Source organism: Leucobacter chromiireducens subsp. chromiireducens (genome assembly GCF_016758255.1).
Lineage (GTDB): Bacteria > Actinomycetota > Actinomycetes > Actinomycetales > Microbacteriaceae > Leucobacter > Leucobacter chromiireducens.
The window spans coordinates 344,879-460,221 of record NZ_QYAD01000003.1; the positions used below are offsets into that span (position 1 = coordinate 344,879).

Below are 115,343 nucleotides of genomic sequence, written 5' to 3' on the forward strand. Positions count from 1 at the left end.
CGTGTAAGTGATGGGGCCCGTCGTCGCGGGGAACGCCGTGGCGTTCTTGCCCACACTGATGCCGCTCTCCGGATCCTGGTACGCCTCCGCGAACGCGGTCCAGTCGCGACGGTCGGGGAACGTGGTGAGACGCACGTTGCCCGGCTCGGAGCGCACGGGCTCCTGGCTGAAGATGTCCTTGCCCGTGAGCTCGAGGCCCGAGGTGCGCTGGAACGAGTACGTCCACCAGGCGCCGTAATCGACCGCGTTCGACATCGCCTTGCCAAACTCGCCGTCGCCCGGCTGCGTGATGCCCGCGGCACGCTGGCGCTCCACCACGTCACGCGTCGCCTCAGCGACAAGCGCATCGAACTCGGGCGTCGACTGCAGCGTGAAGCCGTCCTCTGCGAAGGTTCGGGCGGCGTTCGCCGCGATCAGGGCTTCCGTGCGGGGAAGACTGCCGGCGGTGGTCGTCTCAATGCGGGTCATGCCTTGACCGTAGTGAGCGCGATGCCGCGGCTCCCAGTCGAGTGACGTTCGATGACGACATGTGACGCCGCGTGACAGCCGGGGTCGCGCGGGCGCCTCATCCCCACCGGAAAACTACCCCTTCAGGCCGGGGAAATCCTCTTCGCGCCACTCACCCGCCGGGCGCTCGCCAGCGGCGTACGCGGCTTCCTCCCGCTCGCGCAGCTCGACCCGTCGGATCTTCCCGGAGGTCGTCTTCGGAAGTTCGAAGAACTCCACGCGCCGCACGCGCATGTACGGGGGCAGCGCCACGCGGGCGTGTGCGAGGATCTCCCGTGCCGTCTCCTCCGACTCGGCGACGCCCGCGGCGAGCGCAACGTACGCCTTCGTGACGTTCAGCTTCGTCTCGTCGGGCGCACCAACGACCGCCGCCTCGGCAACATGCGCGTGCTCGAGCAGCGCGCTCTCCACTTCGAACGGCGACACCTTGAAGTCGCTCGATTTGAACACGTCGTCCGTGCGCCCCACGAAGGTGAGCACGCCGTCCTCGCCGCGCTGCGCGACGTCGCCCGTGTGGAACAGCCCGTTCGCGGTGGCACGCGCGGTTGCCGCGTCGTTGCCGAGGTACTCCGTCATGAGGTTGAGCGGCGCACGGCGTGGGGCGGCCCCGTCGCGATCCGGATCTGCCGCCTCAATGCGCAAGCAGATCTCGCCCTCCGTCGCCTCCTCACCTGTCACCGGGTCGATGAGCACGGCGTCGACACCCGGCAGCGGCAGCCCCATCGCGCCCGGCACGATCGGATCGCCCGGCATGTTTGCGATGAGTGCGGTGGTTTCCGTCTGGCCGTAGCCGTCGCGGATTTCAAGCCCCCACCACTCCTTGATGCGGGCGATCACCTCAGGGTTCAGCGGTTCGCCCGCAGAGACGACCTCGCGCAGCGCGTGCGGCTTGCGCTCCAGCTTGTGCTGAATGAGCATGCGCCACACAGTGGGCGGCGCGCAGAACGTGTTCACGCCGACGCGATCCAGCTCTGAGACCAAGAACTCTGCGTCGAAACGCGCGTAGTTCGCAACAAAGATGGTGGCGCCCACGTGCCAGGGGCCAAAGAAGCTCGACCAGGCGTGCTTGCCCCAGCCAGGCGCGCTAATGACGAGGTGGGTGTCGCCCGGGCGCACCCCCAGCCACGACATCGTGGTGAGGTGCCCGAGCGGGTAGCTCGTGTGCGAGTGCACCACGATCTTCGGCAGGCTCGTCGTGCCCGAGGTGAAGTAGATAAGCGCGGGATCGGTGCTGCGCGTCGTCTTCGCGATCGCGCCGGCGCCCGCAGCGCGAGACTCCTCGTAGTGCAGCCACTCCCAGAGCCCGGCGCGCTGCTCCTTGGTGCCGTGTGCCAGACCAACCCCAACGCCACGGTAGGCGCCAGGCACCTCCGCGAACTTCACCGCGTCCTCTGGCGCAGCGAAGACCCAGCGCACACGCGCGCGCTCGACGCGGTCGACGAGCTCGTGCGAGCCGAGCACCACCGAAGTCGGCAGGATCACCACGCCGATCTTCATCGCGGCAAGCATGATCTCCCACAGCTCAACCCGGTTGCCGAGCATGAGCATCGCCACATCGCCCGTGCGCGCGCCGATCGAGCGGAGCCAGCCCGCAACCTGGTCTGAGCGCCGCTTCAACTCCGCGAAGGTGAGCTTCTGCTCGCTGCCGTCCTCTTCCGAAATCCACAGCGCGGTCGTGTCGTTGCCCTCGGCAATCACGTCGAACACGTCGTGCGCCCAGTTGAAGGCGTCTCCCACGTCAGGCCAGCTGAACTCAGCGCGTGCGCGAGCGGGGTCGCCCGCGCAGGCGAGCAGCTGGTCGCGTGCGGCGAAGAATGCGGCGGTGGCGTCGGTCTCGGTCATGGTGTCTATTCTCCACCCGCAGCGCCGAGTCGCCGTGCCAGCACGACACATTGGGCCACGACGGCGGCCCAGGTCACCCCCGCGAGCACAAACGCCCCGGTTCCCCGAGTATCGCTGCCCGCCATCGGCCCGATGACCCACCAGAACAGTACGCATTGCGCAACGAGCAGCACGGGGACGCCGATGAAACCCACCAGCTTCAAGCCCAGGCTGGGTGCTCGGCGGCGAAGTGCCGCTGCGGCAGTGATCCCGATCGCGACTCCGAGGACAACGCCAGTCAGCCACATCAGTCCAACGTACGGGCGCTCATACGCCGCGAGAGCCCGCTCCGCGGCTCCCTCTTCCACTCCGGGGAAGGTGCCGGCGGGAAAGTCGATGCGTGCCCCCAATTCAGTGAAGGCGCCCACCTCGAGCTCGTATTTCCCCAACTGTGCGTTCACATCAGCTTCGATCTCGAACGAGCCGCCCTCGCCCAGTACATCAACTGCGCGCGACTCCACCGCGTCCGCATCGAAGGTCACTACCAAAGCGCCGTCGCTGCGAGTGCGCTCCGTGCCGATCCGAAGCTCCCTCCGTTGCCCCGTGTCGTCGTACCAGGAAGACTCGCTCTGCCAGGGGAGCACGGAGTTGCCTACTGCCCCCGGAACTCGCGGGCGGTCAAGATCCAAATCGATCCAACCGCCCCCACGGAGCTCTGCAGCGAGGTCCGCAGCCACCGTGAGCTCGAGGCGGAGGGGACGCACGGGCGCAGAGCCGTCATACGGGCTACTCGGATTCGTGTAGTACTCGTCATCCCAGGTTTCGAGCCATGCAATCCATGGCACCTGCTGCAGATTCCCCGCACTGTGAGGGGCTGCAACCGCCGCACTCCGCAGCGTGTAGCGCAGCTCAATCTCATGCCTGCCGGAGAGCGCCTGCGAGAACTGAGTCACCATGACGCGGCTCCGAGGCTGCTCAATCTCGCGCACCGTCATGGGGGTACCGTCGATCGTCACTGGGCCGAGGTCGAAGCCGAGATCCTGGCCGAGATACTGCGTCGGCCATTCCCGGGCGTACTGTGGCACGCGCGCGGAGTCTTCGGCAAATACGGCCGTGAGCCGCTCGGTGACTTCGAGTCGGGCTGTTCCGTCGACGCCTCGCGCGAGCTCAGCTCGCACGTCGAAGCCGGCAGTTTCCGTGTACAACGTGCCCGGAAGGTTACTGGCCTCTTCACTGTAGTGATCCGTCTTCTCGTAGGGCGGCGCCTGCGTCGCGACAACAACAATGGTGCCAGCGAGCACAGCAACCGCTGCAGCGAGCGCGAGTAGTGCGGAGAGTGAGACGAAGCGAGTGCCACGCCACCCGCTCGCGATCGATCGGTCTCGAGCCTCGTCGACGGCAAGCCTCTCCACGTGCTTTCCCGCGCGCCGGGAAGAGACGAAGAGGAGCGCGTACGGCAGCACCGGCTCAGAGAGCGGGCCGCGCTCCAGGAGCCGCGTCGCGCGCGCGAAAACGTGCACGCCCTTCAACTGTTGCACTGAGAGAGCGCCCATACGGGTGAGCGGTCGCGGACGATGCACCAGCGCAAGGGTCGTCACCGCGAGCACTGTCGAGACCAGCACGAATGCGGCCGGCCACCACACCACAGAAAGAATGACCTGTTGCGAAAGCTGCCGAAGCAGACCCCATTGCAAGAGCGTGATCGCCACGGGGGCGAACACAAAGAAGTCACGCACGTAGCTGTCGGGCACCCACCGGAGCCCGCGCTCAACTACTTCATCGGTGCGGCGCCAGCGCAACGCTGCTGCCCAAGCCGCGGGAAAGTTCCCCCATCGGCCGGCCCGTCGGCCAGCGCGCGCAAGCCGTGCGAACTGACGCTCGTCACTCCTGGCGGGGCCAGGGTTGGCAGCAAGCTCAGACAGCAGCTCCGCATGCCCAGATTTTCCGAGCAGCGCAGTGGCCAGATCCGGGGTGAGCCCCTGCGGCGGTTCGCTCCGAGCCAGATACCAAGGCTCTCCGGCGCTATCTGCCCAGACCACCCGCCTGGCGGCGCTCGCGAAAAGCGCGAGGAGCGCGAGGGCGCCGAGTGGCAGCACAGGCCCGTAGCTCTGCCACCAGAACAACGTGGTCGTCTCCGGCTGGGCGAATGTCCCCGGTTCGAAGCTGGTGCGGATCAGAATGTCCGGGAACGGCGGCAGCCCCTGATCATTGCTGAAGTGATAGCGCACTGTGTCGCCCGACTCTGGCTCGGTTCCCGCCGCGTCGACCGCTGGCTCTTCCGGGGTCAGCCACTGCGTGGCACTCGCGAGCAGCCAGCCGACGTGCGCCTGGGGCGGCCGAATCAACGCAGCATCGAGCTCGACGGGGAGTGTGAGCTCAACGTCGATCCCCTTCGTCGCTTGCGGCCAGAGCTCGCCGAAGACGGGCCAATTCCAGCTGTCCACGGGAGCGCCGGTGGCATCATCGATCGCGGAGGTCACCAGGTTGTGGAGTCGATAGGAAACGACGATCTCGTGCTCGCCCGAGAAATCTGACTGATCTGGTCGCGTGATCTGCACCGTCGTGGTGGTGGATCGGCGAGCAATCTGCGCCGCCACCTGAACCCCGTCGACCGTCACTTCATCAAGCTCGAACTCAGCGTCGTGTCCAGCGAACTCGGTCACAAGGACCCGGTCCACGCTGTGCTCCGGACCGTTTCGGAAATCCGCGGTGTAGCGTTCCGAAACGGCAGCGCTGAAGCGCCCTGTGGCGTCGCGGGAAACGTCGTACTCGACAATCACGTCGCGCGCGACCCAGTCGACCTGATCGACTTTCGCTGCTGCGATCACGTCGTCAAACTCAAGGGGTTTGTTGATGATCGGGCCGAGCAGCAGGAGGACTCCGACCCCCGCGATCAACGCCCAGAAGACCCGAAAGATGTTGCGCCAGGCCGCATTGCCACGCGCACGGAGCCGCGCCTCAACGGCGGTGAGTACAGCGGCGAGCCAGCGAAAGAGCGGCGTGTGCTCTGGAGCAGGATCGGGGATCCGGCCCGAGTTCAGGAGTTCCGGGTCACTGCCGGCGACATCGAAGAAATCAGCGCCGGGCAAGCCGCGTCGTGCCGCCCTCGCGTCTTTGCTCATCGCTATTCCCCTCCGTCGGTTCCTGCGCGGGGAGCCGAGCCCAGCAGCCTAGCTGTGGAAGACCGTGTGCAGCTTCGGGTCGTTCAGCGCGTCTCGTCCGCCCAGATCATCGATCTCGAACAGCACCGAGGTGCCGGCAACCTCGTACCCGAGCTCGCGCATCAGCGAGTGGGCCGCCACCAGCGTTCCACCGGTCGCGAGCACATCGTCAATGAGCAGCACGCGAGAGCCGCGCGGGAAGTCGGCGTGGGCCTCAACTACCGCGACGCCATATTCAAGCGAGTAGTCGACCTTTGCGGCCGGGCGTGGCAGCTTTCCCGCTTTGCGGATCGGCATCAGGCCGGCCCCACTGGCGTAGGCAGCGGCGCTTGCGAACAGGAAGCCACGGGCCTCAAGCCCAGCCACCACATCGAAGGTTCCCGCGAACGGAGCGATGAGCGCGTCAACGGTCGCACGGAAGGCGGGGCCGTCTGCCAGAAGCGGAGTGATGTCGCGGAACACGATCCCGGCAGCCGGGTGGTCCGGCACTTCGAGGATCAGGGACTCGGCGCGGGCGAGCTGCGCGGCGCCGTCGTTCATCGACGGGGTGGCAGCGGGCATTGTGGTGTTCTCAGGCACACAGACCAGGGTACCGTGCCGGGTCGCGTTCCTCCGCCGCAGGACTAGACACTCTCCGGCGCCTAGATCGGCGGAATCACGCGGCACACGCCCGGGATGCACGCCCGAGTTTTCATATCTTGAAAGCCTCGTGTAATGTTTTACGAGTTGGGTCACCAACGTGCGCCCCTAGCTCAGCTGGATAGAGCATCTGACTACGGATCAGAAGGTCGGGGGTTCGAATCCCTCGGGGCGCGCAAGTCTGAAACCCCCGTCGCGAGAGCGGCGGGGGTTTTCTCGTTCCTAGGAGCCGCCGACTCGATCGGGCGTCGTCCAACCATGTAGTTGAGATCGACCTGGAAAAAGTCTGCAAGCGCCAGCAGGTCATCCACCGACCATCGGCTCACCCCATTCATCTTCTTACTGAACTGCACTGGGCTCATCCCCACCCCAAGCGCAAGCTCCTTCTGCGTCATGCGGTTCAGAAACAGCAAGAAATTCATTCGCTGCGCAGCAACCTCATGAGGCGTGTATTCGTGATTAAGTTCACCCATACGAGCAGGGTACAACCGAAATGGCTGAGACGAGAACTGGATCTATTGATTCAGGCAGATTTAGTAGGAGAATACTATTTCAGTAATTCCCGTGCTATGTTTCAGGCATGCCTCTTTCAAATCTTGAAGTACGGGAAGAGCTCCTACGCCTAGTTCAGGAGTCAGGGCTCACTGCCCCGAAGGCTGCCGACAAGTGCGGGAAGTCATACCTATGGCTCTGGCGCCGGCTAACCGGGAAGACATCGATCAAGGTCGAGGACTACAACCTCATCCGGACAGCACTTTCGTAAGCCAAAAACAACGAACCCCCAGAGCGGCAACTCCAGGGGTTCGGCGACATCCCAGAAAGGAATATCTGTCGTGTCCCATTACTATGACACGGACTCGCGCGCAGTAGTAACACCATCAAGCATTCTCACAGCACGCGAGACCCCCATTCTCTCATCCTGCAATGCAATCCGCATTGGAGGGGTGGGCGATGAGTGAAGCCCTGATCGTCCGCCTGCGACTCGCATTTGAGAACGAATTTGGGCAACACCGCGATTGGTGGGTGAGGGACTCCCGGATTGCCGGAAACCCGATCTCGGTTCTTCTGTACCTCCTCTCGCACGATCCGAAGCGGATGCCCACACAAACTGATGCCCGGAGGGATCTCGCGCTCGGCAAGGATGCTTGGGTCTCAGCAAAGAGACGGCTCCTGGAAACAGGGTTCATCCTCGAGGTTCGCGGTCGCTATCCGGCCGGTTTCAAGGACTCTGTAGGTCGCCCCAAAGGGGGCCAAAAAAGGTTCCGCCTCTTCTTGCAAGATCCGCCGGAAGGGCATCATGTGGCCGAAAGCACGGCGATCATTGAACTTGATGAGCCGTACGAGGAGTTCCTCGAAGCGAACGGTGAAAGCCACTGCGGGTTTTCCGCACTGGCTGGAAAAACCCCAGATCAAGACCAGTGCGGATTTTCCGCAGTCGGCGGTTCACCCACTGCGGAAAATCCGCAGTCGGCGGAAAATCCGCAGTCCTTTAAGGAAGAGAAAACTAGGTTTGGTTTGGTTGGTTCTTTAGAGAATTCAGATCAACCAACCAACCAGACCACGCGCGAACGTGAAGTCGACCTCGGATTGGCCGCCCTCCACCCGGCGTTGAAACTTACCTACGCCCAGCTGGCACGAGAAGTTAACGGCCGTGTCGACCTCACCAAGGTTGACCTTGTACGCGCGGTAAGCGAAACGGTGGTTCGAGCAGCTACTCGCGGGGAGCGAGTTTCCAACCCGGCGGCATACGCCGCAGCAGTCATCGTTCGAAGCCCGGAGCAGTGGCCTATCGCCGCCGAAGCACCTATCGCATTCGAGATCGCATCGAGCCACCACCAACAGCCCGAGTGGACCCCCACGAACTCCTGTGCCCTGGATCAGCACTGGTGGGGCTCTGAACGTCTGCCTGAGACCGAGCGGGGGCACTGCGAAGAATGTGGCGTTGCCCGCCGCACCGTAGACCCGGCATACGCTGCGCTCGAGGCTGAGCTTCTCGCAGTAGGGGGCGATCGGTGATGGGCCGCGTGGTTCGACGCGAGGTGGTGGCGTTCCGATGCGAGCTGCGGTCGTGCAGCGCTACAGACCCACTCGTCTACGCGATTCATTTCGACACTTCATGGCACGACCACGTGACGCAGCTCGCGTCAATGGTCGACCGAGGCTGGTCGGCAGTGCTCACGCACATGCTCCGGACGTACTGCCCTGCTCATGCGGAACGGGCGCGGGCCTGCACTTGCCGCACCCACCCGTCTCGCCGGCATCTTTGCGTCGTCCATTCTGAGGACGCTGCTGCTTTGGTCTGGGACGCCGCTCAAACCCCCGATGAAGTTTCCGAAGTCCTGAAGGTTGCATCATGAAAAGCGCTATTCTCCCCGACAACGTCACCATCCGCCCTGCTGAGCTCGACGTACACACGATCATCGTGCGAGAGCGTCAGCGCGAGGTCTCCGACGAACACGTTGAACTGCTGCAGGCGTCGATCGCTCAGACCGGCAAGCAAATCGTCCCTATCGCGGTGTCTGAGCGCCCCGGTGGAGCACTCGTCCTGATCGATGGAGCGCACCGTCTTGAAGCGGCAAAGCGCGATGACCGGTCGATGATTCGTGCCGAGATCTACTCCGGCCTCGAAGAAGACCATGAGAACGTACTTGAGTTCGTCACAAACCGTGCGCGGCGAGATCTTTCGCCTGCGGAGATCCTCACAGCTTGGGAGACCTTCGACCTTCCGCTCTATGAGCTGCGAGCTCGAGAAAAGCAAGCGAGCGCAGGCCTTGAGACTCTGGCAGTTCGCGGCCAGATCGCCCATTCCCCGCTTACTCCTGACAGGAGTAAGCGGGGAACAGAGTCGGCTGTCTCGATCCGAGCGGCTGCCGTGGAGAAAACCGGTCACAAGCCCGAGTGGTTGGACAAGGTTCGGACGATCAGGGATCTCGCGTCCAGCGAAGCCGCACCCGCGCAGGTGCGAGAGGCTGCGCAGCGCGGGTTCGAGAAGCTCCAGAGTTCCACGGCGAAAGTCGAACCGGTGTACAAGCAGGTGCAGAAGATCCACGAGGCGGTTCTGCAGGAGCAGGAGGATCCCGAGGAGCGGAAACTGCGGGCAGCGGAGAGGCGTTTGGATGAGGTCGTGCGAGACACCACGCTGTTCAAGGACCGCATGGAGGGCGATATCCGGGAGGTGCTGCAGCTTGCTGCGGGTCAGAGCCCTATGAGCCGTGAGATGCTCCGGTCGGCCCGCGTGGCTTTGGTCCATGCTTTGGCGGCGTTGGTTGTTGTCGAGTGCGAGGTCGACGGCTCTCGTGGTGAGGCATTGAAGCGAGTCGGGAGTGAGGTGACTTCGCTGCTCCACGCGCAGGCTGTGCGGCAGTTGGGTTTGGGGGTGCGTGATGACTGAGCTTGAGCGCTTTGATACTTGGCGGCAGCGCATGATTCTCACTGAGGTCGCCGACAACGGCGGCAACGTGCTCTCCACCGCGGAGGGCCTCGCGTTCATCGAGCAGCTGCACCAGTTTTTCGCCCCGCCGATGTTGGGCATCGCGCGCAGCTGGGGGTACGACGTTGAGCGCGACGAGGTCGTGAACATGATCCTGGAACGGCTCCTCACCACGCGCGGCGATTCGGAGCGGTGCCCTGCCCGTTATGCGGCGGCCGCTGAGTACCCGTGGGGGTACTTGTGGACGTGCACGCTGCGGTGGGGGCAGGAGATGTGGGGCACTCGTGGTGTTCCGCTCGAACATGCTGAGTTCATGCCAGCGCCGAGCAGCATGGATGAAGCGCCCCACACGTCGCTGGATGAAGTGGTGGAGCTCACCTTTTCGGTGGTGTCTCAGGTGATTGATTCGGAGTATCACCATCCGGTGCTCGAGCTCTTGGGCTGGCTTGCCGCGAACCCGCCGCAGCGGCTCTCCTACGACCGTGATGATCGGGTTGCAGCTCACCGGTTCTGCCCGTCGCTGACGAATGGTCAGGTGACTTCCGTTTTCAAGATTGCCCGTGGATCTCGTCCGAACACAGCGGAAACAAGCCTGATGGGTCAGTTCCTGCTTGACCCTGATTTCCGGGTCTCGGAGTCGGGATCTCACGCCCGCGCGCTCACGCACTTCAAGAACGAGTTCCGTGCGGCAAGTTCCGGTCATACAAGCCTCGAAGATTGGATCGTATGATGGCGAAGAAGCCTCCGCGCACTTGGACGCTCGTGGCGTCTCTCGGGGTCCCGCTCGCGATCGTCGGCATTTCGGCAATGGCAATCTCCTATGCCACGCTCATTGACGTCGCACGCGTGAACGGGCTGCCTCTCCCTGAACTGTTCCCGGTCCTGGTGGATGTGGGTACTGTGGCGACGATGATTGCTGCGGCTCAGTTTCGGATGCGTGGTGTTCCCGGTCGTTGGCTCGCCTATTCCACGTTTGTGTTGCTCTCTGGCGTTTCGATCGTGGCAAACGCCACGCATGCGTGGCGTGCGGCAGACCTGACTCTCACGAGCCCGTGGGCGGCCGCGGTGCTCGCGTCGACGCCACCGGCAGCGCTCCTTGCGATCACGCACCTCGTGATGATGCTAGTTCCCGATGAGCGGGAGCGCACCAAGCTCCAGGCGCAGCGAGAACGCTCAGGGCTCAAAACTCATCGTGCAGACTCGTCACGAGGTTTCGCTTCACCACTCCACGCAGAGGTTTTGACGCAAGGCCAAAGCGAGCAATCCCCAATGACAACAGCTTCAGAAAGTCCTGACTGGCACAAAATGAGTCACACCAAGCCGACGACGAACGTGTCTGCGGAAAAGTTCGAACATATCCGGGACGAAACTCGCCAACGAGTGCTTCGCTATTTGGCTGAATACGGACAACGCCCAACCGGGAAAGACGTTGGCGAGTGGCTGGGAGGGAAATCCCCAAAGACTGGGCAACGGTTCCTGAAACAAATGGAACAAACGGGCGATCTCGATGGTGAAGACTCGAGGCCCCTCAAGGCCGCCTGAGTTTCTGGTTCCGAATCCGCGCAGGTCTCAAGCACGGCCTTGTTGAACGCGCACATGAGCGGTGGGCCGATTTGGCGTTACAAAGGGCTCACCGCACGGCACCCATAGGGGGAAGCAAAGGCACCCATGACAACCGGGACGGAGGTACCACCAAGAAGCGCGACCACGGGTCTATCCATTCCGATTCCCCTTCCGCAAAATTGACCGCTAGGTTTGGGTCCACTGGGGATTGTGACCTCCATATGAACAAGGACTAAGAAAGATATGAGGGAGCCGGATTGCCGATTGACGATTTCGAAGAGCGATTTCGACTGGACGACAAGCTACGCGGCGGTTCAGCCGCAGACTTCTCAATTCGAGTGAGAAGTGTCACAATTCAATCAGGAGATCCGATCAATTTTGCAGCAAATGGCGTCACGCTTGTTGTCGGCGGCAATAATTCTGGCAAATCAACGCTGCTGCGCCAGATGCACGAATCGATCACTGCATACTCACCTCCGGTCAATACCACTCCTGACCTGTTGACCAGGCAAGATATCCACTTCGGTGGCACTGAGGCAGACGCGCACGCCTGGCTGGCTCAGGGCAGTCATGTTGGAAGGCATGGATATCTGGTCCGGGGCAACGAGGTCAATCCGGGCATTGTCTCGCTTGTTATCAGCCAAGGAGATGGGCACCTACGGGAGTTGGGATTGGCATCCACTCTTGCTCCCAACGCACGCTCACGTTTCGAATCTGTAGCACCAGCGCCCCGGAGGGCTGATTTCACAGATCCCCCCACGCATGATCTTCACTACTTTGAGGACGATTCGAATTTGCGGGAAGAGCTCAGCGAGCATTGCAAGGCCATCTTCGGCTCAGGCTTGACGCTTGACCCCTTGAGCGGCTCCCTGCTGTTCCGCTATGGCCAGACCAGCGTAGAAGCGCCACTGATTTCCGACATCAGTGATGAGTATCGTCAGGACCTCGCCAAGCTCAGCCCGCTAGATTCCCAGGGGGATGGGGTGGCAGCCACTCTGGGCTTACTAATTCCCTTGCTGGCAGGTCGGACACAAATCGCGTTTGTCGATGAGCCTGAGGCATACTTACACCCACCGCAGGCTTTCAAGCTCGGGCGGATTCTTGCCTCCATTGCCGAGAAGCACAGCATTCAGTTGGTTGTGGCAACACATGACAAAAACTTTGTGGCCGGGGTTCTATCTGCTGAGGTTCTCGAAAAGACAGTCGTTCGGCTGGAGCGAAGTGGCACGGAGACGACAGGGTACAAGGTGGACCCGGAGCAGCTAGAAGAGGTTTGGACTAGTCCGCTTCTTCGCCACAGCAATATACTAGATGGCCTTTTCCACAGAGCAGTAGTCGTTGCGGAAGACGCCCGTGATTGCCTGTTCTATTCCGCCGCGCTCGAGGCGGCCGCACCGCTTGAAAATGATTTGCTGCCCAGTGACGTCCTGTTCGCTTCGGCGAATGGGAAAGGAGGCATAGCTGAGATTGCAAGAATTCTCCAAGCCGCCCACGTACCTGTTGTTGCGGTCATGGACATGGATGCAGTTAACGACAAGGCATTCTTGAAACGAATTGTTGAATCGGTGGGCGGTAGTTGGACGGGGTCACTCGAACAGAACTACCAGAAAGCGACCGCCGAGTTTCGTCAGCCCAGAAAGCCGCAAACCAACAGAACCGTTAACGCACTGATCTCCGGAGTACTCGAGGTAGCACCCGACAAGATCTTCACCGGAGAAACTAGAGACGCAGTAAAGGGAGTGCTGGCGTCAGAGAATCCTTGGGACGCCATAAAAAAATTCGGTCTACAGGGATTCAAAGCAGATCGGGGTGCCGCCAATGAGCTGCGTCAAGAACTCGCTGGGTCCGGTGTTCTACTTGTCCCGGTCGGTGAACTGGAACAGCTTGCGCCCGAAGTAACCGTCAAGAAGGGTCCCGGATGGGTGCTCGCGGCTCTCAAGCAGGGCGCACACTCAACGCCCTCTGTTGTCTCATTTGCCACAGAGATTTCTGACGCTGTTTCAAGAAGGGAAGCTGCTTTGGCGGGCTGACTCGAATCAGAAATTGGCTGTCCGGATCCCCGGCAGGAAGAGGGGCGCAAACGACGCAACAACAGCGTATTGGGCAAGCTGTTTTTGACCAAACACCTGTTGCTTTTCAGGGCCTCCCAATAGTGCTTTCGCGTCCATCAAGCGTGGCCTTTGGGCCGCTGACAAGATCTGGCTCTCAAGTTCCCGGTCGAGGCAACAAAGCAATACCGTCTGGCCGAAGATGAGGCCTTTGAAGTGGCATTTTCTCCGACACTGCGCGCATACGCGCTTCTTGATGGTGTGGGCCCCGGTAGATCGCCGGATTTGGCCCCAGCAATGTCAAGAAGGGCCTTTCATGACTCAGAACAAGATCAACGGCGTGCCTTCGAAGCGCGCGGCGGTATCGAAACCAGCAACAAAGGTCGGGGCGATTGCCCTGACCGTGCTGGTGCTCGGTGGCGGGTTGAACGCGCAGGCCGCGTTCGCCACAGGTGGCGGTGGCGGTGGTGTCCCGGGCAGCGGTCACGGTAACTCCGGCGCCTGGGATCTCTACAACATGCAGTACGACTACCTGGACAACGGCCAACCTTCACAGGGGACGATGCAGAATTCCACCGAGTGGTTCATCGCGAACTACGGTGGACCCGGTGGGCAGGAAGACCCTGCAGAAGGCATGGGTGCCAAGATGCAGATCCGTGCAGCCTGCCAAATCGCCCTCGACCGCGCTGAAGCCCGCGGCGGCAATCAAGGCAAGTCACGCGTTGTGGGCATCATGTGGGCTGGTTCCTCGACAAACGCGTGGGCGTCGTTCAGTTCTGCGGACAAGTCGTTCTTCCAGGAGCGCTGGGACCAGGCCGTCGTCGGTGCAGGGTTCCCCGGTGTCTACACCCAGGCGGCACCCTTCATGCAGAAATACTGGCCCGAAGCGCTCGCAGGTGGCGGGGCGAGCCCGTCCGCAGTGTGCATCGCGCTGAACCAGGACGAGCCGCCGCAGTCCTACAACCTCAGCGTCACCACGGACAAGAACGCCGACTTCACGATGTCCGGCGGCACGCAGGCCGTCGCTGACACCATCCACGCATCCAACGGCGGTTCCTCCATCAAGGAGAACATCGAAGCGCAGGTGATCCTCCACTGGGACGGTGTGGAAGGCAACGCGCGCACGGTCGCGAAGACCACGCAGATCTCGAACCAGGGAGATACGAAGTCGCCGAGCTTCACCCCGGCTGATTTCGGGTGGTCGAGCTGGCCGCAGGGCACGTTCTGGTTCGACGTGATCGTGAACAAGCAGGGCATGATGGCGGGCGCCGTCAACACCCCTGATCGTGATCCGCGCGAGACGTGGAAGCTGAACCCGGTGAAGCCTGGCAAGGATCTCTGGGCAGCGGACATGAGCCGCAATCTCACCGACCAGGACGTTCTGGCGTCCGGCATGATGCACAACGCCGTCATCACCGCGCAGCCCAACGGGTACGCGTCCGCGATGACGATCACCGATGAGGTGCAGACCGACAAGGTCTGGATCGGGGCGAAAGGCAAGGACGTGGCCACCGCCGCGTACCTCCTCGACCCGGAGGGGAAGAAGGTCACCGGGGCAAAGATTCAGATCGGCCGCACAGGCGGCAAGGTCACCATTTCCGGGACCGTGACGGGGATCCCCGATAAGTTCCAGAACCGCGACTACAAGCTCGTTGTTCCCACCTACGTGCAGCCCACGAAGGCGGACTACACGATTCAGGACAAGTCGCACGTTTGCTACACCACCACCGGCAAGGACTGCATCGACGGCCCGACCGAGAAGACCCGCAAGGTCACACCCACGCCCGACAAGGTGTGGGTGCTCGATGAGAATGGTGCGCTGACCGCCCGCGACCCTGACTGGACGAACCAGGCTGGCGCAGACGAGAAGGTGTTCCTCCAGGGCGACGCGGTCTCGGCGGTAGTGAACGGCAAGGTCAAGGGCAAGATGCCCTCGAACCTCGACAACTACCAGATCATCGATGATTGGACAAAGGCGGCGAAGTACGTCGATTTCTCCGACTCGAAGAAGGTGAACGTCTTCTACGAGACCGCTCCCGGTTCGGCGAAGTTCGACAAGGTCACCGACCAGTTCGATATCAAGGTGGCGGGCACCAAGACCACGGCGACGGCCAAGACTGCGTTCTTGTCCAAGACGAAGAACCTATCCGGCGACCGGGCGGTCAAACTCGTCATTAGTGGCGAGTTCAGCACGGACTACGACACCCAGGGCGAGACCGTGGTGCTCCACAACAACGGTTCCGAGATTTGGAACAACGAGGAAGTGCCCACGAACGAGCCGCCGGTGTACACCTGGACGCCCGACCCGAACAAGCAGGTACTCGGCTCCGCGGAAGAGAACGGCGACCACGCCCACGATGACATCAACGGCATGAACGTGTGGCCCGGGCAGAAGCTCGAGTACTCCCTCGGTATCGACCTGCGCATCCCTTCGAACACCGCCCGTGGCGTGAAGTCGCTCGCGGTGATGGACGTGTTCGATGCGAAGTTCACGCCCGACAAGGGTTCGGTGGAGTTCTGGGATTCCCGCGATCCGAAGAACCCGAAGCCGCTGCCGCGCTCCGCGTACAAGCTCACTTGGGACGATGCGGGACATTCTTGGACAGCAACGTTCACCGACAAGTGGCTCGCTGACAACCTGGGCCCGAACTCTGAGTGGCTGAAAAAGGGGTGGCTGACCGCCCGCTTCACCGGCACGGTGAAGAAGGACGCAGCGCCCGGTTCGACGGTGAAGAACCAGGGCTTCGAGATCCTCAACGGCGTCAAGACCGCGACCGAGATCCCCGAGGTCAACATTCCGAACCCGAAGCCTGACAAGGAAGACCTCAACACCGACCTGGTCGATATCGACAAGAAGGTCGTGGTGAAGGGTGACACCATCCTCTACCGACTGACGCTCGATGCGATGCCGTCAACGGACAAGCTCGCGTACAAGGTCCACAAGCTCGGCATGACCGATGACTTCGACGAGGAGTTCTTGTCGCTGAACGCGGAAGACATCCGGGTCACGAACAAGGCCACCGGTGAGGACGTGACGGCGAAGTTCAACATTCAGGTCAAGGACGGCGTCGCGTACGTGTTCGCGAAGCAGGTCGACTCGGAGAACCCGAACGGGGATCTCATCAAGGGCGACCCGCAGCCGGCAGACCTCGGCAAGTAGGCCAAGGCTGATGTCGACCCGATGCTCACCCCGATCATTGATCAGAAGCTGATGGGTCACCAGTACTTCATCACCCCTCCCACGAAGGTGATCAAGGACCAGGACGGCTACGTCATCAAGAACCAGGCCGTGCAGAACATCGAGAACTCGAACCAGCAGACCAAGATCGTTTCGAACCCGCTGAAGCAGATCAACCCGGACAAGGACGTGGTCGCGAAGGCCGGCGGGAAGGACTCGATCGACGGCACCGAGATCAAGCTGAACTCGGAGTTCAACTACCTCCTGAACTCGTCCACGATCCCCGCTGATCGCGCGTACAAGGCGTCGCAGTGGTCGATCATCGACAAGTTCGACCGCGTGCACGATCAGTACACCGGCATCTGGGCGGTGTACGCGAGCACCGACGTCTACGACGGTGAAGAGCTCGTGTTCAAGAAGGGTGATCTGATTCAGTCTTCCGAGACTATTCAGGCGGTTCCCGCTGACGGTGCAGAGACCGAGGCAGAGGCTCCGGTCGAGTACTTCAAGGCCGTGTTCGATGAGGAGAAGTACACCTTCAGCATCGAGGCGCTGCCCGCGTACCTCGATCTGGTGAACAGCCGCGGCGACCTCGAGCAGCAGTTCTCCGTCTACACGAAGATGATCCGTATCGCCCCTGCCGAGGAGGTCGTGAACGTCTTCGACGAGAGCTACAACGGGGTCATCCGCAAGTCCGACAAGGTCGTGACGCGGACGCCGGAGAACCCAGCGATCGATATCGAGAAGTACACGCTCGACGAGGGATTGAAGAAGGGCGACCGCGACACGCTCGAGGAAGCCTACGGGCTGACGGTGACCGAGCTGAAGGAAGGCGTGAAGGTTGGGTTCCGCATCACCAACACCGGTGATGTTCCCCTCCAGAACGTGAAGTTCGGTGACGTCACGATCAATGGCACCAAGGGTGAAGTGGAAGACATCACCTGCGATCTGCCGGAGCTTGGGACGGTGAAGCCCACGGACCTGACCACGCTCGCGGTTGGTGAGTCGATCGACTGCACGGGCATCCTCCAGGGGATGCAGAAGGGCGATATCCACACGGATAACGCCACGGTGACCGCGGAGTCGGTGTACACGAAGAAGAAGGTCAGCGACGAGGATCCCTGGAACGCGAAGGCCCCCGAGAAGGATCCCGCACCGCTGGCAAAGACCGGCGGCGCAGGGCTTGCAGGCCTCGCTGGAGCTGCGATCGCGCTCCTGGGTGGCGGTGCAGGGCTCGCGTTCTACGCAGACCGTCGCGGCCGTGCCCGCAATCTCCAGGACGCGGAGAACGGAGGTGCGACTGAATAGTACTTTCCCCTGATTCTCTTCCCCTAAGAGACAGTGATGCCCCCGGACTAGATCAGTCCGGGGGCATCACTGTTTGAGGCGACTACACGTTGCAGTTCATTCCTGCAGGGCAACCGCCACCGCCGGGGGGCGGGGGCGGAGGCGTCCAGCTTCCCCCTCCGCCACCGCCGCCGCTCGGGGGTGCGACAGGCGCAGGTGTCGGGTCGGGGGCAGGAGCGTTCCAGCCACCACCACCGCCTCCGCCGCCCCAGTCCTGGGCGACTTCACCACCGGTGTACGGTGCCGGGGCCCATTCCTCAACCGGCGCAGGTGCTGGCGGCGCAGCAGCTTCCGCTGCTGCGGCGGCCGCCGCCGCAGCTGCTTCAGCCTTGGCGACCTCAGCCTTATGCGAGGCAGCGAGCTTGGCTTGCGCGTCGACGAGCGCCGCGGTCGCGGCACCGAGCTCGAGCGTGGCCTTCGCCTCAGCCACTGGCTCCTTCGCGGCCCCCAGTTCCTTGCTCGCGCGCTCCACGCGCTCCACCGCCTTGGCGGTGGTCTCCTTCGCGTCCTTGGCGGCCTTGTCGCTGGACTTCTGCACCGCAGCGGTGTTCTTCACCGCGTTCTTCGCTGCGTCGCCGAGCGCGCCCGCGGTGCCGACGATCTGCTCGGCCGAGAGGTCGACAAGCTTGGCTTGTGCGTCCCGCCCAGATTCGGCGGTGGCACGCATCTGGTTCGCAGCGTCGAGAGCGCCCGCTGCTTCCGAGTACCGTCCCGGGGTCACCCACTCGAAGTCGGTGCTGACGGGCTTGAAACCGGTCGCTATCTCGATCCCAGATCCGACCTCGATCTTCCCAAGGGTTTCCCGGGCGTCCGTGACTGCTTTTGCTTCCGTCTTCCCCACGAGTGCGGGAGCGCCGGCGATCACCTCCAGGTTCTTCTCGTAGGTGGTCAGGGTCTTGCCGCTGAGTTCTTCGGCGGTGCCCGCCAGCTCGACTGCTTCGGCCTGTGCGAACTCGAGGGCGGTAATCGCGTAGTTCTGGTTCTGCTTCAGGCTGCCGTACGCGGCCTGGAACCCTATCAGTGCACCGCCGGCGGCGAATACCAGAGCAGTGCCGGCGGCGACGGGAATGACTATCTGCTTCCGGCGATACCAGGGCTGCTTTGTGGGCGCCTCGGTGGGCTGGGACATTGAATCTCCTTCGTGGGTGGATGATCCCCCTATTGGGATACTACGAGCTGCCTGAGACGTGCTCGGTTTGAAGCGGGGATCTTCGGTAGGTGTGGGGCTGGGTTCCGTGGTGTTCATCGGGGTCTCCATTCGTGATGGTGTTGCTACTAGAAGCGGTGTGGTGCGCGGCCCGGGCCTAGTGGGCGGCACGGGTGTGCCGCCCACAAAGTCAGTTGGAGGACTGTGGCGAGTTCTTCGCCGATCCATTGGGCGACGTTCACTGGGACGGCGTTGCCTGCACCTGTGGTGGTCTCTGATTTGTTCGCGGCAGAGGTGTCGTAGTGGTCGGGGAGTCCGTGATCGTGCCAGGCTTCGACGGCGTCGCCCTCGTTATCGCTGATGTGGCGCCAGTTGCAGATGTCGCAGATGACCTTTGCGCCCGTTCCCGGGGAGTTCCCCGGCCTCGTGGGTGTGCCTGGAGTCGGGGCTGCATTGCGTGGATGCGTGGTAGACGTGCAGGGTGTGTCTGTTGAGGACGAGCCCTTGCTTGTTGTACCGGTCTGCGTGCCACATGTGGCTGTCCGGGATGCACCCGTAGTTGCCGTTGTGGAGGATCCACCTCTCCCACGCGGCGTCAAGCTCTGCGGGTGTGCGTGGTTCCTCGTGGTAGCCGAGGGGCGCACCGTCCCAGGCAAGCTGGGTGGCCACTGCTATGCCCCCTTCTTCAGTGCCGGGAGAATCCAGCAGCGGTACGTCACGGCCGCCCACAGGGTCGGGATCGTGATTGCTGCCACGATGGGACCGATTTCTTCGAGCATGGTGCGCCTCCTGCGTGCTTGGTCTTGGGTCTTGGGTCTTCAACCCCCTCACGTTTTCTTGCCGTGAAGGCACGAATGTGCCTGCGGAGACGTGGAGTGCGGAGCATGACCGTAGCGGTGGGCCAGCGTGGCGCAGACATGCGAGCACGCTGCGTGAAGCCGGGGCGCGAAGCGGTTCGGCGTGCGGCCAGGTGGAGCACGGAACGTTCGTATGCTGCCGAAGGCTTCACGGCAAGAAAACTGGGCGAAGCCCAGCAAGAGAAAGGGCCGGCCTCTGTGACGGCTCGTCCCGGCGCCACATGTGCGCTCTCCGAGGGGCGCGGCTAGATGTCGAAACCGTGGGTCGTTGTCGAACACCAGGTTAGATAGGGCTATCGCGAGCTAATTCAGGGACTTCATTGCAACTGCGCTTTCAGACGAATCGTGCATATATCGGTGACGTGTCCGCAAACGAATGGCCACATTTGCCCCGAGAACGAATACACCGAGAATCGTGGAAGAATAGGCGAGATGTGGGAGCCGGATTGTGGTTGCTAGTCAGCTAGCGAAAGTGTTGCAGCGTTCTAAGGGACGTCATGCCGGTTGTTAATGCTGCTGCGCTTTCCAAGATGTTCTCGAGAACCGTGATTCGAGAACTCACTGCGAATGGCGAATCAACGGCGTTAGCGCGCCGCATGTCACAGTCCGGGGTTTTCTCTGCGTCCCACCAAGATTGCACGCTCAGTCAAGCGTTTGATCAGGCTTACCAGATTCTCGAAAAACGCGGACTAAGAGACGACTACGTCTACCGCAATGCGGTTGTCCGCAAGAAGCTCCTCGGACACCACACCCTAAACACAGCTTCCATGCTCTCTGAGTTCTCTATCGGCATGTCGAGGGCGGATCTTGTTCTTCTAAATGGCACCGCGATGGTCTACGAGCTCAAGTCAGAGCGTGACTCCCTCACACGCCTTCAAGGACAGATGGACGACTACCGTCGCGTCTTTGCTGCAGCGACAGTTCTCACAGATCAGAAGCACCTGCTCAAGGTTGAGAAACTGGTCGATGCGTCTGTGGGACTTGCAGTGCTCACTGCACGTGGGCGGATCTCGGAGATCCGACCGGCAGCTCCAACGCCCGAACGCATTGACCCCTCCGCCGTTCTCGACGCTCTTCGTCTCCAAGAAGCACTCGATGTGTTGCGGCGTATGGAAATCGAGGCCCCAGACACTACAAATACTAAGATTCGTGGCTGCATTCGTTCACTGTTCAAGGGCATAGACCCAGTGGAACTTCACTCTGCCCTGGTTGAGGTGCTGAAGTCGAGTCGGAGCCTCTCTCCGCTAAAACAACTCATCCCATCTTTGCCAGATTCACTGATTGCAGCAGTTCTTCCATTAGGATTCAAAAAGGAATCCCAATGGGAAAAGTTGCTCGGTTCGATGGAAACCCCACTGGCCGAGGTGATGAAGTGGAAGTGATGAGTCTTGTACTACCCGGTTCTGCGCGGAAAGAGATTTGAGCTACTAGCTGTTCGCGACAGCGCCGCTGTGATGGCGGCATCAGGTTTCGTGCCAATCGTTGAGCCCGTCACTGCAAAACTCGACGACCTGAAAAGAGCACTCGACGCACTCACGGAGAACGGCTGCAGCTCTTTTGTGATCGTTAACTCCCGCCACGGGAAAAATCGCCCCACGACACCAGCCGTCGAGTCACTACTCCAGCAGTACCCGAATGCTTCCACCGGCAGCCCGGCCATGGCGCTCACCGCGAGCACCTCGCTCGCGGATGTTCTCGCGTTCCTAACGCGCCACCAGGGGCGAAGAGTCGCCCTTATCCACGCAGGGTTCACGAATGGGCCCGCTTTGGCCCAACAAGTCACCAATTTCCAAGGAGACCTAACGCACGTCTTCGAAGACAAGAAGACAGACTCCCTGTATCGGCAGTCCTTCCTGTCTGGAACGCGTGTCATCGTGGCTGATGGATTCACTAGAACGAACAATCGAGACTACCCGGATGTCGAACAGTTCTCGTCGCTGCATCTCACGTATCAAAATGATGGATTTGATGGTTTCGGCGACTACCTGATCCAGGGCGACTACTTTCAAGACGGCGGTGGTGGAGCCTACGCTGTCGCGATTCACCTCACCTGCATTGACCCCAACGACCAAGACCGAATGCACATCCGTCACTTCGTCTCCGACGACAACGAGACCAGAGCAGACCCTGGGGCGAAGTTTGACCAAGCGGTTGCCAAACTGGTCGCGCACGTGAATTCACCAGCTTCCTACGTTCTTTCCACAGCGGGGCTGGATAGCTTTCTGCGATGCGCAGCGGGCCCGCACTACCCGGGTCTCGGATCGCTCAAGCGCTACTCAATGAATCACCACATCGAGACTCTGGCGAACTACCCTTAGAGTCACTACTGCCGCGTTCACGGGTCTGATGGTTGTACTCACTTCCATCAGCTCGTTGAACAGAAAGTCCCTCTCTCTGACTGGGTTTGTCGTTACTGCCAATTAGCTTGGCAAAGTACACAAGATTGACTTGGCGCTAGACCTGCGCAGCACCAGGTCTCGTGTGGCATGAACAAGTACGCACTCTCACACCGCCGAGTAGTCCGCGCACAGGAGCGACGGGTCGCAAGCGATCAGCGCGCCGAAGACGTGGTCCGGAAGATCTTGGAGCATGCGCAGCAACATCGCGACCTCGAAACCCTCCGTGAGCGGTGCCGCCGTGCTGGCGTTCGCGCAAAGTTTGTCTACCGAGACGGGCTGCATCTTGCGGAGTCGACTGTCAGAAGAGCGTTTCCTTCTCTTGTGGCCGCCTTGATTGCGTTCATCGCGGCGTACAACGCAATACCCATGGGGAAGATTGCCAGTGTGCTCGGCTGGCTAGCGGTTGCGGTTGGGATTGGAAGCATCATCCAGTGGATGACTGCCCGAGAGCCCCGGCTCGAGGTCACTCTGTCGCCCGGGGACCCTGCGGTGGAAGAGATGATGTTCTGGCGGGAGTCGGGGCTGACCCGAGACCAGCGACAGCACGCAATCTTGCGCGTGATGCGCGCCCACCCAGACGCGCAGCGAGTTGTGCAGCCGTCGGTGTGGGATCGGATGGTGCGTCGTGGTGCGTGAGCGCGGTATCCGCCCCGAGGATCTTGCACCTCCTGCCCCGCTGCCCGCGCCGTCGGTTGCGGAGCTTCCGATTGATTGGATGAAGCTCGACGACGCGGAGCGTTCCGAGATCCTGCTGTCAAAGCTCATCCCGTGGGTGCCGGAGCTGGTGCGCAGTTACATGCTGAAGCCGCAGATCGTCGTTCCGTGCTGGTATCTGCACGAAGAGATGATCCATGAGGTTCTCGCGCTGTACCAGTACCGCGAACAGCAGCAGTTCAATCTGGAGCTTGGGCCACCGGCAAGCGCACCGATTGATTTCCAGTATCAGCTCGGGCTTTGGAAGCACCGGATGACGGAGCTCACTGCCAACGCGGGTTGCACGCAGGCTGATCACCATCGGCCGACAGTGCAGGCATGGGCAGACGTGGAACGGCCGGAGTCGGCAACGTGGTCGGTTACCGCTGAAGAGTTCGCAATGGAGCTCGCAGCTGACTTCGCGATGTCTGAGGCAGCAGATAGCTCTTCAAGTGAACCCCCCACCGTACGAAATGGAGCAGAACAGTGACAGTTTCACCGTCCGAGAAGCCGAAGAACTGGCGAAAGATGCTCGTCATCGCCGGCGCCGCAGCGTTCGCGATCGCGGCAATCGCAGTGATCGTCGGAGTGATCATTGGGCCCGGCGAGAAGTCCCCACAAGCTCAGAAGCCGGCCCCGCAGGAGAACACTTCGCAGGAAGAGGAAGCTGAACCCGAGAAACAGGAAGGGCTGAAGAAGGGGGACGTGAAGGCTCCCGAACTGCGTTTGGGCGCTGATGGTCTTGCGGAGATGGAGATCACGACAGATCCGCGAGTGGCCGCTGCCGCGGCCGCGCAGGTGCTGATGTCGGTCGACACCACGAAAGCGGGGACGGTTGAAGAGTTCCGAGAGGAAGCGCTGAGTCGCGTCACCCGCCCATCGGAGAACTACGTCGGCGCAGGTGACGGGCTCATCTCGCAAGACTTCACGGGGAAGGCCCAGAATATCGACGAGCTGATCGCCGCGTACCCACAAATCACGGCAGAAATGAACTACTCGCCAACGGGATGGTGGTGGTTGCCCGGGGATTCTGCGTCGTTTGCCGGGTTCGCGTCTTATGGGGCGAAGCTCGAATCGCGCGCGCTCGAGGTGTACAACCAGGCTGAAATGGTGAAGTACACCGAGGGTGCCTCGTGGACGGAGCCGGCGAGCACACTGCAGGTGAATATCGACCCGGAAGCCTCGTTCGAGCTGTGCTGGGTGCGCGTGGAAACCACTACCACGACCGCAGACAGTACGACGTCGAAGCGGTACCCAGTCGCGCTCGGGATCTACTGCGACCCCCCCCCCAGCCGTTGGGGGCGAGTGCGCGGTGGCAACGCTGATGACGAAGTACCCGGTCGGCTGGCGGACGAACTACTAGCTCATGGCTGCACCTGTCGCGGCGAAAGTCGCTATCCAAGTAGCTCAGTCAAAGACTGGGCGCCGCATCATCGGCGGAGTGCTCGCCCTGGTGCTTGCGATCGCCATGCTTCCGGTGTTCATCATCGGGAGCATGGCCTTTGCCCTTGCCGGAAACAATGCTGAGGAGTGCCCGGTCCCTGGGGACGCCGGCGGCTTCACCAGCGAGCTGCTGGGCAACGCGCAAACGATTCGGTCTGTGGCAGGTGAACTCGGAATCAGTCATGACGGTGTCAAGATCGCGATCATGGTCGGGCTTGTAGAGTCAGGCCTCCTGAACCTCGCGAACTCGACTGTCCCGGAGTCTCTCGGGCTCCCCCAGCAGGGCACACCGGGTTCTGACCACGACTCTGTGGGAGTGTTCCAGCAGCGCCCCTCGGCAGGCTGGGGCACCGTGTCAGAGCTCATGACGCCGGCCTACGCCGCAAAGGCGTTCTTTGGTGGCCCGTCAGGGCCAAATGGTGGGAGCCCGCGCGGTCTCCTTGATGTTCCCGGGTGGGAGGATCTTCCCCTGGGTGTGGCCGCGCAGCGCGTTCAGGTGAGTGCGTTCCCTGACGCGTACGAGAAGCGCGCGCAGGACGCTGATGCGGTCCTCGGAGCAATCGGTGGAGCTGGTTCAACTTGTGGCGGTGGGGGCGACGGAGGCACGCCGCCGAAGGTGGTGGGCGGCTGGGCGAACCCTATCGGGATGCAGACCTGGGCGACTTACCCGAACCATTCCGGTGGCGCTATGGATGTCCACGTCGGTGTGGGGACGCCGGTGTATGCGCCTGCTGCGGGCAAGACGTGGGATCTGTCGGAAGTGTGCGGTGGGAAGGTGCTCGGCGTGCAGCACGATACTCAGTACACAACGGTTTTCGCGCACCTTTCCAGCTTCGCGGTGCAGCCAGGAGCGAGTGTGAAAGCTGGCCAGTTGATCGGGTACTCGGGGGCCTCGGGCAGCTGCGTCGAGGGCGCTCATCTCCACTTTGAAGTACGCGTGGGACCAAACCCCCAGGCGTGGGGGAACTTCATCCCCGCGTACCGCTTCATGCGGCAGGTTGGGATCCTGATGGGTGAGTGCACGGGAGGCTGCTCTCTGTACCCAACGTAGGGACGCGAGCAGGTATCTAGGGACGACAGCTCTGTGGAACCTTCCATTTTGTGCACAGAGTTTCATTTTTGGCCTACCTCATACGAGGCATGGAAAACGCTGTTTGATTATTCAGACTGTGGGGGGTGACTCCGGAGAGCCTTCTCTCTTTCGGGGCACTTGCCACCAGGCCGATTTGCGTCTGGCGTTTCCAACCAAACGAACGATCGGGGAAGAAATGATTCGAGCTTCAAAGCGAACATCCGGCATCATCGCGGTAGCGGTCGCCGGTCTCTTAGCATCGACAGTTGCACCTTCATCAGCCTTTGCTACAGCTGAATCAGTATCAGCTGAGATTCCCCCGGTATCCACGTTTGTCCCGGCGCCCGCCGAATACCCAGAATCGATCTTTGATGTTCAGGTAACGGAGGGCGGGTTTACTTACCAGCTTCCAGGTGCGGGCTCGGGTAGCGACCACGAGAACACTGCCGCAAAGGCTGCTGGAATCGGCGTCGGCTGCCAGGGGGCATACGTACTCCGCAAGGTAAGTAATTACATCGAATGGGGCGCGAACAACACCTGCACAGGCACCCCGGACAAGAAGTACCTTCCTTGGTACATCAATGGTTCTCTCCAGCGCGCAAACGTAGGAAGCAATTCCTTTTCTACAGTGCACGGAAACTTTTCAACACCTGACCGTTGGGGCTCTTACGGCGCGCTTTCCAAGGACTACAGCTGCTTGGGTGGAAAAAAGTACAAGTACAGGGTCAAATGGAATGTGCAATACACAGGACTCAACTCAGGCACTTTCTACTCCGATGTGAAGACAATCGCATGCACCTAAGGTTTGATGGCCTCCCAGCGACCGACTACTTGCGCGTACCTCTGGGAGAAGCACAAGGCATTTACCATGACCTTCTTCTTCTGACTCTTTGTACTGGAGAGGTCGAACTAGTGCTTGCGATGACTTGCGCTGAAACGGAAGACCCAGTCCTCAAAGAGATCGCCGACAATGGCCGGGGGACGGTCTTTCTTTCCACCGGCCCTTCAGGCGACTCTTTCGAGAGAGTCACAACGGGATGGGGGGTTGCCCCCGGAGACGCCAGGGCTCCGCGCCCCGTACGGATGGTGACTTTCACGGCGGTCCTGCCAGGCGATTTAGCGGATGTGACGCTGCACGCACCCACTTTGCATGAACCGCTTATTGTTGACCTGGCGGGCGTCAAGAGCGAGTCAGTAGAAGTCGTGGAAGACAACTGGAGCTTTGCCTACACCGTCATAAGAGACGCTATCTATGCCCGGATCAGGCATTTTACCCAGACTCAGAATTGGCCGAATCATTTCCGCGTCGACCTACAAGGCGAGTTCGGAGGCGCACATTACGATTTTGAGGACGGCCACGTAACTGGACGACTTGTCTCCTGGGTTCCGCTCACGACTTTCCTCAGCTATACGATCGAGGACGCCCCTGAGGAGACGCCGTAAGTCCGAATACAGGCCGTCGCGTACCGCTGCCTCTCGCGGCGAAACCTAGCTAAGGGGTCAGCTTGCCCCTCCAGCACTACCTCCACAGAAAGCAGTGGAGCGAGCAAGCCCCCGAGCCATATGTTTGCCTGATGGGAGTCAAGTTCGGAGATTCCTGAATCAACTAGGGTCTGATGCACATTGAGGCGACAGATTAGTCAGGCAGCAAATCGGGTTGTGGGCACAGTCGCGTTGGATGGATCCCCGAATCTAGGCTCCGCACACATGGGTGACCAATTATCGGACTATCGCCCCCCAGCCCCCAGCTATCGCTATCGCTCTGGCCTGAACGCTGACGCCGTGACGGCTTGCGCCCGATGGCTTCACGCGCGGGAGCATTTCCTATCGCGCCGGGCCCTGCGCTCATCGTCGTGTGGAGGTTGGCGCCCCTCCCGTTTGTCTTCGCATTCATCGAGATCGGGCAACCGGACGTTCAGAGTTGATGCCACCAGACGCGGCGGGGCCCCACCGAGGTGTTTCCCAGCCAGTAATACAGGTCGCCGAGGCTGGCGCGAGCGTACGGCACTACCAGAACAACCTCACCGGGCGCCGTGGCGGCCTGCCGCGCGGCGAGAGTCCCGACCGCCGTAGATTCAATGTTGACGACCTGATTCCTCGTGCCCCCGGCGAAGCCGGTGACACGGATGCGCGTGGTCTGGGCGGACTCGATCTCGACCTCCATGTCGAGGCCCCAACCGACGGCGAAGGTGCCGAGCACCACCTCGGCGTCGACACGATCGCCATCCGCTATCGTGTACGCCTGCCGGCCAGTCACCGTGACTTGCCCCATGAGCGGAACCGCACTCGTGGCCCACCGGCCCTGCAGATCCGCAGCTACCGTGCGGGTGGCGGTCTCTCCGTGCTCGTTAATGAAGGTGAGATCGATCGTCGCTTGCGACGCGCCAAGACCGACCAACCGAGGGAACACTCCCGGCTCAACGCCGTCGATGGGCATGCCACTCAGTGGCGCATACACAATCGAAGTCGGCGCGGGGACCGGGTCGACCGCGCCACCAGTCTCCGCCCCGTTCTTCTCCGAGGCCCCGTCACCGTCATTCGCCAGGTTCTCCTCGTCGGTGGCCCCATCGTCGCTGCTCTGCCCGACGGCGTCCGGTGCACGACCGCCTTCACCGTTCGCACCGTCGTGCTGACCGCTCGGCTCGTCGCGCCCCGCGTCGCGCTCGCTCGGCGCGGCTTGGGGGCGCTTCGGCCCTTCGGCCTGGACCTCAACGGCAGCTGGCGATGAGCCCGGGAAGGCCGCGACGGTGAACGAGATTGAAACCGCGAGCGCACCCACCGCGAGCGCAGCGAGCGGCATGCCCACGATCTTCGGTACTGAGCCCCCCACGAGCGTCGCCATGGGGTCCCCCGGGGCGAGCGGAGCGAGCGCGGGCGGAGCTGAAGGCGCCACAAACGGAGGCAGCGAAGACGCCGCCGACACGGAGCTCCACTGGGTTGACGCAAGGTATCCGGTGGCACCAGCGCCGCCGAGCAGCGCGGGGAGGAGCACCATCGCCAAGCGAGAGTGCAGGTGCTCCGACTGCTCCGCCAGAATCGCGCATCGCGCGCACGTCTCGAAGTGACCGGTCACGCGCCGGCGGGTGTGGACCGTCGCTTTCCCTCGCACGAGTTGGGGCAGCTTGTCGACTACCCACTGGCACTCGGGCGGCAGCCCGGCCACCGGTTCGAGGTTAGCTGCGATCCACGCCTGTTTGAAGCCTTCCTTCGCGCGTTTGAGGAGCGCAGAGGTGGCGTTTTCCGTCATCCCGAGATAGGTCGAGAACTCCTGCACGGGCAGATCTTCGACTTCCCGGTACCAGAGCACCTCCTGCCACCTAGTCGGCAGCGACGTAAACACCTGCTGCGTGAAGGCGCTCCCGAGAACCTGGGCCTCGGTTCCGGGAAGCTCGGCGCTCGCGGCCTCGAATGCGCTGTCATCGACGCCAGTGATCTCGGTGCTCTTCCGATCCCTAGCTATGTTCGTTGCGACGTTCCGCGCCGTCATGATCGCGTAGGCCCGAAACGCGGTATCCGGGCCCCGTCCGGCCTGGATCTGCTGCAGGATTCGCAGGAACGCCTCCTGAGCGACATCCTCAGGATCGAATCCTGTGAAGTAGCGAGCGGCCGTGACAACGGCGGGAGCGTGCCGCTTCCAGAGTTCGGCGTAGGCCTCGTTCACGCCGCTCCGAGTGAGCTCGACCAGGGCGATATCGGAGGCCTGAGCAGGATCGATGTTCTTCAACGGTGGAGCCCTTTCACTTCGCGTCCATCTGCTTCGGTTGGGTGCGCCGCCCGACAGATGCATGGCCGAGCAGAGCGCGAGATGCCAGAAAACTTCGTATTCACCGCGTCAGATTCCTGGGGCAAGAGGTGTCTCAAGAGGTGCAGGAGAACAGATGCCTTCCCCCGGCGCTGTGCTCCTGCGTGGAGCGGATCTTCCCTCGCCATTCGAACTCCGAGTTCGTGTCGAGGGCCGCCCGACGACTGCCCGCCGAGATGTCCCCCCATCACTCTCGGCGGGCAGTCCTCGAACTCGACCACCAGCCCGAGCGCGGGGCCGCACACGTCCGGTCGGACGCAGCCCAGAGAAACACCCAAGCGCCGGTCGGCCCTCCCCCGCACGGGGAAAGACCGACCGGCTGCGAGCCTCCCGGCCCCCGTTATGCGCGCTCCATCATCAAACGACGGCGCTGGAGCAGCAGACCGAGGACGACGAGCGTGCCGAGGCCCGCGGCGCCGAGGAAGATCGACGACGCTCCCAGTCCGCCGGTGAGCGGCAGCACGGGAACCTCGGACTGGGTGTTCACGATCCCACCGAGGGCGAGGTTCGAGTTCAGGACGACCTCGATCGGTACGTCGAGCAACTGGTACCCGGGCGGGGCGACCGTCTCCGTCAAGGAGTACCGCCCAGGGGCGAGTTGCTCGAGACGGAACTTCCCAGCGCGCGGGTCCGTGTCCGCGCCCGTGCACTCGGCCTCGGTCTCCGCCGCGCAATCCTCGACGGTGACCGCCGCGGAAGGGACGAGCTGCCCGGCTGCATCGTAGGGTGTGAGGACCCACGTCGATCCGCTGAGCAGGTTCGCCGGCTCAGCTCCGTCGATCTTGCTCCAGGAGAGCGTGGCCACCACGGGGTGCTCGGTGCAGTGCGGGTCCTCCGGCTCGCACTCGGCCGGCGGCTCCTCCCCGGTCTTCACGATGAAATTCCCGAGTCGGCCGTCGCTCGTCTCCAGCAGCTCTTCCTTGACCTTCACGCGATAGGTCACGGTCTTGACTTCCCCAGCGGGGAGCGTCCCGGTGACCCGAATACGCTGGGTGCCCGAATCGTAGCTCGCGTCGAGAGGCGACTGTGCGGCAGGCGAACCGATCAGATCCGCGTCGTCGAGCACGCCGTTGAGCACGTCGTCATACTCGACGGGGGCGGCCTGGCCGCCAGAGTTCGTGAACGTGAGGGTGTAGCTCACCTCTTGGCCCGGCGACACCATTGCTCCCGACGCGGGGTCCGAAGACTTCACCGCGTCGATCACGCCCGGCGACTTCGGCTGGTTATAGATCTTGCACTCGATCCGCTCGTTCTCGTTCGCCGCCACTCCGAAAGCCGGCCGTGCGGCGTCGCCCGAATTAGTGACGGCGACTTGCGCCCCGCTGTTCCGGTTCACGCACACCGCGTTCTGCCCGCCGACAGGCACATGGGCGTAGCCGTCCTGCTGCACCTCATGGATCTGCACACCGACGCTCCGTACGCCAGGGGTGAAGCTCAAGCCGAAGTCGACCTTGCCGTCGCCGCCGGCAACCGTGGTCTGTGCCGCCGGGGTGAGACGCGCCGCGTCAGTCGCGGTTTCAGCCCCGAATTCCCAGCCTGCCGGCGCAGGCACGGCATCGGAGACGGTGCCGCCCTCAGGAATGATGAGCTTCTGCACGCCTATGCTGCCGGTACAACGCTTCTTGGCGAGCTCGACCAGCACCTGTGTGGCCTCGTCGAAGCTGCCTGCTCGAAAATAATCAGTGTTCTTCGCCGAGCCGGACACTGCCCGCAGGTTGGCCTCGCTCGCGGCGGTGAGCGCGGGACCGACACCGAGGCTGAGCACGCGGGTGCCCTCCTGCTTGAGCTGGTTCGCAGAGAACACTCCGGCATCGACGTCCTGGATAGAGTTGTACGCGCTTGACCCCGATCCCGGGTTGTCCCGCAGAACGGTCGGGTTGCCGTCCGTCAGCAGGATCGCGAGATCGTAATGCGGCTGTGCGTTCGCCACCGCTGCGAAACCCGCGTCCCAGTTGGTGCCGCCACCCGGCACCCAGGACGCGAACTGCGCGGTGAACGCGGCGGCCTGCGCCGAAGTGGTGACCGGCATGAGCGTCGGATGGTTGCTCGCACCGTTCCCGGGCGACAGGTCCGAGAAAGAGAACGCCGCCATACGTGCGTTTGTCCCTTGGAAAGCGGCAACGAAAGACGACATCGTATCTTTGAGCCCGGTCATGCCCGTCGCTCCCAACGATCCCGAGGTGTCGGCGATCAGCGCGATATCGATCGGGCATCCACCGATCATCGGTGGGTTCTCCCGCGACTGGTTCCACACACCCGTAGTGCGCCCGACGTTTGCGGCGTACCAGTCCTCCGTGTTCGCGTCGACCCTGTTCCTCATGAAGTATCGGTCCGGGTCAGCCGCGGTGGTGTTCCAGGGCATGGCTGTCGTCGAGGAGTAAGTCTCCCCCGCCCGCAGCCGAGTATCGGTGCGGAAGCGATACTGCCACGTCAGTTCGGGAGAGGCGCCGAACGTCCCGATCCGCACGTTCGGGTTCATGTACCAGCCGCCCGGCGCTGCCTCCTGAACGACCCAGAACCGGGTGTCCTGGGGCACGCCCGAGCTCGAGATCGCTCCGCTCCGGATCGGTACCTCGAAGCTGCAGTCACCGTCGGCGTCGGAGGTGCAGGTGGTCCAGCTCCAGGCCGCGTTATACCGCGCACCCGCAGAGCCTTGCTGGGGAATCGTCCCGGCACCGCTTGCGCCGCCTCCGCCTGTGCCGGTCCCAGCGCCGTGAAGGGCGAGTCTGACCCCGGCGAGGGGCGCTACCGAACCGTCGGCCTTCCGATCACCACCGACCTTGACGGTGATCACCGCGGTCCTCGCGGTGGGCTGCGGAATGGCGAGCGGCGACACCTGCGGCACTTCCGCCGGCTCATCGACCGCTTCGTCCGGCAGCCCGTTCCCTGTTTCGTGCGACGGTTCGCCCGCCTCCTCCGCTGAGAGGCGCTCTGCGGTATCGCTCGACGCGTCCTCGCTAATCTGCCACTCGGCATCGAGCACCGACCCGTTTGTCGTGGTGCTCGTCTCGTCGCCGGGTACAGATTCGTCGCCGACGGCAAGCGCGGGCGCCATCGACCCGCCCAGCAGCGTTAGCGCGATTCCGAATGCAACACCCGCGCTGATCCGCTGCCGCCGCGCGGCCCCACGGTGACCCGCGCCTCGCCGTTTCGTCTTCATGTTCGATGCTTCCTTACTCACACGCTCAACCTCAACCGACATCTCTGTTGCCCCGCCCCAACGGGCGGAGGGCTGTGCTGGAGAGCACCTCATGACGCCCTCCAGCACAGCTCCCGAATTGACTAGACGTCAGCCGACTGGCGACGGCGGTTCATCAGGACAAGACCTGCCGCAACAACGACGGCTGCCGCACCGACAGCGATGAGCGTCACCTGACCGGCCGCACCGGTGAGCGGGAGCTCAGGGACGTCCTGCTGCGTGTTCAGGATCTCGACGTTGTCCGACACAGTGGTCTGCCCAATCTTCACCACGACTGCGGTGAACGGGTCTGCGGGGAGGACGTAACCGGCGGGAGCAGCGATCTCCTTCAGCACGTAGCAGCGCTGCTGGGCGTCGATGACGGGGTTCACGTTGTCGCTCACGAAGAGACCGGGAATGGCGATGACGCCACCGTTCTGCGAGGCGAAGCTCGTCTCGCCGTTGACAATCACGGCGTCGCCGGTCGCCTCGGCCGTCGAGCAGTCAGCCGCGTAGGGATCGACGGCGTTGTAGACCTCGAAGACGGCGCCGTTGAGGCGTCCCTCGGTGCCCGTAGTGCCGGCCGCACGCTTCTGCACGGCGAGGGAGCCCCAGTGCGTCTCGACCTCGTTCGAGGGGATCGGCGGGTTCGTGCTCGGATCAAAGCCCGGGTTGTTCACCCAGAGCTGCGCATCGTTCGTGATCGTGCCGTTGCCAAGCGAGGTGACGGTGCCAGCGAAGACGACCTGGATCTTCGTCCCGGCCTGCGCGTTCGGCCCCTCGTTCAGCCACGCAACACCAGCCGCGGTGAAATTCATGGTGATCTGCTGGCCCGAGATCGTGATCTCGTAGTACGAGACGTCGAGCGCCGCACCATCCGCGGTTACCGCGATGTCTGCGGCCGCGGCGGGCGCGAGACGCGCATCGAGGGTGTCTCGGATCGCGAAGCCGGTCCACGCGTCGCCGACCGTCGGGATCGGCGCGGTCACCGGGAACTTTACGACGGAGCCGAGACCGGTCTCCTGCTGCTGCTCGATCGACTTCTCGATCGTCGCCTCACCATTCTTCGGGTAGGCATGTACGTCGTAGACCCAGCCCGTCTCATGCGGCATCGGGATCGTAACGATGAACGGCGAAGCAGCATCGATGATGTTCGACGGAGCCGACGTCTCGCAGACCTGGTACGCCCCGATCGGGAGCGCTACGTTCGCCGCACCGGTGTTATCGGTGGTCGGCAGCACGATCGGCGCGCCGAGCGAGTATCCGGAGGGTGCGGTGCAGGCGTCACCGGGAGTAAGGGCGGCAAGCGTGTCCCAGCTTCCGGCACGGGTGAGATCGATGGCCCCGCCGTCCTTGAGGAGCGGGTACGCGGTGAAGACCACGCCTTGCACCGGATCGGTGAAGTCACCGTTCGCGGGAGCCTGGCTAATGTCGCCCGCACCCGGGGTCTTCTGGTGCAGGTACTTGTGGACCGTGAGCGAGCCGTCCCGATCGAAATCGATGTCTCCGTAGCTCTGGGGAGCCGCGAATGCGGCCGAGCCAGCTCCCATCAAGGCCGTGATCCCCACGGCCGCAGTACCGAGCAGTGCGGCGATTCGCCGCTTCGTGTTGCGTTCAGTCACCCGAACGTCTCCTTCCCTCAGACAGAACCCTCGTTCAGGCTCTGATGCCAAAACGCCGGCCTGCACACCTCCGGCGTCCGTTCACTCAGACACCTCCGCAGCGCAACATCTGACGCCCGTTACCTATCCGTTACATTTGTCTCCCGTGCACCCGCAGGCCCCTGACCGTGCCGAGACGCGCGGCGCCCGTCCACACGGCCCTGCCACACGAGATAGGCTCCGACCACGAGCACACCGCCGCCACCGATCACGACCCACCACGGGAACCCCGGGATCTGCGGCGCCTGCCTCGCACGGCCGAGGTCGGCGGGGGGCGTCGGCGTCGTCCGCTCACCAGTCACCACGATTCGGTGCGAGTTCACGCCGAGGGGCGTGCAAGTGATGAGCGTCACAAGGTCCTTGCCTGGTCGCGCTCGCAGTGAACTCGTCTCTTTGGGATCGATCACCTCGATCTCCGTGACACGGTAGCTCAGCACCTCCCCCATAACCTCAACCACAAAGGTGTCGCCCTGCCGCACCCGATCCAGGTTGGAGAACATGGTCGAATTCGCAAGGCCTCGGTGTGCGGTGATCACCGAGCGCGTTCCCACCCCTCCCACGGGCAGGTGCGAGCCTTCGAGGTGCCCCGCACCCCTGAGCAGGGTCTTGTCAGAGGTCCCGTGATAGACGGGAAGGTCCACGCCAATACCTGGGACCTGGATCCTCGCCATCAGTCCGTCGTCATTCGCGACGAGCAGATCCTCATAGCGGAGGTCGGTGCCTGACGCGTTGCCCGTTCCAACGGGAACGTTCCCTCCGGCCTCCAGACGTACTCCAGCAGCAAGGGCCTCGTTATACATGCGCGCGGCCACGAGCTGTTCTTCGCGGCCGGGCACGATCGCGTCGAGCGCCCGATCCGCACTTCGGATCACCTGGGACTGGTTATAGGAGGACACCCACGCAGCAGTCATCGGATACAGCCCCGCGACCATTCCACCGATAGCAAGCACCACGATGCTCCAAGTCAGCCCGCTCGGCCTCCAGCCCGACGGCCGACCGGATCCGTCCGCCTGCGCACGCTTCCCCATAGCTCCCCATTCCGCATCGCACTGCACACCTTCATGCATTCAGACACGGTCCGCCGCAGCAATCTGACGCGACCCGAAAGAACCTTTCGCAGCCCAGGGGCAACCACTTTGTCACCGAACTCCGGCCGAAAAGTCGCCTGTGTCCGTCTCCCCACACCACCGACGTCCGCCATCAAAACCACGCGGTCAGAACTTCAGACGCATCGCCAGCCGATGTCGACCTCCAAATTAGACGCTAGCGCGAGCCTCGGCGAGGGGAGGTACTTTCGGTCCGAATGTGCGCAAACTGACGGAATATCTGCGCATAATGAACGGCGCACACTGTTCCACCGAAAGAGACCCACGAGCACAAACGATCTCCGCAGGCAACAGACCCATCCGCCATTCGCACCACGCTGATAATCCCCTCAGCGAAGCGCAAATGGCCGCGCTTGACGACGCGCTCGTGGACTCGCGCCCCTGTCCGCACGATTGAGGTACTTTGTTGGAGCAGCCGCTCTCGGCGAGTGCCTGTTCCTCGACTTGGTCGACGATGAGCTCGGCATCTTCGATCAGTCATTTCTCTGGGCGAACGACCGATCCTGGTTCGTGAGCTCAATGCCCGACCTCGCGTTCGCCGTGATTGGCTGCGGTGACGACCTCGCCGATCGCCTCCTCAGCGGCGCAGCCTTGGGCGCGCTCGAGGCCAGGCAGGAGAGCTGAGAGACTCAGCCCTCGGACGAGGCGGCGCGCTTCGCGAAGAGCGCGTCGATCGAGAGGCGGCCCGGGCCTGTCAGCGCGAGAGCGATCGCAGCAGCGCCGAGTACGGCCACAAACTCGAACCCACCGTTGTCCACCCAGAGCCCGGCCGACGCATGCACCATCACGAGGGCACCCACCATGTCGAGCGCGAGCAGCACGGCGACCACCCGCGTCAGAGCTCCGGCCGCCAACAGGACACCGCCGACGAGTTCGATCACCGCGATCGCGGGCGCGACAACCGCCGCGGCGGGGAGGCCCATCCCGGAGAACGCCTCCGTTGTGCCCGCGAGCGTGAACTCGAACACTTTCTGGAAACCGTGAGCGGCAAACACCCCGCCAGCAACGATGCGAAGTACGAGGAGCCCCCAGGCCGACCGGGTGATGGACAGTGCAGCAGTAGTCATGTTCCCACTTTCGTTTAGTTGATGCGACAACCTTTGCACTCGAGCCTAGAGACTCCGCGAACGCGCTTCCGGAGACTTCGCGGATTCTCAGCCATCCCCAGGGTTTTCCGCAGTTCAGCGCGTATCGTGCGGGCCATGAGCTCCGCAACGACGCGTCATCGAGTCCTCATAATCGGCATGTGGACCCTCCTCAGCGCCGCGTTCATCGGCTGGGTGGTGTCGCTCGCGCTCGAAGCGCCGTGGGTCCCATGGTTCACAGTCGCGCTGTGGGGCACGATCGGGATCGGGCTTGTGGTGCGTACGGTGAGAGGCGCCACTCGCACGCAGGAACCGCTCGATGCCTTTCGCGAGGTGAACCAGACCCTGCTTGGTCAGACACACACTCCGCTGCTCGACGATCCCAATCAGAAGAGCGCGGAGATCGGCTCCCCGTTCCCGGAGTCGGACCGCGACTAGGAGAGCGGCCAGCGACGCAGCACAACCGCGTCCTTGCCGCCGCGCTTCGCCGCGTACATCGCCGCGTCGGCGCCCGCAAGCAGCTCGGCCGCCGACGGCAGACCAGCCGCCTCACCGTCGCCCCGGAGCACCGGATTCCAGTGGATCACGCCGACGCTAGTCGACAGCGGCCAGCCCGCAGCAGCGCCCTCGAGCGGCACGCGGATCGCTTCGCGAACGCGCCCGGCAAGTTCAGTTGCGTCCGACTCGGACAGCCCCGTCGCCACGACCACGAACTCGTCGCCACCCAGCCGGCCAACGGTGTCCGTGCGACGCGAGTTCGCGCGCAACCGCTCCGCCACCGTCTTCAAAACCTCATCGCCGGCACCGTGCCCCGCGCCGTCGTTGATGGCTTTGAAGCCGTCGAGGTCAAGAAACAGCACCGCGCAGCTCTCACCCGAGTGCACGGCGCCGATCAGCGCGCGCTCAAGCTGCTCACTGAGCAGCACTCGGTTCGGCAGGCCGGTGAGCCCATCGTGCAACGCGCGGTGACGCAGTTGGTCCTGGAGCTGGAGATGCTCGAGCACGCGCTCCGCTTGCGCGGCAATGGAGCGTAGCGTCTCAAGTTCGTAGGCGTCGAGCGCGCGAGGACGACGAAACCAGCACCGGATCTCGCCAAACACCGGCCGCTCGTCGGACACCTCGCGCACGATCGGGGTGAGGACAATCGCCTCGACTCCGTCGCCCGCAAGCCGTTCCGCTGCCTCAGGATCGCACGCCACGAGCTCATCCGGGTCATGACATACGAGCTGCGCGGCGTGCTCCGGAAGAGACCTCCGCTCCACCTCGGTGGGCGGCGCCGAGCCCCAGCTCCGCAGGCCCGATCCCGATCCGCTGTCCTCATAGTCCAGCAGCGTCACCCGGGTCCACGCTGCGTTCGTGGCCCGCGCGGCAGCCGCAACGAGCGCCGCACCGAGATCATCGAGCCCGGCCGCGACGGCAAGCGCACTCGTCGCACCGTGGAGCACGGTGAGTCGTTCATGGGCGAGTTCCGCCTCGTGGCGGGCGGTGACGAGCTCGCGCTCGAACGCGATCCGGGCACTCGCGTCGAACGCGGCGATGTGCACCACGCGGGTACCCGATGGCGAGCTGCGCAGATCCGCGTTGCACAGGGTGGGGCGGGCAGTGCCATCGCTTGCGCGAAGCTCAAGCACGATCTCTCGCGCGCGGCCGGTTTCAAACAATTGCGGGAGCACGCGCGTCTCATACAGCAGCCGGGCCGCGGGCGTGAGCCACTCAACGAGGTTGCGGCCGACTAGGCGCCCGGTGTCCCCCGTGCCATCGATCCACCGCTGCAGCGCGTGATTATGGGCGAGCACTTCCCCATTCATGTCGACGGCGAGCAGCGCCACCGGGCTCTCCCACAGGAGATCCTGATCGAGCGTCACAGTGCCGCCCGAATGCGTCCCATCACCATTTCGGGCTCCGTCAGGTGCACGAAGTGGCCCGCTGACTCGAGCTGCACGAGCTCGCTCTGCGGGATGCGATCACGCAGGTACTCGCCGATGTGGGGCGGACAAATGATGTCGCCGGCCGACTGCAGGATGACGCTCGGGGTCGGAACCTCGTGCAGCCGGTTCCGCACATCGCTGAAGAACACCACGCGCGCAAAGTGCTTCGCCACGCGCTGCGGTGTCGCGGCGAAGAGCTCGCGCACCTGTTCGGTGACCTCGGGACGGTCTTCCCGTGCGGTGACCGCGGGGGCGAGCGCGGCGGCCCAACTCGGTTGGTTCGCGTCAATCGCGTCGATGAGTCCGAGCACGTCCTCTCGCGAGAATCCGCCCACGTAGTCGCCGTCGTTCACGTAGCGCGGCGATGGCGACACCATGATGAGCTGGGCGAAGAGGTCGGGGCGCTCGATCGACGCCAGCGCTCCGATCATCCCGCTTGCGGAGTGCGCGACGAGGATCGCGTCGCGTGCCCCCACCGCGTCAAGCACCTCAATGAGGTCGGCCGCGTAGCCGTCGTAGGAGTCGTAGCGCTGCTCGTCGTAGGCGCTGAGGTCGGAAGCACCGGATCCGACGTAGTCGAACAAGACGACCCGGTAGTCGGCGGTGAAGTGCGCAGCGATGCCCGCCCAGGTGGATTGGTTCGTGCCGTAGCCGTGGGCAAACACCATGACCGGCGCCCGCTCGGGCCCCTGCACCGTGACCGCGTTCCGCCTGATCACTTCTTCGGCAGACGCGTCAACGCGCTCCGATACATCCATGGTCGCCTCCCCTTGCGTGCCCACTTCTCTTCTCGAGAGTATGTCACGACAGGGAAGGTACCCCCTCTTTCTCCTGAGAGATCTGGCGCTCGTTCTCCCTGACCTCCACCTGGCGTGAAGCCCGCCTACCACGATTCGAGCTCGGCCACCGGTCCCTCACCCAGCCCGCCACTGACTCCCACGTGCGATCTCTGATGAAGATCATGTCTCCAAGGATCATCATGAGCGAGAACCAAGGGAGCGCGAGGAGGATCCCGATCGACGCATGCATACCAGTCACGAGCACGAGCCCGAGGATGCGGGTCCACCGGTTCAAGAGGAGCAGGGGGAACAAGAGTTGGCCGTACACGCTGAGCCACGACGCGATGAACACAGCGGGGGTGAACTGCCACGCCAGGTGGTTCAACCAGGGGAAAAGTGTGAGTTCTTCAAGCTGCAGCGGATAGTAGGCAGCCACGCCGGATACCCACGTGGTTCCCTGCAGCTTCCAGAGCGCGCTCGTCACGTAGATGATGCACAACTGGTACGCAATCAGGATAAGCGCGAGATTGTTCGCCAGCACTGGCACCCAGCGTGGAAGGCGCCAGCGCCCCCAACCAAGTTGCGGGTCGGGGGTGCCTCGACGTGCACGGCGCCGCGCGTCAAGCGACCACCGGTACGACGTATCAGCGAGGAGCAGGAAGAGGAGGAAGATACGGAAGGTTTGGTAGTGCCCGGTATTGAGAATGACAGGATTCGTCGAGGCAAAACCGAGCCACAGCACCACAAAGAGCGGCGACACAACACGCATCCGCCAGCCGAGCGCATACGCAACGGCCACTGCCCCAAGAATCAAGATCTTGATGAGCAGAACAGCGTCGGAATCGTCGCGCGCAAACAGCTGCGGAATCGGCCAGACGTAGTCATTCACTGAAGAGTTCCTGAAAAGGGCCTCGCCCCAGCGCGAGCCCGCCCCGAACGAATATGAGAAGTTCGGCAGATACATCGCGAGGATCACTACCGTCATCGAGCCAAACCCGATTCGCATAAGCGCAAGACCGTAAGTAGCGTGACGAGCTTCCGTGAGCCACTGGAGCAACTTGCCCCACGTCCGCGTCAGGAGGTTTTCGTCCGGGCTACCATTCCGCACAGCCTTGCGGCTCAGCTCAGCGCTCATCGTGTGGCCTCCATCTGAGGTTCAGCCTGCTCAGCCCATGCCCGGAAGGTTCGCGCGAACGCGTCTCGATCCTGAGCAGGCCATTCCATCGGGGGTACCCACCCAAGATCGGTGTAGCGAGATGGTGGACGCTCAGCGTTCGGGTCTTTTCGGTCAGCCCAGCGCACCACGGGGTCATACACCGCACGCACCTGCACCCCCCGGATTGTGCCGGAATCCCCCCACAGCGCATACGCAACCTGCGTCGCGTATGAAGTCACGTAGTTGTCAGCACGGATGAACTCGTCCACCGCGGCTTGATTGGAGCCATCAGCCGCAACCATGGCATCGCGGAGCCCATAGAGCGCATCGCCATCGAGATGGTTCTCCGCAGCAACACTCTTGTGGTCCTCGCTCAGTTTCGAGAACGCCCCCATCAACCGTTCAGCGCCGACGATCGATAGCTGCTTGCGAAGTGTTTTGCGGTACGTTGCCGCAAGCTCGATGTGAGTTGCGTTGATCCATTCAGTTGCCTCTTTTGCGCCACTCTCGTCTTCGATCCAAGCGCGCACCCACAGTTGTCGATCAGTGTCGGCCGGGTCCGGAGCAAAGATCTTGTAGTCCTGAACGAGATAGGGCTTGGCGTAGCGGTCGGCCGCTGCGCCCGGAAGCACGTTGTACTTGATGTCTGAGTTCGGCGTGTTCACAACCGCGGTGAAAAACATGTGAACGATGAGAAGTACGAGCGCTACTGCGGCAGTGATTTGCACCGCACGGGACGCTCGAAACCTGCCTGCCTGTGCGGTCGCATCGCTCGCACTGGGATCTAACCGGTGATCTGCCATTGATCGCTCCCCATTTAGCTTTCACTCGCTTGTGCTCAGCATAGAGATCGGTGGCCTCCGCGGCTACTACTTGCGGAGACCACCGATTCTCACTACCCGTTGACTACTCGGAGCGGCGAACGACACCCGCGCGGCGGCGGCTAGCGATCAGCAGCCCGGCTCCCGCCGCAAGGCTGAGGATCGTCAGCAGAACCAGCGGCGCCGTCTCTGCGCCGGTGACGGCTAGTCCGCCACCCGCCTTACCGCCGACGGGGACCTTGCCGGGCGGCGTGACCGCTCCGGTCACCGTCACCGAAGCTTCAGCAGTTCGGCCGCTCTCCTGGCCGACCGCGGAGAAGCTCGCAGGGCCCGCGGACCAGTTCGCCGGAACCTTCCAAGTAGTGGTGAACGCGCCATTGGCATCTGCAGTAACGGTTGTTGTTCCGCCCGTGGGCAACGTGATCACTACCTTTTCCCCGGCAAGGAAGCCAGAGCCGGTCAGTGTCACTGTGTCACCCGGTGCGACCGAGCCAGGCGTCGCAGTAAGGGACGCGGTCTTCCCCCCAGGCGGGTTCCCTCCGGGATCCGTGCCGGGATCAACCCCTGGATCAGAGCCCGGGTCAGTACCGGGATCAGCACCAGGATCGGTACCCGGGTCAGTACCGGGATCCGTGTCCGGGTCTACCCCAGTATCCGTACCCGGATCAGTACCGGGTTCCGCACCGGGATCGGTGACCGGGTCCGTTCCAGGATCAGTGCCGGGATCAACCTTCGGCTCGGTGCCGGGATCCGTTCCCGGATCGCTACCAGGGTCCGCACCGGGCTCGGTACCGGGCTCGGTGCCCGGGTCAGTACCAGGATCAGTTCCTGTGTCCGTGCTCGGATCCGTTCCAGGATCGGTGCCTGGGTCCGTACCGGGGTCCGTACCTGGGTCAGTACCGGGATCAGTGCCCGGATCAGCACCAGGGTCCGTTCCAGGATCGGCCCCCGGGTCGGTACCGGGATCGGTGCCTGGGTCCGTTCCAGGATCGGTCCCCGGGTCGGTACCGGGATCGGTGCTCGGGTCCGTTCCAGGATCCGTGCCCGGATCGGTGCCGGGGTCCGTACCCGGATCAGTACCGGGGTCGGCGCCAGGATCAGTACCCGGATCAGCACCAGGGTCCGTACCCGGATCAGCACCGGGATCGGTACCGGGGTCCGTTCCAGGGTCAGCGCCCGGGTCAGTACCGGGATCAGTGCCCGGATCAGCACCAGGGTCCGTTCCAGGATCGGTCCCCGGGTCGGTACCGGGATCGGTGCCTGGGTCCGTACCGGGATCCGTGCCCGGGTCAACACCGGTATCTGTGCTCGGGTCCGTTCCAGGATCCGTGACCGGATCAGTCCCAGGGTCGGTACCGGGATCCGTTCCCGGATCGGTCCCAGGGTCGGTACCGGGATCGGTGCCTGGGTCCGTACCGGGATCTACCGCTGGGTCGGTGCCCGGGTCCGTACCGGGATCAGTCCCAGGGTCCGTACCAGGATCCGTGCCCGGGTCAACACCGGTATCTGTGCTCGGGTCCGTTCCAGGATCCGTGCCCGGATCAGTCCCAGGGTCAGCACCCGGATCCGTCCCCGGGTCAGCACCAGGGTCCGTTCCAGGATCGGTACCGGGATCCGTTCCCGAATCAGTGCCGGGGTCGGCGCCAGGATCAGTACTCGGATCAGCACCAGGGTCCGTACCCGGGTCAGCACCGGGATCGGTACCGGGGTCAACACCGGTATCTGTGCTCGGGTCCGTTCCAGGATCCGTGCCCGGATCAGTCCCAGGGTCAGCACCCGGGTCAGCACCCGGGTCAGCACCCGGGTCAGCACCAGGGTCCGTACCGGGATCTACCGCTGGGTCGGTGCCCGGATCAGCACCGGGATCGGTACCAGGGTCAGCACCAGGATCGGTCCCCGGGTCCGTACCCGGATCAGCACCCGGATCCGTGCCGGGGTCCGTACCCGGATCGGTACCGGGGTCGGTGCCAGGATCGGTGCCTGGGTCCGTGCCAGGGTCAACACCGGTATCTGTGCTCGGGTCCGTTCCAGGATCCGTGCCCGGATCAGTACCAGGGTCAGCACCAGGGTCCGTTCCAGGATCAGTACCGGGGTCTACACCGGTGTCCGTGCTCGGATCAGTACCAGGGTCCGTACCCGGATCAGCACCAGGGTCCGTTCCAGGCTCAGTGCCCGGATCAGTACCGGGGTCCGTTCCAGGGTCAGCACCAGGATCAGTGCCTGGGTCCGCACCCGGATCCGTGCCCGGATCAGTACCAGGGTCCGTACCCGGATCAGTACCGGGGTCCGTTCCAGGGTCGGTGCCCGGGTCCGTACCGGGATCGGTGCCCGGGTCCGTGCCGGGATCCGTGCCAGGGTCTACCGCGGGATCGGTGCCCGGCTCCGTGCCGGGGTCATCCGCGAGCGCCTTCACCGACGCAGACCCGAGCTGAAGTGCCACGGCACCATTTGTCGCGACATTCGGGAGCAGACTCACATTGAGCGCTCGAACGGTGAAACTCCCCGTTCCGAGGTCGCCCGGTGAAACCTGCTGGTTGATGGTAATGCTCGCGAGGCCGCGGAGCACTGGCCCGACACCATTGGTGAGAAGTCCGCTCACGATCGGTGAGAGCCAGTTGAAGAGGGTGGGCTGCAGGTTGCCAAGCAAAGTATCGACCGTGCCCTTGAGTGCGACACCGATCGGAGCGACCGCGCCGTTCAAAAGGTTGATGACAGGCTGCAACACCGTTCCGACTGGGATGCCCGCAACGTTGATATTGCTGGTGTCGATCACCGGGGCAGGCTTGCCGGGGATACCGATAAAGCCGCCGATCGACCCCGCAATCGTCACGGGAGCCTTCACAAGTCGCACCGTGCCGAGCCCGAGGTTGACCCCAACATCAGCTTCGATACTTACGTTGACGGCGACGTCATAGATACCCGACGAGATGATGCTCACCGTCTTCGAAAGCAACGAGTTCGGGCCCGCGCCCGTGAGCGCGTCTGTCACACCGTCGAGGATCGCGTTCACCGTGGCGCCGTCAAGCACCTCGGTGTTTGCCGGAAGCGTACTCAAACTGGCCGCACCCGTTCGGTCAACGACGAGGCTTCCCAGGTTCACGCTGATCGTGCCCGTGCTGAGGTCAACGAGCACACTACCGTCGGTGTTTGAGAGGGGTTCCGCGAGGAGAGTCGTTCGCACCGTGTCCAGCAGTGGCTGGGTGTCAATTGATGCCGAGTTGAGCTGAGCATCAACAAGTGGCAGCGCGCCGATGCCCTGCACGAGTGTGGAGAGCACCGTTTCGATGCCACCCCCGGCGCCCAGAAGACCCTGGAGCGGCTGCAAGATCGTTCCCAGCTGCGTGTTGAGCTGCGTCACCAGCCCCCCGACGAGAGGGCTGTGCAGATCAACGTTCAGATCGCTCAGCATGTACTCGCTGGTGGTGGCACCCGCCGTGCTGTTCGCGCGCGAGCCCAGTGCCCCAATCTCGACAGCAGCCTCATCGACCAACGTGTTCACGAGGCTCGGATCAATGATTTGCGTCAGCAAAGAGTTGGCGTCGAGCCGAGCAGTTCCATACTGACCGCTGCTCGCCGCGTCGATGTTGAGTGAGCCATCAGAATTGATGAGGCCAGATGACGCGACGCTCGTGGTGACGTTCGGCGATGAACTGTAGCTTGAAATGGCGCCGAGATTGCCCAACCGAAGAAGACCGGGGTCAGTGTCGCTTGGCTTGATCACGGGCAAGCTCACGGTTCCCACCTGCAAGCTCGCGAGCCCACCAAGAACCGAGAGGTTCAACGGGTCGGCGGCCGGCGACGGATTACCCGGATACTCGGACTGCGTCGTGGCTGCGCCCACAACGTCCAAGCCGAGCCCCTCTGCCCACAGCCAATGGCCGTGCGCTGCCGAATCCGCCGAAACTGTTGGCGTATTTGCATATGCTGCCGGAGCCGCAATGAGCCCCGATGCCGCGACCACGACAGCTGCGGTGCCGAGGGCAAGACCTCGAAACCGGCTCCCTGGCGGGATCGCCTTGTGTTGTTGTTGTCTCAAGATCCCTCACCTTTGCTCAGATTGCAGGAAAAGCTGCCGGAATGCCCCCACCGTGATTGGCATCAGTGCAGCCTGTTCGGAGCCTATGACTCGAAGGTGGCCCCCGCCTATCGATCTCCGACCCCACGAGAGGTCAAAGCACATGACCTGAGATGTTTACGTCAACTACTGAGATATAGGAACGAAATACCTGCTCAGAGGCAATAAATCTTGCAAGCAAAAAGAATCCCACTTCCCACCAGAAGCTTGTTGACAGTAGGATTCCGAGCAGTACAGTCGGCTCAGTGGGGCGGCCCGCGCGCGGGCTGTTGAAGGGTTGAACAGCGTATGGGGACAGAGACGCTCAGCACGCGCACGTCAGTGCTCACAGAGGCCATTGGGTTGCTCGAAAGCAACGCCAATGTGCTCCTCGCGGGCCCCAATGGCTCGGGCAAAAGCCACATGCTCGAGCAGGCAGCGCTCCGCTTGCACGAACGCGGTCGCTCTGTCGTCAGATTCGACTGCGCCGACCAACAATCACGACTGGCGCTGCTCCAGTGGCCCAGGCAGGGCGTACCCGCACACACTGTTCTTGCTCTCGACAACCTGGAGCAGGCCGATGCGAGCCTGCTCCACGCCCTCCTCGACCATGACGCAGCCGGGCACCGAGCGATCGGCACTCTGGAAACCGGCAACCAACACATCCCTTACCTCCGCGCGATGGAGGAGGTCATCCAATCTCGCGAGTCGGCTGCCGAAGTGTTCGCGGCGGTGCAGCAACTCACACTTCGCTCGCTCCCCGACGAAGATGTCGCCTGGCTCTTGCACGAGCTGAGCCCCATAATGTTGAGCTCGGCTACGGTACGCACAATCACAACGCTCGCCGCCGGGCGGCCAGCGTGGGCCCGCGATCTCCTTGTTCTAGCCCAACAAGATGCGCTGATCCATCTCCCCCGCCCCGCCATCACAGAGCGCCTTCCCCGGGAACTCAACCTCCCGGCACTTCGTGCAATCACTCGTTCGCTCGGCCCAGTGAGCGAGGAACTCGCGACTGCCGCGGTGATATCCGCCGAGATTGGCCCGACCGACGACGCGCTCCTCGAGGACCTCCTCGGGGCTCGTGTGGTTCGCGAGCTCAATGACAGTGGTGCGCTCACACGGGAACCGGGCAGCGAGAAGTTCTCGGTACCCCCGTTCGTTGCAGCGGCGATGCAGTCGGCAGCCTCTCCCGAAGCGGTTGCGGAGGCGCGTCGAGTCCTCGCACGATCATTGATCGCCCAAGATTCGCTCGGGCTCCCTCTCTCGAGCGCGGATACGCTGCGTTGCGCGCGGAGCATGGTGGTCTCATCGGATCACTCGTCCGCTGGGGAGAGCCGGTCAACTCAGGTGCAGATTCTCCACCGCGCCATCGCCCACAGCGTGGCAGTCGGTCAGGAGTCACAAGCGCGAGGCATGCTCCTTCGAGCCAGCTCGATCGATGCACCACTCTCCCCTGCCCAGCATGCTCAGGTTGTCGGTGCGCTCGTCGGAGCTCAAGCAGCGCTCAGCGTGCTCGATGCGGCAGAGGAACAACACGCTGTCGCACATGAGCGGATGTCAGGAGATGGACTCACCGCGTATCTCCGCGCCCACTTCACTACTCAAACCAGAGGAACGGCACCACGGGAGACACCGGCTGAGTATGTCACGGCGCTGTGGCACAGCACCGAGCCCATCGATGAGTCGCTCAGCCGCCTGCGCCATCTGGCGGACACCGCCTCACCAGAAATCGCCGAGCTCTCACTTGCTCTGATCGAGCTTGATGCGGTCTGGGCCGGCCGGCTCCCGCGGGGTACCTGGCTTGCGCAGGGAACTCCTATTCCCGCGCTTCCGAAACAGTCGCGGGGACCCGATGACGTAGTTTCGGGGACGCTGCTCCTTGCCCGAGGGCTCACCGCTTTGCTGGCTGGAGAGCTCGCCCTACGAGCGAATGAGCTTCGCACGGCATGTGTTGCGAGCGCCACCCCCGAAGCACACCTGCATTGGCTCCGCCACCTCACCGCGGCAGGAGAGGCGCTCGCATGCGGCCAGGGCGAACGCGCAGCGTTGGAGTGGCGGCTGCTTGAACAGGCCATTCCCCGCTTCACGGCAAGTCGCCTCCGCCACTATGTGCACGCGCTTGGCTCCGCCATCGTCGCGACAGGAAGCAGCGCGCACCCCTCGCTGAGGGCAGCGCAAAACCCGGTGACGCCCGAGCACTTCACTCGCTACCTCACCGGGGATCACACTGCGCTTCGCCATTCCGAGCCCCAGGTCGCCGTTGGCGCGGAAGCGCTTCCGGTGCTGCGCTTCGCCCGGGCCCATCTTGCGGCTGCCGCTGCACAAAACCCTGTCGAGCTCGTGCGCGCCTCACGGAGACTCGAACGGCTTCACCTCTGGGCTCCCGCGGCATTCGCGGCGTCTACTGCGCGCGCAATCTACCTCAGCCGCCGCACCGTCAGCGGTGTTCGCGAGTGCGACGCGCGACTCGAGGCACTTGATGCGCACCTTGCTCGGACGCTGCCCTGGTACCGCTCCGGCAGCCTCCCAACGGTGCGATTCGCACGTCTCACCCGCCGCGAGCACGAGGTTGCCCGGCTAGCCGCTCGAGGCCTCACCAATGCTGCGGTGGCCGCACGCCTGGGCTGCAGCACCCGGACCGTGGAGTCGCACCTCGCCCAAGCGAAAGCAAAGCTTGGAGCTGCCTCACGACAAGAACTCGCGGCCCGAATGGGACTCGAGGAAGCCCCAACCAGGATCTAGATCGCGAGGGCGAGATCGTCGAGCTCCGTGACGGTGCCGCCTGCAGCAAGCGCCTCCTCGTACGCCGCCAGCCGCTTCGCATCAATCTCGGAGTTCGTGGTGCCTCGCTTCCAGTACCCGAACACTGCGACGTCGTCTTTCGCAAGGCCGGCATCCGTGCGGAAGAACGAGCGGATCTGCCGCATCTCGTCGCGCTCGCCGGCTCCCCACACGACCACGCGCGCAGGATCCGATACCTCTCCAAGCTGCGTTGCAAAGCCCGCACCGGGCGCGATGCGGGTGAGCGTGAGTCCGGGCAGCTGCGGCAGCTCAGCGAAGGCCACCTCGTCATCGGTGGCGATCCAACCGCGACCCGAGGTCGCCGGATCCGCCTGCTGCAGGATCGCGTAGAGCGCGGGGATCGAGGTCGCATCGGCAAAGAGCACAACGTCGCGGTCCGCACGCTCCGGGATGGAGAAGTGGGGGCGCGGGCCACCAAACTCGACCGTGTCGCCGATGCTGAGGCTGTCGAGCCACTGCATCATCGGGCTCGCTGCGCCGTGGCGCACCACGTCCACCTCGACGGTGCTCGTCGCGGGGTCTGCGGCACGCACCGTGTACACGCGCGACGTCGCCCCGAAGCGCTCATCCAAGTAGAACCTGATCGCGACGTTCGGGCGCAGCCAAAGCGGCTCCTCGTTCAGCCCGGGAACCTCGAGCACCACGCGCGCAAGCTGCGGCGTGACGGTCTCGATGCCCCGCACAGTGGCGGTATCGAGCTGCAGGCCGCGGTTGTGATCCGCGGACTGGATCGCGGCGGAACGGTGGAGGGGGGTGGTCGACTCGGTCATGCTGACTCCTTTGGTGCCGCTGGCGCGGCGTGAGTGGGGTGAGTGTTGGGCTGGGGTGCACCCGATTGGCTCCGGCGCGCAGCGCGCCGATCCCGGGGAACAATCAGTGGGCTGCCCGTTTCGGGGTCGGGGATCACCCGCGCATCGAGATCGAAGACGCTGCGCAAGAGCTCAGCGGTAATCACCCGATCCGGCGTGCCCTCTGCAACGATCGCGCCATCGCGCATCGCGACAATGTGGGTGGCGTAGCGGGCGGCGAGGTTGAGGTCGTGCAACACCGCAACCAGCGTGCGCCCCGCCTCGTGCAAGCGCGAACATAGGTCGAGCACATCGATCTGGTGGGCGATATCGAGGTACGTGGTCGGCTCGTCGAGCAACAGGATCGGCGTCTCCTGAGCGAGCGCCATCGCGATCCAGGCGCGCTGCCGTTGCCCGCCGCTGAGCTCCTCGACGAGGCGATCAGCGTGTTCGGCCATGCCCACCTCGGCGAGCGCCGCGCCCACCGCCGCCTCGTCGCCCGCACCCCACTGCCGCAGCAGACTCTGGTGCGGGTTGCGGCCCCGGGCAACGAGGTCAGCCACGGTGATCGCCGCTGGGGTGGCGGGCGACTGCGCGAGTGTGCCAATACTGCGCGCAATCGTCTTGGTCCGTATGCCAGCGAGATTCTGCCCATCGAGAGTGACGGCCCCCGCCGCGGGTCGAATCATGCGCGCGAGCGTGCGGAGCAGGGTCGATTTGCCGCAGCCGTTCGGTCCGATAATCACGGTGAAGCCGCCGCTGGGGACAGTGAGATCGAGGCCCGACACGATCTCGCGTGCGCCGTAGCGCACGTGGAGCGCGCGAGCAGCGAGCTCAGCGGGCGTGATCGCCTGATTGGGATCCGCGAGCGCGGGCGTTTCGGCGACGACCGGGGCGGGCGAAAGTGATGAGGTCATGAGGGGTCCAATCAAATGCGGCGAGCGAGCAGCCAAAGGAGGTAGACCCCGCCGAGGAGGCTCGTAACGAGGCCAACGGGGGTGCGCATGCCCACTTCGACGTGCTGGGCGAGCAGGTCGGCGCCGACAAGCAGGGCCGCCCCGACGAGACCGGCAAGTCCGGTGAGTACTCCCGGAACGGGCACGAGCCTGCGGGCGATCTGCCCTGCGGCGAAGGCGATGAACGCGATGGGGCCGGCCGCGGCGGTCGCGGCCGCGGCGATGACCACGGCGACGATCATCGCGATGAAGCGCACGCGCTCGGCAGGCACACCGACACCGTGCGCGCTGTCATCCCCCATCTCGAGGATGGCGAGCCCCCGGCCCAGCCCGAAGAGGACCGGCACCGCGATAGCCGCGACGATGGCGAGTGCGACAACGTGCGTCCAGCCGCGACCCGTGAGCGATCCCGCGCTCCAGAGCTGCGCGAGCAGCGCATCGTCGATGTCGGCGCGCGCAATCAGGAGCGAGGAAAGCGCGCTCACCACGGCACCCACACCGATGCCCACGAGCACCAATCGGAGGCCGCCCGATACGCCGTCACGGCGCGCGAGCGCGTAGACGAGCAACGCGGTGACGAGGCCACCGATCACCGCAGCGCACGCGGTGGCGAGCATGCCGCCACCGAGCACCACGATCTGGAACACGGCGGCGGTAGCCGCGCCAGAGGTAAAGCCGATGATGTCGGGGGACCCCAGTGCGTTGCGCGACAGCGATTGGAATACCGCGCCGCTCATGCCGAGGAGTGCCCCCACGAGCGCCGCGGTGAGGGCGCGCGGCAGTCGTCGACCCAGCACCGAGCGGGTCACCGAGGGGCGCGCGTCGCCCGCGAGCACGGCCGGCAGATCGGCGAGGCCATGTTGAGCGGATCCCACGACGAGAGAGAGAAGGATGAGTCCCGCGATCACCACGATGATTGCGGCGCCGGTGATGATGACGCGCGGTCGAATGCGCACGGTGGCCGGGCCGATCCGCAGCACCGTGCCTGAGATTGGGATCGCGCCTCGCGTCTCGCGGGCCAGCACGCCGCTCACAGTGCAGCCACCCGACGCGAGCGGACGAGCGCGACAAAGAGCGGCCCGCCGAAGAGCGCTGCGGCGACGCCGGTTTGCACTTCCGCCGGGGCCGCGAGCGCGCGGCCGAGGGTGTCGGCCACGACGAGGAGTGCCGCCCCAACCACGAGTGAAGCAGGAATGAGGCGCCGGTGCTCGTTGCCCGCGCAGAATCGCGCGATGTGCGCAGCGCCGAGCCCGATAAAACCGATCGGCCCCGCCGCGGCCGTCGCGGCGCCGGCGAGGAGCACGACGGCGAGCGCTGCTCCCAGCCGCGCGCCGGCGACGGGGGTGCCAATCGCTGCGGCAACCTCGTCGCCGAGCGCAATGGCGTTGAGCGGGCCGATCAGCGCGAGCGCGACGAGCAGGCCGGCGGCGAGGAACGGCAACACCGCGAGCAGCACATCGAAGCCGCGCCCCTGCAGTGAACCTAGCGCCCAATAGCGGTAGCTGTTGAACGCGGTCTCGTTGCTCAGGGTGACCATTTGTGTGAGCGCCCCGATCACGATACTCACGGCAGTGCCCGCGAGCGCGATCCGCACCGGAGTGGCTGCGCTGCGGCGAGCGGTGCCGAGCATGGCGACGAGCACAGCGGTGAGGGCGGCGCCCAGGAAAGCGAACCAGATATAGCCGCTCACCTGGGTGATCCCGAACAACGAGATCGCGACCGCAACGAGGAGCGCGGCACCGGCATTGATGCCGAGGATGCCGGGGTCTGCGAGCGGATTGCGGGTCACGGACTGCATGAGCGCACCGGCGACGCCGAGCGCCGCGCCTACAACGATGCCGAGCACGATGCGCGGTAGGCGCGACTGCACCACCACGAGGTGCGCATCGTTGCTCGGGTCGTAGGCCGTGAGCGCCTGCACGACGGTGGCGGGATCGATCCGGAGCGAGCCGAGCCCGAGCCCCAGCACCGCGGTGACCGCCACCACGAGCGTGCTCCCGGCGATGAGCATCGCGGTGCGGGTGGGCTGGCTCACCGGGTTAGCCCGAGAAGGTGTCGACGAGCAGCTCGACGGTCAGCTTTGCGCTGTAGTAGTCGAGGCGGAACGACTGCGTGCCGAGGGAGAACACGCGCTTCGCTGCAACCGCGGGCTGGTTTGCGAGCAGCGGGTCACTCGTGAAGTCGGCCACCGGGTCGCCGCCGCCCATCGCGACCGTGAGGATCGTTTCGGCGTTCGCGAGGCCCGCCGCGGAGTTCTCGCTCGTGAGGACGTCGACGCCACGGCCGCTCTGCCCCTCGCTCGTGAACTCCTCGATCACCGGTGCGTACTCGAAACCGAGGGCGGAGATCAGCTGCGCCTGCGGGCTGTCCTCGGTGAAGGCCCACGAGCCGTCGGCACCCATGTAGACAAGCGCAGTGGTGGGCTGCTTCGGCAGTTCGATGAGCTTCGCCTGCTCGCTCACCCACGCGTCGTACTCGGCGATGCGATCGGCGGCCTCGGCCTCAAGTCCGGTGATCTCACCGAGCTCGGTGGTGAGCTCCTGCCAGGTCATGCTGCTGTAGTCGAGCATGACTGTGGGTGCGATCTCGGAGAGCTGCTCGTACGCGTCGCCGGTCGCGTCGCCGCCGTTCGCGGAGCCGATGATGAGGTCGGGCTCGAGCGCGTCGACACCATCGATGTCGAGCGTCAGGTTCGTGTACGCCACCTCAACGCCGCGCTCCTTGGCGACGTCCGCCCACTGGGTGAAGAAACCCTGGTCGTCGGTCAGCGGGGTCACCGTCGCGGCGCCCGAGCCGACGAGCGGCGCGTCGATCGCGAGCAGGCTGCCGGTGATTGACGGCGAGGTCGACACGATGCGCAGCGGCGCCTCCGTCAGCTCAGTCTCACCAAGCTCGTGCGTCACGCTGCGGGGCCAGTCGCCGCTCGCAGCGGCCTCTCCACCCGATGCGGCGTCTGGCGCGGCACCGGTGCTGCATCCTGCAAGCAGGGCGACCGTCGCTGCGGCGATCATAAGGGCAAGGGGACGTCTGGCCACGCGGCCACCTCCGGGCTGAGTCGAGTTCACAGCGCGGGCGAACTCCCGCGCGCTATCCTCGAACTTAGTCAAGCCTTACTTCCATCTGTTGATTGAGAGTGACACCGTGTTACCAGCCCCGCCGCTCCCCGAGCCACTGCTGTACGCCGTGCTCCGCGGGACGGCCCGGGTGACAGTCGACGGCACAGAACACCAGCTTTCTGCGGGCACTGCCCTCTGGCTTCCTGCCGGGGTGCGGCCCCGCGTGTTTCCCGCTCCCGGCGCGGTCGTGTTACCGGTCCCCGCACTCCCCGGCGGCCCAGCCGAGCCCGCGACCACGCCCATCGCGCAGGCCCAGGTGCCCGGCCTGCTGCACGAGTTCGGCTGCGCGCTCGGCCACCTCGCGGGCGCCGAGCGCGCAGCCGTCAGCGTCCAGGGCTCCGCCGCCCCACACCTCACGGCACCCCCCATGCCCCACTCAGATGAGCTACGCGATCTCGCCGAACTGCTCACCGATGATCCGGATCGCGGCATCGCAGAAGCCGTCAGTGCGACGGTGGCCGGGTGGAGCGTCCGCACCGTGCAGCGTCGATTCACCGCAGAGACGGGGCTCACACTGGGGACCTGGCTGCGGCAGCGCCGAGTCGCGAGCGCGTCCGAACTCCTCTCCCGCGGCCATGACCTCGAGTGGGTCGCCCACCGCGTGGGCTACCGCAGCGTCGCCGGCTTCATCCGGAGCTTCGCTGAGGTCGCCGGGGCGACCCCGGGGCAGTGGCGGCGGGCCGCCACCACCCCCACTGAGGCAGCCGCCACCCTGCACGTCCCCGCCTCGTGGGAGCGTCGCACGCACCGCACCTGGTCACGGGTCAATGGCGCGCACATCGCAGTGTGGGCCGCGGAGGGCGGGGCCCGCGTCACCGTCGGCGCTCGGGTGCTGCACCTCACGCCGGGCGAGGCCATCATCATCCCGGCGGGCACCCCGAACCACGTGCAGATCCCACCCGGCTCGCTACTCCTCCCGATTGGGTACCGCAGCGGACGCACCGGATCCGTGGGCGCCCCGCTCACCCCCGCGCAACTCGGGTGCCTCACCGAGCCCGCGGCGCTCGACACCGTCGAATCGATGCTCGCGGCCTATACGCGCGTTGGCACCTCCGGCGTACCGAGCGAGCGCGGCTTCGAGGCGGTGCTCGCATCGTCGAAGCGTCAGCCCAGCTCTGCCGCCGACTCGGCGCTCGCGCACCTCGCAAGCCTGGTCTCCCGCGAGCCCGACACCACGCTCGCGGCGGCCGCGCAAGAGATTGGCCGCCCGGAGGCAGAACTGCGTCGCATTGTGCGCGAACGCACGGGAGAGCCCTTCGCGATCTGGCTGCGCGCCGCACGCATGACGCGTGCGCGCAACCGCCTCGGCCACGGCGACTCCGCCTCCGAGGTCTCACGCGCAACGGGCTACTCGCACCTCCCCGCGTTCTCCCGCGCCTTCCGCGCGGTGCACGGCGCCGGGCCGGCCACGGTGGACGTGACCGATCTCCGCCCCGCGCAAGCCGCGTGGAGCCACACCGCCCTGCCCGGCGCGCGCGGCGCAGCGTAGGCACCCGTCGACCTCATCCGAATGGATGACGCCGAGTTCACTCCCCCAGCCGATGCCGTCTGACCGCGAACCCGGTGGGGTGGAAGCATGGAAGATTCTCTCGCGCGCAGGCGCTTCTCAGACCGGCTCGTCTCGCGTGGCGGGGCGTGGATTTCGCTCGGCGTAGTACTCATCGTGATGGTGGGCCTGTTCGGCCTCTTTGGTTCGGCGAAGGCCCCTGCACGCAACGCGGCAGCTCCCGTCGACTCGGAAAGCACCCGCGCCGCCGAGCTGCTGCAGCAGTTCCCGGGCGCCGACACCCAATCGGTGTTGATCGTCGCGACCCGCGCCGACGGTGACGCCCTCACCCTGGCCCAGCTCGCCGAGCTCGAAGCGTTCGCCCCCTCACTCACAGGCGCGGCCGACGGCGCCGTCAATGGCCCCGTGAACGGCCCGCTCGTCAGCGATGACGGTGGTGCAGCACTGCTCGTCACTCCCATCACGGCGGGCGAAGACAATACGGCGAACGCGGCGACAGTCGCGGCCCTTCGCGACGCGGTGGCCGCCGACGGGCCGAAGGACCTCACACTGCAGGTCACAGGCGGACCCGCGTTTGGCGCGGATATCGCGGGCGCATTTGCCGGTGCGGACTTCACGCTGCTGCTCGTCACGATCCTCATCGTCGCGATCCTGCTCATCATCACGTATCGCTCTCCCGTACTCTGGCTCGTGCCGCTCATCGTGGTGGCGCTCGCCGACGGTCTCGCCGGGCGCATGACCGCGGCGGCCGGCGCCGCCTGGGATCTGCAGTTCGACGCGGGCATCATCAGCGTGCTCGTCTTTGGCGCGGGCACCAACTACGCACTGCTACTTATCTCCCGCTACCGCGAGGAGCTGCTCCTCACGGACGATCACCGCAGCGCGCTCAGCACGGCCTGGCGGAAGACCGCCCCCGCGATTCTCGCCTCGAATCTGACGGTGGTGGTCGCGCTTCTCACACTCGTGCTCGCCGTGATCCCGGGCACGCACGGTCTCGGCATCTCTTCCGCGATCGGCCTGCTCATTGCGCTTGCGGCGGTGCTGTTCGCGCTGCCGCCGGTGCTGGCGATCTGCGGCCGAAAGCTGTTCTGGCCGTTCATCCCGAAGCCGGGGGCGCAGGCCACGCAGGGGCGCGCGTGGCGGGCCATCGCGGCGCGCGTGATGCGTCGACCTGCAGGGAGCCTCATCGCCGGGCTCGCGCTCCTCGCGATCATGGCCGCTGGGCTCTTCGGCACGAGCGTGGGGCTCGACCAGGCGGCAAAGTTCCGCGTTGAGTCAGAGTCGGCCGCGGGTCTCGAGTCGCTGTCCGCGCACTTCCCGCCCGGCGAAGCTCAGCCCATCTGGGTGGTCGCGAAGAGCGACGCCGCACGCGAGGTCGTCACCGCAGCGCAGGATCTGCCCGGCGTCGTGCGAGCCCACCCCGCCGGGGCCACCGACGACGGCGCGCTCACCAAGGTAATGGTGACGAGCGAATACACCCCGAGCTCGCCCGAGAGCCTCGCCCAGATCGACGCGCTTCGCGCTGCCGTGCACGCCGTGCCCGGCGCCGACGCGGTGGTGGGTGGCGCAGTGGCGACCGACGCCGACGCGCGGGCGGGCAATCAGCGCGATCTGCTGCTCATCGCCCCGCTCGTGCTCGCGGTGAGCTTCCTCGTGCTGCTCGTGCTGCTCCGCTCGCTCGTCGCGCCGGTGCTCCTGCTGCTCGTCAACCTCGCGAGCGCGGTCGCGGCAATCGGGGCGGGATCCTGGCTCAGCCGCATCCTCTTCGGACAGGAGGCGCTCGACCTCCAGGTGCCGCTCCTCGCGTTCCTCTTCCTCGTTGCGCTCGGCATTGACTACACGATCTTCCTCGTGCACCGCGCCCGCTCCGAGGCGGAGCAGCACGGCACGCGCGAGGGAATGGTCCACGCGGTCGCGCACACCGGCGGGGTGATCACGAGTGCGGGCATCGTGCTCGCCGGGGTGTTCGCCGCGCTCGGCGTGCTGCCACTCGTGACGCTCGGCCAGCTCGGCCTCATCGTGGGAATCGGTGTGCTCGTCGACACACTCGTCGTGCGCACCGTGGTGGTGCCGGCGATCTTCGGGCTTGTGGGCGATCGGATCTGGTGGCCCGGAAAGCTGCGCGCGCGGGTGTGAGCCCGCCGAGGGCGGGGACTGGTTAGTCCTCGCCCTCCAGCTCGTGCGCGCGCCAGCGCACCGAGGTCACCTCGGGCACGGGCACGATGTCTGCGATCGCTGCTTCGAACGCCGCGTCGCTCCGGTCGAGCGCCGTCAACCGCGCGGTGAGCTCGACCTCCCCCGTGCTGAGGTCGCTCGCTTCGAGTGAGTGCATAGTGAACTCCGGGCGCTGCAGTGCGGTCACCACCTTTGAGCGGATGGGCACCTCGGCGTCTGAGGCCGAGCGCACCACAAACACGTACTCGGTCGTCACCGCCTCGCGGCCACCCTCACGGTTGCGGCGGTCGAGCAGCCGGCCCACCGGGCGGAGCACGACGTTTGACACCATCACCGCTGCGGCACCGCCCACCGCAACGAGAATGAGCCCGCCGCCAGCGAGCGCCCCCACCGCGGCCGATGCCCAGAGCGTCGCGGCGGTATTGAGTCCGGTGACGGACACGCCCTGCTTCATGATCACGCCGGCACCGAGGAAGCCGATGCCCGACACGATCTGCGCGGCAACACGGGTGGGGTCGGCCCCGTCGAAGCTGAAGGCGCCCATGATCACAAACAGTGCGGAGCCGAGACTCACGAGGGCGTTGGTGCGCACGCCCGCGGTGCGCGAACGGAGCTGGCGTTCGAATCCAATCGCGGCGCCGAGGGCGAGGCCGGAAAAAATACGCAGGGCAAGGTCGAGTGTCTCCATGGGAACCTCTTTTCAAGGGTGCAGAACTAGAGCCGATGTGTTCGGCTGGGTCGCTCGCTCAGCCCCTCTTCGGGGAGCGATGCGTGTCACGGTGCGATCGCGGAGATCGCGGATGGTCGTCGTTCACGCCTCACCTCCTCCACGGAGCAGCGCTCGACAGGCCGAGCAGGTCGAAACCCAACGGTTTCGTGACACACCTCCACGTCAGAGCTTTGGCACTGTGCGACGTATCCGATGCCGGAATCCGCTTGGGATCACCCCTTAATCCGGGGAGACCTGTCCTCAGCCTGGGCGTCTCTCGACGTCGTGGGATGAGCGGACTGTGTTCGCGCAGGAGCCTCGCCGAACGAAGCGCTACAAGGACGTATCCTAGCGCCTTCGCCTACCAATGGGCTGGTGGCGATCAGCCGGCGACGTTCTGCGGCTTCGCGATCCCCAGCTCGGGATCGGGGAGCCCGTACTCGTGCCGCAGCGCAGCGCGAGCCGCGTACCATCCGGAGAGCCCGTGCACGCCCGGGCCGGGCGGCGTGGCCGCTGAGCAGAGGTAGAGCCCCTCGACGGGGGTACGCCAGGGCTCGCGGCTGGCGACGGGGCGGGCAAGCAGCTGCCGCATCGTAATCGCGCCAGCACTGAAGTCTCCGCCAACGTAGTTCGCGTTGTAGCCCGAAAGCTCAGCCGCGGTCGTCACGCGATGCGCGATCACGCGGTCACGGAACCCTGGGGCGAAGCGCTCAATCTGAGTCATCACTGCGGCAGCCACGTCGCGGTCGGAGCCGTGGGGCACGTGCGTGTAGCTCCACACCGCATTCACCCCGGCAGGGTTGCGTGCCGGGTCAAACTCGCTCGGCTGCGCAAGCAGCACGTAGGGCCGCTCGGGGTGACGCCCGCGGGCCACCTCGCGCTCGGCCGCCGCAGTCTCGGCACGCGTGCCACCCAGGTGCACGGTCGGCGCCGCGGCCACCCGAGGGTCGCTCCAGGGCACGGGGCCGTCGAGCACGAAGTCCACCTTGCTCGCACCGTCGCCAAAGCGGAAGCGGCCGAGCGCCCGGCGGTACCCCGCGGGGAGCATCGACCCCCCGATGTGCAGCAGACCGCGCGCAGAAGTATCGAAGAGCTTGACTCTGAAGCCATCGAGCTCGCCCATGCGGCTGATCCGGTGCCCGGTCTCGATGCGGCCGCCATGGGCGAGCAGGTCGGCCGCGAGGGCGTCCGTGATCGACCGCGAGCCACCGATGGGCACCGGCCAACCCCGAGCGTGGCCGAGCGCGCCCAGCACGGACCCAACCGCTGCGGTCGCAAGGTTCGGCATGCGGCCGATGCTGTGAGCCGCGGCACCGGCAACGAGCGCGGGCGCCGCCGCCTCACGGAAGCGGAGATTCCACGCCGGGCTCCCCTGCTCAGCCGTGCGGAGCGCGACCGCGAGCGCCGCGGCCGGGTCGCGCGGCCAGCGCAGCATGCTGCCACCCAGCGCGAAGTCGACCACCCCCTCAAGCCGCCGCAAGAGCGGCCGGTAGAGCCGCGCGTATGCGCTGCCGTCGCGGCCGAGCTCCGCTACGGTGCGATCGAGGTCGCGATAGGCAATCGCCGCGCGCGTGCCCGCCGCCCCGTCGAGCGGGTTTGCGTACGACGCCTCGGGCACCGTGAAGTCCACGCGACGCTCAAGCTCGAAGGCTCGAAAAAAGCCAGTGGCGAGTGCCATCGGGTGGATCGCAGAGCACACGTCGTGGAGCACACCCGGCTGCACCACGTGCTCCGTGCGTGTGCCTCCACCGATCGTCTCCGCCGCCTCGAACACAGTGACGGGCACGCCAGCGCGGGCGAGCGTCACGGCTGCGGCCAGCCCGTTCGGCCCGGATCCCACGACGGCAGCCCCGCGACCCTCACTCATGGTGCGAGTCTAACTGTGTCACGGTCACAGCATTCACGGCACGCACTGACTAGAGTTGCACAGCAACCAGTCATTCGACGCAACATCGCTCCGCGAGAAAGGGACCACCGTGGGTCGCCCGCAGAACCCTCACCGTCGTGCCGAGCTCCTTGAGCAGCTCATTGCGCTGACCGCGCGCATGCCGCTGTCTCACCTCACGTTTCGCAGCATCGCGAAAGAACTCGAGGTGAGCACGTACACGCTGAGCTACCACTTCGGATCCCGTCGCAACATCATCGACGCCGTGCTGGGCGAAGCGATGCGCTCGCGCCTCGAAGTGATTGGCGGCATGTCATTCCAGGGGTATTCACGCGAGGAGATGGCGTCCGGGCTGCGTACTGCGTTCCGCGCGACCCTCTCCGACGAGCACCTGGGTTCGCTCCGCCTGCAGTTCGAGGGCGCGGCACTCGAGGGCCTTGACCCAGACGTCGGGCCGCACGTGAGCGAAACGTACGATGCGTGGGTGCACGAGTTCTATCTCTGGGTGCAGGCGCAAGGCGTCGCCCAGGAGCGCGCAACTCTCCTGGCGCGCATCATGTCCGACACGGTCACCGGCATGCAGTTCGCGCAGGTGCTCCGTGGGAATCGAGAACAGACGGTCGCAGAGTTCGATCTCTTCGTCGAGGGCTACATGAAGCTCATCTCAACCGAGAACGCGCGGCGGTCTGCTGAACCGTAGCCGGAAGGTCGCCCCAGACAAGGGGGTGGGGTGGGGCGACCCTCCGTGCGGTGCGTCCGAGGGGGCGCTGCAAGGAGCTCGAAAGCCCGTCCCATCCCGATCGCGTGTGCCACACTATCCCGACTCTTCAGACTTTCGCAAACGATCGTTTTGAAATAACCAGATTCACAGCCTTTGTTGCACGGCCGTCCTTAAATGGCCCCAAATCTGACGCGCGCATTTTGGGCAGGCCCTTTTACATAACACATGTCATGCTTAGAAAGGTCTCGCGCCCCACGGAGCTACCCCGCGACCCAGTACCACTCGGGGCACAGGTCCAGCATGTGGTCAGTCAACTGCTCAGCGTCGACATCGAGCTCACCTTCGAGCCACGCATCCAACACCCCAAAAGATCCTCCCGCGATCCACCGAGCAACGACTTGAATATCTACGCCATCGGGACGCCTCGGGTGAAGCTCGAGGACATCAATGAGGATATCCACGAGAAGCTGCACCCCACCGCTGACAACCTGCTGCGCCCCGGGCAGACGTCGGACCGCAAGAATGAGGGCGCGATGCTCGTCATACTGAGCCACCCACTCACGCACGCCAGCACGGAGCGTGTTCCGCCAATCAGAATCTGGCCACTCTGCCTGAAACGTCACGCCAAAGCGATGCACCCGCTCCAGCAGCAGCGCACTCACGAGCTCAGTCACGCTGTCGAAGTGAACATAAAACGCACTCCGACTCACACCGGCGGCAGCCGAAACGCGCGCCGCCGTGAGCGCCTCGGGGCCTTCGATGGCTAGCGCTTCCGCAGCCTCGATCAACCGCGCGCGAGTGCGGAGGGCACGGGCATCGCGCGACACCCGCGCTGAGCTGCGCGTTCGTTCGCGGTACGACTCCCCCTCAGCCCCGGCCATCTGCCCGAGTATATTCACTTCCCCTGAACACGCGAGGTTTAGGCACAGCAAAAACCCCTGCAGGGCTCAGCCCTGCAGGGGTTTCCGTGATGTTCAAACTGGCGGAGACGGGGGGATTTGAACCCCCGGTCGAGTTTAACCCCGACCCTTCATTAGCAGTGAAGTCCGTTCGGCCGCTCCGGCACGTCTCCATACGCGAACAACGTCAGCAATCCTACCCGACCGAAGCCGCTCAGTGGAAATCGACTCCGCGGCGCGGCGCGACTGGTGCGCCGCGCCGCGGAGTGCAGCCTCCGTCTAGTAGACCGTGCGGCCCGCCGAGCAGGCCTCGTTGCTCGCCTGGATGCCGGTGATGCTGTCGGGGAGCTTGGTCGGCCCCGTGTCCTCCGGCGCGGCAGGAGTATCCCCGGGCGTCGCGGTTGCCGGGTCCTCCGCAACGGGAGCCTGCGTCGCAGGAGCCTCCGCTTCAGTGCCATCAGCCGGGGCGTTCGGGTCAGCCGCCGCCTGGGATCCACTCGCCTCGACGCCCTCACCCACGCCGGTCACGGCGAAGGGCTTGCCGCTCTTGATGATGTCAATCAGCAGCTCGGCATTCGCGGTGTCCGCCATGAGGCGCCCCTCTTGGTAGGGGTGGTTCACCGTGGGGTACTGCACGAAGTTGATGCGATCGAGATCGATGTCCTTCACCGTGCCGGCGACCGCCTGCATGAACTCCACGCTGGCCATGTTGCTCGACAGCGTCATGTTCTCTACCCCCGCCTTTGCGAGCGCGTAGACCTTGACGGGGTCGGAGAGCGTCTCCGCGCTCTTCAGCTTGCGCACGAGCGAGGACATGAAGACCTGCTGGTTGCTAATGCGGCTCGTATCGCCGCCGTCGCCAACGCCGTGCCGGGTGCGGAGGAACTGCAGCGCATCCCATCCCACAAGCGAGTTCATGCCCGCGGGGAGGGCGAGATCTGCCTTCTCGTCCACGATGGGCTGCGTGAGGCACACGTCCACGCCACCCAGCGCGTTCGAGACTCCCACCACGCCGTCAAAGGTGACGAGGGCAGCGTAGGGAATATCCATCCCGGTAAGTTCAGAGATCGTGCGCGCAACGCAGGGCAGGCCGCCGTACATCATCGCGCTATTGAGCTGCTGCTCGCTCATCGGCGGATAGTAGTCAGGCTCGCCGTTCGGACCGGGGCAGCTGGGGAACGGAACCATGAGGTCACGCGGCAGGCTCATCACCGTGGCGTTCTGGTGGTCGGCGGAGACATGGAGCAGCAGGTTGACGTCGTTGAGCTCGCCCTCCTCGCCGTCGTTGTACTCCTGCCCCTCGCGCGTATCCGATCCAACGAGCAGGATGGTGAGCTCACCGTCCACGCTCTGCGCGCCGGCCCCCACTCCACTGGCCTCATTACCGAGGTCAACCGTGTTGAGACTCTGCGTGAGCCCCCACACCGCATACGCGACCGTTGCGACGCCGGAAAGTCCCACCACCACCAGGGTGGTGAGCAGCACACGCAGCGCGTTGCCCCACGCGTTCGACCGACGCAGTTTGCCGTGACGCACGAATGCGGGCTGCGCGGCGTCGCTCGCGGTGTTCTTGGCCATACAGATTCCAGTTCCTCGGGGCGCCCGGGTCGAGCGCACAGCGGTAGGGGCCCAATTTACCGGAGCCCTCTGGGTGAGCGCTTAGAGGCGTGGGATCGGGCTCACGCGTCCGTGCGCACGGCACTCGCGCGGTCGCGCGCCGCCCAGACACGCAGCTCATCACGATTCTCGACACCGAGCTTGCCAAACACGTTCGACAGATGGGTCTCGACTGTGCGAGCGGAGATGTGCAGGCGCTCCGCGATGAAGCGGCTGCTGTGCCCCAGCGAAGCGAGCAACGCCACCTCGCGTTCGCGCGCCGTGAGCTCCGCGGCGGGCGGGAGCGGGAGCCACACGCCCAGCTCAGCGAGGAAGCGCACTTCCGGCTCATCGGTCTCCGTGGCGGTCTCCCGCGTACCGGCGGCAATGCGTTCGATGTGTGCGAGATACGCCTCGCCGAGCGGCGGGTCGATTGCCTGTGCAAGATCGCGAGCGCGCTCGAGCGCCTCAGGAGCGACCGCTCGCGATTCGTAGGCGACGACGTGCAGCGCCTGCATCTCGATGAGCTCGAGGCCCTGCTCACGGGCCCAGTCGACCGTGCGTTCGGCCGCCGCGACGACGTCGCAGTCTCGCAGCCACTGCCGCGCGCGAAGTTCGAGGATCCGGCGGTGCCCGCCAGCCGCCTCGCCGATTCCGCGCGTGCCGAGCGCGCTTGCGCGCAACGCACGCGCGGCCTCGTCACGCTCGCCCAGCACCGCGAGTGCGAAGCCGAACGCGGCCTGCACGAGCGTCGCGATGCCGTAGCTGTCCTGCCGCTCGAGGCGATCGAGCAGCCGCTCAGCGCTCTGTGCGGAGTCAGCCCACCGCCCCTCTTGCACGGCAATCAGCACGGCGCCCGCCTCAATGAGCCCGGAGTAGTGCGCCTCAGCGTGCGTATCCGCGGACGCTTCCGCGGCAAGCTCGTCAAGCACGCGCCGCGCGAGCTCAGCACTGCCACCAACCCAGTGCCCCAGCAGCCAGCAAAACCCTTGCATATCGACCACGTCTGGCCGCGCCCGTGGACCGAGGCGGCTGAGCCGTCGCGTATGCTCGGCGTTGAGCGCCGCGCGCCCGATTGCGCCGCGCTGATCGAGGATCAGGCCACCCATGGCGCGCGCCGGGGAACGGATCCACTCTTTCTTCAGGTCCGCCGACACATCGTCGCTCGGGCCCGCGAGCGCAGCTTCACGCAGTCTGCCGGTGTAGGCAAGCGCGAGCACTCGGCTGCACCGCACGGCCTCGATCGCCGCAGGCTCGTGCTCCCCGACCCCGCTCTCGAGTGCATCAAGCTTCACGAGTGCCTCATCGACATCGCCCTCGTCGCGCAGATCCTGCTCAATGAGCGTCGTGGCGAGGCGCACACGAAGCATGGGAGTCATTCCCTCCGTGCGTGCCCGGTCTTCCACCAACCGCCCAACGATGCCGAGCAGGGGCCGGAGGCTCCCCTCGTCGCCAATCAGTCGCGCCGTGCGGCACGCACGCAGCGCGCCGGCGCCGGCCTGCATCGGGTCGGCATCGGGGTGCAGCGCCACCGCACGCGCGACGTTCAGCACCAACCACGGATCGCCGCCGCGGACCGTCTGCTCGAACGCCGCCCACAGCCAGGCGAACGGCAGGTGCTGCCCGCTCTCCACCCCGAACACGACGAGTCGCATGAGCCGCGCTGGAGTGTAGATGGGGTCAACCCCACCCAGCCCGTCAGAGAGCACTCGAAAGATCTGATCGTTGAGCTGGATCCGCCGCACCGGCGACATTCCCGTTCGCAGCATCGCGGCGACGAGCGGGTGCCCGGTGACAAGGGAGAGCCCCTCGGGATGCGGCCGCGACACGACCAGGCCGCGGTCGAAGAGCGCCGCGAGCAGCGTCGCGTCGATGCTGCGCAGCAGGCCAGTCTCGGTGACGGGCTCCGCGAGCGCGAGCAGCTCGAGCACCGCGATCTCCTCAACCGAGCACGAGCTCAGGATCGCTTTCGCGTAGTCACCCGGCACCCGATCGACGTCGACGGTCGTCCAGGCGGCGCCTCGACTCCGTTTCAACGCCCCAGCGCTATCGGCGGAGAGGGCGAGCACCGCGAGCGCATAGCTGCTCCCCGCGGCAACCTCGAGCCAGCCGCGCAGCGTCTCCGCCTCGACGCGCTCAACCCCGAGCAGCGCGCACAGATAGCGCTCGGCCTCCTCGCGGTCGAGTGGGGCGATGGAGATCTGCTGGCGCGGAGACCCCGATCCCAATCTCTCCAGGGCGCTGCTCAGCTGCCTAGCCGTCACCACGCCACGAACGCGGGGATCGTGAAGCAGAAGCTCGAGGAGGCGCGTGTCGAGCGGTGAGTACCGGTCCGCGTTCGACGCGACCAGCACCGCTCGCTCCGTGCCGGGGTGCGCGAACACCCCAGAGAGTACGCGTTCAGCGATCTCCGCGGCCTCGGTGCGCCCCTCAAGCGCAAGGCCAAAGTGCTGCGCAAAGACGGAGGTGTGCCCGCTTGCAGCGTGCGGTGGGTCCGGAAGTTCGATCGTGCGCATCATGCCGGCCGCACGCTCCGCGATAAGACGGGCTGCTCCCTCAGCAAGCGACTGCCTGCCGGTTCCGGTCTCGCCGATCAGGAGAGCAACGGCCCCCTCGGGCTCGAGCGCAGAGACCACGCGCGCAAGCCGTTCGGGCACAGCAGCAGCGATACCCGCTCGCTGGCGATCCTGCAGCCCCGCAACTCGCGCTGTCCCCTCAGCCTCGTGCCCGGTGCTGCGTTTCGGTCTTCGTGCATCTCCCATGATCACTCCCCCACACGTCCATAATTGGACGCTGTACAAGCCATTCTCCGGCGAAGACCAGCCATTCCCAAATCTCTGAGTCACGCTTGAGGCAAAATCCCAGCAGATAGGCTGACAGCATGCGCATCGCAACCTGGAACGTCAACTCGATCCGCACTCGATTCGGCCGTGTGGTCGATTGGCTCGTGCGCGAGGACATCGACGTGCTCGCCATGCAGGAGATCAAGTGCCGCCCCGACCAGTTTCCGGTCGAGGCGTTCGAGCAAGCGGGCTATCACCTTGAGATCCACGGGCTCAACCAGTGGAACGGCGTCGCCTTCGCGAGCCGCCACGAGATGACCGACGTGGCCCGCGAGTTCACTGACATGCCCGGCTTCGGCGCCCCCATCAAGGGGCAGGAGGCAGTGCAGGGCACGGGGCCGAACGGACTGCCGCTCGAGGCGCGCGCCCTCGGAGTCACCGTCGGCGATCTGCGCCTCTGGAGCCTCTACGTGCCGAACGGGCGCGCGCTGGGCGATCCCCATCTCGACTACAAACTTGCCTGGCTCGACGCGCTCCGAAAGGACACGGCGCAGTGGCTCGACGAGGATCCCGATCTGCCGCTCGCGCTCATGGGCGACTGGAACATCGCGCCGCTCGACAGCGACATGGGCGATCCGAGCTTCACGCTCGGAAAGTCCACGCACGTCTCCCCCGAGGAGCGTGCCGCGTTTGCTGCGTTCGCCCCGCACGTTGAGGACGTGGTGCGCCCCATCGCACCCGAGGGTTACACCTTCTGGGACTACAAGGCCGGCCGCTTCCCGAAGAACGAGGGCATGCGCATCGACTTCATCATGGGTTCGCGCGCGTTCGCCGACGCGGTGACGGGCGCCTCGATCGACCGCGAGGAGCGGAAGGGCGATGCACCGAGCGATCATGTCCCGGTGGTGTGCGAGATCGATCCGTCACTGCTCGGCGGGACCTTTGAGGACGAGTACGACCGCCCGATGGTCTTCTAGCGCGCGTGCGGAGCGCCCACCGTGTCGGTGGGCCTGCGTAGACTAGACGCATGGTCGAAACCCTGCGCGTCGCGTCCGTTAACGTCAATGGCATCCGTGCCGCCTACCGCAAGGGCATGGGCGAGTGGCTCGCGAATCGCGATGTCGACGTGCTCGCCCTCCAGGAGGTGCGTGCGCAGGATGAGCATCTCGAGGAGTACCTCGGCAGCCAGGGGTGGCACTGGTTGCATGACCCGTGCGACATCAAGGGTCGCGCCGGCGTTGCAATCGCCAGCCGTGTGCCCGCGACCGCGCACCGAGTGGGTCTCGGTGCTGCGGATCAGCAGGAGGCGATCCAGTCGTCCGGCCGCTGGCTCGAGGCCGACTTTGACTTTGGGGGCACCCCGCTCACCGTCATCTCGAACTACACGCACTCCGGCGAGGTCGATACGCCGCGGCAGGAGGCCAAGTGGGCGTTCCTCGACGCCATGGGCGTGCGCATGGACGAACTGGCCGCCGAGCGAGAATTCGTCACGATCGTCGGCGACTTCAACGTTGGGCACCGCGAGTTCGACATCAAGAACTGGAAGGGCAACGTGAAGCGCGCCGGCTTCCTGCCCCGCGAGCGCGCATACTTCGACCGTTTCTTCGGCGAGCGCGGCGCGACCATCACGGGCGTCGACGGCTCCGAGGGCACCGGCCACGGCTGGGCAGATGTGGGGCGTCGCTGGGCCGGCGAAGTCGATGGCCCGTACACCTGGTGGTCGAACCGGGGTCAGGCCTTCGACAACGACACGGGTTGGCGCATTGACTACCACGTCACCACCCCGCAGCTCGCCGAGCGCGTGACCGACTACACGATTGACCGCGCCGCCTCGTACGCCGAGCGCTGGTCCGATCACGCCCCCGTCGTGGTCGACTACCGCATCGGCGCGTAGCGCACCGCGCGGCGGCCACGCACTGCCCCGCTCCCCACAATTTTGCCCCTCGACTTTCAGGGAACCAGGAACTCATGAATGCCACGCCCAAGCCCGTCCTTTTCTCCGGCATGCAGCCGTCCAGCGACTCGCTGCACCTCGGCAACTACATCGGCGCGCTCAGCCAGTGGACGCAGATGCAGGAGGATTTCGATGCCTTCTTCTGCGTCGTGAACCTCCACGCCATCACCGTGCCACAGGATCCCGCCGAGCTTGCCGCACGCACCCGCCGTACCGCCGCCCAGTACATTGCCGCAGGCATCGATCCCGCGAAGTCGACGCTCTTCGTGCAGTCGCACGTGCCCGCGCACGCCGAGCTCGCGTGGGTGCTGAACACGCTCACCGGCTTCGGTGAGGCGAGCCGTATGACGCAGTTCAAGGACAAGTCGCAGCGCTTCGGCGCGGACACGGCGTCCGTGGGACTCTTCACCTACCCGATCCTCATGGCCGCGGACATCCTGCTGTATCAGGCGGCGTCGGTGCCCGTTGGGGAAGATCAGCGCCAGCACGTCGAGCTGACGCGCGATCTCGCAAACCGCTTCAATCACCGCTTCGGTGAGACGTTCGTGGTGCCCGAGGCGCAGATCCAGAAGGAAACGGCGAAGATCTACGACCTGCAGGACCCCACTGCGAAGATGTCAAAGTCCGCGGAAACCGAGGCCGGCCTCATCAAGGTACTCGACCCCGCGAACGTCACGAAGAAGAAGATCATGCGCGCGATCACTGACGCGGATGGCGAGATTCGCTTCGACCGCGAGGCGAAGCCGGGTGTCTCGAACCTGCTGACCATCTACTCGGTGCTGAGCGGGGAGTCGCTCTCCGCGCTCGAGTCGGAGTACGCGGGCCGCGGGTATGGCGATCTGAAGAAGGGGCTCGTCGACGTGGTCGAGGCGGGTCTCGGCCCCGTGCGTGAGCGCACCGAGGAGCTGTTGGCCGATCCGGCCGAGCTCGATCGCTTGCTCGCCGGCGCTGCCGAGCGCGCGAACGAGGTTGCGAACCGCACCCTCGCCTCGGTGTACGAGCGCATCGGCCTGCTCCGCTAGCCGGCAACAGTGTGGTGTCCGGGACTGTCTCGCCCGGCACCACAGCCAGCTCTACAGCAGATCGAGTTCCTGCGCGGTGCGCTCGATCCCCTCCATGCGCTCGCGCGCGGGAGCCCCGATTTTGGTGAGCGTCGCCTCGAAGAGCGCCTCGATGAGCGCCATCACCGGCACCACCGAGTCGAAGGGGCCACGCTCCGAGGCCATGCTGGTCAACACTGTGTCCGCGTCGCTCGCGCACGGCGACACCCACTTGTCCGTGATGAGCACCACAGTGGCTTTGTGGGCCTTCGCGTGCTGCACCAGGTGACGCGTCTCGCTCTCGTAGCGGCGGAAGTCGAACGCGATAAGCACGTCCTTCGCGTCGAAACCGACCACGGCCGCAGCCCGCACGCTCGCCATTTGGGGCACCATCTGTACGGCGCCCCGCAATTGCTGCAGACTTGCCGCAAGGTACTCGGCGAGGAACATGCTGTAGCGGCCGCCGACGAGCCAAATCCGGTGCTTGGGATCAGCGAGCGCACTCACCGTCGTCGTGAAATCGTGCTCCGAGAGCCCGCCGAATGTGGCCCGGAGATTCTCGACCGCGGGCTCGGCGAGCGCGGCCAGGTCGTCCGGGTGCGGCGGCCGCTGGTCAGCGTTCGTCCGCGCGTACAGTGACGCGGGCGACGCACTGCGCTGCTCAAGCTCTTCGCGCAGGGCCCGCTGAAAGTCGGGGAAACCGGCGTAGCCCAGCTTCGTGGTGAACCGGACCACGGTCGCACCGCTGACCCCTGCGATCTCCGCGAGGCCAGCCACACTCTCAAACCCAGCGGCGGGATACCCCGCGAGCAACGCGCGAGCCACTTTCCGCTCGCCCGGGGTGCATTCACCGAGCCGGTCACGGATGCGGGCGGCGGGCGAATCGCTTTCAGCCGCGCCGGGCAGCGGCTTGGACTCGTCTGCCATCCACCGCACTTCCCTCCGCGATCCTGCCTGTCTGGGAAACCCTATCGAGCCGAGCGAGTTCAAACAATCTCCGGGTTGGAGCCGATTTCGGCAATGAGCGTGGCGAGGAGCGCGACTCGCTGCGGGACTGAAGACAGGTCGAGCCACTCGGACTCCGAGTGGTCTCCACCCCCGACTGGGCCAAGCCCATCAAGAGTCGGCACCCCACGTGCGGCGATGCGGTTCGCGTCTGACACCCCGCCGGTGCGCGCGAGTCCCGGAGCGAAGCCGAGCGTCCCCGCGATAGCAACCGCGCGTTCTGCGAGCGCGAGCCCAGCCGCGCTCGCCTCCATGGGCGGGCAGTGGTCAATGCTCACGATCTCCGCGCTCGTCCCCGAGGTCTGTGTGGCCGCAACACGCGCGCGAATCTGTGCCAGCGTTGCGTCGAGGTCGGCGGCGACGGTCGCGCGGACCTCCACGTGCAGCGAGGCGTGATCCGGCACAATGTTGAGCCGGTCGCCGGCACGGAGCACGCCGACGTTTACGGTGACCCCCGCCTGCGGGTCTGCGAGCCCTTGGAGGAACAGCGTCAGGTGAGCCGCTTCAACGCCGGCGTGCGCACCGCGCTCCGGTTCAATGCCCGAGTGCGCTGCCTTTCCCCGGACCACGACCTCAAGGTCAGCCACGCCCTTCCGCGCGACAACCAGATCTCCGTTCTCGCGCGCGCACTCCATGCACAGCGCGGCATCGGCGCCCTCGCTCGCCACCCGCAGCACCCCGGCCCCAAACGGTGAGCCGATCTCCTCATCGGGCGTATACACCAGCACGAGTTCGCCGTAGCTCTCTTCGCCCAGCGCGATGAGGTGTTCGGCCGCGTGCAGGCTCGCAACCACACCGGCTTTGTCGTCCGTGACGCCCGGGCCGCGGCCATGCCCGCGCTCGTCCACCCGGAAGGGGCGCGCGGCTGCGTCACCGATCTCAAACACCGTGTCCATGTGGGCAAAGAGGACAATGCGTTTCGTCCCCGTGCCTCGCCGCGTTGCGACGAGCGCATCGCCCCACACTCCCGTCGGGTCGGAGTGGCGCACCACGCGGAACTCAAGCCGTGCGAGCCGGGCTTCCACCCAGTCCGCCACGCGCTTCACCCCTGCCGCATCGGTTGATCCCGAATCAATCCCGACGAGTTCGGCGAGGTCACGCTCGTAGTCTGGCTGCGCGGCGAGCGCTGACTCGGCGAAGCGTGCGGCGAGCGCGGCGGAAAGCTCAGGTGCGGAGGTGTTCATTGCAGATCTCGTTCCAAGTGCCGGGGAGGAGCCCCGGTCCGAGCGGATCGCTCAGACCTCAGGGGCGTGTGGGAGCAGGCGGTGGTGGTGTCCCCCGGCCTGGCTCAACGATGAGGCGCTGCGGGGAACGTCACCGGCACGAGAACACTATCCCGAAAAGACGCATTTATGAAATGAATGTTGCAGTTCTTGCAGTGAATGCGAATTTATGAAATGATTTCGATCACTTCATCGACGAGGCCTCGGAAAGGGAAACCGTGAACACGCACGCTCCAGCTGATCCACACACGGCTCCCGATCTTCCAGGCAACGACGCATCCGGCACGCTCGTACTGATCGGCGGCGCACTCGACGAGAGCACGGAGATCCTGTCACGCATCGTGCGGCTCGCGGATACTCGCCGACAGAGCGGTTCCCCGCGGATCGCAATCTTCACCACCGCCTCCGAGCCTGCGGCGTCGGCGGCAGTGGCAGCGGACCCGAGTCTTGAGAACGACGAGGCTGATGGCCGGTACTACGTCGAGCTGTTTGCGCGCCATGGCGCGGTTGGCGTGCCCATTCCCGTGGGCGTGAACCCGACCCCGCCGTACCCGGGCGCACCCTACTTCGCGGATCGCGCGAATGATCCCGCTGTCGCGGAGCTGGTGCGAAGCGCCGACGGCGTATTTCTCGGTGGCGGCGATCAGAACCACTATGTGCGCGCGCTGTTCCGCGCCGCGCCGGGCCATCGCGCCGCAGACGCGAAGCGCACGGAGACCCCCGTCCTCCTCGCGCTCCGCGAGGTGCTCGCGCGAGGCGGAGTCGTTGCAGGAACCAGCGCGGGGCTCGCTGTGCAGCAGGGTGCACACATGGTGAGCGGGGGTGCCGACATCCACACCGCGTGGACGCACGGCGCAGCACCCGGTTCCGACCTCACAATCGCGGGGTACGAGGCACTGAGCTACGACCTCGCGGGCGGGCTTGCACTCTTCCCAGAGGCTCTGCTCGACTCGCATTTCGCTGAGTGGGGGCGCCCCGCACGCGCGATTCGACTTGCTTACGACACCGAGCAGCCCGTGTGCATCGGCGTCGACGAGCACACCGCGCTTGTCTACGATCGCGCGAGCCGCCAGTCCGAGGTCATCGGCGCACGGGGCGTCTCGTTCCTCAACCTCGAGGGCGCCACGGGCCGCGGCGACGCGGTGCAGGGCGTGCGCTGGAGCTACCTCGTTCCGGGCGACCAGCACGACTTCACCACGAGCACGACGGCGCGCGGAGACCGTTCGGCTGAGCTCGAGCTCACCCCCACTCTGCACAACGCACAGACCGACCTCTGGGCAGACGACGGAAGTCGCCCGCTCCTCGCGCTCGCTCAGCGTCTGCTCGCATCGCGAGCGCGCACCGCAACAGGCGAGAGCGCCCGCGACCGCACTCCTCTCTACCGCACCACCCTGCAACGTGATGCGCGGACAACCGCGCTTCCCACCGGCGGCTTCGCCGATCTCATCATCTCCATTACTCCCACCCACCCGACTCACTAGGAGCCATCAATGACCACTCCAGCACCCTCTCCACGCCGCGCACGCGTCATGCGCCGCGTGGGTAGCGCAACCGCAGCGCTTGCGGTTGGCGCGCTTGTGCTTTCCGGCTGCGCTTCCGGCGATGCCGGCGGCGGGGACGAGGCGAAGAACATCGTCAACCTCGTCACCCCTGCACAGCCTGAAAGCCTTGATCCCCAGATCTCCACGGATTCGATCATGGGCGAGATCACCGGCCCGATCTTCGAGACGCTCGTCACCGCCGACGAGAACCTCCAGGTCCAGCCGATGCTCGCCGAGTCGTACGAGGTGAGCGACGACTCGCTTGAGTACACCTTCCATCTGCGTGAGGGCGTGAAGTTCCAAGACGGCAGCGACCTCGACGCAGACGACGTGGTCGCCTCCATGAATCGCTGGACGCGCGTGTCCGTTGCGGCCCAGGAGGCCTTCGCTGGCTCCGAGTGGACGAAGGTCGATGACTCGACAGTCAAGCTCACCGTCACCTCTCCGAGCTTCCTGCATCTGCTCTACCTGTCGCAGGTGTCGACCGCGTACCCCGCAATCCTCCCGACCGAGGTACTCGATAAGGTCGGCGACGGCCCCATTGAGGCGGTCGAGGACATCGTTGGGACCGGCCCCTTCCAGCTCACCGAGTGGGACGCTGATCAGAAGATCGTCATCACGAAGTGGGACGACTACCAGTCGGTTGACGCACCGTCGAGCGGCCGAGCCGGCGCGAAGGATGCGACGCTCTCGGAGGTGGTTTTCAACTTCGTTCCTGACGCATCAACCCGCACGATGGGTCTGCAGTCCGGACAGTATGACGCGACGACGGAGCTGCCGTTCGATAGCCTCGATCAGTTCGCTGACGATGAGAACCTGACGCTCGACACATACATGGTCGGCCCGATCAACCTCGTCTACAGCGACGACGCATCGAGCCCGTTCTCGAAGGTGGAGAACCGCCAGGCGATCAACACCGGCCTCGACCGAGACCCGATCATGCTCGCCGCGGTGGGGTCGAAGGATCTCTACGATCTTGTGCACCACAACATGACGCTGGGCCAGAAGGCGATCTGGGATACCGAGGTCGGCAAGGCCGATTTCAACACGGCAGACGTCGCACAGGCAAAGAAGATGCTCGCTGCGGGCGGGTACACGGGCGAACCCGTCACGGTGCTCGCGAACAAGGACTACTCCGAGGCGTACAACTCGGCGGTCGTAGTGGTTGAGCAGCTGAAGGGCATGGGCGTCGACGCCACCCTCGACGCGTACGAGTGGGGCGCGTTCAGCGAGAAGTACCGCGAACGCCGCGACGAGTGGGATCTTGTCGTCTTCCCGTTCGGCACCGAGCTCGATCCGACCCAGACCATCGGCTTCCTCCCGACGCGCGCCGGCTACTTCGATGGCCCCGAGCTGCAGAAGCTGCTTGCGGACTTCCGTGGTGCCCCGACGCAGGCCGAGGCAAGCGCGCTCTTCAGTGACATGCAGCAGTGGATCGAAGATACCCGCCCCATGAGCCGCATCGGTGACGCACACAACGTGTACGCCGCGAACAAGGATCTGGATCTCGCCTGGTTCGACGGCCACTTCGTGTGGTGGAACGCCCACTGGAAGAACTAGCGAAGCGCTCTTCCGCTCACGTGTGGCCGCGCTCTCCCGAGCGTGGCCACACGCACCCCCACACCCCACCTCGACACCGAATCCGGAACACCGATGCTTCGATTCATTTTCCGCAGACTCCTCAGCCTCATTCCCGTGCTGTTCGTGGTGTCGGTGGTGATTTTCTCCCTCATCCACCTCACACCGGGTGACCCCGCCCGCCGAATTCTCGGCGAGAAAGCGTCCGATGAGCAGGTCGCCGCGCTGCACGCCACCATGGGACTCGACCAGCCCATCGTGATGCAGTACCTCAAGTGGGTCGGCGGCGTGTTCACCGGCAACCTGGGTGACTCGTATTTCCTTCGCAAGAGCGTCGTCGAGGCGATCAGCGACAACGCCGTCCCCACCATTCAGCTCGCCCTCATCGCGATCATCGTCGCTGTCTTGCTCTCCGTGCCGTTCGGCACCATTGCCGCCCGGTACCGTGGCGGCAAGTTCGACAAGATGGTCACCGGCTTCACGCTGCTTGGCATGACCGTGCCCAGCTTCGTGCTCGCCATCGGCATGATGCTCCTCTTCGGCCTGACGCTGCGTTGGCTGCCCCTCTCCGGGTACGTGAATCCGTTTGAGAACTTCGGCGACGGCCTCAAAACGCTCCTCATGCCCGGCATCGCGCTCGGCGCGATCACCGCAGCGCTGATCACGCGCACCACACGCGCAGCCGTGCTCGATGTGCTCAACGCCGACTACATTGACGCGGCCCGCTCGCGCGGCGTTGCCGAACGGCGGCTCCTCTTCAGCCACACGCTCAAGAACGCGAGCCTGCCGATCCTCACGATTGTGGGCCTGTCCCTCGGCGGGCTCGTCACCGGCGCGGCGGTCACGGAAACCATCTTCAACATCCCCGGGCTCGGACAGTTGCTCGTCACCTCGATCTCGCGTCGCGACTACCCCGTGATCCAGGGCGTCATCTTGTTCATCACCCTGATCTACTTGCTCACCAACCTGCTGATCGATGTGCTGTACGGCATCGTCGATCCGCGAGTGCGCGTCGGAAAGGCCTGAGCGCATGACCGCAACCAGTCCCCAGAACCCGCCAGCCCCCAGTACGACCGTGCTGTCGATGCAGCCGGAGCAACCCAAGAACTCGGTGTGGCACCGCGTGCTCGCCAACACGGGCTTCATGGTGGGGCTTCTCATCATCCTCGCGATCTTCCTCATCTCGTACGTGCTGCCGCCGCTGCTGCAGCTCGACCCCTACGCGGTCGATCCCGCGAACCGTTTGGCGAAGCCGTCGGCCGAGTACATTTTCGGCACGGACAACTTTGGCCGTGACCTCTTCGCGCGCATCATCTCGGGCGCCGCCACCTCGCTGCTCGTCGGCTTCGTCGTCGCACTCGTCAGCGGGGTGATCGGCACACTGATCGGCATCCTCGCCGTGTTCAACTCGGTGCTCGACGCGATCCTGATGCGCATCTGTGATGGCCTGATGGCCATCCCTGCGATCCTGCTCGCCGTCGCCCTTGCTGCCGCGCTCGGCCCCAGCGTCACCAACCTCGTCATCGCCCTCGCGATCGTCTACACGCCAGGAATCGCACGCCTCGTGCGCGCACGCGCACTCGCTGTGAGCTCGGAAACGTTCGTCACGGCGAGCACCATGCAGGGTGGCGGAATGTTCCACATCATGCTGCGCCACATCCTCCCGAACGTCATGTCCGTACTCGTGGTCCAGGCCACATTTACGTTCGCGGAGTCCGTCATCACCGAGGCCGCAATGAGCTTCCTCGGCGCCGGCGTCCCCGCGCCGCACGCCAGCTGGGGCAACATCCTCTACGACGGGAAGTCCGTCATCATGCAGGCCCCGCAGATGATCCTCATCACGGCCGCGTTCCTCGTGATCACGGTGCTCGCCTTGAACCTCATCGGTGACGGGCTGCGCGACCTCGTTGACCAGCGCTCACGTTCCGCGCTCGGACGCCCCGGTATCTTTGCCCGCATGGTCTCCGTGTTCGCACCGGGACGCATGAAGAAGGAGTTCCAGGCATGACCGCCTCGACCGCCCCCATCGCCGGCCCCGGAGCCGGCGACGCATCCGCGCTTCCGCTCGAGATCGACCGTTTGACGCTGAACATTGACACCCCGCACGGCACCGTTCACGCGGTGAACAATGTGTCGCTCAGCGTGGAGCCCGGCGAGATCCTCGCGATCGTCGGCGAGTCAGGATCCGGCAAGACCCTCACCGCACGCGCGGTGCTGGGCCTCTTCCCGCCGCGCACCCGCCGCTCCGGTGTTGTGCTGCTTTCCGGCGAGGACGTGCTGACCGCTTCCCCCGCCGAGCTTCGTGAGCTGCGCGGCAACCAGGCCGCCATGATTTTTCAAGAGCCGTCCACGGCGTTGAACCCCGTGTTCTCCATCGGCTGGCAGCTCGAAGAAGGGCTGCGCGCGCACGGCATGTCCGATCGCACAGAACGGCGCACTCGCGCGATCGAGATGCTTCGCGCCGTCGGCATCCCCGAGCCCGAGCGCCGCCTGCACCACTACCCACATCAGTTCTCGGGTGGCCAGAAGCAGCGCATCGTCATCGCGATGGCGCTCGCCCTGCGCCCCAAAGTGATCATCGCCGACGAGCCCACCACGGCGCTCGACGTCACTGTGCAGGCCGAGATCCTCGACCTGCTCCGCGAGTGCCGCGATCAATTCGGCGCGTCCATTGTGCTGATCACCCACAACATGGGTGTGGTCGCTGACCTCGCCGACCGTGTGGCCGTGATGTATCGAGGCGACCTGGTTGAGGAAGCCCCGGTTGCCGAGCTCTTCGCGAATCCGCGCGAGGAGTACACGCAGCAGCTCCTCGCCGCAGTGCCGCGCCTCGGCGCCGGAGGACGCCTGACGGACAGTGTCCAGGAGCCATCGGCCGCACCAGCGGGAGCCGCAGCGGCAGAACCCGAGCAGGCGGTCACACTCTCATCAGTCGACGTCGTGTACACGAGCGGCTTCGGCACGCACCCCGTCCGCGCCGTGCGCGGGGTGGATCTCACCATCGCCCGCGGAGAAGTGCTCGGCCTGGTCGGAGAATCCGGCTCGGGCAAATCGACAATTGGCCGCGCGATCGGGGGTCTCGAAACCATCGGTGCCGGATCGCTGCGGGTGTTCGGCGCCGAGCTGACCCAGCTGAAGCGTCGGGAGCTCCGCGCGCTGCGGCGCCGCATCGGCTTCGTATTCCAGGATCCAGCGGCCTCCTTCAACTCCTTCATGACCGTCGAACAGTGCATTGCTGAGCCGATGCGAATCCATCGGGTAGGCGGCGGCAAGCGAGCACACCGAGCCCGAGCAATCGAGTTGCTCGACGCCGTCGAGCTTCCTGCCTCGTACGCCGATCGCTATCCGTTCGAGCTTTCGGGCGGCCAGCGCCAGCGCGTGGGCCTCGCGCGGGCGCTCGCTCTGGGGCCCGAGCTGGTCATCGCGGACGAGCCGACGAGCGCACTCGACGTGTCCGTGCAGGCAAAGGTGCTCGACATCTTCTCAGGGCTGCAGCGGGAGCTGGGCTTCGCGTCGCTGTTCATCAGCCACGACCTCGCCGTGGTCGAGATGCTCGCGCATCGCGTGGGTGTGCTGCGGCAGGGCGAGCTCGTGGAAATCGGCCCGACCGAGCGGGTGCTGCACGAGCCGCAGCACGAGTACACGCAGCGCCTCATCGCCGCGGTGCCCGTGCCCGACCCTGCCGTGCAGCGCCAGCGCCGCGCGGCAAGCGCCGATCCCGAGCATCCCATCCTGCTGACCGAGGAGCCCGCATGACCGCCCCGACCGCCCCGTCACACCCCCACCAGGTTCGAGCGGACCTCGTGCTGCTCGGCGGGCGGGTGCGCACCGGGCTGGGCCCGTCTGCCGATCTCCCCGAGCTGCAGGCCGTGGCGGTGAACGGCCGGCGTATCGCAGCGGTCGGCACGCGCGCTGAGGCGCACACCTGGGACACGAGCGACGCCACGATCGTTGAGCTCGGTGACGCCACGATTACCGCCGGCTTTGTCGACGCCCACGTCCACCCGCTCTCGGGTGCCGAGTCGCGCCACCGCGCGCTCATGCTTCATGAGTGCGAGAGCGTCGCCGAGGTGGCCGAGCGGATTGCCGCGTTCGCCGCGGATCTGGGTCCCGACGAGTGGGTGCGCGGCTTCGGGCTGTCATTCGACCTGTTCGTTGGCGAGGAACCCACCAACGAACCCTTCGCCGAAGCGTTTGGCGGCCGTCCCGGCTACCTGCTGCTCTTCGACGGCCACTCAGTGATCGCGAGCCCGCGCGCGCTCGAGCTCGCCGGCATCGACGGCCCCCGCGACTTCGGCAACAACTCCTCTATCGAGTGCGACGCGAACGGTGTGCCCACTGGCTACCTCATCGAGTCAGACGCCGAACTGCTCGTCACCGACCTCTACCCACGCATGCCATTCGCTGACCGCGTCGCCGCGGTGGGCGACAAGCTCGCCGAGTTCGCTGCATCCGGCTACACCTCGCTCCACCAAATGAACATGGAGGAGGGCGACATCGAGGTGCTGCGCGCGCTCGAGGAGGCGGGCGATCTCCCCGTGCGCGTGCGCGTCTCGCCGCTCTGGCGGGCGAGCGAGCCCTGGGCCGAAACGCTGCGGCGCATGATTGATCTGCAGGGCGTCGGCGGGCGACGCTGGCAGATCGAGGGCGTGAAGTTCATGCTCGATGGCAGCATCGACAACGGCTCCGCGTGGCTCTTCGAGGCCGATACCCGCGGCGGCGGGCTCGAGCCCTACTGGGTGCCCAGCGAGCTCTTCACGCAGACCATCCACGCGCTCGCTGCGAACGGGGTGCCGAGCGCAACGCACGCGATCGGCGACCGCGCAGTCGAGTTCGTGCTCGACACGGTTGCGTCGATCCCCGAGCAGCACCGCGGGGTGACGCACCGCATCGAACACATCGAGACCATCCCGGATCACCTCGTGCCCCGCTTCGCTGAGCTGGGAGTGCCGGCGAGCATGCAACCGATCCACGCGTTCACCCAGCGCCCTGACGGCTGCGACATGTGGACGACGCTGCTGGGCCGCGGTTCGGAGCGCGCGGCCCACGGCTGGCGCGTCGCCGACCTGGACGCCGCCGGTGCGATCGTTGCGCTCGGTTCTGATTGGCCCGTTGAAGAGTTCGACGCGCGACGCGTGTTCGCCGCGAACGTGACGCGCCGCAGGCACGGCTCGGATCGGCCGGCCGTCGACGCACACCAGGCGCTCTCTCCCGAGCGCACGCTCGTGGCGATCACGCATGGGCCGTGGGCTTCGATCGACCGTCCCAGCGACGGGGTCATTGCGCCGGGGGCGATTGCCGATCTCGCGGTGTTCCGAGATGACCCGCTCAGCGCCGCGCCCGAACGCTTCGCCGAGTCGGAGGTGCTGCTCACGGTGGTGAACGGCACCGTCTCGCACCGAGTACCGTAGCGAGCATGATCTCGCAGCTTCGCTCTGTCCGTTTCCTCGGGCAGGATGCCCCCGTCGACGTCGCGCTTGAGCACGGACGCATCGTCGGAGTGACGCCAGCGGGCACGACAGCCGAGGCCCCCGCGGGGATCGACGCCGACGGCCGATATCTCACCTCGGGCCTGTGGGACGAGCACGTGCACTTCGGACAGTGGGCGCAGCAGTCGAGCCGCTTCGACCTGGGTGCCACGGAGTCAGCGGCAGAGGCGCTCGAGCTCCTCGCAACTGGGCTGCGCGCGGACGAGGCTGCGCGCGCAGCGGCGGACGTCTCTTCGGCGCCCGAGTTCGTGGCCGTACGGGCGCGAGCCGGCGCGTGGACCACGGGAATCACCCGCGCGGCGCTCGACGCGCTCGCGGGCGAGCGACCACTCGTAGTGATCAGCGCGGACCTGCACGGAATTTGGTTGAACTCGGCCGCGCTCGCCGCGCGCGGGCTGCCCGTCGAGGGCGACGGACACATCGTCGAGGATGAGTGCTTCGCCCTGCTGCGCGAGATTGACTCGCTCGCGCCGACCGAACTCGACGAACTTGTTGCCCGCGCGGGCCGTGCAGCGGCCGCGCGCGGTGTGGTGGGCATCGTGGACCTTGAGATGCGATGGTGCATCGACGATTGGCTGCGTCGGGAGGCCGCCGGCTTCGATCTGCTCCGCGTTGAAGCGGGTATCTACCCGAACCAGCTCGAGCGTGCGATCGACGCGGGGTACCGCTCCGGTGATGCGCTCGGCAGCGCTGGGCGACTGACCGTTGGCCCGCTCAAGATGATCACCGACGGCTCGCTCGGCACGGGCACCGCCTGGTGCTGCGACCCGTACCCGTCGGGCGACCACGGGCGTTCGCTCGTCGCCGCCGACGAGCTGCTCGCCATGATGCGCCGTGCCACCGCGGCGGGGCTGGGCCTCACTCTGCACGCCATCGGAGATCGCGCCGTCGCCCAGGTGCTCGACGCATACGAGGCGCTGGGCCGTGGGGGCCGCATGGAGCATGCGCAGCTGCTCCGCACGGCGGACATCGCGCGCTTCGCGGAGCTCGGCATCACCGCGAGCGTGCAGCCCGAACACCTCGTCGACGATCGCGAGGCAACGGAGTTGCAGTGGCCGGGCCGAGCCGAGCGCACGTTCCCCCTGGCTTCGCTGCACGCGACGGGTGCGCACCTCGTGTTCGGCTCGGATGCCCCCGTGGCGGCACTCGATCCGTGGCGTTGGATCCAGGCGGCGGTGACCCGTGCCCGGCCGGGCGAGACGCCGTGGACACCGGCCGAGCGGCTCCCCGCCACCGTCGCACTCGCGGCGTCGATGCGGGGCGCGCTGCGCCCGGCGGTAGGCGATCCTGCCGACCTGGTGCTGCTCGACACGGACCCGCTGCGCAGCGATCCCGATCTGCTGTCCGAAACGCACGTTGCCGCGACCCTCCTGGGTGGCACGCTGACGCACCGCGCGCCAGAGCTCGCGCAGCGCTAGACTCAACGCCCGACGGACGCGGGCGGGCTAGTCGGCGGCCAACGCCGCCGCGATCAGCTCCGCGATGAGCCCCGGGTAGCTCAGGCCACGCGCCGCATACATGCGCGGTACCTGGGACTGCTCGGTCATGCCGGGCGCCGTGTTCACCTCGTTCAGCACCAGCCCGGCGGCCGTGTGGAAGAAGTCAAAGCGCGCCACCCCGCGGCAGCCGAGCGCATCGTAGAGCTGCGTCGCGGCCTGCTGCAGCGCGGCCTCCTCGGGTTCATCGAGCGGCGCGGGCACGGTGAACTCGGCGCTGCCGTCGTACTTCTCAGCCCGATCGAACACCCCGCCGGGCACCACGCCAATCTCAAGCGTTGCCCCCACGCGGAGCTCACCGGTGCGGTCGCGGAACACCGCAATGTCGATCTCGCGGCCGCGCACGTACTGCTCAATGAGCACGGGCTCCCCGAAATCGCGCGCCCCCTCGATCGCGTCGGCCAGCCCCGCGCGATCCGGCACCACGAACACGCCATTGCTTGACCCGCCATTCGCCGGCTTCACCACGAACGGCGGCTCGAGGTCGCGGGCGGTCTGCGGGACCGCCCCTGCGGCGAGCGCTGCATCGCGTGTGGGGGCGAGCATACCCGGCGCGACGCCGATCCCGAGCTCTGCCGCGAGGTGTTTGGTGGCTTGCTTGTCCATCCCGAGCGCTCCCGCGCGCACGGGCGACCCGGCGTCGGGCACGCCGCAGAGCTGCAAGAAACCAGCGACCGTGCCATCCTCACCGTTCACGCCGTGCAGCACGGGGAAGGCGACGTCGCACGCTGTGAGCTGCTGCACGACCTCGTGTGCGGGGAGCGGCCGGCCGGCGTCGTCGCACCAGGAACCCTCGGCGGTGACGGTGAGCGGCACGGGGATCAGTTCCAGTTCGCGCACCGCGCGCGCAACCGCGGCGGCAGAGGCGAGCGAGACGCTGTGCTCGTCGTTCGCGCCGCCCCCGATGACGGCGATGCGCGCGGGCTGTGGCCGGGTGCGGCCATCACGCGGGCGTCGCAGGGGTGCGGGGGTGAGCGGCTGGGTCATTGCGTGAGTCTCCTCAGAGTTGCGGGGTGTTGACGGTGTCGCGGGTGCGGGCGTCGCTGACGGCGTTGGCGGTATCGAGGGTGCGGCTGATGCGAGACGCGCGGCTGCCGAGGCGGGTGACGATCTCGTGTTCGATGGTGTGCGACCACTCGGCCCACTCGGCGACGGTGGGCTCACCGGTGTCGCCCGGCCCGAAGAGCGTGACGGCCTCGTTCGGCTCGAGCACATCGTCGCCGGTGTCGACTACCACCATGTCCATGGAGATGCGGCCGACGAGCGGCCGACGACGGCCGCGGACGAGTACCTCGGCCTTGCCCGAGGCCTCGCGCGGCAGGCCATCCCCATAGCCGACGGGGAGCAGGGCGAGGTGCGTGCGCCGCTCGGAGACAAAGTCGAGGCCATATCCCACCCCGGTGCCGGCACCCACCTCGCGCACGGACACCACCCGGGAGCGGAGCGTGAGCGCGGGGCGGAGCGCCGTGGTGCTGCGCGATGGGTCAATTCCGAAGAGCCCCGCACCGATACGAGACACGTCAAAGCGCGGCACTGCCCCCGTGAGCGTCGCCGCGGTGGCTGCGAGGTGCAGTGCACGGGGTGAGAGGCCTCGTCGCCCCGCGGTACGCGCGGCGTTCTCGAACACGAGACGCTCGCGGATGTTTTGCGGGTGCTCGGGATCATCCGCGCACGACAGGTGCCCCATGATGCCCGTGACCCGAATCGCCCCGATCGCCTCGTACTCGCGCGCGAGCGTGCACAGCGCCGACCACTCACGCGGCGGGCAGCCGTCGCGCGCCATGCCCACATCGGCGTGCAGGTGGACGCTGGCCCGTGTGCCCAGCCGGGCCGCAGCTGCACCGATGGCATGCAGGTGTTCGGCGCTTGGCACCGCGAGCTCAATCCGAGCGTGAATCGCCGCCTCGAAGTCGGCATCGGGCGTGTTCAGCCAGCTGAGCAGCGGCGCGTCGACGCCGCCCTCGCGCAGGGCCAGCGCCTCGGGCAGGGCTGCGACGCCGATCGAGCACGCGCCGGCTTCGAGCACGGAACGCGCGATCGCGCCGTGGCCGAACGCGTCCGCCTTGAGCACAGCCATGACACGGCCGCCGGTCAGCGCCGCAAAGGTGGCCGTGTTCTCTCGGATCGCGGCGTCGTGCACGATGAGTTCGGAGCCAGTGGGGTGCATGCGGATCAGTTTTCCAACGGCCGTGTTGCCACCCCGTATGCGGTTTTGCATACGCTCGCGATATGCGGCGGGCGGTCAGCAGCGCGAAGCTAGGCTGCCCGCATGACGACCTATCTCCTCGCGGGCGGGGGCACCGCCGGGCACGTGAACCCACTTCTCGCCACCGCCGACCGCTTGCGCACGCGCGCCGCCACCATCGTGGTGCTCGGCACAGCCGAGGGGCTCGAGTCGCGGCTCGTGCCCGAGCGTGGCTATGTGCTTGAGACGATCCCGCGTGTGCCGTTTCCACGCCGCCCGAACGTCGCCGCGCTGCAGTTCCCCGTCCGATTCCGCCGCGCAGTGACGCGCACGCGCGAGCTGCTGCGGGAGCGCAAGGTCGACGTGGTGCTCGGTTTCGGCGGCTACGCGGCGATGCCCGCCTACGTTGCTGCGCGCCGCGAGCGGATCCCGTTCGTGCTCCACGAGGCCAACGCGCGGCCCGGCCTCGCGAATGTGTGGGGTGCGCGCCACGCGGCGGCGGTCGGAACCGTCTTTCCGGACACTCCGCTGCGCGGTGCCCGCGTCGTGGGGATGCCGCTCCGCGCGGAGATCGAGACCCTGGATCGCGCGGCGGAGCGGGCGGCGGCGGCCCGCCACTTCGGGCTCGATCCGGATCGCCCAGTGTTGCTCGTGTTCGGCGGCTCCGCGGGCGCGCGCCGCATCAACGAGGCGCTCGCGGACACCTGGCCCGAGGTGATCGCCGCGGGCTGGCAACTCCTCCACGTGACGGGCAACGCGCGCGCCGAAGAGGTCGACGCAAGCGGTTCCCCGGACCGCGTGGTCATCCCGTATGCGGATCGGATGGATCTCGCCTACGCGGTCGCTGACCTTGTCGTGTGCCGCTCGGGTTCGGCGACCGTGAGCGAGCTCAGCGCGCTCGGGATCCCTGCTGTGTACGTGCCCTACGCCGTGGGCAACGGCGAGCAGGCGCTGAACGCCCGCGGCGTGGTGGCGGCAGGCGGGGCACGCCTGATCGATGACCGCGAGTTCACCGCGCGCGCGGTCAGGGAGCGCGTACTGCCGCTGCTCGGTGACCCCGCGGAGCGTGCCCGAATGACGGCCTCCGCCGCAGCGTTCGGCACCCGAGACGGCACTGATCGCCTGCTCGCACTCGTCGAACAGGCGATCAGCGCCTCAGCCTAGGCAGGCTCAGGGGACGAGGACTGCGCGCCCCGCAATGCGACCGTGGTGCAGGTCATCGAATGCCTGCACCGCGTCATCGAGGCCGTAACGCACCACCTCGACGCCGATCTTGCCTGCCTGCGCAAGCGCCACCACCTGCCGCATGTCGGCGCGGGTGCCGCCGTAGGCACGCTCGATGTTCACACCCCACGGCAGCGCGCTGTTGCCCGCGGTGTAGGTGAACGACCCCCCGCCGAGACCGACGAAGCGGATCGCGCCGCCGCCGCGCACCACCGCGAGCGCGAGGTCGACCGTCGGCTGCACGCCAACGAAGTCGAACACCACGTCAGCGCCCACCCCGCCGGTCTCGGCGAGGATTCGGGCCGCGGCCTCGCCATCGCTCGGAATCGCGAGGTCCGCGCCGTGCGCTTCGGCGAACGCGAGCTTCTCGGGATCGGTGTCGAGCGCAATGATGCGGGCGCCCGTGGTCGCCGCGAGGATCTGCAGCGCCATGTGGCCAAGCCCGCCCAGCCCGATCGTCACCACGGTGGCGTCGCCCGAAAGCCGATCGCGCACCGTGTTGATCGCGTGCATCGGGGTAAGCGCCGCGTCCGCGAGCGGCGCAGCCGCTACGGGGTCGAGCTCACCGATCGGGTCGAGGTGGTGCGCCCGCACCGCGATGTAGTCGGCCATGCCGCCCGGGCTCCCGATCCCGGGCGAGAGGGGCGCGAGCGAACCGCGAGGTGCAACCACCTCGCACTGGTTGTCGCGACCTGCGAGGCACTCGCGGCACTGCCCGCATGACAGGATCAGCGCGACGATGGCGCGCTGCCCCACTTCCCACCCCGTGACGTTCGCGCCGAGCTGCTCGATCGTGCCCGCAACCTCGTGGCCCAGTGTGCTGCCGATCAGCGGGTTCTCGTCGCCCATGCCGATGATGGAGATGTCCGAGTGGCAGACGCCGGCGCCACCAACGCGCAGCAGCACCTGATCCGGCTCGATTTCGGGAGTGGGCTTCTCCCGCACCTCAACGGTGTTGTTCTTGACATAGGTGACTGCTCGCATCGGTTCTCCTCCTGCGGCCACGGAAGGCCGCGACACTTGGGGCGTCGGAACGGCGTCCTCACGATCCAGGCTACTGGCGAGCGCTGCGAAAACTCTAGACTGTGTCCATGACCGACGACGCCGTCCGCCCCACGGCCGCGCCCCAGACCACACCACCGCTGCGGCAGCGCCCACCGTTCGTTGCCGTGCTGCGGCGGCTCCCGTTCACGGTTGCCCTCCTCGCCGCGCTGCTCGCGGTCGGCGCTGCCACCGGCACGCTACTCAGCCCCGTGGTCGACAAGCCCTGGTACGACCAGATTGCCACCGGCATTCCCGCGTTTGCGGAGGGACGCTGGTGGACCCTCGCGACCTCGCCGTTCTTCGTGGACCACCCGCTGGTCTACCTCACACTGTTGCCGCTCGTCGTTGGCGGTGTCGGCTGGGCGGAGTGGCGCTTCGGGTGGCTCCGCACGCTGGGGCTCTTCGCGGCCGGCCACGTGGTCGGCGTGCTCGGCGCTGCGGGGCTCCTCATGATCGTCGCGCAGACCGGCTGGCCCTGGGCCGTTGAGATCGCAAAGCACTCCGACGTCGGCCCCTCGTGCGGTGCGCTCGCCGCGCTCGTGTTCGCGATCGCGACGCTCCCCGCCCCGTGGCGCCTGCGCGCCCGCATCGCGGTGGTGATCTGGGTGGGGATCTCGCTGCTGTACCTCGGCCAGCTGCACGATGTCGAGCACGCTGTCGCGATGGTCGCGGCCCTCGCGGTGAGCGGGTGGCTCCCCGCGTTCCGCCGCCCCGCGGGCCGGCCGAGCGAGCGCGAGTGGCGCCTCATCGCGTTCTCGGGCCTCATCGCGATCGGTGTGATCCAGGTGATCGACCTCATCGTCCCGTACGACGGCCCACTCGGACAGAACCAGCCGATCGCCTCGTTCGTCGACGTTGCGATCGACGTGGCGGTCATCGCGATCATCGCGAACGGAGTGCGCCAGGGCGTGCGGCTGGCGTGGATCGGCGCGATCATCCTCGCGGTGTTCAACATCGCGGTCGCGGCGCTGGCGTTCGCCGCACTGAAGCTCTTCGTCGCCCTCGAGCTCATCGACTCGGTGGGCGAGTATCTCGGCGGGCTCATCGCGCCCGCCGCACTGTGGGCCGCGTTCCTCGTGGTGATCATCATCGGCCGCGGCGCATTCCGGGTACCGCTGCGTCGCTCGCGACGCACGCTCGCGGCCGAGCACCTCACCACCGAGCAGGCGACCGAGCGCCTGCAGCGCTTCGGCGGCGGCACGATCTCGTGGATGACCACCTGGCGCGGCAACCGGCACATCGCCGCGGGCACGGGCGCGATCACGTTCCAACCGCACGCGGGCGTGGCCATCATGCTCGGGGACCCGATCGTGGCGGCCGGCGAGCAGCCCGCGGCCTTCGCGGAGTTTGAACGGGTTTCGCAGCGCGCCGGGCTCATCCCGTGCGCCTTCTCCGTGAGCGAGGCGGGCGAGCGTGCAAAACCCGCTGGGTGGCGCTCGGTGGTGATCGCCGAGGACACGATTGTCGACCTCCCCGGGCTCGCCTTCACAGGCAAGGCCTGGGGCGCGGTGCGCACGGCGATCAACCGCGCGAACCGCGAGGGCATCTCGTTTCGCATGGTGCGGCTCGCCGACGAGCCCTGGAACGTGCTCGCGCAGGTGCGCGCCATTTCCGAGCAGTGGACGGGCGACAAGGGGCTGCCAGAGATGCGGTTCACGCTCGGGACGGTCGATGAGGCGCTCGATCCCGCCGTGTACGTCGGCATCGCGGTCGACGCAGACGGGAGCCTGCACGGCATCACGTCGTGGCTGCCCGTGCACGGACCCGCAGACCCGGCGACGGGTGAGCCCCGCGTGGTCGGTTGGACCCTCGACCTCATGCGGCGACGCGATGGCGGGTTCGGGCCGGTCATGGAGTTCTTGATCGCATCGGCCGCGCAGCACTTCTCTGAGGCGGGCTTCGAGTTCCTCTCGCTTTCCGGTGCGCCCCTCGTGCGCTCGGCGGAGGCCGCGGCCGGGCCGGTTGACCAGGTGCTCGACCAGGTGGGGGCACTCATCGAGCCGCTGTACGGCTTCAAGTCGCTGCACCGCTTCAAGCAGAAGTTCAACCCCCGTGCGGCGCCGCTGCACCTCCTCTTCCGCGACGAGGGGGACCTCCCGCGGATCGGGATCGCGCTCACGCGCGCGTACCTCCCCGACGCGTCGCTGCGCGATCTGCTCGCGTCGACGGCCGCCGCGAAACCGGCTCCGGCTGCGGCCGGGGAGGGCGCCCAATGAGCGCCGCACCCCCGCGCGAGCGCGGACCGCGCCGATCTTTCGGCCGCACGCTCGGCACGACGCTCAGCGTGGGCGGCGAGATCCTCGGCATCGGCGCCCAGATCGTACTGATCTGGCTCGGCTGGCTGCTCCTGTGGGGGCCCGAGGACGGCTTCGACCTCGGGGCGATGCTCACCTGGTGTTTGGTGGCCACGCTGTACCTGTCGCTCACCATCTTCGCCCTCAACATTCTGGTGCGGGTCGGTGACCCGAACCCGGCAGCAACTCGAGTGCTCGTTGGCCACCCACTCACCCGGGCGCTCTCGACGCTCATCTCACTCGGTGCGAGCGCGGTGGGGCTGAGCGTCGCCGTCGACCTCATCACGAGCATCGGGCAGGATCAGCACGAGCCGGTGAGCGAGTTCATCGCGGTGTGGGCGATGCTGCTCTCGTGGGCGATGTTCAACTGGGGCTATGCGCGCGTGTATTTCTCCCGCTACCACCGTGCGGCGTCTCCCCCGCTCGAGTTTCCGGGGACGCCCGACCCACGCCTCGTCGACTTCGTGTACCTCGCGTTCACCAACGCCACCACGTTCGCCGTCTCCGATGTGAAGGTGGTGGATTCGCGCATGCGCTGGACCATCGTTTGGCACACCACACTCGCGTTCTTCTTCAACGCGCTCATCATCGTGCTCACGATGAACGTGATCGCGAACGGCAAGCTCTTCGCCCAGCTCTTCGCGTAGCGCCTCGCGGTGACGCCCGCGCAGATATTCCCGAAAACACCCGGTTCCGCCACCGGCGGACAGGCGGACCCCGCACTGGTCACGCACCACGCAACGGGGTACGATGAGTCCCGTGTTCCGGGGTCGGTGTGATTCCGAACCGGCGGTGACAGTCCGCGAGCTCCACTCCGTGGGGTTGACTTGGTGAAATTCCGAGACCGACGGTGATGGACGGGGGTTCCCGTTCGAGTCCGGATGAGAGGAACGCGCAGTCGCGGCGACCCCGCGACCCCGCGCGCACCCGGTACGCAGGAAGTAGCGGACGGGATGCTGGAGCAGGAGCTCATTGAGGCGGGGATGCGACGCGCACTCGCCATCGCGACCCGCGGCCCTGCGCTCGACGCAAATCCTCGCGTCGGCTGCGTTCTGCTCGGACCGGACGGTCGCATCGTCGCTGAGGGCTGGCACCGCGGCGCCGGCACCCCGCACGCGGAGGTGGATGCGCTGGCGCACCTCCCCGCGGAATGGCAGGGCCGGATCTCGGAACTCACCGCCGTCGTGACGCTCGAGCCGTGCAACCACACGGGACGCACGGGACCGTGCGCCGTCGCGCTCGTGGAGGCCGGAATCGGCGCCGTGGCGTACGCGCTCGGCGATCCCGGTCAGGCGTCTTCGGGTGGCGCGGCAACGCTGCGCGCCGCTGGCACTGAGGTGCGCGGCGGTGTGCTCGCCGGAGAGGCACGTACGCTGCTTGCCGGGTGGCTCGGCCGCCACGCAACGCAGGCCGCCGCAGCTCAGACGGACACCGCCGCCGAAACGCCGCTGCCGCGCCCGCGGGTGACCGTGAAGTGGGCGCAGACGCTCGATGGTCGCGCCGCAGCCGCCGACGGCAGCAGCCAGTGGATCACGGGGGTCGACGCGCGCGGCGACGTGCACCGCCGACGCGCCGAGGCCGACGCGATCCTGGTCGGCACCGGCACGCTGCTTGCCGACGATCCGGCGCTCACCGCGCGTGCCGAGGCCGGTGGCCTGCTCGTTCCTGCGGCAGAGCAGCCCGTGCCCATCATCGTTGGCCACCGTGAGATCCCGGCGAACTCACGGGTGCGCGAGCACCCGGCCCTGGCCGCCCGCGGGCTCGCGGCCCCGATCCGCATCTCGGGCGATGATCTTCCCGCCGAGCTTGCGGAGCTGCACGCAGCAGGGATCCAGCACATCTTCGTGGAGGGCGGGCCGCGCGTCGCGAGCGCGCTCATCGCTGCCGGGCTCGTCGACGAGGTGCTCGTGTACCTCGCACCGGCGCTGCTCGGTGGGCCACGCCTCGCGATCGGCGATCTCGGCATCTCGTCGATGACCGGCATCACCCGTCTTCGCGTCACACACATCGCGCAGCTCGGCGCAGATCTACTCGTCAAGGCCGCCATCCAGCCGGCCGGGGAAGGAAACTGATGTTCACAGGACTCATCGAGGAGATCGGGGAGATCGTCGCGGTCGACCCCGTCGGCGATTCGCTGCGCCTCACGATCGCGGGCCCGCTCGTCACGAGTGACGCCGAACACGGCGCGTCCATCGCGGTATCCGGCGTGTGCCTCACCGTGATCGAGCAGGGATCCGCCGCCGATGGCCGCGGCACCTTCACCGCCGATGTGATGGCTCAGTCCATCAAGATGTCGACGCTCGGCGAGCTCGCCGCAGGCAGCGCCGTCAACCTCGAGCGCGCGGTACGCGTCGATACCCGTCTCGGCGGTCACATCGTCCAGGGGCACGTCGACGGGACCGCCGAGCTCATCTCGACCACCCCCGCGGAAGCCTGGCGAGTGCTGCGCTTCAGTCTCTCCCCCGAGCTCGCCCCGCTGCTCGTCGACAAGGGTTCGGTGACGCTCTCGGGCGTCTCCCTCACCGTGTCCGCGATCTCTGCGCCGGAGGCCACGGAGGCGTGGTTCGAGGTGTCCCTCATCCCCGAGACGCTCGCAGCGACCACGCTCGGTGCGCTGACTCCGGGTGACCGCGTCAACGTCGAGACCGACATCCTCGCGCGCCACGTCGCGCGCATGCTGCGCCTGGGCGTTGTGCCCGCAGCCCCTCAGACCCCCGCGGCCGCTGCCGTCGCCACCACCATCGAAGGATCACACGCATGAGCACCACCGACACCGCAGCGTCTCGCACCCCGGGCATCGCCAGCATCGAGGACGCCATCGCGGCCATCGCCGCGGGCCGACCCGTCATCGTCGCGGACAACGAGAATCGCGAGAACGAGGGCGACGTCATCATCTCGGCCGAACTCGCGACGCAGGAGTGGATCGCCTGGACCGTGCGCTGGTCGTCCGGCCTGCTCTGCGCACCGATGACCAACGCGGTGGCCGATCAGCTCGATCTGCCCATGATGGTGGAGCGCAATGAGGATGCCCGCGGCACCGCGTACACGGTCACCGTCGACGCCACCGAGGGCATCACCACCGGCATCAGCGCGAGCGACCGCATGACCACGCTCAAGGCGCTCGCGAACGCCGACGCCGTACCCGGCGACGTGCGCCGGCCGGGTCACATTCTGCCGCTGCGCGCGGTCGACGGCGGCGTGCGCGCCCGCGATGGGCACACCGAGGCGGCCGTTGAGCTCATGCAGCTCGCAGGCCTGCGCCCGGTCGCCGCGATCGCGGAGATCGTGGCGGAGGATGGCGAGATGATGCGCCTGCCCGGCCTCATCGAGCTCGGCGCACGCGAGGGCGTGCTCGTCATCACGATCGAGCAGCTCATCGCCTACCTGAACGAGCACGATCCGGCCGGCGCCCCGACGGGTGCGACGCGCAACCGCAGCGTCAGTCTTCGCGCGAACACGCTGCTGCCCACCGAGCGCGGCGATTTCCGCGCACTCGCGTACCGCGACCGCCGCGCCGGTATCGATCACATCGCGCTCGTTGCGCCGACCCCGGACGGGGCGATGCCCACGGGCGAGACGCTCGTGCGCGTGCACTCGGAGTGCATCACCGGCGAAGCCTTCGGCTCCCTCAAGTGCGAGTGCGGGCCGCAGCTCGATGCCGCGCTCGATCGCATCCATGAGCGCGGTGGCGTGGTCGTGTACCTGCGCGGGCACGAGGGCCGCGGCATCGGCCTGGCGAACAAGCTGCGCGCCTACCAGCTGCAGGAGCAGGGGGTCGACACGCTCGACGCCAACCTGCAGCTCGGGCTCCCCGCGGACAACCGCGACTACACCGCTGCAGCCGAGATCCTCGCCGATCTCGGCATCGACCGAGTGCGCCTGCTCACGAACAACCCCGACAAGGTGGCACAGCTCGAGGCGCACGGTATCGACGTGGTTGAGCGCGTGCCGCTCGTCGTCGGCGTCACCGAGCAGAACGTCGGCTACCTGAACGCGAAGCGCGACCGAATGGGCCACCAGCTGCCCGACCAGGTCAGCTAGTCCCGACGCACACGATCACCCCGACCGAAAGGAATCCCCATGAGTGGAGCGGGAGCCCCCAACCTCACTGTCGACGCAGCCGGACTGCGCGTCGCCATCATTGCCGGCAGCTGGCACGAAGAGATCATGTCGTCGCTCGTCGTGGGCGCGGCGGAGACGCTCACCGCGTCTGGCGCGGAGCACAGCCTGTTCCGTGTTGCCGGCGCATTTGAGCTGCCGCTCGCCGCGCAGGTTGCGCTCGCGCCGGTCGCCGAGGGCGGCGGCGGTTTCGACGCAGCCGTGTGCCTCGGCGTCATCATCCGCGGCGGCACCCCGCACTTCGACTACGTGTGTAACGCGGTGACCGATGGCCTGACGCGCGTGCAGCTCGACGCGGGCCGCCCCGTTGGCTTCGGCGTACTCACCACTGACACGGAGCAGCAGGCGCTCGACCGCTCGGGCCGTCCCGGCGCTCCCGAGTCGAAGGGACAGGAGGCCGCCGAGGCGGCCCTGCACCTCGCCATCACGGCGAAGCAGATTCGCGAGGAGGGCCCCACCCTCCGCCTCGTTCCAGAGCACTAACCGCGGGCACTGGGCGGCGACCTGCCACGGTCGCCGCCCAGGCGCGCTCGGTAGAGTTGAGCGTATGTCCGGGCTCCCTGATTCCTCCTCGTCGGACCGCAGGGCGTCGCGTCGCCGCGGCCCCGCACGGTCCGCAGATTCGACGCCGCGCGGCCCCCGCGCCTCGCTGAAACAGCTGATCCCGTATCTCTTCGAGCAGCGCCGCCTGCTCACCATCGCACTCGTGCTCGGGCTCATCAGCGCCGCCGCCTCCCTCGTGCAGCCGCTCCTCCTCGGCCAGGTGATCGGCCGCGTCGAGGCGGGCCAGGCGCTCGGCTGGCTGCTCGTGGTGCTCTGCGCGGTTGTGGTGGTCGGCGCCGTACTCAGCGGCCTCCAGCACTACGTGCTGCAGCGCATGGGCGAGGGCGTGGTGCTGACGAGTCGCCGACGCCTCATCGCGAAGATTCTGCACTTGCCCATCTCGCAGTTCGATCAGCGCCGCACGGGCGACCTCGTCTCGCGCATCGGCAGCGATACGACGCTGCTGCGCGCCGTCCTGACGCAGGGCTTTGTCGAGGCGATCAGCGGCCTCCTCGTGTTTATTGGCGCACTGATCGGCATGCTCATCATCGATCCTGTGCTGTTCGGGATCACCTTCGGCGTGATTCTTGTCGCCCTCGTTGTGGTGGTGCTCGTGGGCAGCCGTATCCGCCCCGCCGTCGCGCGTGCACAGGAGAAGGTGGGCGATCTCGCGGCGCAGGTCGATCGCACCGTCTCGTCGATCCGCACGATTCGCGCGGCCGGCGCCGCGGAGCGCGAAGAACGCGCCACCGTGCGCGACGCGGAAGAAGCGTACGGCCTGGGTGTGAAGGTCGCGAAGATCTCGGCGTTCATCGTGCCGGTCTCGTTCCTTGCGATGCAGCTCTCGTTCCTCGTGGTGCTCGGTCTCGGCGGCTACCGCGTCGCCACGGGGGCGATCACCATCGCGCAGCTCGTCACCTTCATCATCTTCCTGTTCCTCATGATCATGCCGCTCGGCCAGGCGTTTGGCGCGATCACCGCGGTGAACCAGGCACTCGGCGCGCTGGGCCGCATCCAGGAGATCACCTCACTCCCCACGGAAACCGCGCACGATGCCGAGCTGTCTCCGCTCGGCCGCATCGTGCCGCTTGCGCAGGCGAGCGTGGCGGGCGAAGCGGCGATCCGCTTCGCGGACGTGCACTTCACCTACCGCTCCGCAGCGCCCGAACGGGCGGATGCGCGGTCGCTCGTGCGCAGCACTCGTGGTGCACGCGACGTCCCCCCGGCGGAAATCGTTGCCACACCCGTGCTCCACGGTGTGGACTTCGAGGTGGCGCGCGGCACACGCGTGGCGCTCGTCGGCCCCTCCGGCGCGGGCAAGTCGACAATCCTCGGGCTGATCGAGCGTTTCTACGATCCGGATCAGGGCTCGGTCTCACTCTTCGGCGCAGACCTGCGCGTCCTCGACCGCACGGAGCTGCGCGCCCAGCTCGGCTACGTGGAGCAGGACGCACCCGTGCTCGCGGGAACGCTGCGTGACAACCTGCGCCTGGGTGCGCCGGACGCGAGCGACGCGGCCTGCGCGCGCGTGCTGCAGGCGGTCAACCTGGGCGGGCTGCTCGGCCGGGCCGCCGGCGGGGCGGCAAGCTCGGGCAACACCTCGGCGCCGAGTGAGCAGAGCCCCGCAGAGCTCGCCGCGGCGCTCGATTTGCAGGTCGGCGAGAGCGGCATCATGCTCTCCGGCGGCGAGAAGCAACGGCTGGCAATCGCTCGTGCCCTCCTCTCCGCTCCTCCCGTGCTATTGCTCGACGAGTCGACCGCGAGCCTCGATGGCGTGAACGAGCGGCTGATGCGCGATGCCCTCGACTCGGTCGCGACGGGGCGCACGCTCATCGTCATCGCGCACCGCTTGTCGACCGTCGTCGACTCCGACAAGATCATCGTGCTCGATGGCGGCCGCGTGCTGGGCGAGGGCACGCACGAGGAGCTCGTTGCGTCGACGCCGCTGTACCGCGAGCTCGCGCGACACCAACTATTGGTGCCCGAAACGCAGGAGTAGAACGGCCCCGCGCTGCTAGGATTTGGGCGTGTCAGATGCTTCCAAAGATGCACGCAGCGCTCCTGCAGTTGAGGGACTCGCGGCCCGCTCAATCACTGAATATGGAACTCGCGAAATCTCGGAAACCGGGGTTCGCGGGGTGGGTGGCTCGCACGGCGTGAACGCGCACGTGCGGGCCTTCGGCGCGCTGCTCGTCATCGAAGCATGGGGCACCGCGTCGGAGATCGAGCGTCGCCCGCTGCGGCCCGGTTTCCCCACGATGGACGTCATCTTCGTCGAGCAGGGCGAGTTCGAGTACCTCGACGGCAGCGCGTGGCGAGTCTCGCGCGGGCCACTCATGATCGCGCCGAGCGGTCTCCCTCACCGCGTCCGCTTCACCACCGACTGGCGCTTCATCGTCGCCCGCGTGCCGCGCGAGGCGCTGCTCCCCTACGTGCCGATGCTCTCTGACCAGGTGAACATCGCCACGGAGCTGCGTATGACCGAGCGCGCAATGCAGGCGCTCCTCACCGACCTCGTGCGCAACCCGGATCCGGCCACGGAGGCGGACAGCCAGACCATCGACCGGCAGGTGCTCGACATGGCCGGCACGCTCGTGCTGGGCAGGCAGCAGCCCGACATTGGCATCGGCAGCCCCCGCAACAGCCTCCGCAGCCGCGCGCTCTCCGCAATCGCCGAGCGCAGCGGCGAAGTGCAGCTCACGCCCAACGAGCTTGCCGACGACCTCAGCATCTCGCTCCGCCGACTGCAGGGCGTGTTCGCCGAGGCCGGCAGCTCCGTCGCAGGCGAGATTCGACGCGAGCGGGCCCGCGTGGCACGCTCGCTCCTGCAGGATGCGCGCTACGACGAGCTCAGCACCGCCGAGATCGCCGAGCGCGCGGGCTTCGGCTCGAGCACGAGCATGCGCCGCGCACTTGAGGACCTGTACGGACTCGGGCCGCGCGATCTGCGCACGGGGCGCGCCGCCGCCTAACGTGGCTCAGGGCGCGCGTCCGGCGCGAGCAGGCGATCGATGTTCGGGGCGATGAGCGGGCGAGCAAGCCGCGACACCCACGCGCCGGAGAGCACAAGCGCGATCGCCACCCCGATCGCGACGAGGAGCAGGACGCCGGGCCACCCGAGCCCACCGATCCAGTCAATCGCCCCCGTCTCGCGCATCGCGTAGACGATGGGGCCGTGCAGCAGGTAGACCGCCATCGTGCGCGTGCCCCACACGGTCGCGCGGCCATGGCCACGCGGCACGACAACAAGCAGCGCAAACGTCATTGCCGCGGCGATGACGAGGAGCCCCACCGTCACGAGCGTGCCGCTCACAGCCGTTGCGCTCCACGATTCGGGCTGCCAGTCACTCACCGGCGGCGTCTCGAAGAGCCACTCGTAGTCGTCACGCCACGTGAGCCAACGGTCGATCCGCCACTCGTATCGCAGCTGTGGCACGAGCGCGAAGCAGAGCGCCACGATCCCGAGCAGCGACCAGGCGCCGGCCCGCAGTGCACGGGAGGGCGCCATGAACCACTCGCCGTCGAGCCAGCCGCGATCCCGAATGAGCCAGCCGGCAACAAAGAACGGGAGGAACGTGAGCGTGCGCGCCGCCGAGAACTCGGTGTCGATCGCGGGGATGAGCCCCGAGACGAGCGCGATCACGATCGACACGATGAGTGGATGCTTCAGGCGCGCAAAGAACGGCAGCAGGATACGCATCGTGACGAGCGAGACGAGAAACCAGAGGGTCCAGGCCGGACTCACGAGGAACGCGCTGCCCGGGGTCCGCCCCTCGACGAAAAATCGGATGACCGCCCAGATGCCCTCCCACAGGCCCCACGTGACGAGCAGCTGCAGCGTGGAGCGCACCATCTTGCGGTCCGTCACGGGCCGCGCGAAGAGTCCGGAGAGCAAGATCATCGCGGGCATATGGAACAGGTAGATGTACGCGTAGATACCGAAACTGAGCGCGGTGTCCGTGCGCACGGTCGAGATTGCGTGCCCCACCACCACGAGCACGATGAGTACAAAGCGCGCGTTATCCCAGAGCGCGATGCGGGGCTTCGGCGACGTGGTCACGTCTGTAGCCTAACCGGGCGAACGGAGAATTCTCGGGAACGATACGGGGTTGCAGAAACGCAAATGGCCCCGGTGTGCACCGGGGCCATACTGGAGCCGCCTACCAGAATCGAACTGGTGACCTATTCATTACGAGTGAATCGCTCTACCGACTGAGCTAAGGCGGCCTGGCGCGGGATTGCTCTCGCGCACAAGCAATTACTCTAGCATGAGGAAGCCCCTGCTCCGCACACCGACGGGGCTTGCCGCCTGCAGGCCGGGCGTGCCGCAGCGCGCGGCTTAGCCCGCTACACCGTACAGCGCGGGTCGGCCGCCGGCACGGTGCCGTCGAGGAAGTAGGCGTCGACCACCTCGCCAACGCAGGAGCTCGTCGTATAGGCGGTGTGCCCCTCTCCGACGTAAGTGACGAGCGTGCCGCTCTCGAGCTGCGTGGCGAGCGACTCGGCCCAGCGATAGGGCGTGGCCGGGTCGCCGGTGGTGCCGACGACGAGGATGGGGTCCGCGCCCGCAGCGGTCACGGGGGTGCGCTCGGCAACCCCCTGGACGGGCCACTCCGCACAGCTGATGTCGCCGTACCCCTGGTAGCGGCCGATCGTCGGGGCGATCTGCGCGAGCTCTGCCGCATCGTCACGCATGCGCTGCACATCGAGCTCGTTCGGGTAGTCGAGGCAGTTGATCGCGGAGAACGCCTCAGTCGAGTTGCTCTGGTACTCCCCATCTTGCCGGTCGTTGTACGCGTCGGCGAGAATCAGTGCCATCTCAGGGTCGTCCACAGCCAGCGACGTGAAGAGCTGGTCGAAGTAGCCCCACATCTCCTGCGAGTACAGCGGGAAGACGATCGCGGTGAGCGCGACCCCCGAGGAGACCGTGCGCCCGTCCTTGCCGGTGAGCGAGTTCGCGTCAACGCGATCCAAGAGCGCACCGATCTGCGCCATCGCCTCGTCCACCGAGCCGGTGAGCGGGCAACCGCGGCGCTGCAGGCAGTCGGTTGTGTACGCGCGCAGCGCGTTCTCGAAGCCGATCGTCTGCTCACGCACCACGTCTCGCATGGTGGCCTCGGGGTCCATCGCACCGTCGAGCACCAGCCGCCCCACGCGCTCCGGGTACGCATCCGCGTAGCGTGCACCGATGTAGGTGCCGTAGGAGAAGCCGAGGTAGTTCAGCTTCGCGTCGCCCACGATGCCGCGCAGCATGTCAAGATCCTGCACGGTATCGCTCGTTGCGACGTGCGCGAGCAGGTCTCCGTTCCGCTCCTCGCACGCCTGCGCGAATTCCTTCGCCTGCGCGCGTGCCGCATCGATCCAGGCGTCGCTGCCGCGCTCGAGATCCGCGGTCTCGGCGTCGTCACCGTAGAGGTACTCGTCCATCCCCTTCGTGTCGAGGCACTCCACGGGAGCAGAGTTCCCCACACCGCGCGGATCCCAGCCAATCACGTCGTATGCCGCGCGCACGTCGGCGGACACGGCGTGCTCCACCGCGTTCGCCACGTACTCGGCGCCCGAGGCGCCAGGGCCGCCCGGGTTCACAAACAGCGTGCCCAGCTTCTTCACGCCGCCCGTCGCCTCGCTCTTCACGAGCCGCAGCGTGATCGTCTCCCCCTCGGGCTCGCTCCAGTCAAGCGGCGCGTACACATCAGCGCACCGCATGCCGCTCGCGCAGGGCTGCCACTCGGGCTCCTGCTCCTGGAAGCTCTGCGCATCACCCGTGGGCTTCGCCGGCAGCTTGGGATCGCTTCCGCCGCCAGCTCCGCCGAGCCCGGGGATGAGGGAGCAGCCAGCGAGCAGCGCGGCTGCCGCGAGCGCGGCCCCGCCGAGGGTCAGCCTGCGCCACACGCTGCGGCGATCGTCGGGTGCGGCCATTATGCGTCCTCCACTGCGATGATTCCGGCGAACAGTGCCTCGAGCACGAGCCCGGGGGTGATGCCACGCCCCAGCCGCTCGCGCGCGGTCTCGACTGCGGCCACCACGGCGAGTGCCCGCTCGGGCCCCCATCGTCCGGCCCGATCCGCGATCTGCGTCAGCTGCTCCCGGTTGATGATCTCGATGCCGGGATCCGCGACCGGCTGCTCCGCGTCGCGATCGACGACGAGTGAGTACAGCAGGATGTCGCGCGTCACCGAGAGCAGATCAGTGAGAATCCGATCGATGCCGTCGCGCAGGCTGCGGGTGGCCCGCCGCTTCTGGTCCTCTTCGAGGGCGCGGATCTGTGCGCGCATCTGCGGCGGGATCGCGGCGCCCGGCGCGAGGCCGAGGCTGCGCAGCGCGTCCTCTCGTTCGCGCGCGTCGCGTTCCTCGGTCAGCGCGGCGGCGTCGGCTTCTGCGACCTTCATGAGCGCTGCCGCGGCGCGCATCGCGTCGCCGAGAGTCGCGATGCCCAGCGCAAGCGCCACGCTCCGATCGCGCCGCGCCATCGCGTCAGGGTCTGAGGCGAGCCGGCGCGCCATGCCGATGTGGCTTTGCGCCAGGCGCGCTGCGCGCTCGGCCGCTGCCGCGTCAATGCCGTCGCGCTCGTGCAGGAGGCGCGCGATGTCGTCAGGGCTCGGGGTTGCCAGGCGCAACGAGCGGGTGCGAGACCGGATGGTGGGGAGCAGGTCGGCCTCGCTCGGGGCGCACAGAATCCACACGGTGCGCTCCGGCGGCTCTTCAAGCGCCTTCAGCAGCACGTTCGAGGTGCGCTCCGGCATGCGGTCTGCATCTTCGATCACGATCACGCGGTAGCGCCCCTCGGCCGGTGCGTAGTGCGCGGTCGTGACGATCTCGCGGGCCGCGCGAATGTCGATCAGCAGCTTCTGGGTGGTGAGCACACCGAGATCCGGGTGCGTCCTGGCACGCACCTGCTCGAAGACGTGCGCCCGCTCACTCTCCTGCCGCGCAATCAGCGCGGCAGCGAAGCGGAACGCAAGGTTCGAGCGGCCCGAGCCTGGCGGGCCGGTGATGAGCCACGCGTGCGCGACCACCGCATCCGGCTCGCTGGCGCGCTGCAGCGTGTCAACGGCCTCGCTCTGCCCGACGATCTCTGCCCAGTACTCCACCCCAAGAGCGTACCGCGAGCCCCTGACAGGGGCGGGCGTTCCCGGTGCGGACGGAGCGCCGAAGCGGAGCTCCGCGGCCGCACTCAGCCCGCGAGGTCGACGAACTCGGCAGGCCCGCGATCCATCGTCGCGGCCCCGGCGCTGAGCTCAGCGGAAAGCTCCGCGAGCGGTGCGATCTCGTTCTCCGCGATGTGGAAGCGCTGGGCAATGTGATCGGAATAGTCTGCGCCACCCACCCCGTACCCGCGGCGGCGCGCCTCGGCCTCGATCTGCGCGGCCACGTCATAGGCGCAATGGACGGTCACCTCGTGGCGAATCGCGCGCTGCACGCGCCGGGCGCGGAGCATCGCCTCTGCGACAGCGGCACGGTACGCGCGGGTGAGCCCGCCTGCCCCAAGGAGCACGCCACCGAAGTAGCGCGTCACCACCGCAACCACGTCGCTCACGCCGGCGGAGGTGAGCGCGTCGAGCATGGGTGCCCCGGCGGTGCCGCTCGGCTCGCCGTCGTCGTTCGAACGCTGAATCCGCGCTTCGGGTCCAATCACGAATGCCGAGCAGTGGTGGCGTGCGCGCGGGTGTTCGGCACGCACGCGCGCGATCACCGCGCGCGCCTCCTCCTCCGAGGCGACCCTCTCCAGCCGGGTGAGGAAGCGCGATCGCGAGATCTCGAGCTCGGTGTCGACGGCCTCGCCAATCGTCTCGTACTCCATGACCCCTCCCCGGGCATTTGCGGCGGCCCGGTTCCCGGGCGAAGCCCACCGAGTCTCGGTACCATCGAGTCTATGGCTGGCGAGAGTGTACGGATAGACGCGTGGGTGTGGGGTGTGCGCCTCGCAAAGACGCGCAGCCAGGCCACCGCCGCGTGCCGTGCCGGTCACGTTCGCGTGAATGACGCCACCGCGAAGGCCGCGCAGCCCGTCCGCCTCGACGACGTGGTGCGGGTACGCCTGCACGGCTTCGAACGCATCTACCGGGTCACCGGACTACCCGTGCGCCGCGGCAGCGCGGAGGAGGCCGCGAAACACTTCGAGGACCTCACGCCGCCCGCCCCGCCCCGGGTGGAGCGCCCCGCCGCTGTTGTTCGGGATCCTGGCGCGGGCCGCCCCACGAAGCGCGATCGGCGCGAGCTCGATCGGCTGCGCGGCCGGTGAGCACGGCAGTCGCACCCTCGCTCGTCGAGGCGGAGTGGCGCGCGCTCGAGCGGGCCCATGAGGAACGCGCGGATGCGCTCACCGCAGGGCATCGATCCCGCACCCAACTGCGCGAGAAGCACCCGATCGAAGACTTTCTGTGGACGTACTACTCGGTGAAGCCGGGCGAGCTGCGGCGCTGGCATCCCGGTGCAGGTGTTCGGCTCGCGGGCGCCGGCGCGGCCCGCTCGAAGTGGCGGCACTACCGCGCGGCCGGAGCTGATTCCGCCGACGCGCTCGTCGATCTGCCTACGTTCTTCGCGCGCCGCGGCGGCACCGTGGACTACGTCGAGCAGCTGCTCGCAGCCACACTCGAGCACACCCCCAAGTACGGCTGCTTCGGATTGCACGAGTGGGCGATGGTCTACCGGCTCACCCCCGAACAATTGCGGCACAGCGCCCTGCCCCTGCGTATCGGCCACGCCGCGACCGACGCCGTGGTCGAGTCGCACCAGATTGGCTGCACCCACTTCGATGCCTACCGATTCTTCACGCCCGAGGCGGCGCCGCTGAACTCGCTGCGGCCCACTCGCGAGACGCAGCCCGTGCTCGAGCAGTCCGGCTGCCTGCACGCGGGCATGGACGTGTACAAGTGGGCGTCAAAGCTTGGCCCGATCGTGCCGGGCGATCTCTTGCTCGACACCTTCGTGCTCGCCCGCGACATCCGCGAGGTCGATATGCGGGCTTCCCCCTACGACGTCACGGGGTATGCGGGGGCTGACGGCACGCCGCTTGCGCCGATCCCGATCGAGACGAGCGCGGGGAAGCGTGAGTACGCGGCGCTGCAGCGAGGGTTTGCGGCGCGCGGAAATGCGCTGCGGGAGCGCGTGCTCGCGGCGATTGCCCGGGCCCGCGCCGCGCATGCGGCCGCCCCAACCTCCCCCACGGCGGCCTCCGCCTCCACCTCCGCGCAGGGGTAGCTTGTCTGCGGGCGGGTAGGGCATTCGCGCTGGCAGCCTGCCCTCGTACGGCGAAACTACCCTGCGGGGTGAGCGGCGCTACTCTGCGGGGTGAGCGGCGGGCTCGGCGAGCCTCTGGGCGCCGGCGACGCGCTCAGCCGAGCCGCGCGGCCCGCGGATCGCCCGCAGTGCGCCGAGGATCGCCACGAGGTCGACCAGCTCCTGCATCCACGCACCCACGAGCGCAGGCAAGAAGCCGAAGGCCGCAACGAGCATCAGCACCACGCTGAACGCAATGCCCAGCCAGATGCTCTGCACAGCGATCCGCACGGTGTCGCGCCCAATGCGCACCGCGTCAGCCACCCCGGCGATCCGGTCGAAGCGGTTCACCACGTCGGCAGACTCGCTCGCGGCCGTCGAACCGCGCGCGCCCATCGCGAAGCCCACGTCAGCCGCCGCAAGCACCGGCGCATCGTTCAGCCCATCGCCCGTCATCAGCAGCGGGCGCGTCTCCACCCCGGCGATGATGCGCACCTTGTCGGCGGGGGTGCACTCCGCGTGCACTTCACCGATGCGCAGCTGCGCCGCGAGCGGATTCGCTGTCGCCGCGACATCACCCGTCACCATGAGCATGTGTTCGACGCCCAGCTCGCGCAGCTCGGCCACCGTGTCGATCGCGTCATCGCGCAGGCGATCCCGCATCACGAGCGTGCCGGCAAAGCGCTCATCGAGCGACACGTAGATCGCAAGCTCGCCCGGCTCGAGCCCCACGTGCCGGAGCGCCGGCGCGGCTTCGGCCACCCACGCGGGCTTGCCGACGCGCACGAGCCCGGCGCCCACACGAGCCTCGACGCCATTGGTGGCGTATTCTTCCGCCGACTCGACAGCGACGAGCTCGATGCCGCGCTCCTTCGCCGCGCCCACGACGGCGCTCGCGAGGACGTGCGAGGAGAACACCTCGGCGGAGGCGGCGAGCTGCAGCACCTCGCCCTCGGTGAAGCCCTCCTGCGCAACAATGCGCCGCGGTTCGGGCTTGCCGGTGGTGAGCGTGCCCGTCTTGTCGAACGCGGCCGAGCGCACCTGGGCGAGCTGCTCAAGCGTGCCGCCGCCCTTCACGATGAGCCCGGCCTTCGCCGCGCGGCTCATGCCGCCGAGGAACGCGACGGGCGCCGCAATGAGCAGCGGGCACGGCGTCGCCACGACGAGCACCTCGGCAAAACGCACTGCGTCACCGCTCACGGCCCAGGCGATCCCCGCGATCGTAAGCGAGAAGAGGGTGAAGGGCACGGCATAGCGATCGGCCATGCGCACGGTCTTCGCCTTGCTCCCCTGGGCGTCCTCGACGAGGCGCACAATCTGCTGGTACTGGCTGTCGCTCGCAAGCGCGGTGGCGCGCATGCGCACGGCGACCGGCCCGTTGACGACGCCGGAGGAGACCTTCTCGCCCGCGGCCCGCTCGACGGGCAGGCTCTCGCCGGTGAGCGACGACTCGTCGAAGGAGGCACCGTGCTCGAGCAGGATCGCATCGACCGGCACGAGGGTTCCGGGGCGCACGAGCAGGGTGTCGCCGACCATGATCTCGTGCACGTCGACGTCCTCGGTGCGGTCGGCACCATCTTCGTCGAGCTGCCCGGTGAGCACGCGGGTGGCGCGGCTGGGCGCCCGCTCGAGCAGTGCGGTGAGCTCGCGCTTCGATCGGTTCTCGGCGTAGTCTTCGAGTGCCTCGCCGCCCGTCAGCATCAGCACGACGACGAGCGCGGCCCAGGGTTCCCCGACCAGCACTGCGGCGACGATCGCGGTGACCGCGAGGATGTCGAGGCCGGCGTGGCCGCGCAGCAGCTGCCGCACCATCTCGACGGCCTGCCACGCGGCGATGAGCAACGCGTAGCCGCCGACGAGCCACGGCGCCGCGTCGCGACCGGGGGTCGCGAGGAGCAGGAGGCCGACCACACCGACGACGAGCGTGGCGGCAACGGCGGGGTACGCGCGCGCGGCGCTCCGCAACTTCTTCATCTCTCTATTGTCTCCCAGAGCAGGCATTCCCGCACCACAGCGTAGGCATACCTCACCCCTCGAAAACGCGACAGCGCCCACCCGAAACCGGGTGGGCGCTGCGTGCTTCGATCGGGATCAGACCCGACGCATTAGCGCTCGGAGGCGATCTGCGTGTGGTGCTGAATCACCTCGGCGACAACGAAGTTGAACCACTTCTCGGCGAACTCGGGATCGAGGTGCGCGTCCTCCGCGAGGCTGCGCAGGCGAGCGATCTGCCGCGCCTCACGCGAGGGATCGGACGCCGGCATCTCGTTCTCGGCCTTCAGCAGGCCCACCTCCTGCGTGCACCGGAAGCGCTCCGCGAGCATGTGCACGAGCGCGGCATCGATGTTGTCGATGCTGGAGCGCAGGCGGTCGAGACGTTCGACGGGGGTCGCTTCGGTCATGGCGATCCCTTAGTCCAGCAGATCGTGCAACTCGACGACCTGCTCGCGCTCGGGGCCAACGCCCACCGCGGAGAAGCGCGCGCCGCTCATCGCCTCAAGGGCAACGATGTAGTCCTGCGCGTTCTTCGGCAGCTCGTCGAAGCTGCGGCAGCCCGTGATGTCCTCGTCCCAGCCCGGGAACTCCTGGTACACCGGCACGGCGTGGTGGAAGTCGGACTGGTTGACCGGCATCTCGTCGTGGCGCACGCCGTTCACGTCGTACGCCACGCAGACGGGGATCGTCTTCAGGCCAGACAGCACGTCGAGCTTCGTCAGCACGAAGTCGGTGACGCCGTTGATGCGCGCCGCGTAGCGAGCCATCGGTGCGTCGTACCAGCCGCAGCGGCGCGCGCGGCCGGTGGTCACACCGAACTCGCCGCCCTTCGTCTGCAGGAACTCGCCCATCTCGTCGAACAGCTCGGTCGGGAATGGGCCCGATCCCACGCGAGTCGTGTACGCCTTGATGACCGCGATGATGCGGTCGATCTTGTGCGGGGGCACGCCGGAGCCGGTGGCCGCGCCGCCCGAGGTGGCGTTCGAGCTCGTCACGAAGGGGTACGTTCCGTGGTCGATGTCGAGCATCGTGGCCTGGCCGGCCTCGTACAGCACCGTCTTGTCGTCGGCGAGAGCGTTGTGAAGCAGCAGTCCGGTGTCGCACACCATCGGCTCGAGCAGCTCGCGGTAGCTCAGCAGGTCGGCGACCACCTCGTCGGCGTTGATCGCGCGACGGTTGTAGATCTTGACGAGCACCTGGTTCTTGAACTCGAGTGCCGCCTCGACCTTCTGGCGGAGGATGCCCTCGTCGAAGATGTCCTGGATGCGGATGCCGACGCGGTTGATCTTGTCCGCGTAGGCGGGCCCGATGCCGCGGCCGGTGGTGCCGATCTGGCGCTTGCCGAGGAAGCGCTCGGTCACCTTGTCGAGGGTGCGGTGGTACTCGGTGATGACGTGCGCATTGGCGCTCACCTTCAGCTTCGAGACGTCGACGCCGCGCTCCTTGAGCGCATCGAGCTCGAGCTTCAGCACGGCGAGGTCGACCACCACGCCGTTCGCGATGACCGGCACAACGCCGGGCGTGAGGATGCCCGACGGGAGCAGGTGCAGCGCGTACTTCTGGTCTCCGATCACGACAGTGTGACCGGCGTTGTTACCGCCGTTGAACTTGACGACGTAGTCGACGCGGCTTCCGAGGAGATCGGTCGCGCGTCCCTTGCCCTCATCGCCCCACTGGGCACCGGTGATGAGCACTGCGGGCATTTCAGCCCCTTCCTTCGCACTAGGCAGATACCGCCCCAGTCTACCCGTGACCAGGGTCAGGGCCGCCGCGCTTCCTCTTTTCCGCATTTTCAACAGGGGTTTTCCGTCGGCACACCCGCTCATTAGGCTGTGCAGAGCGGCCGCGTCGCGGCCCCGAGAGGAGCACCATGCCACACCCTCCGCGCCGGCTCGTCATCGGCGGCGCCTCTGGCTTCCTCGGGACTCGACTCGCGGCAGAGCTCGCGACGGATGGCTGGCACGTCTCGACGATTGGCCGCGCGGGTGCCGACGCGAGCTGGGATGACACTGCGGCGGTCCGTGCCCTCGTCGACGGCGCCGACGCCGTGATCGGGCTCGCCGGGAAAAGCGTGGACTGCCGCTACACGGACGCGAACCGCGACGAGATCCTTCGCTCCCGCCTCGACACCACTCGCGCATTGTCTGACGCGATTGCGGCGAGCGCGCAGCCACCCGCGGTGTGGCTCAATGCGAGCACCACCACGATTTACCGGCACGCGATGGACCGACCGCAGACGGAAGCCGACGGCGAACTCGGCACCGGCTTCTCCGTGGACGTTGCGCGGTCGTGGGAGCGGGAGTTCCTGGCCGCGGATCTCCCCGGCACGCGCCGCGTTGCACTCCGCACCTCCATCGTGCTGGGCGATGGGCCCGCAACGCGCCTCCTCTTCCGGCTTGCCCGCCTCGGGCTCGGCGGCCCGCAGATCGACGGCCCGTGGTTTCCGCACCGACGCTATCGCGGCATCGGCATGCACCCCACCGCCGCGGAGCGGCCCCTCTGGCGCCCCACTCGCGGCCGCCAGCGCTTCACCTGGGTGCACGTCGACGACTTCGTGGGAATCGTGCGCTTCGCACTCGCGTCGCCTGACATCAGCGGCCCCATCAATGTCGCGGCACCGGGCGTGAGCGACAACCGCACACTGATGCGCATTCTGCGCCGCACCGTCGGCGCACCCGTCGGGCTGCCCGCCTTCCGGTGGATGCTCGAACCCGCGACGTGGGTGCTGCGCACGGAGACCGAAATGGTCGTGAAGAGCCGGTGGGCGCCGCCCGCGGCGCTCCTCGCCGCCGGCTACGAGTTCGCCTGGCCAGAGCTCGAGCCCGCGCTGCGCGACGTCGACGCTCACCTGCGCAGTTCGCAACCGCGCGGGTACGCTGGAGAGTGAAGGGGGCCGTCCCCTGAAGGGACTCATGCCTACTCACCACCCCACCACGCCCGCTGAACGACCCCAGTCACGCGGCTTCTTCGGCCACCCGTGGGGGCTCGCGAACCTCGCGGGCGTCGAGATGTGGGAGCGCTTCAGCTTCTACGGCATGCAGGCGCTTCTCGCCTACTACCTGTACTACTCCGTCACCGACGGCGGGCTGGGCCTTTCGCAGGCCGCGGCCACCTCGATTGTGGGCGCGTACGGCGGGCTTGTCTACCTCTCCGCGGTGCTCGGCGGCTGGGTCGCCGACCGCGTGCTCGGCGCAGAGCGGACACTCCTCGCGGCGGCCTGCCTCATCATGGCCGGGCACATCGCGCTCGCACTGCTGCCGGGCGTCGCGGGGCTCGCGGTCGGCCTCGTGTGCGTGGCACTCGGCTCGGGATCGCTGAAGACCACCACGTCGACCGTGCTCGGTGATCTGTACGAGAAGACCGACCAGCGACGCGATGCCGCCTTCTCGATCTACTACATGGGCGTCAATATCGGCGGCCTGCTCGGCCCGCTCGCCACGAGCGCGCTCTGGGGCTGGCAGGGCTTCCACTGGGGCTTCGGCCTCGCCGCGATCGGCATGGCCGCCGGCCTGATCCAGTACATCGCGCTGCGCCGCCACACGCGCAGTGCCGCCAGTTCGGCCCCGGCGAACCCGCTCTCCTCCAGCGAGCAGCGCCGCTGGCTGCTCATCTTTGGTGCGGCGATCGCCGTGATCGCCGCCGCGGTGCTCGCTGGCTGGGTCACCGCAGAGAACCTCTCCGACATCGTCGTGGTGCTCATCGTCATCGCCGTGGTCACGCTCTTCATCGTGATCCTCTCGAGCCGCGCCATCTCTCCGATCGAGCGCCGGCAGGTCACGTCCTTCATCCCGCTGTTCCTCGCCTCGGCCGTCTTCTGGACGCTGTTCCAGCAGCAGTTCACGGTGCTCGCGATCTACGCGGATCAGCGCCTCAACCGCACCGTGTTCGGCTGGGAGATGCCGCCGAGCATGGTGCAGTCGATCAACCCGGTGTTCATCATCGTGCTCGCGGGCGTCTTCGCGGCGATGTGGGTGAAGCTCGGCGATCGTCAGCCGAGCACGCCCGTGAAGTTCTCGCTCGGTGCGGGCATCATGGGCCTCGCCTTCCTCTGCTTCATCCCGCTCGCGGGCAGCGCGAACGGCACGATCCCGCTCATCGCGTTCGCCGGTATCCTGCTGCTCTTCACGATCGCTGAGCTGTGCCTGTCGCCGGTCGGTCAGTCGCTCGCGACAAAGCTCGCGCCGCGCGCGTTCCACTCGCAGATGGTGGCGCTGTTCTTCCTGTCCATCTCGCTCGGCTCTGCGGCGTCCGGCTCGCTCTCCGCGTTCTACGATCCGAGCAACGAGGTGCCGTACTTCCTCACGATCGGTGGCGCGTCGATCGTGGTCGGCATCGCGCTCTTCCTCGCACGAAAGCCAATTCTCCGCCTGATGGAGGGGGTGCGATAGCGCCGCACCCGGCGCGAGCCGCTACGCCTCGATTGCGGCGATGGCCTCCGGGTCTGCACCGTCGAGGAACTCCGTGAGGCGCGTCACCTCGGCCTCCTCACCGATCGCGGCGGCGCCCCGGCGCAGCGCGTAGAGCGCGCGCAGCACGCCACGGTTCGGCTCGTGCGACCACGGCACGGGGCCGGCCCCGCGCCAGCCTGACTTGCGGAGCGCGTCGAGCCCGCGGTGGTACCCCACGCGCGCAAACGCGTACGCCTCAATCTCACGCCCTGCGGCAGCTGCCTCATCCGCGAGCACCGCCCACGCGAGCGGCGACTCGGGGTGCGCACGCACCACCTGCTCGGGATCGGTGCCCGCGGCGAGCGCGTCTGCCGCGACATCCGTGGCCAGGCGGGTGGGTTCAGGTCCGAGGAGGTTCTCACCGATCATGCCGCCAGTGTAGCGACCGGCCCTTCGAGTGGGATCCGCACCTCCACACGGAACTCCGCAAGGCCGGGGCCCGCACCCTCCACGCGTGTGGTCGACGCGACTGTGAGCTCCCCGCCGTGGGTCTGGGCGACGGCGGACGCAATCGCGAGGCCGAGGCCGCTGCCCGTCTCTGCCCGCACGCGCCCGCCGCCACGAACGAACGGCTGATGGAGGCGTTCCAGGGTGTCGACGGGCAGGGGGTCCGCTGTGTTGCGGACGGTTAGCACGGACTCCGCACCGTCCGCTCGCCACTCCAGAGCGACGCGGCTGCCGGCCGTCGCGTGCCGGGCCGCGTTGCCGAGGAGGTTGTCGAGGAGTCGCGTGAACATCGCCGGGTTGATCCACACGGTGTGTGGCTCAACGTCGAGGTCGACGGTGAGCCCGCGCTCCGCGAGTCGCGCCGCGGCGTGGTCGAGTGCGACCGCTGCGAGCTCGCCAGCCTCACACGGCTCGATGGCAAGCGATCCCGAGCTGGCGCTTCCGCCGGAGCCGCCGGCCGCCGCGAGCCCGATCTGCGCTCTCGTCAGCTCGAGGAGCGCCTCGCCCATCTCGATGCTCCGCGCGTTCACTTCTCGGAGCCGCTCTGCCGCGAGCCGGTACTCGGCCTGGGTCGGCTCGGGCCCGTCGAGCAGCACATCGAGCATCGCCTTTTGCGTGGCGAGTGGGGTGCGCAGCTCGTGCGAGGCGTTTGCGGCGAACAGCTGCTGCGCTCTGAAAGCGGACTCGAGCCGCTCGAGCATGTCGTCGAGCGTGTCGGACAGGTCGGTGAGCTCGTCGCGCGGGCCGCGGAGCGCCACGCGACGGTCGAGCTTGCCTGGGGTCGCGGCCCGTGCCGCGGCGTTGATGTCGTGCAGCGGTGCGAGCACCCGGCCGGCGAGCACCCAGGCGGCGACGGCACCGAGCGCAACAATCGCGAGGAGCGCGATGATCGACGACCAGAGCAGCGTCTGGAAGACATCGGTCACGTCCCGGATCTCGAGCACAGGCGCGGCGAGCGACAGCGCATCAGAGTTCCCAGTCGGCGCCGCGAGCTCGGCCGCGTCGTCACCGTACGGGGAGGTGGGCGCGACCGTATCGACGCCGAGATCAAGGGTGTCGGCAGGCACCGCCGGGACGGACTGAAGCGCCCACACCGGCCCGTACCGCATGAACAGGTTCAGGCCGACGACGAGCACGCCGCCGCCGAGCGCGATGAGCAGCGCGACGCTGAGCGTGATGCGCGCGCGGATGGTGAGGCGGAACCGGCCGCGATCATGACCGCGGCCCTGGGTAGCATCCGCGCTACGCATCGCCGGCTCCGGCCGCGGGCCCGAGCGCGGGTTCCGGCCCGACGATCCGGTATCCCACCCCCGGAACCGTTTGGATGATGCGGGGCTCGCCGAGCCGCTTGCGCAGCGTCGACATGGTCACACGGATCGCGTTCGTGAACGGGTCGGCGTTCTCATCCCACGCGCGCTCGAGCAGTTGCTCCGCACTGAGGACGCCACCGCCGGCTTCCAGCAGCGTGCGCAGCAGTGCGAACTCTTTGCGGCTCACGTGCACATACCTGCCGTCGCGAAAAACCTCGCGGCGGAACGGGTCGAGGCGCACCCCGTGGGCCTCGAGCACAGGCGGCAGCGGCGGCGCGTTTCGTCGGTGCAGCGCCTGCAGCCGCACGAGCAGCTCGGGGAAGTCGAACGGCTTGACGAGGTAGTCATCAGCGCCCAGCGCAAACCCCTCGACCTTCTCGTCGAGCAGCCCGGCAGCGGTGAGCATGAGCACCCGAGTGCCCGGCACGTTCGCGACAATCCAGGCGCACACCTCGTCGCCGTGCATGCCGGGGAGGTCGCGGTCGAGCAGTACAACGTCGTACTCGGTGTGGGCGAGCTGTTCGATCGCCGCGTGCCCATCGAGCACGATGTCGGCGGCGATCGACGAGCGCCGGAGCACCGTCTGGGTAGCTTCGGCGAGGTATGCCTCGTCCTCGACAATCAGTACGCGCATGATGCTCCTCCCTGCGATTGCCCGCCCAGTCAAGCACGCGCGACATTAAGAAAAGGTCTGCAATTTCGCAGACGCTCTGCTGAGCCCGTGTGCCCTGGACTGGGTGCGGGTCGCATTCGCGACCGCACACCGTATCGAGGAGTCACCATGAACCTTCACACATCCCTTCGCCGCTTCGCCCTCATCGCGCTCCCCGCGGCGGCCCTGCTGCTCGCAGGGTGCTCAAGCGGCGCGCCCGCAGCGGGTGGTCCCGGCTCCGGCACGTCCGGAGAGGGCTCGTCCGCGGCGGGCGCGGGCCCCGAGGACTTTCAGGCCTGGCACGTGAAGTACGCGGAGTGCATGCAGGGCGAGGGCATCGACTACCCGACGCCGAGCGCCGACCCGAATGCAGCCTCCGAGGCGATCAACATCGACGAACTCGGCGGAATGGACGTGTTCGAGGCCGCCGACAAGGCATGCACGGCGAAGGTCGGTAAGCCGCCGGCCCCAACGGGACCAGATGGGAAGCCCATGACCGAGGAGGCGATGCGCGAAGAGATGTTGAAGACCACGCAGTGCCTCCGGGAGCACGGGGCTGACGTTGAAGACCCGCAGCCGGGCGTCGGGCTCACCCTCACCGAGGAGATCTCGCCCGAGGCGCTCGAGGCCTGCGGCATTTCCGGTGTCCCGGCGAACGCGGGTTAAGCGATGAGAAAGCTCTGGGTGGCGGTCGCCGCCACCGTCGCAGTCGCAGGGCTCGCAGCCACGGGACTCGTGCTCATGCGCCCAGCGACTCCGCCGCCCGTCGAGAAACAGGCGCCCGGCACCACCGTGAAGGTCGCACAGGGCGACCTCTCCGAACGCACACTCGTGCAGGGGACGCTCGGCTACGCGGGTGAACGCGCGGTCTCAGGCGGCGCCGGCACGCTCACCTCACGGGCGAAGCCCGGCTCAACCGTCGACCTCGGCGGCGAGCTCTTTGCCATCGACAACTCCCCCGTCGCCCTGTTTCGGGGGCCGCTGCCGCAGTGGCGTTCGTTCGAGCTCGGCATGACGAACGGCCCCGACGTGCAGCAACTCGAGGCCTCGCTCGGCGAGCTCGGCTATTTCTGGGGCGGCGCCGACGAGATCTTCGACGACAACACGCGGATCGGAATCCGGCTCTGGCAGGAAGCGACCGGCAGACCCGTGACCGGCGAGATCGGCCTCGGCGAGATCTTTTTCGCGCCCGGCCCGCTGCGGGTCGCTTCCGCCGAACTCGAGCCGGGTGCGACGACCGCCCCCGGCAGCCCAATCCTGCGGGTGTCTGAGCTCGGCAAGAGCGTGACGGCTGAGCTCAAGCTCGCCCAGCAGCGCCTTGCTGTTGTCGGCTCGAAGGTTGAGGTTGAGCTGCCGGGCGGCGCGAAGACCCCCGGCAGCGTCACCGCGGTCGAGCCGCCACGCACTCCCGAGAAGTCCGGCGACGGCGCGCCCGATGCACCAGCCACGGTGCCCGTGACCGTCACGCTTGACACGCCGAAGGATGCCGCAGACATCGACCGCGCGTCCGTGCGCATCGCGTTCACGAGCGAAACCCGCGAGAACGTGCTCTCCGTTCCTGTCGGCGCGCTCCTCGCGCTGCCCGGCGGCGGATACGGGCTGGAGGTCGTCGGCCGCGACGGCACGAAGACGACACAGGTGCCGGTCGAGACCGGCATGTTCGCAGGCGGCATGGTTGAGGTGTCCGGCAAGGGCATCACCGCGGGCACCGAGGTGGTGACGGCAGCCGCATGATCGAGCTCACGGATATTACCCGCAGCTTCGGCACCCCTCCGGTCGAGGTGCTCCGCGGCGTGAACCTCTCGGTCGCGGCGGGCGAGTTTGTCGGCGTCGTCGGCCCGTCTGGCTCGGGCAAGTCAACTCTCCTCAACATCCTCGGCACGCTCGACCGGCCAACGAGTGGGCGCGTCGTACTCGCGGGTGACGACGTGTCGCAGCTCAGCGACAACGCCCTCTCCGATGTGCGGTGCCACAGGATCGGGTTCGTGTTTCAGCAGTTCCACCTCACGGACGGCAGATCCGCGCTCGACAACGTTGGCGATGGCCTGCTCTACCGCGGCTGCTCGCGCCAGACGAGGCGGCGGGAGGCGGCAGCCGCGCTCGAACGGGTCGGCCTCGGCCACCGGCTGCGTCATCACCCGAGCCAGCTCTCGGGCGGCGAGCGTCAGCGCGTCGCCATCGCGCGGGCGACGGTGGGGCGCCCGGCGATTCTGCTCGCCGACGAACCGACCGGCAACCTCGATCAGGCCTCCGGAGCAAGCGTGATGGAGTTGCTCGGCGAACTCAACCGGGAGGGAACGACGATCGTGATGATCACCCATGACCGCGAGCTCGCGGCGGGCCTGCCGCGCAGCGTCCGCGTGACCGACGGCGTCATCCACGACCAGCCGACGCCGCATCACGCGGGGGCAGTCGCATGAGCCGGGCAACGGTAGAGCGATCACGCTTGCGCGCCATCGACCTTGCCGCCCTCAGCACGGCAGGGCTGCGCGCCCGGCCGCTGCGCGCCGTCCTCTCGGCCCTCGGCATCGCAATCGGCATCGCGGCGATGGTCGCCGTGCTCGGCATTTCGGCGTCGAGCCAGGCGAAACTCTCGCAGCAGCTCGACGCGCTCGGCACCAACCTGCTCACCGTCGAGGCCGGTCAGGACCTCTTCGGCGGTGAAGCCTCACTTCCGAAGGACAGCGAGGGCAGGATCATCCGCGTCGCTGGCGCCCAGAGCGCTGCGGGCGTGGGCGCGCTCTCGGGTGTCCGGATCTATCGCAGCGAGCTCATCCCGGAGGCGCAGAGCGGCGGGCTCGCTGTGCGGGCGGCAGACACGAGCCTCGCCGAGGTGCTCAATCTCTCCGTGCGCTCAGGCGCCTGGCTCACCGAAGCCACGGGGGCCTACCCAGCGGTCGTGCTCGGTGACCGGGCGGCCCGGCAGCTCGGCATCGAACGGGCCGGCTCCCTCGTGTGGCTGGGCGGTCAGCAGTTCTCGGTCGTCGGCATCCTCGACCCGGTCGAACTCGCACCCGAGCTCGACGCCTCGGCCCTCGTGGGCAAGCGGGTCGCGCTCGACCGGCTCGACTTCGACGGCTCGCCGACGCGGATGTACCTGCGCGCGGCCGAGGAGACGCTTGCCGAAACGCGCGCGCTCTTGCCGCAGACGCTCTCGCCGGAGCAACCTGAAACGATCACGGTGTCCCGCCCCTCCGATGCGCTCGCGGCGAAGGCGGCGACGGATGAGACGTTCACGGGTCTCCTGCTCGGGCTCGGTTCACTCGGGCTCCTCGTTGGGGGCATCGGCGTCGCGAACACAATGATCATCTCGGTCATCGAACGCCGGCGCGAGATCGGCCTGCGCCGTGCGATCGGCGCACGGCGCTCGCACATCAGGCGGCAGTTCCTTGGCGAGGCCCTGGTGTTGTCTGCCCTCGGCGGAGTCGGAGGCACCGGAATCGGCGCAGCAGCAACGGCGTTCTTCGCTCAGACGGGTGGGCTGCCGTACACCCTCCCACCCTTTGTGCCGATCTCAGCGATTGCGGCAACGCTGCTCGTGGGCGCGGTTGCTGGCATCGCTCCCGCCTGGCGCGCGGCGCGCGTTCCGCCAACGGTCGCGCTAAGCGGGTAGCCAGGGGACGGGGCCGCGCCTACGCTGCGAGGCGCAGCGAGCTGAGGATCCGCACGAGCGTGCGGTACTCCTCGGTCTCCGTGTAGGCGCGCGCCTCGTCCATGGACGCGAAGAGCCGCTGCTCCTCCGGGGCATACGTGTCGACCTGCATGCGGTCGGCAAACACTACGAGCCCGCCCTCGGTGTGCAGCAGGTTGTAGTACATGCACGACACCGGCGGGTGCGAGTCGACGAGGCCGAGGCTCGCGATCACGCCTGCATCAACCTGCCCCGCGCGGAAGACGACCTCCTGCGGTGAGAAGAGCTCGGTCACCCCGTCTGGCGCGGCGACGTAGCCCGGAATCTCCACCTGGGTCTCGTCGAGCGGGGTGAACTCAATCTGCGGGAGATCGCCGCACGCGCCGCCCAGCCCCTGCGCCCCACTCGCGAAGAATAGTTGCTGGGTGCCCTCCGGGTCGAGCACGGCGAACTGGTAGATGCCCAGTTCGTTCGTCTCCCCCGGCTCGCCGGCCCCGGGAAGTTCCGTGACGTTCCAGCCGGGTGGCACCTCAAAGCTGTGCGGCATCCGGGGATCGGTGAACCGCGTCCACGTCTCCTCGGTTGGTTCCGGGCTCGGTTCGGGATCGGGGGTCGGGCTCGCGGTCGGCGCGGGCGTGACCGGAGGTGCAGGATCGGGCTCGGGCGCACAGCCCGCGAGCAGCGCCGCCCCCGCGGCAAGCACAAGCGCCGCGGCGAGCGCTCCAGCCCGTCGAGCGGCGGACTTCCGGATCCCAATCTGCATGATTCCCTCGATCCGCCGCCGATTCGCGGCCCTCGCCTTGCCCGGTCTAGCGGAAGTTGACGAACTGCAGCGCGACCTCGATGTCAGCGCCCTTCAGGAGCGCCATCGTGGCCTGCAGGTCGTCGCGGCTCTTCGAGGAGACGCGCAGCTCGTCGCCCTGGATCTGCGACTTGACGCTCTTAGGGCCCTCATCGCGAATGAGCTTGTTCAGCTTCTTGGCGGTGGGCTGGTCGATGCCCTCCTTGAGCTTCGACTCGATGCGGTACTCCTTGCCGCTCGCAAAGGGCTCGCCCGTGTCGAGCGCCTTCAGCGAGAGCGAGCGCTTGATGAACTTCGACTGGAGCACGTCGAGCACAGCGAGCGCGCGCTCCTCCGTGTTCGCCTTGATGAGAATCGTCTCACCGGACAGGGTCACGTCAGCACCCACGCCCTTGAAGTCGTAGCGCTGCTCGACCTCCTTGCGGGCCTGGTTCACCGCATTCTCGACCTCCATCGAGTCGATCTTGCTCACCACGTCAAACGAAGAATCAGCCATGCCATAAGCCTAGCGGGCCGCACGCGGAAACAGTTTGCAATACCTGGAATAAGAAAAGCGAATGAGTTGCTACACTCTCCGTTGGCCCGGCGCGCTTGCGCCACCGTTGCACGAAAAGGATTTCTCCGCTCATGGCTTCTCCCGCAGTTTCCGCACCACCAACACGCCGCGCGCTTCCACGCTGGATGACCTCGTTCGGCTGGCAGATTCTCGCCGCACTCGTGCTGGGCCTCGTGCTCGGCGGCATCGCGAAGGCGATCGGACCGGACGCTGCGGAGAATCCGAACGGACTGCACGCGACCCTCGCGACGATTGGCGGCAGCTACGTCTCGCTGCTGCGCGCGGCCGTGGTGCCGCTCATCTTCACGGCGATCGTGTCGAGCATCGTGGGCCTGCGCAAGGTCACGAATGCGGCGCGGCTCGCGGGGCAGACACTGCTCTGGTTCGCAATCACCGCACTCATCGCGGTCTCGATCGGGATCGTGCTGGGCGTCGTCCTGCGTCCCGGCGCCGTCGCCTCGCAGACTGATCTCCAGACGGGAGACCCGTACACCGTGGGCACCTGGTGGAACTTCCTCACCGGGCTCGTGCCCGGCAACTTCCTCGGGCTCACCGTGGGCGGCTCCGTCGACCTCGAGACCGGCGCGCTCAGCGCGAACCCGAGCTTCAACGTGCTGCAGGTGATCGTCGTGTCTGCCGCGGTCGGCATCGCCGCGCTGAAGGTCGGCGAGAAGGCGGAGCCGTTCATCACGCTCACGGAGTCGGCGCTCGCCGTCATCCAGAAGGTGCTGTGGTG

General features: G+C 66.6%; 91 protein-coding genes, 3 tRNA genes, 1 pseudogene and 2 riboswitches (2 of these 97 running past the window's edge). Of the genes and pseudogenes, 49 read left to right on the plus strand and 46 right to left on the minus strand.

The window, feature by feature from the left end:
- The 4 genes from D3226_RS10315 to D3226_RS10330 all read right to left on the minus strand — a co-directional run.
- Positions 1-468 carry the beginning of a cobalamin-independent methionine synthase II family protein gene (locus D3226_RS10315; RefSeq protein ID WP_202382447.1) on the minus strand. The gene continues 735 nt to the left of window position 1, outside the view, so only the first 468 of its 1,203 coding nucleotides appear in the window; it begins with the start codon at positions 466-468; the stop codon falls past the left edge of the window.
- 114 nt (positions 469-582) lie between these two features.
- On the minus strand, positions 583-2,349 hold the full coding sequence (locus tag D3226_RS10320; protein ID WP_202382448.1) for an AMP-binding protein: 1,767 nt from the start codon (positions 2,347-2,349) through the stop codon (positions 583-585).
- 5 nt (positions 2,350-2,354) lie between these two features.
- The gene (locus tag D3226_RS10325; RefSeq protein ID WP_202382449.1) at positions 2,355-5,450 is read right to left on the minus strand and encodes a DUF2207 domain-containing protein; all 3,096 of its coding nucleotides are present in this window, start codon (positions 5,448-5,450) and stop codon (positions 2,355-2,357) included.
- A gap of 48 nt (positions 5,451-5,498) precedes the next feature.
- Positions 5,499-6,050 carry an adenine phosphoribosyltransferase gene (locus tag D3226_RS10330; protein WP_420029094.1) on the minus strand — a complete coding sequence of 184 codons (552 nt, stop codon included), beginning with the start codon at positions 6,048-6,050 and terminating at the stop codon, positions 5,499-5,501.
- A 180-nt stretch (positions 6,051-6,230) separates the two neighbouring features.
- Between D3226_RS10330 and D3226_RS10335 the strand changes: the two genes are divergently transcribed.
- Positions 6,231-6,304, plus strand: a tRNA-Arg gene (locus D3226_RS10335).
- Here D3226_RS10335 and D3226_RS15170 read toward each other — a convergent pair.
- The gene (locus tag D3226_RS15170; RefSeq protein ID WP_202382620.1) at positions 6,263-6,601 is read right to left on the minus strand and encodes a helix-turn-helix domain-containing protein; all 339 of its coding nucleotides are present in this window, start codon (positions 6,599-6,601) and stop codon (positions 6,263-6,265) included. The two genes, D3226_RS10335 and D3226_RS15170, sit on opposite strands and share 42 nt — an antisense overlap.
- A 478-nt stretch (positions 6,602-7,079) precedes the next feature.
- Here D3226_RS15170 and D3226_RS10345 point away from each other — a divergent pair, with 478 nt between their 5' ends.
- The 6 genes and pseudogenes from D3226_RS10345 (at position 7,080) to D3226_RS15175 (ending at position 17,655) form a co-directional block, all read left to right on the plus strand.
- Complete coding sequence (locus D3226_RS10345; RefSeq protein WP_202382450.1) at positions 7,080-8,144, plus strand: hypothetical protein; 1,065 nt, start codon at positions 7,080-7,082, stop codon at positions 8,142-8,144.
- A 337-nt stretch (positions 8,145-8,481) separates the two neighbouring features.
- Positions 8,482-9,519, plus strand: a complete 1,038-nt coding sequence (locus tag D3226_RS10350; protein ID WP_202382451.1) for a ParB N-terminal domain-containing protein — start codon at positions 8,482-8,484, stop codon at positions 9,517-9,519.
- Positions 9,512-10,288 (plus strand): hypothetical protein, encoded by a 777-nt coding sequence (locus D3226_RS10355; RefSeq protein WP_202382452.1) that lies wholly within the window; start codon positions 9,512-9,514, stop codon positions 10,286-10,288. Before D3226_RS10350 ends, D3226_RS10355 begins: the two co-directional genes overlap by 8 nt.
- Positions 10,288-11,100, plus strand: a complete 813-nt coding sequence (locus D3226_RS10360; RefSeq protein ID WP_202382453.1) for a DUF2637 domain-containing protein — start codon at positions 10,288-10,290, stop codon at positions 11,098-11,100. The genes D3226_RS10355 and D3226_RS10360 overlap by 1 nt, the downstream gene beginning before the upstream one ends.
- Before the next feature lie 278 nt (positions 11,101-11,378).
- Entirely contained in the window at positions 11,379-13,151 is a 1,773-nt protein-coding gene (locus D3226_RS10365; RefSeq protein ID WP_202382454.1) for an ATP-dependent nuclease, read from the plus strand.
- Between the two features lie 1,945 nt (positions 13,152-15,096).
- Positions 15,097-17,655: pseudogene (locus D3226_RS15175) on the plus strand (LPXTG cell wall anchor domain-containing protein).
- Between the two features lie 82 nt (positions 17,656-17,737).
- Here the strand turns inward: D3226_RS15175 and D3226_RS10380 are convergent.
- Positions 17,738-18,823, minus strand: coding sequence for a hypothetical protein (locus D3226_RS10380; protein ID WP_202382457.1), 1,086 nt, complete (start codon positions 18,821-18,823; stop codon positions 17,738-17,740).
- 1,372 nt (positions 18,824-20,195) lie between these two features.
- Here D3226_RS10380 and D3226_RS10385 point away from each other — a divergent pair.
- Positions 20,196-21,080, plus strand: coding sequence for a sce7726 family protein (locus D3226_RS10385; protein ID WP_202382458.1), 885 nt, complete (start codon positions 20,196-20,198; stop codon positions 21,078-21,080).
- Positions 21,081-21,086: 6 nt separating this feature from the next.
- Positions 21,087-22,016: a sce7725 family protein gene (locus D3226_RS10390; protein WP_202382459.1), complete on the plus strand. Its 930-nt coding sequence runs from the start codon at positions 21,087-21,089 to the stop codon at positions 22,014-22,016.
- 186 nt (positions 22,017-22,202) lie between these two features.
- Here the strand turns inward: D3226_RS10390 and D3226_RS10395 are convergent, their stop codons facing one another.
- Complete coding sequence (locus D3226_RS10395) at positions 22,203-22,379, minus strand: hypothetical protein (protein ID WP_202382460.1); 177 nt, start codon at positions 22,377-22,379, stop codon at positions 22,203-22,205.
- A gap of 39 nt (positions 22,380-22,418) precedes the next feature.
- Between D3226_RS10395 and D3226_RS10400 the strand changes: the two genes are divergently transcribed.
- The 6 genes from D3226_RS10400 to D3226_RS10425 all read left to right on the plus strand — a co-directional run bounded on the left by D3226_RS10400 (position 22,419) and on the right by D3226_RS10425 (position 26,748).
- On the plus strand, positions 22,419-22,733 hold the full coding sequence (locus tag D3226_RS10400; RefSeq protein ID WP_202382461.1) for a hypothetical protein: 315 nt from the start codon (positions 22,419-22,421) through the stop codon (positions 22,731-22,733).
- 79 nt (positions 22,734-22,812) lie between these two features.
- Positions 22,813-23,280, plus strand: a complete 468-nt coding sequence (locus D3226_RS10405; RefSeq protein ID WP_202382462.1) for a hypothetical protein — start codon at positions 22,813-22,815, stop codon at positions 23,278-23,280.
- 38 nt (positions 23,281-23,318) lie between these two features.
- Positions 23,319-24,317, plus strand: a complete 999-nt coding sequence (locus D3226_RS10410; RefSeq protein ID WP_237462678.1) for a hypothetical protein — start codon at positions 23,319-23,321, stop codon at positions 24,315-24,317.
- Positions 24,232-25,284, plus strand: coding sequence for a M23 family metallopeptidase (locus D3226_RS10415; protein WP_337248974.1), 1,053 nt, complete (start codon positions 24,232-24,234; stop codon positions 25,282-25,284). Before D3226_RS10410 ends, D3226_RS10415 begins: the two co-directional genes overlap by 86 nt.
- A gap of 217 nt (positions 25,285-25,501) precedes the next feature.
- A complete protein-coding gene (locus D3226_RS10420) occupies positions 25,502-26,107 on the plus strand; it encodes a hypothetical protein (protein ID WP_202382464.1) in 606 nt (201 codons plus the stop codon).
- 284 nt (positions 26,108-26,391) lie between these two features.
- Positions 26,392-26,748, plus strand: a complete 357-nt coding sequence (locus D3226_RS10425) for a hypothetical protein (RefSeq protein WP_202382465.1) — start codon at positions 26,392-26,394, stop codon at positions 26,746-26,748.
- Positions 26,749-27,220: 472 nt separating this feature from the next.
- On the opposite strand, the gene D3226_RS10430 is transcribed toward D3226_RS10425, so the two are convergent.
- The 4 genes from D3226_RS10430 to D3226_RS10445 all read right to left on the minus strand — a co-directional run bounded on the left by D3226_RS10430 (position 27,221) and on the right by D3226_RS10445 (position 34,899).
- Positions 27,221-29,029: a sigma-70 family RNA polymerase sigma factor gene (locus tag D3226_RS10430; protein ID WP_202382466.1), complete on the minus strand. Its 1,809-nt coding sequence runs from the start codon at positions 29,027-29,029 to the stop codon at positions 27,221-27,223.
- Positions 29,030-29,447: 418 nt separating this feature from the next.
- Positions 29,448-32,267, minus strand: coding sequence for a DUF7927 domain-containing protein (locus tag D3226_RS10435; protein WP_202382467.1), 2,820 nt, complete (start codon positions 32,265-32,267; stop codon positions 29,448-29,450).
- A gap of 122 nt (positions 32,268-32,389) precedes the next feature.
- Positions 32,390-33,907, minus strand: a complete 1,518-nt coding sequence (locus tag D3226_RS10440) for a SpaH/EbpB family LPXTG-anchored major pilin (RefSeq protein WP_202382468.1) — start codon at positions 33,905-33,907, stop codon at positions 32,390-32,392.
- A gap of 119 nt (positions 33,908-34,026) precedes the next feature.
- The gene (locus D3226_RS10445) at positions 34,027-34,899 is read right to left on the minus strand and encodes a class C sortase (RefSeq protein WP_202382469.1); all 873 of its coding nucleotides are present in this window, start codon (positions 34,897-34,899) and stop codon (positions 34,027-34,029) included.
- A 546-nt stretch (positions 34,900-35,445) separates the two neighbouring features.
- Between D3226_RS10445 and D3226_RS10450 the strand changes: the two genes are divergently transcribed.
- Positions 35,446-35,676: a hypothetical protein gene (locus tag D3226_RS10450; RefSeq protein ID WP_202382470.1), complete on the plus strand. Its 231-nt coding sequence runs from the start codon at positions 35,446-35,448 to the stop codon at positions 35,674-35,676.
- A gap of 5 nt (positions 35,677-35,681) precedes the next feature.
- Here the strand turns inward: D3226_RS10450 and D3226_RS10455 are convergent, their stop codons facing one another.
- Positions 35,682-36,119 (minus strand): DoxX family protein, encoded by a 438-nt coding sequence (locus D3226_RS10455; protein WP_202382471.1) that lies wholly within the window; start codon positions 36,117-36,119, stop codon positions 35,682-35,684.
- Positions 36,120-36,254: 135 nt separating this feature from the next.
- Here D3226_RS10455 and D3226_RS10460 point away from each other — a divergent pair, with 135 nt between their 5' ends.
- Positions 36,255-36,575: a hypothetical protein gene (locus D3226_RS10460; RefSeq protein ID WP_202382472.1), complete on the plus strand. Its 321-nt coding sequence runs from the start codon at positions 36,255-36,257 to the stop codon at positions 36,573-36,575.
- Here the strand turns inward: D3226_RS10460 and D3226_RS10465 are convergent.
- The 5 genes from D3226_RS10465 to D3226_RS10485 form a co-directional block, all read right to left on the minus strand.
- Complete coding sequence (locus D3226_RS10465) at positions 36,572-38,002, minus strand: diguanylate cyclase domain-containing protein (protein ID WP_202382473.1); 1,431 nt, start codon at positions 38,000-38,002, stop codon at positions 36,572-36,574. The genes D3226_RS10460 and D3226_RS10465 overlap by 4 nt on opposite strands.
- Positions 37,999-38,823, minus strand: coding sequence for an alpha/beta fold hydrolase (locus tag D3226_RS10470; RefSeq protein ID WP_202382474.1), 825 nt, complete (start codon positions 38,821-38,823; stop codon positions 37,999-38,001). Before D3226_RS10470 ends, D3226_RS10465 begins: the two co-directional genes overlap by 4 nt.
- Before the next feature lie 43 nt (positions 38,824-38,866).
- Complete coding sequence (locus tag D3226_RS10475) at positions 38,867-39,979, minus strand: HTTM domain-containing protein (protein ID WP_202382475.1); 1,113 nt, start codon at positions 39,977-39,979, stop codon at positions 38,867-38,869.
- Positions 39,976-40,683, minus strand: a complete 708-nt coding sequence (locus tag D3226_RS10480; RefSeq protein WP_202382476.1) for a DUF5819 family protein — start codon at positions 40,681-40,683, stop codon at positions 39,976-39,978. The genes D3226_RS10475 and D3226_RS10480 overlap by 4 nt, the downstream gene beginning before the upstream one ends.
- Positions 40,684-40,906: 223 nt before the next feature.
- Positions 40,907-44,857 carry a choice-of-anchor G family protein gene (locus D3226_RS10485; RefSeq protein WP_202382477.1) on the minus strand — a complete coding sequence of 1,317 codons (3,951 nt, stop codon included), beginning with the start codon at positions 44,855-44,857 and terminating at the stop codon, positions 40,907-40,909.
- A gap of 327 nt (positions 44,858-45,184) precedes the next feature.
- Between D3226_RS10485 and D3226_RS10490 the strand changes: the two genes are divergently transcribed.
- Positions 45,185-47,617 carry a helix-turn-helix transcriptional regulator gene (locus D3226_RS10490; RefSeq protein WP_202382478.1) on the plus strand — a complete coding sequence of 811 codons (2,433 nt, stop codon included), beginning with the start codon at positions 45,185-45,187 and terminating at the stop codon, positions 47,615-47,617.
- On the opposite strand, the gene D3226_RS10495 is transcribed toward D3226_RS10490, so the two are convergent.
- From D3226_RS10495 to fepB, 5 genes are read right to left on the minus strand one after another with little or no spacing between them, the layout of a single operon-like run.
- Positions 47,614-48,447 (minus strand): siderophore-interacting protein, encoded by an 834-nt coding sequence (locus D3226_RS10495; protein WP_202382479.1) that lies wholly within the window; start codon positions 48,445-48,447, stop codon positions 47,614-47,616. The genes D3226_RS10490 and D3226_RS10495 overlap by 4 nt on opposite strands.
- On the minus strand, positions 48,444-49,382 hold the full coding sequence (locus D3226_RS10500) for an ABC transporter ATP-binding protein (protein WP_202382480.1): 939 nt from the start codon (positions 49,380-49,382) through the stop codon (positions 48,444-48,446). Before D3226_RS10500 ends, D3226_RS10495 begins: the two co-directional genes overlap by 4 nt.
- Positions 49,383-49,393: 11 nt before the next feature.
- Positions 49,394-50,455, minus strand: coding sequence for a FecCD family ABC transporter permease (locus tag D3226_RS10505; RefSeq protein ID WP_337248975.1), 1,062 nt, complete (start codon positions 50,453-50,455; stop codon positions 49,394-49,396).
- Positions 50,452-51,456, minus strand: coding sequence for a FecCD family ABC transporter permease (locus tag D3226_RS10510; protein ID WP_337248976.1), 1,005 nt, complete (start codon positions 51,454-51,456; stop codon positions 50,452-50,454). Before D3226_RS10510 ends, D3226_RS10505 begins: the two co-directional genes overlap by 4 nt.
- 4 nt (positions 51,457-51,460) lie before the next feature.
- On the minus strand, positions 51,461-52,456 hold the full coding sequence (gene fepB / locus D3226_RS10515; protein ID WP_202382481.1) for a Fe2+-enterobactin ABC transporter substrate-binding protein: 996 nt from the start codon (positions 52,454-52,456) through the stop codon (positions 51,461-51,463).
- Positions 52,457-52,544: 88 nt separating this feature from the next.
- On the opposite strand from fepB, the gene D3226_RS10520 reads away from it, so the two are divergent.
- Positions 52,545-54,026 (plus strand): helix-turn-helix domain-containing protein, encoded by a 1,482-nt coding sequence (locus D3226_RS10520; RefSeq protein ID WP_202382482.1) that lies wholly within the window; start codon positions 52,545-52,547, stop codon positions 54,024-54,026.
- Positions 54,027-54,113: 87 nt separating this feature from the next.
- A complete protein-coding gene (locus D3226_RS10525; RefSeq protein WP_202382483.1) occupies positions 54,114-56,180 on the plus strand; it encodes an MMPL family transporter in 2,067 nt (688 codons plus the stop codon).
- Between the two features lie 22 nt (positions 56,181-56,202).
- Here the strand turns inward: D3226_RS10525 and D3226_RS10530 are convergent, their stop codons facing one another.
- Positions 56,203-56,907 (minus strand): MgtC/SapB family protein, encoded by a 705-nt coding sequence (locus tag D3226_RS10530; protein WP_202382484.1) that lies wholly within the window; start codon positions 56,905-56,907, stop codon positions 56,203-56,205.
- A 190-nt stretch (positions 56,908-57,097) separates the two neighbouring features.
- Positions 57,098-57,265: riboswitch (M-box (ykoK) riboswitch) on the minus strand.
- A 45-nt stretch (positions 57,266-57,310) separates the two neighbouring features.
- A complete protein-coding gene (locus D3226_RS10535; RefSeq protein WP_202382485.1) occupies positions 57,311-58,795 on the minus strand; it encodes a phytoene desaturase family protein in 1,485 nt (494 codons plus the stop codon).
- Positions 58,796-58,904: 109 nt separating this feature from the next.
- On the opposite strand from D3226_RS10535, the gene D3226_RS10540 reads away from it, so the two are divergent.
- Positions 58,905-59,513 carry a TetR/AcrR family transcriptional regulator gene (locus D3226_RS10540; RefSeq protein ID WP_202382486.1) on the plus strand — a complete coding sequence of 203 codons (609 nt, stop codon included), beginning with the start codon at positions 58,905-58,907 and terminating at the stop codon, positions 59,511-59,513.
- A gap of 281 nt (positions 59,514-59,794) precedes the next feature.
- On the opposite strand, the gene D3226_RS10545 is transcribed toward D3226_RS10540, so the two are convergent.
- The 4 genes from D3226_RS10545 to D3226_RS10560 all read right to left on the minus strand — a co-directional run bounded on the left by D3226_RS10545 (position 59,795) and on the right by D3226_RS10560 (position 64,791).
- A complete protein-coding gene (locus D3226_RS10545) occupies positions 59,795-60,415 on the minus strand; it encodes a TetR/AcrR family transcriptional regulator (RefSeq protein WP_202382487.1) in 621 nt (206 codons plus the stop codon).
- 99 nt (positions 60,416-60,514) lie between these two features.
- Positions 60,515-60,606: transfer RNA gene (locus tag D3226_RS10550), tRNA-Ser, on the minus strand.
- A 106-nt stretch (positions 60,607-60,712) separates the two neighbouring features.
- Complete coding sequence (locus D3226_RS10555; protein ID WP_202382488.1) at positions 60,713-62,011, minus strand: LCP family protein; 1,299 nt, start codon at positions 62,009-62,011, stop codon at positions 60,713-60,715.
- Positions 62,012-62,112: 101 nt separating this feature from the next.
- Positions 62,113-64,791 (minus strand): helix-turn-helix transcriptional regulator, encoded by a 2,679-nt coding sequence (locus D3226_RS10560; protein WP_202382489.1) that lies wholly within the window; start codon positions 64,789-64,791, stop codon positions 62,113-62,115.
- Between the two features lie 119 nt (positions 64,792-64,910).
- On the opposite strand from D3226_RS10560, the gene D3226_RS10565 reads away from it, so the two are divergent.
- From D3226_RS10565 to trpS, 3 genes are all read left to right on the plus strand, one after another.
- Positions 64,911-65,789, plus strand: a complete 879-nt coding sequence (locus D3226_RS10565; protein ID WP_202382490.1) for an exodeoxyribonuclease III — start codon at positions 64,911-64,913, stop codon at positions 65,787-65,789.
- A 50-nt stretch (positions 65,790-65,839) separates the two neighbouring features.
- Complete coding sequence (locus D3226_RS10570) at positions 65,840-66,706, plus strand: exodeoxyribonuclease III (protein WP_202382491.1); 867 nt, start codon at positions 65,840-65,842, stop codon at positions 66,704-66,706.
- Between the two features lie 74 nt (positions 66,707-66,780).
- Entirely contained in the window at positions 66,781-67,788 is a 1,008-nt protein-coding gene (trpS, locus tag D3226_RS10575; RefSeq protein ID WP_202382492.1) for a tryptophan--tRNA ligase, read from the plus strand.
- Positions 67,789-67,839: 51 nt separating this feature from the next.
- On the opposite strand, the gene D3226_RS10580 is transcribed toward trpS, so the two are convergent.
- Both D3226_RS10580 and D3226_RS10585 read right to left on the minus strand, forming a co-directional pair.
- Positions 67,840-68,733, minus strand: coding sequence for a MurR/RpiR family transcriptional regulator (locus D3226_RS10580; RefSeq protein ID WP_202382493.1), 894 nt, complete (start codon positions 68,731-68,733; stop codon positions 67,840-67,842).
- A gap of 59 nt (positions 68,734-68,792) precedes the next feature.
- Entirely contained in the window at positions 68,793-69,995 is a 1,203-nt protein-coding gene (locus D3226_RS10585; protein ID WP_202382494.1) for a M20 family metallopeptidase, read from the minus strand.
- Between the two features lie 257 nt (positions 69,996-70,252).
- Between D3226_RS10585 and D3226_RS10590 the strand changes: the two genes are divergently transcribed.
- The 7 genes from D3226_RS10590 to D3226_RS10620 all read left to right on the plus strand — a co-directional run bounded on the left by D3226_RS10590 (position 70,253) and on the right by D3226_RS10620 (position 80,060).
- A complete protein-coding gene (locus tag D3226_RS10590; RefSeq protein WP_202382495.1) occupies positions 70,253-71,515 on the plus strand; it encodes a cyanophycinase in 1,263 nt (420 codons plus the stop codon).
- Between the two features lie 9 nt (positions 71,516-71,524).
- Complete coding sequence (locus D3226_RS10595; protein ID WP_202382496.1) at positions 71,525-73,135, plus strand: ABC transporter substrate-binding protein; 1,611 nt, start codon at positions 71,525-71,527, stop codon at positions 73,133-73,135.
- Between the two features lie 93 nt (positions 73,136-73,228).
- Positions 73,229-74,179: an ABC transporter permease gene (locus D3226_RS10600; RefSeq protein WP_202382497.1), complete on the plus strand. Its 951-nt coding sequence runs from the start codon at positions 73,229-73,231 to the stop codon at positions 74,177-74,179.
- A gap of 4 nt (positions 74,180-74,183) precedes the next feature.
- Positions 74,184-75,161 (plus strand): ABC transporter permease, encoded by a 978-nt coding sequence (locus D3226_RS10605; RefSeq protein WP_202382498.1) that lies wholly within the window; start codon positions 74,184-74,186, stop codon positions 75,159-75,161.
- Positions 75,158-76,909 (plus strand): dipeptide ABC transporter ATP-binding protein, encoded by a 1,752-nt coding sequence (locus D3226_RS10610; RefSeq protein WP_202382499.1) that lies wholly within the window; start codon positions 75,158-75,160, stop codon positions 76,907-76,909. The genes D3226_RS10605 and D3226_RS10610 overlap by 4 nt, the downstream gene beginning before the upstream one ends.
- The gene (locus D3226_RS10615; protein ID WP_202382500.1) at positions 76,906-78,564 is read left to right on the plus strand and encodes an amidohydrolase; all 1,659 of its coding nucleotides are present in this window, start codon (positions 76,906-76,908) and stop codon (positions 78,562-78,564) included. The genes D3226_RS10610 and D3226_RS10615 overlap by 4 nt, the downstream gene beginning before the upstream one ends.
- 5 nt (positions 78,565-78,569) lie before the next feature.
- Positions 78,570-80,060, plus strand: coding sequence for an amidohydrolase (locus D3226_RS10620; protein WP_202382501.1), 1,491 nt, complete (start codon positions 78,570-78,572; stop codon positions 80,058-80,060).
- Between the two features lie 27 nt (positions 80,061-80,087).
- Here the strand turns inward: D3226_RS10620 and D3226_RS10625 are convergent, their stop codons facing one another.
- A complete protein-coding gene (locus D3226_RS10625) occupies positions 80,088-81,125 on the minus strand; it encodes a D-alanine--D-alanine ligase (protein ID WP_202382502.1) in 1,038 nt (345 codons plus the stop codon).
- Positions 81,126-81,138: 13 nt separating this feature from the next.
- Positions 81,139-82,305, minus strand: a complete 1,167-nt coding sequence (alr, locus tag D3226_RS10630; protein ID WP_202382503.1) for an alanine racemase — start codon at positions 82,303-82,305, stop codon at positions 81,139-81,141.
- Positions 82,306-82,407: 102 nt separating this feature from the next.
- Here alr and murG point away from each other — a divergent pair, with 102 nt between their 5' ends.
- Entirely contained in the window at positions 82,408-83,487 is a 1,080-nt protein-coding gene (gene murG / locus D3226_RS10635; RefSeq protein ID WP_202382504.1) for an undecaprenyldiphospho-muramoylpentapeptide beta-N-acetylglucosaminyltransferase, read from the plus strand.
- A 6-nt stretch (positions 83,488-83,493) separates the two neighbouring features.
- On the opposite strand, the gene D3226_RS10640 is transcribed toward murG, so the two are convergent.
- Positions 83,494-84,531, minus strand: coding sequence for an alcohol dehydrogenase catalytic domain-containing protein (locus D3226_RS10640; protein ID WP_202382505.1), 1,038 nt, complete (start codon positions 84,529-84,531; stop codon positions 83,494-83,496).
- Between the two features lie 107 nt (positions 84,532-84,638).
- Between D3226_RS10640 and D3226_RS10645 the strand changes: the two genes are divergently transcribed.
- From D3226_RS10645 to D3226_RS15085, 8 genes are all read left to right on the plus strand, one after another.
- Positions 84,639-86,807, plus strand: coding sequence for a bifunctional lysylphosphatidylglycerol flippase/synthetase MprF (locus D3226_RS10645; protein ID WP_202382506.1), 2,169 nt, complete (start codon positions 84,639-84,641; stop codon positions 86,805-86,807).
- Positions 86,804-87,532, plus strand: coding sequence for a DUF1345 domain-containing protein (locus D3226_RS10650; protein WP_202382507.1), 729 nt, complete (start codon positions 86,804-86,806; stop codon positions 87,530-87,532). The genes D3226_RS10645 and D3226_RS10650 overlap by 4 nt, the downstream gene beginning before the upstream one ends.
- Positions 87,533-87,641: 109 nt before the next feature.
- Positions 87,642-87,782, plus strand: a riboswitch (FMN riboswitch).
- 56 nt (positions 87,783-87,838) lie between these two features.
- Positions 87,839-88,957 (plus strand): bifunctional diaminohydroxyphosphoribosylaminopyrimidine deaminase/5-amino-6-(5-phosphoribosylamino)uracil reductase RibD, encoded by a 1,119-nt coding sequence (gene ribD, locus D3226_RS10655; protein ID WP_202382508.1) that lies wholly within the window; start codon positions 87,839-87,841, stop codon positions 88,955-88,957.
- Positions 88,957-89,646, plus strand: a complete 690-nt coding sequence (locus D3226_RS10660) for a riboflavin synthase (protein ID WP_202382509.1) — start codon at positions 88,957-88,959, stop codon at positions 89,644-89,646. Before ribD ends, D3226_RS10660 begins: the two co-directional genes overlap by 1 nt.
- Positions 89,643-90,926: a GTP cyclohydrolase II gene (gene ribA, locus D3226_RS10665; RefSeq protein WP_202382510.1), complete on the plus strand. Its 1,284-nt coding sequence runs from the start codon at positions 89,643-89,645 to the stop codon at positions 90,924-90,926. The genes D3226_RS10660 and ribA overlap by 4 nt, the downstream gene beginning before the upstream one ends.
- Positions 90,927-90,965: 39 nt before the next feature.
- A complete protein-coding gene (gene ribH / locus D3226_RS10670; protein ID WP_202382511.1) occupies positions 90,966-91,487 on the plus strand; it encodes a 6,7-dimethyl-8-ribityllumazine synthase in 522 nt (173 codons plus the stop codon).
- A gap of 64 nt (positions 91,488-91,551) precedes the next feature.
- On the plus strand, positions 91,552-93,546 hold the full coding sequence (locus tag D3226_RS10675; RefSeq protein ID WP_202382512.1) for an ABC transporter ATP-binding protein: 1,995 nt from the start codon (positions 91,552-91,554) through the stop codon (positions 93,544-93,546).
- A 28-nt stretch (positions 93,547-93,574) separates the two neighbouring features.
- The gene (locus tag D3226_RS15085) at positions 93,575-94,519 is read left to right on the plus strand and encodes a helix-turn-helix domain-containing protein (RefSeq protein ID WP_202382513.1); all 945 of its coding nucleotides are present in this window, start codon (positions 93,575-93,577) and stop codon (positions 94,517-94,519) included.
- On the opposite strand, the gene D3226_RS10685 is transcribed toward D3226_RS15085, so the two are convergent.
- The 5 genes from D3226_RS10685 to D3226_RS10705 all read right to left on the minus strand — a co-directional run bounded on the left by D3226_RS10685 (position 94,516) and on the right by D3226_RS10705 (position 99,348).
- Positions 94,516-95,607 (minus strand): acyltransferase family protein, encoded by a 1,092-nt coding sequence (locus tag D3226_RS10685; RefSeq protein WP_202382514.1) that lies wholly within the window; start codon positions 95,605-95,607, stop codon positions 94,516-94,518. The genes D3226_RS15085 and D3226_RS10685 overlap by 4 nt on opposite strands.
- Before the next feature lie 91 nt (positions 95,608-95,698).
- Positions 95,699-95,774: transfer RNA gene (locus tag D3226_RS10690), tRNA-Thr, on the minus strand.
- Positions 95,775-95,894: 120 nt separating this feature from the next.
- Positions 95,895-97,466, minus strand: a complete 1,572-nt coding sequence (locus tag D3226_RS10695; protein ID WP_202382515.1) for an alpha/beta hydrolase — start codon at positions 97,464-97,466, stop codon at positions 95,895-95,897.
- On the minus strand, positions 97,466-98,638 hold the full coding sequence (locus tag D3226_RS10700; RefSeq protein ID WP_202382516.1) for a DNA polymerase III subunit delta': 1,173 nt from the start codon (positions 98,636-98,638) through the stop codon (positions 97,466-97,468). The genes D3226_RS10695 and D3226_RS10700 overlap by 1 nt, the downstream gene beginning before the upstream one ends.
- 83 nt (positions 98,639-98,721) lie before the next feature.
- Positions 98,722-99,348, minus strand: coding sequence for a YigZ family protein (locus D3226_RS10705; RefSeq protein ID WP_202382517.1), 627 nt, complete (start codon positions 99,346-99,348; stop codon positions 98,722-98,724).
- A 72-nt stretch (positions 99,349-99,420) separates the two neighbouring features.
- On the opposite strand from D3226_RS10705, the gene D3226_RS10710 reads away from it, so the two are divergent.
- Entirely contained in the window at positions 99,421-99,789 is a 369-nt protein-coding gene (locus D3226_RS10710; protein WP_202382518.1) for an RNA-binding S4 domain-containing protein, read from the plus strand.
- Positions 99,786-100,748: a 3-methyladenine DNA glycosylase gene (locus D3226_RS10715; RefSeq protein WP_202382519.1), complete on the plus strand. Its 963-nt coding sequence runs from the start codon at positions 99,786-99,788 to the stop codon at positions 100,746-100,748. The genes D3226_RS10710 and D3226_RS10715 overlap by 4 nt, the downstream gene beginning before the upstream one ends.
- Positions 100,749-100,826: 78 nt before the next feature.
- Here D3226_RS10715 and D3226_RS10720 read toward each other — a convergent pair whose 3' ends face one another.
- The 3 genes from D3226_RS10720 to D3226_RS10730 all read right to left on the minus strand — a co-directional run bounded on the left by D3226_RS10720 (position 100,827) and on the right by D3226_RS10730 (position 104,464).
- Entirely contained in the window at positions 100,827-102,740 is a 1,914-nt protein-coding gene (locus tag D3226_RS10720) for a heavy metal translocating P-type ATPase (RefSeq protein WP_202382520.1), read from the minus strand.
- 131 nt (positions 102,741-102,871) lie between these two features.
- Complete coding sequence (locus D3226_RS10725) at positions 102,872-103,168, minus strand: chorismate mutase (protein ID WP_202382521.1); 297 nt, start codon at positions 103,166-103,168, stop codon at positions 102,872-102,874.
- A gap of 9 nt (positions 103,169-103,177) precedes the next feature.
- Complete coding sequence (locus D3226_RS10730; protein WP_202382522.1) at positions 103,178-104,464, minus strand: adenylosuccinate synthase; 1,287 nt, start codon at positions 104,462-104,464, stop codon at positions 103,178-103,180.
- A gap of 167 nt (positions 104,465-104,631) precedes the next feature.
- On the opposite strand from D3226_RS10730, the gene D3226_RS10735 reads away from it, so the two are divergent.
- Positions 104,632-105,648 (plus strand): epimerase, encoded by a 1,017-nt coding sequence (locus D3226_RS10735; protein WP_202382523.1) that lies wholly within the window; start codon positions 104,632-104,634, stop codon positions 105,646-105,648.
- Between the two features lie 25 nt (positions 105,649-105,673).
- A complete protein-coding gene (locus tag D3226_RS10740) occupies positions 105,674-107,149 on the plus strand; it encodes a peptide MFS transporter (protein ID WP_202382524.1) in 1,476 nt (491 codons plus the stop codon).
- Positions 107,150-107,170: 21 nt separating this feature from the next.
- Here D3226_RS10740 and D3226_RS10745 read toward each other — a convergent pair whose 3' ends face one another.
- Genes D3226_RS10745 through D3226_RS10755 form a run of 3 tightly spaced genes read right to left on the minus strand, consistent with a single transcriptional unit; the run spans position 107,171 to position 109,600 of the window.
- Positions 107,171-107,578 (minus strand): DUF3151 domain-containing protein, encoded by a 408-nt coding sequence (locus D3226_RS10745; RefSeq protein WP_202382525.1) that lies wholly within the window; start codon positions 107,576-107,578, stop codon positions 107,171-107,173.
- On the minus strand, positions 107,575-108,906 hold the full coding sequence (locus D3226_RS10750; RefSeq protein WP_202382526.1) for a sensor histidine kinase: 1,332 nt from the start codon (positions 108,904-108,906) through the stop codon (positions 107,575-107,577). The genes D3226_RS10745 and D3226_RS10750 overlap by 4 nt, the downstream gene beginning before the upstream one ends.
- Positions 108,899-109,600: a response regulator transcription factor gene (locus tag D3226_RS10755; protein WP_202382527.1), complete on the minus strand. Its 702-nt coding sequence runs from the start codon at positions 109,598-109,600 to the stop codon at positions 108,899-108,901. Before D3226_RS10755 ends, D3226_RS10750 begins: the two co-directional genes overlap by 8 nt.
- A 147-nt stretch (positions 109,601-109,747) precedes the next feature.
- Here D3226_RS10755 and D3226_RS10760 point away from each other — a divergent pair, with 147 nt between their 5' ends.
- Genes D3226_RS10760 through D3226_RS10775 form a run of 4 tightly spaced genes read left to right on the plus strand, consistent with a single transcriptional unit; the run spans position 109,748 to position 113,231 of the window.
- Positions 109,748-110,284 carry a hypothetical protein gene (locus D3226_RS10760; protein WP_202382528.1) on the plus strand — a complete coding sequence of 179 codons (537 nt, stop codon included), beginning with the start codon at positions 109,748-109,750 and terminating at the stop codon, positions 110,282-110,284.
- Positions 110,285-110,287: 3 nt separating this feature from the next.
- A complete protein-coding gene (locus tag D3226_RS10765) occupies positions 110,288-111,352 on the plus strand; it encodes a peptidoglycan-binding protein (protein WP_202382529.1) in 1,065 nt (354 codons plus the stop codon).
- Positions 111,349-112,038, plus strand: a complete 690-nt coding sequence (locus tag D3226_RS10770; RefSeq protein ID WP_202382530.1) for an ABC transporter ATP-binding protein — start codon at positions 111,349-111,351, stop codon at positions 112,036-112,038. Before D3226_RS10765 ends, D3226_RS10770 begins: the two co-directional genes overlap by 4 nt.
- Positions 112,035-113,231, plus strand: coding sequence for an ABC transporter permease (locus D3226_RS10775; RefSeq protein ID WP_202382531.1), 1,197 nt, complete (start codon positions 112,035-112,037; stop codon positions 113,229-113,231). Before D3226_RS10770 ends, D3226_RS10775 begins: the two co-directional genes overlap by 4 nt.
- Before the next feature lie 19 nt (positions 113,232-113,250).
- Here D3226_RS10775 and D3226_RS14735 read toward each other — a convergent pair whose 3' ends face one another.
- Together D3226_RS14735 and D3226_RS10785 are read right to left on the minus strand one after the other, a co-directional pair.
- Positions 113,251-114,012 carry a hypothetical protein gene (locus D3226_RS14735; protein WP_237462680.1) on the minus strand — a complete coding sequence of 254 codons (762 nt, stop codon included), beginning with the start codon at positions 114,010-114,012 and terminating at the stop codon, positions 113,251-113,253.
- Positions 114,013-114,058: 46 nt separating this feature from the next.
- The gene (locus D3226_RS10785; RefSeq protein WP_202382532.1) at positions 114,059-114,547 is read right to left on the minus strand and encodes a YajQ family cyclic di-GMP-binding protein; all 489 of its coding nucleotides are present in this window, start codon (positions 114,545-114,547) and stop codon (positions 114,059-114,061) included.
- Positions 114,548-114,678: 131 nt separating this feature from the next.
- Here D3226_RS10785 and D3226_RS10790 point away from each other — a divergent pair, with 131 nt between their 5' ends.
- Positions 114,679-115,343, plus strand: the 5' portion of a protein-coding gene (locus D3226_RS10790; protein ID WP_202382533.1) for a dicarboxylate/amino acid:cation symporter. 742 nt of this gene lie beyond the right edge of the window; the window shows 665 of its 1,407 coding nt (coding positions 1-665); the start codon lies at positions 114,679-114,681; its stop codon lies beyond the right edge, outside the window.

Bases quoted from the DNA above. Each gene is read 5' to 3' on its own strand.
- D3226_RS10320 (WP_202382448.1), bottom strand. From the start codon at position 2,349: ATGACCGAGACCGACGCCACCGCCGCATTCTTCGCCGCACGCGACCAG.
- D3226_RS10325 (WP_202382449.1), bottom strand. From the start codon at position 5,450: ATGAGCAAAGACGCGAGGGCGGCACGACGCGGCTTGCCCGGCGCTGAT.
- D3226_RS10330 (WP_420029094.1), bottom strand. From the start codon at position 6,050: ATGCCCGCTGCCACCCCGTCGATGAACGACGGCGCCGCGCAGCTCGCC.
- D3226_RS15170 (WP_202382620.1), bottom strand. From the start codon at position 6,601: ATGGGTGAACTTAATCACGAATACACGCCTCATGAGGTTGCTGCGCAG.
- D3226_RS10345 (WP_202382450.1), top strand. From the start codon at position 7,080: ATGAGTGAAGCCCTGATCGTCCGCCTGCGACTCGCATTTGAGAACGAA.
- D3226_RS10350 (WP_202382451.1), top strand. From the start codon at position 8,482: ATGAAAAGCGCTATTCTCCCCGACAACGTCACCATCCGCCCTGCTGAG.
- D3226_RS10355 (WP_202382452.1), top strand. From the start codon at position 9,512: ATGACTGAGCTTGAGCGCTTTGATACTTGGCGGCAGCGCATGATTCTC.
- D3226_RS10360 (WP_202382453.1), top strand. From the start codon at position 10,288: ATGGCGAAGAAGCCTCCGCGCACTTGGACGCTCGTGGCGTCTCTCGGG.
- D3226_RS10380 (WP_202382457.1), bottom strand. From the start codon at position 18,823: ATGTCCCAGCCCACCGAGGCGCCCACAAAGCAGCCCTGGTATCGCCGG.
- D3226_RS10385 (WP_202382458.1), top strand. From the start codon at position 20,196: ATGCCGGTTGTTAATGCTGCTGCGCTTTCCAAGATGTTCTCGAGAACC.
- D3226_RS10395 (WP_202382460.1), bottom strand. From the start codon at position 22,379: ATGCAGCCCGTCTCGGTAGACAAACTTTGCGCGAACGCCAGCACGGCG.
- D3226_RS10405 (WP_202382462.1), top strand. From the start codon at position 22,813: ATGAAGCTCGACGACGCGGAGCGTTCCGAGATCCTGCTGTCAAAGCTC.
- D3226_RS10410 (WP_237462678.1), top strand. From the start codon at position 23,319: ATGCTCGTCATCGCCGGCGCCGCAGCGTTCGCGATCGCGGCAATCGCA.
- D3226_RS10420 (WP_202382464.1), top strand. From the start codon at position 25,502: ATGATTCGAGCTTCAAAGCGAACATCCGGCATCATCGCGGTAGCGGTC.
- D3226_RS10435 (WP_202382467.1), bottom strand. From the start codon at position 32,267: ATGAAGACGAAACGGCGAGGCGCGGGTCACCGTGGGGCCGCGCGGCGG.
- D3226_RS10455 (WP_202382471.1), bottom strand. From the start codon at position 36,119: ATGACTACTGCTGCACTGTCCATCACCCGGTCGGCCTGGGGGCTCCTC.
- D3226_RS10460 (WP_202382472.1), top strand. From the start codon at position 36,255: ATGAGCTCCGCAACGACGCGTCATCGAGTCCTCATAATCGGCATGTGG.
- D3226_RS10470 (WP_202382474.1), bottom strand. From the start codon at position 38,823: ATGGATGTATCGGAGCGCGTTGACGCGTCTGCCGAAGAAGTGATCAGG.
- D3226_RS10475 (WP_202382475.1), bottom strand. From the start codon at position 39,979: ATGAGCGCTGAGCTGAGCCGCAAGGCTGTGCGGAATGGTAGCCCGGAC.
- D3226_RS10480 (WP_202382476.1), bottom strand. From the start codon at position 40,683: ATGTTTTTCACCGCGGTTGTGAACACGCCGAACTCAGACATCAAGTAC.
- D3226_RS10490 (WP_202382478.1), top strand. From the start codon at position 45,185: ATGGGGACAGAGACGCTCAGCACGCGCACGTCAGTGCTCACAGAGGCC.
- D3226_RS10495 (WP_202382479.1), bottom strand. From the start codon at position 48,447: ATGACCGAGTCGACCACCCCCCTCCACCGTTCCGCCGCGATCCAGTCC.
- D3226_RS10500 (WP_202382480.1), bottom strand. From the start codon at position 49,382: ATGACCTCATCACTTTCGCCCGCCCCGGTCGTCGCCGAAACGCCCGCG.
- D3226_RS10525 (WP_202382483.1), top strand. From the start codon at position 54,114: ATGGAAGATTCTCTCGCGCGCAGGCGCTTCTCAGACCGGCTCGTCTCG.
- D3226_RS10530 (WP_202382484.1), bottom strand. From the start codon at position 56,907: ATGGAGACACTCGACCTTGCCCTGCGTATTTTTTCCGGCCTCGCCCTC.
- D3226_RS10535 (WP_202382485.1), bottom strand. From the start codon at position 58,795: ATGAGTGAGGGTCGCGGGGCTGCCGTCGTGGGATCCGGGCCGAACGGG.
- D3226_RS10545 (WP_202382487.1), bottom strand. From the start codon at position 60,415: ATGGCCGGGGCTGAGGGGGAGTCGTACCGCGAACGAACGCGCAGCTCA.
- D3226_RS10555 (WP_202382488.1), bottom strand. From the start codon at position 62,011: ATGGCCAAGAACACCGCGAGCGACGCCGCGCAGCCCGCATTCGTGCGT.
- D3226_RS10560 (WP_202382489.1), bottom strand. From the start codon at position 64,791: ATGGGAGATGCACGAAGACCGAAACGCAGCACCGGGCACGAGGCTGAG.
- D3226_RS10565 (WP_202382490.1), top strand. From the start codon at position 64,911: ATGCGCATCGCAACCTGGAACGTCAACTCGATCCGCACTCGATTCGGC.
- D3226_RS10570 (WP_202382491.1), top strand. From the start codon at position 65,840: ATGGTCGAAACCCTGCGCGTCGCGTCCGTTAACGTCAATGGCATCCGT.
- trpS (WP_202382492.1), top strand. From the start codon at position 66,781: ATGAATGCCACGCCCAAGCCCGTCCTTTTCTCCGGCATGCAGCCGTCC.
- D3226_RS10580 (WP_202382493.1), bottom strand. From the start codon at position 68,733: ATGGCAGACGAGTCCAAGCCGCTGCCCGGCGCGGCTGAAAGCGATTCG.
- D3226_RS10585 (WP_202382494.1), bottom strand. From the start codon at position 69,995: ATGAACACCTCCGCACCTGAGCTTTCCGCCGCGCTCGCCGCACGCTTC.
- D3226_RS10595 (WP_202382496.1), top strand. From the start codon at position 71,525: ATGACCACTCCAGCACCCTCTCCACGCCGCGCACGCGTCATGCGCCGC.
- D3226_RS10600 (WP_202382497.1), top strand. From the start codon at position 73,229: ATGCTTCGATTCATTTTCCGCAGACTCCTCAGCCTCATTCCCGTGCTG.
- D3226_RS10605 (WP_202382498.1), top strand. From the start codon at position 74,184: ATGACCGCAACCAGTCCCCAGAACCCGCCAGCCCCCAGTACGACCGTG.
- D3226_RS10610 (WP_202382499.1), top strand. From the start codon at position 75,158: ATGACCGCCTCGACCGCCCCCATCGCCGGCCCCGGAGCCGGCGACGCA.
- D3226_RS10615 (WP_202382500.1), top strand. From the start codon at position 76,906: ATGACCGCCCCGACCGCCCCGTCACACCCCCACCAGGTTCGAGCGGAC.
- D3226_RS10620 (WP_202382501.1), top strand. From the start codon at position 78,570: ATGATCTCGCAGCTTCGCTCTGTCCGTTTCCTCGGGCAGGATGCCCCC.
- D3226_RS10625 (WP_202382502.1), bottom strand. From the start codon at position 81,125: ATGACCCAGCCGCTCACCCCCGCACCCCTGCGACGCCCGCGTGATGGC.
- alr (WP_202382503.1), bottom strand. From the start codon at position 82,305: ATGCACCCCACTGGCTCCGAACTCATCGTGCACGACGCCGCGATCCGA.
- murG (WP_202382504.1), top strand. From the start codon at position 82,408: ATGACGACCTATCTCCTCGCGGGCGGGGGCACCGCCGGGCACGTGAAC.
- D3226_RS10640 (WP_202382505.1), bottom strand. From the start codon at position 84,531: ATGCGAGCAGTCACCTATGTCAAGAACAACACCGTTGAGGTGCGGGAG.
- D3226_RS10645 (WP_202382506.1), top strand. From the start codon at position 84,639: ATGACCGACGACGCCGTCCGCCCCACGGCCGCGCCCCAGACCACACCA.
- D3226_RS10650 (WP_202382507.1), top strand. From the start codon at position 86,804: ATGAGCGCCGCACCCCCGCGCGAGCGCGGACCGCGCCGATCTTTCGGC.
- ribD (WP_202382508.1), top strand. From the start codon at position 87,839: ATGCTGGAGCAGGAGCTCATTGAGGCGGGGATGCGACGCGCACTCGCC.
- D3226_RS10660 (WP_202382509.1), top strand. From the start codon at position 88,957: ATGTTCACAGGACTCATCGAGGAGATCGGGGAGATCGTCGCGGTCGAC.
- ribA (WP_202382510.1), top strand. From the start codon at position 89,643: ATGAGCACCACCGACACCGCAGCGTCTCGCACCCCGGGCATCGCCAGC.
- ribH (WP_202382511.1), top strand. From the start codon at position 90,966: ATGAGTGGAGCGGGAGCCCCCAACCTCACTGTCGACGCAGCCGGACTG.
- D3226_RS10675 (WP_202382512.1), top strand. From the start codon at position 91,552: ATGTCCGGGCTCCCTGATTCCTCCTCGTCGGACCGCAGGGCGTCGCGT.
- D3226_RS10695 (WP_202382515.1), bottom strand. From the start codon at position 97,466: ATGGCCGCACCCGACGATCGCCGCAGCGTGTGGCGCAGGCTGACCCTC.
- D3226_RS10705 (WP_202382517.1), bottom strand. From the start codon at position 99,348: ATGGAGTACGAGACGATTGGCGAGGCCGTCGACACCGAGCTCGAGATC.
- D3226_RS10710 (WP_202382518.1), top strand. From the start codon at position 99,421: ATGGCTGGCGAGAGTGTACGGATAGACGCGTGGGTGTGGGGTGTGCGC.
- D3226_RS10720 (WP_202382520.1), bottom strand. From the start codon at position 102,740: ATGAAGAAGTTGCGGAGCGCCGCGCGCGCGTACCCCGCCGTTGCCGCC.
- D3226_RS10725 (WP_202382521.1), bottom strand. From the start codon at position 103,168: ATGACCGAAGCGACCCCCGTCGAACGTCTCGACCGCCTGCGCTCCAGC.
- D3226_RS10730 (WP_202382522.1), bottom strand. From the start codon at position 104,464: ATGCCCGCAGTGCTCATCACCGGTGCCCAGTGGGGCGATGAGGGCAAG.
- D3226_RS10735 (WP_202382523.1), top strand. From the start codon at position 104,632: ATGCCACACCCTCCGCGCCGGCTCGTCATCGGCGGCGCCTCTGGCTTC.
- D3226_RS10740 (WP_202382524.1), top strand. From the start codon at position 105,674: ATGCCTACTCACCACCCCACCACGCCCGCTGAACGACCCCAGTCACGC.
- D3226_RS10745 (WP_202382525.1), bottom strand. From the start codon at position 107,578: ATGATCGGTGAGAACCTCCTCGGACCTGAACCCACCCGCCTGGCCACG.
- D3226_RS10750 (WP_202382526.1), bottom strand. From the start codon at position 108,906: ATGCGTAGCGCGGATGCTACCCAGGGCCGCGGTCATGATCGCGGCCGG.
- D3226_RS10755 (WP_202382527.1), bottom strand. From the start codon at position 109,600: ATGCGCGTACTGATTGTCGAGGACGAGGCATACCTCGCCGAAGCTACC.
- D3226_RS10760 (WP_202382528.1), top strand. From the start codon at position 109,748: ATGAACCTTCACACATCCCTTCGCCGCTTCGCCCTCATCGCGCTCCCC.
- D3226_RS10765 (WP_202382529.1), top strand. From the start codon at position 110,288: ATGAGAAAGCTCTGGGTGGCGGTCGCCGCCACCGTCGCAGTCGCAGGG.
- D3226_RS10770 (WP_202382530.1), top strand. From the start codon at position 111,349: ATGATCGAGCTCACGGATATTACCCGCAGCTTCGGCACCCCTCCGGTC.
- D3226_RS10775 (WP_202382531.1), top strand. From the start codon at position 112,035: ATGAGCCGGGCAACGGTAGAGCGATCACGCTTGCGCGCCATCGACCTT.
- D3226_RS14735 (WP_237462680.1), bottom strand. From the start codon at position 114,012: ATGCAGATTGGGATCCGGAAGTCCGCCGCTCGACGGGCTGGAGCGCTC.
- D3226_RS10785 (WP_202382532.1), bottom strand. From the start codon at position 114,547: ATGGCTGATTCTTCGTTTGACGTGGTGAGCAAGATCGACTCGATGGAG.